The sequence below is a fragment of the Mucilaginibacter sp. A5337 genome, from assembly GCF_059690695.1.
On record NZ_JCAWEC010000003.1, the window covers coordinates 634388 to 749730 of the forward strand.

Below are 115343 nucleotides of genomic sequence, written 5' to 3' on the forward strand. Positions count from 1 at the left end.
ACGCGCGAACAAATTTTACGTAGAAGTTGGCCCAGCTTTGATCGAACTCTTTTTTAAGCTTACCACCGTGCAATACGTCATTATTATCTTTCATGAAAGCGGGCGGGCTCCATGGCGATGCAAACAGCGTTAATTTACCACCGGCTGCTGCAGTAGCCGCTTTGATAAAAGGGATGCGGTAAGTTTTATCATGGCTGATGTCGAAGGTTTTTAGTTCCTTATCTCCATTTTTTATGTAGCTATAACTATCGCTTGAGAAATCGCAGCTTTGAATATTAGTACGGCCAAAAGAGTAACCAATACCTCTGGCTTTATCGTAGTAGGCGGTTAAAAATTCCTTTTGTTTATCCTTAGGTAGTTTGGCAAAGGTTTCGGCTGATGCATCTGTAAGCGCTCCGCCAATTCCAATCATGGTTTGGAACGTTTTTGCCGGATCAATAAATACTGCTACCTCTGTTTCGGCAGGTTGTGGTTTGTCGGCAAATTTCAGCGTTTCGGTTTCTTTGAACTTATAACCGGCGTTTTGCTCAGATACAATCACTTTTACGGATTTACCTGCCGCCGAATATGGTGCTTTACCCTGGGCGCTGACAAAGCCAGCCTTTAATAATCCGCCTGCTATGAAACAGGCAATTAAATACTTTTTTTGCATGAGTTTAATTAAATAGGCTTACCGGTTTGGTTACGAGCCTGGACTGTGGCTAACCGGAGTTTCCAAATTTATTAAACTTAATTAAAAAAAAGCAAAAAGCCTAACATAAATTATCGTCATTTTTACTGTTGTAAAGCAAAATGATACGCATTAATACCAATGATTTTTTGTTTTTAATTTATTGATTATTAATTAGTTGTAATTGTTTTTATTCTAAAGCTGCAAGTGAATTTGATGCGCTAAAATGCATTGAAAATTATAGTGTATTTTTTACACCGGCTATTGCTTTTGCGCCTTGATTTCTTCTTCAATACGCAGGCTTTCTTTATGTATGGCATTCATGAGTTCGGTAATGAATGTTGCTGATAGGCCTTCCTGTTTTCCGGCTTCGATTGTTTTTTCTAAAACCTGTTTAAAGCGATCGGCCTGGAGGGCGGGGATATTGTTTTTTGCTTTATAGATACCTATCTCTTTTACCACCCGTTCGCGTTCGCCAAGTAAGGCTATAAGCTTTTTATCGATAGAATCAATTTTGATCCGGTTGATTTGCAGTGTTGGGTCGCTGGCAGGAGTTTGGTTCATAGGTGTGGATTGCGCGTTAGCTGAGCTGTACCGTAACAAACACACTAAAAATAATATAAAAGCGCGGTTAAACAATTTCATAGGGTAATTTTTGAGGTGAATTTAGGGAATTAACCGGGTTGTTAATGGATTGTTTGAAGATTGGTATAGAGTTGCTTCACATATCACGGGATCAAAGCGATATACATTAGGCTGATAGCACCTGTATGTTGTCGACCATTACAAAAATGTACTAACTTCGCGGCATGTATCAGCTCGTAAAACCCATCCTGTTTAAGTTCGATCCCGAAAATGTGCATTATTTTGTTACCCGCAATCTGAAACGTTTTAACCGTTTTCCGGGCGGAGCGTCATTAAGTAAAGCCCTGTGGAACGTAGAAGGCTCAAAACTTGAGCGCGAAGTATTCGGGCTTAAATTCAGGAACCCGGTTGGCCTTGCTGCGGGTTTTGATAAAAACGCCGAGATGATGGGCGAAATGGCCAACCTTGGTTTTGGTTTTGTTGAAATTGGTACAGTTACACCACTGCCGCAGCCCGGTAATGATAAGCCGCGTATGTTTCGTCTGCCGGCAGATGGTGCCCTTATTAACCGTATGGGCTTTAACAATTTTGGTGTGGATATCGCTGCCGAGCGAATTGCCGCCTTCAGACGGGATCCTAAAAACGCCAATAGAGGTTTGATTATCGGTGGTAACATCGGTAAAAATAAGGTTACCCCTAATGAGGATGCCGTAAGTGATTATATCAAATGTTTTGACCGCCTGTTTGATGTAGTTGATTATTTTGTGGTGAACGTAAGCTCGCCCAATACGCCTGGTCTGCGCGCGCTGCAGGAAAAGGGGCCTTTAATGGAAATCCTGAACACCCTACAGCAACGCAATAATAAAAATGGTATCAGCAGACCCATTCTCTTAAAAATAGCACCTGATTTGACCGATTCGCAGCTGGATGATATTGTAGATATTGTACAGCAAACAGGTATAGCCGGGGTAATTGCCACCAATACCACTATCAGCAGGGAAAATTTATCATCGCCATTAAAAGAGGAAACCGGCGGACTGAGCGGCAAACCACTTACTAAACGTTCAACCGAAGTAATAGCTTATCTGCACAAAAAATCAAACGGTTCATTCCCAATTATTGGGGTAGGGGGCATTCATTCTGCCGAAGATGCCATTGAAAAGCTGAATGCAGGTGCATCATTGGTACAGCTTTATACTGGTTTTATTTATGAAGGGCCGGGATTGATTGGCAGGATCAATAAGAAACTTCTGAACCATGATTTTTAGGATTTAAAGATTGTCAGGATTTTTCTTTTCGCTCCCCGTTTCCGTGTCCTCACGGAAACGCCAATGTTTTGAACCATGATTTTTAGGATTTAAGGATTGCCCTGAAATAAACATTTTAACGTTACCTTCCCCCGTTTCCGTGTCCTCACGGAAACACCAGTGTTTGTCCGTGCCTATAAAGTATATCCCATCCCTGCATGCGTGCAACCGTGAGGACACGGTCGCCGGGAGGAGGATTTTTTTTCTAAATCAAAATCAAAAGAATTCTCTGATTATGGGGTTTTTAAAGGTCTGATAGATTTTTTTTAATGTCTGTCAATTTGTATGTGGGTTATGGGCTTAGGTATAGAAAATGATCAAGCTCTGCGAAATATTTTATTTGTAAATATCTTGATAAGGCAAAATAAGCCCGCCACGCTCATCACGCCGCCTAAACAAAACATAAACGATCCAAGGCCCGGACCAAAGATAGGTTCGGTATAAGCCAAACCGGCAATAACTGCGCCTACTAAATACAATCCAATGGCGAATAATGCTTTATATCTTGCTTTCCATTTTTTCATTATCGAATATATGGAATATTGCCCTCAATGTATATTCACAAACCTCGAATACAAATCGGTAAAAATATCAAGCTAATCCTCAAATCCTAAAAATCATGGTTCAAAAAAAAGTCCCGCCGGTGCCGGCAGGACTTTAAGTTTTTTCTTCCGAAGAAGGAGAGAATTATTTGCCTAATGCGATATCTAAAGCTGCATTGTTTTTAGCTATCTGGCTGTGTTTTGACTCAGCAGAACGGCTTCCGTATTCCAGGTTAGTAGCCAGTTTAAGGAACTGAACTTCCAAGCGTGAAAAAGTTTTATTTCTCCTGTCTTTTCTTTTTAAACGAGTAACGCCCATTGTCTTGTATTTTAAATATTTTTTAACCCTGAGGTCGGAAGCGGATTCGAACCGCTGTAAAAGGTTTTGCAGACCTCTGCCTAGCCACTCGGCCATCCGACCCTTTTTTAAGGACTGCAAAGATAGTAAATATTTTCAGCGAGCAAATTTATTTGAACGAATTTCTTTTAATTTCTGAACATAATATGGCTGTGGCTATGGCCACGTTTAATGATTCGGCGTAGCCTATTCGCGGGATAGTTACTTTTTTATTTATTAATGCCTGTATTTCAGGGCGCAAGCCATTACCCTCATTACCCATAGCTAGTAGCCCCTCATTACCGAAATTAGTGTCGTATATATTTTCGCCATCAAGCATTGCACCAAATAAAGGGAGCTTTATTTGTGGGAGAGTGATCAATAAGTCACTGTAATGCACGTTTACCCTCGCTAATGAGCCCATAGTGGCCTGCACAACCTTGGGATTGTAAACATCAACGGTATCATCTGAGCAAATAATATCGGTGATGCCAAACCAGTCTGCCGTGCGGATAATAGTGCCCATGTTACCGGGATCCTGCACGCCATCAAGCACCAGCGAAAATTTGTTTTTTAACGAGTTGTAATTTAATGCGGGCCATTTTGGTATTTTAACCAAACCAATTACCTCCTGCGGGGTTTTCAAACTGCTGATCTTTTCAAGATCGGATGATGAAATTTCCTGAAAATTTATTTTTCGGGATAAATTCAGCATTTTTGGAGCAATTTCGGCGGTATGGTATATAGTATCAACCTGGTATGCAGTATTTACAAATTCAATAACCGATTTGTAACCCTCAACCAGGAACAATCCGTGCTCTTTACGGAATTTTTTTTGTTGTAAGGACTTTAATAAACTGATCTGTGATTTTGAAAGCATATACTAAACCTGCTGTTTACCGCCTTACAATATTAAGTATTTTGCTGATTATTATCGGTTCTGGCTGTAGCATTACCCGCGGTATCCGTAAAGACCAGGCGCTCGTGCGTAAAATTACTATAAAAGGTATTGACGAAGAATTTGCCGAAACTGCTGTGAATTATGTAGATAAAGAACAGCAGCCTAATAACTGGCTCAACTTGCAGTTATATTACACCTTTAGTAACAAAGGGAAAAAAAATATTGGCGAAGCGCCTGTTGTTGTAGATAGCAACCTGATTGAGTACTCCCGGGTACAAATGGAAAAATATATTCGTAGCCGTGGTTATCTTAAAGCGAAAGTTGCTGATAGCGTGATCATAAAAAAGCAAAAAGCCGAGTTGGTTTTTACAGCCAATGAAGGCCCCATGTTCCGCATTCGCAAGTTTACCGATAGCATTGCCGACAATAACGTTAAGGGGTTGTATAATGGTAACCGCAACAGGATCTCACACATACAACCGGGAGGCAGGTTTGATACCGATAGTTTGGCTTACGATCGGGATCAGCTTTACTTGCTGATGAAGCATAATGGCTATTACGATTTCTACAGGCAGTACATCAATTTTACCTACGACTCCACCTTTAACAGCAGTGTGGTTGATGTGAAAATGATTATCGATAACCCGGCTGGTAAAACACAGCATCCGGTTTATACCATCAACAATACATTAATTACGATATCTAACAGTCAGGGACGTACTAACGGTAAGGCCGACACTATACAGGTTGACTCGCAATTCAGGTTTGTTGATTACTCAAAAAGGTTTAAGCCCAGAGTTGTAACCGATTATGTTTTTCAGAAGAAGGGCGAAATTTATGATATTGATAAGCAAACACGAACTACAACACGCTTATCTGAGCTAAATGTATTCAGGAACGTACCTAACCCTGTTTACGAAAAATTGAAGGATAGCTCCAACAGGCTCAACACAAGGATAGATATTGTGCCCCTGAAACGCATGAGCGACCGTGTTGAGGGCGAGGTGCTTTTTAGTGGGGGGCGCTTTGGCTATAACGTGGGCAATACTTTTACCGACAGGAATTTGTTTAAACAGGCCGCCATATTACAGTTAAAGGTTAACTGGAGCATCCTTTTTGATAATGGTAACAGCGTTGGTAATGATCATAGCAGTATTCAAAACCAGGAATTCAGGGTAGGTGCACAGCTTACGTATCCGCGTCTTTTGCTACCATTTAAATTTCCTTTCCTTGGTAAATTCGCAGTTCCGCATACCACGTTTTCGTCAAATTACTCTTTGTTTTTTCAAAAGGACCTGGTTAAACGTGAAAGCCTTATCAACTCCCTCACCTACGATTTTTTTGATACACCCTATAAATCACATACCATTACGCCTATCAACATTGAGTTTTCGAGAGGTGTAATTGATCCGGCTGCTAAGGCTGCGCTGCTTGCCCAAAATAGGTACTCCTATGTTTACCTTATCGGGCGTACCGTTTTTACATCAGGCAGCCAATACACCTACCAGGTTAACGCTATAAAGCTTAACGGTTATGAAAACTTTACCTATTTCCGCGGCAGTTTAGATATTGGGGGGAATTTCCTTAACCTGGTGAGCAATCTCACAAACGCACCTAAAGATACGCTCGGGCAGCATAAGCTTTTCGGATATACTTTTGCACAGTATACCAAAGTTGAACTTGATACCCGCATTTACCGGAACTTTGGTGGCGAAAAACAATTTGTTTTCCGAATTAATCCTGGTATAGGTATTCCGTACGGTAACAGTAACCAACTTATTTTTGAAAAGAACTTTTATGCGGGTGGTGCTAATGATATCAGGGCCTGGCTGCCGCGCACATTAGGTCCGGGGCAATTTAACCGGGGTACCTATTATGGTACTGATGTTAATACCCGCGCGCGTCTGAAATACCTTGATCAGTTTGGTGAGATCAAGTTTATAACCAACGCCGAATACCGGTACCTGTTGGCAAATAACTTTTTTGGCGCAAAGCTAAAAGGTGCACTTTTTGTTGATGCCGGCAACGTATGGCGTTTGCATGACGAGCCCGATAATCCCAACGGGCAGTTTAAACTGAACAACTTTTTAAGTTCAACGGCGGTAGGCATTGGTACCGGGTTGAGGTTTGATTTAAGTTTCTTCGTGTTCAGGCTTGATGCTGCCTTTAAATTTAAAGACCCGCAATTCAGCGGATCTGACCAGTGGGTGTTGATTAACCATGCCGGCGAACTGTTCAATAAAGGCTCGTTTAAAAAAGCATATGAAGCAGCCAATGGCGAAGGTTACAATTTTATGCAGCTGAACTTTGGTATTGGGTTACCTTTTTAAGATTTTAGAGGTTAAAGGCGAAAGGTAGCTGAAACTTTTGCGTCATACATATATGCTTAGATGTAATTTTCGTTTTTTCGCCTTTATTTCATTTTACAGGCCTTTTAGTTTTAACGTTAGAAAAACCTTTAACCTTTCGCCTTTTAGCTTTCACCTTCTTTCTAAAACATATTCTTCAAGCCGTCAATAATGCTTTCAAAAAAGGTTGGGATGCTTAAGCCGTTATGGTAGTTGAAATACAGGAAGATACAAAAGATAACTACGGCAATAATAATGAACCGCTTAAACATGTAAGCCAGCAATACCAGCAACAGTGGTATAGCTATCAACAGCACCCAGCTGATATGGAAAGGGCTTAATTTACTGTCATGCTTGTATATATAGTATAGTATGGCATGTGTGCCGCTATCATTCATGTGTTTAGCATACAGGAAGCTCGAGCGATCGAGTTTGTGGCGATAAAAGGCTGTACCTTTATCAAACTTAAGTTCTTCGGTAAAGCCGTTCATTACAAAGGTGAAAACACCGTTTACGTTTTCCTGTATTACACCTGCGGTATCGGTTGCAACTACGGCAACTTCATCAACTGCAAAGGGGTTTTCTTTAATTACAAAATGGTTTATAGCAGTTTTATCGGCAAATGCAAAGCTGTGTGCCGCTGCAATAAGGCAAAAAATAAGTAAAAGTTTTTTCATGGTTTGATACAAAGCTTCATTATCGATGCTGTAATTATCTGCAATAAAAATAGTGTTTTTTATGGGCTATCGGTTAAGGAAATAAATACTAGCATTAAGTACACCGGCAAAGCTTACCCATAATAAATAGGGTACAAGCAACCATGCAGCAGTACGGTTAAATTTACTAAACCAGTTAATGTTTACTACAATGCTGAACCACAGTAAAATGATCACAATCATGGCTCCGGCTACCTGATGCATGCCGAAGAAAACTATCGACCACGAAAAATTTAAAATAAGCTGAATGAAATATACCGAACGCGCAATGATATAAACGGGCTTACGGCTGCGGTGTTTCCATACAAGATAAGCGGCGGTTGCTATCATGATATAAATTACGGTCCATACCGGCGCAAATAACCAGGGTGGTGGATTAAATGACGGCTTTTTAAGTGTGCTGTACCAGCCGGCAATTTCGGGCCGGGTTACCAGTGAGGCAACAAAGCCAATAAATAATACAATGAGCAGGCTGACGAGGTAGGGCAAAAATTGAAAACGTTTGGTAGATGCGGCTATGGACATAATGTTATTTGAACCTTTAAAAGAAGCATAAGTTTTATTGCGAACGAATAATCATTAAAACTAAATAAAATGAACATTACTATTAGTTAAAGCAACCGTTTTGCAATAAATACACAACGCTTAGGTGGTATTAACAGTTAAATGTTAGTTTAGCCTATATGATAAAAGCCTACAGGTTGTATACCGGCGATGACGGTCACTCGCATATAGAAAAAGGAATGGTTGAATTAGGTCCGCTTAATGAAGCGTTGACCATCAGGTTTCAGGAATCGGAACCGCATGCATTTTATGATTATCATAATGCCCCAACTAATCAGTATGTAATAACCCTTACCGGTACCCTTGAATTTGAAACCTATCCCGGCGAAAAATTTATATTACACCCCGGCGAGATCCTGATAGCCCAGGATACAACCGGTACAGCCCACAAATGGCGCCTGATTGATAACGAGCCCTGGAAACGGGTTTATGTTACCTTTGATTCGGCAAAGCCGATAAATTTTGTGGCAGATCAATAAGAATTGCCGCGGCAATTGTGGATGCACGTAATATTCCTTTTACAAATGCTGATACAAAAGCCAACAAAATTTTAATAGTTACAGTAAATCAGTATTTTCGGCAAATACCTTTATAATCCACAAATGAAAGATACCGAACAAAACTATCGCCGCCATTTTTTGAAGACCGCTGCGGTAGGTACTATTGCCTCAATGGCGATCCCATCTATCGTTTCATCGGCGTTGGCTGCCGAAAAACCGGCAAAGAAATTAACTTTTAACCAGGGCGATGTAGTACTTTTTCAGGGCGATTCCATTACCGACTGGGGGCGCGACCATAGCAAAATAGAACCAAATACTACCAGTGCTTTAGGCTCTGGTTATGCGCTGCTTACAGCTTCGCAATTGCTGCTTAAACATGCTGATAAGGGTTTGAAAATCTACAATAAAGGTATTAGCGGTAACAAAGTATACCAGCTTGCCGAGCGCTGGGATACTGATTGCCTTGCCCTTAAACCAAACATACTGAGCATCCATATAGGGGTAAATGACTTTTGGCATACCCTTACGGGTGGTTATAAAGGCACGATAGAAACTTATATTGCCGATTACAGGGCACTGCTAACCCGCACCAAACAGGCCCTGCCCGATATTAAACTGGTGATCTGCGAACCCTTTGCTGAAAAGAATGTAAAAGCAGTTGATGACAAATGGTATCCAACATTTGATTCATTTGGTAAAGCAGCTAAAGATATCGCTGCCGAGTTCGACGCGGTATTTGTGCCTTATCAATCGGCATTTGACAAAGCCGAACAAACAGCACCTGCCACCTATTGGAACCTTGATGGCGTACACCCCAGTGTAGCCGGCGAAGCCCTCATGGCCCAAACATGGTTGAAAGCTGTGGGAGCGTAGTTTTAAGGTAAAAGGATAAAGGTGAAAGGCAAAAGGTAGCTACAGCTTTGCAAGTGGCTAGCCTGCATTTTTTTACCTTTCTCCTTTCACCTTCCCCAAAAGACCTTTTATCTTTCTGCTTTCACCTCGCCCTGAAAAACCTTTAACCTTTCGCCTTTAACCTTTCGCCTCAAAAACTGTATCTTTGCGCGTAAATGATTGCTATAAATAACCTTACGTTCGAGATTGGTGCGCGGGCCTTATATGATGAAGCCAACTGGCATATTAAACCCGGTGAAAAAATTGGTTTAATTGGTGCCAACGGTACTGGTAAAACCACCCTTTTAAAAATTATTGTAGGCGACTATAAACCTACCTCCGGGACTGTTTCAATGGCTAAGGACCTTACCATGGGTTACCTTAACCAGGATCTGCTTTCATACTCATCTGATAAAAACATTGTACATGTGGCCATGGAAGCCTTTGAGCGCCAGAACCAACTGCATGATGAGATCGAGAACCTGCTTAAAAAACTGGAAACGGATTATAGTGAAGAACTACTAAATAAACTAAGCGATAAGCAGCACGAGTTTGAACTGCTTGACGGTTATAATATCGAATATAAAGCCCACGAAATTTTGGCGGGTTTAGGTTTCAGTGATGACGATTGCAAGCGTAAATTAAGCACCTTTTCGGGTGGTTGGCGGATGCGTGTTATGCTTGCCAAGATCCTGCTGCAGGCACCTGATATCCTGCTGCTGGATGAGCCTACCAACCACTTGGATTTACCATCTATCCAATGGCTGGAAGACTACCTGAAGGCTTTTACCGGCGCTATCATTATCGTATCGCACGATAGGTGGTTCCTGGATAAGGTGATTAACCGTACCGTTGAATCCCGTAAGGGTAAACTGACTGTTTACGCCGGCAACTACTCTTTCTATCTCGAAGAGAAAGCCCTGCGTGAAGAAATTCAACGTGGTGAGTTTAAAAATCAGCAATCAAAAATTAAACAGGAAGAGCGTTTGATCGAGCGTTTCCGTGCCAAAGCTTCTAAGGCAAAAATGGCGCAATCCCGCATCAAAATGCTGGATAAAATGGAGCGTATTGATGACGTGGATGACGATAATCCATCAGTTAACTTCGCTTTCCGTTTCAGTAAGCAATCGGGCAGGCACGTGATCACGTTGGAGGATATTGTTAAGAAATATCCTGCTATCGATATTTTAAATGGGGGTGAGGCGGTAATAGAAAAAGGTGATAAAATTGCCCTCATCGGTGCCAACGGTAAAGGTAAATCAACGCTGTTACGTATCATTGCTTCGGCTGATAAAGATTATACAGGTAAGGTAACTACAGGTCATAACGTAACTACTACGTTTTTTGCCCAGCACCAGTTGGAGTCGTTGCACCTCGAAAACCAGATATTGCAGGAGTTGCAGGCATTCGCCCCAAAACATACTGATACCGAGCTGCGTACCATTTTAGGTTCGTTTTTGTTTACCGGCGATGATGTGTTCAAAAAGATCAAGGTACTATCGGGTGGTGAAAAATCGCGCGTAGCCCTTGCCAAAGCGCTTACTGCCGATGCCAACTTCCTGGTACTGGATGAGCCTACCAACCACCTGGATATGCAGTCGGTAAATATCCTGATCCAGGCGCTTGACCAGTACGAAGGTACTTTCATTGTGGTATCGCACGACAGGTATTTCCTTGATAATGTAGCCAACAAAATCTGGTTTATTGAAGATCAAAAGATCAAAATTTATCCGGGTACCTATGCCGAGTTTGATGAATGGTACGCCAAACGTAAACTGGAACCTAAAGCTGCTGCACCTGCACCTCAGCCCAAAAAGGAAGAGAAAAAGCATGAGCCGGTTAAACAACCACAAGGCGAAAACAAGCATCAGCAATTAAAGAAACTGAACCAGGACCTGGCTAAAATGGAGCAACAGATTGCCGACCTTGAAAAAGAGGTAAAGCAGTTTGAAACCCAACTGGCCGACGATAAGATATACAGTGATAACGCCAAACTGAAGCAAACCAATGCTGCTTACAGCGCCAAACAAACCGAGCTGAAACAAATGCAGGAAAAATGGGAAGCATTGGCAGAGCAGATATTGGAGCTGGAATCGTAATACCCCTCCCAACCCTCCCCTGAAGGGAGAGGGCTTAAAAGGATTATAGCACTAAGGCCGTTATTGCATTGCAATAGCGGCTTTTTTACATAACGTCCCATCAGGGTCTCTCGGAGAGGACCCTGATGTATAAGCTATACAGGTGCGCTCTGCATAGTTGGCGATTGCTTCGTTCCTCGCAATGACGTTTGTTTTATAGTACTTTAACCTCCCACCAGGGTCCGCTTGCAGAGGGCCCTGATGAACAAGAAAGCCGCTATTGCATTATGATGGCGGCTTTTTTATATTCGTTTATCAAAGTTGATACAAACCTAAATTATAAATGATCAACCAATATCGTGGGCTTGCTATTGCCATATTAATAACCAGTTGTATTATTATTGTAGGTATGGGGCATGGAGCAGTGCCGGTAATATTTGCGGAGGTTGTGCTTCCGGTAGCAAAAACGCTTAAGTTTTCATTAATATTAACTAATAATGATGAAAACTCAATTGCAGCGGGGGCTTTGTTTCTTTTAATTGGCCAATTACTGCTGTTTATAAGTACGCACAAATTGAAATTGACAATGCGGCTGGTTGCGCTTGTTATGATGTGGATAGGCTTCTTTTACCTGGTACATAACATATTCACTAATGGCGGTTCAGCGTTCACTTTTGCAACAGGTTCTCCTTTTTTATTTTTGTCAGTTGCATTGTTTAGTTTTGACGTTAGGCAGTATTGGCTGCAGAATAAAACAGATATTGAACAGGAATGAAATTAATGAGGATATTTTTAAGCATGGTAATCTTTACTATGTTTATTCAAACAACCTTCGCTCAATCACCCTATAACAACAACGTTTATTCGCCGGCTATAAAAAGCGTGGAGTTTTATAATACCGCCAAACAGGGTTCATTTCCGGTGATCAATTTAGGATCGGATGAAAAGGTGCTGCTAACTTTTGATGACCTGCGCGGGGGCAGCCGTAATTATTATTATACCATTGAGCATTGCGATGCTAACTGGAATTCATCAAACCTTTCATCTGCCGAGTACCTGCAAAGCTTTACCGACGACAGGCTGTACAACTACAGCTATTCAACCGGCACCATGCAAAAATATACCCACTACGAAATCTCATTGCCCAACAATAACATCGCCCCCAAAATATCGGGTAACTATGTGCTGAAGGTTTATGAAGATGGCGATCAAAACAAAATGGTGCTTACCCGCAGGTTATATGTGCTGGGCAAACGCGTATCGATAGCTGCCGACCTGGTACCTTCGGCTAATAATGCTACACGACAAACCAATCAGAAAATCAATTTTACGGTTGATTATTCGGGCCTTGTTGTGCAGGACCCTGCCTATGCCTTACGTACCTTTATTATGCAAAATGCCCGTACCGAAACGGCGGTGCTTAACGGGCAGCCAACCTATATTCGCGGTACACAGTTGATTTATAATGACGTAAGCATTAATGATTTTCCTGGTCGTAACGAGTTCAGGTTGTTTGATATGCGTACACTCAAGCTCAACTCGCAAAGGGTAGCCAAAATTTATAAAGATTCAACCAACGTGGTAGTGCTGCTTGGCGATCCGGTGCGCGACCAGCCTAACTACATTTTTCAATACGATAACGACGGCAAGTTTTATATTCTGAATAACGACGGCACCACGCCGGCTACAGATGCCGATTACGCGCACGTGTATTTCACCCTGTCAACCAGTAAAAGCCCTAACGACGGAGCGCCGTATGTGGTAGGCCAGTTTAATAATTACCGGCTTGATGATAGCAATAAGCTTCACCCGCTTGATAACGGCAGGTACACCGTAAATATGCTGCTAAAGCAAGGTGTGTACGATTATGAATATGTTTGGGTAGATGCCAAAACAGGGCAGGCCGACGACATCCCATTTGAGGGAAGCCACTTTGAAACCGAAAACGAATACCAGATGCTAACCTACTACCGCCCGCCTGCAGCCAGATGGGATGAGCTGGTAGGTTTCAGGGAGTTGGTGACGAAAAGGTAGACCTCTCCTAAATCCTCTCCAAGGGAGAGGACTTTAAAAACTTTGCAAATAAAAGTCTCCCCCCTTGGGGGAGATTTAGAGGGGGTGCTTATCTTTGCCTCAAAACACTATCTATATGACCGGAAAATCGCCGCAGGAATCATACACCATCATGAACGAACTGGTATTACCCAATGATACCAATACCTTAAACAACCTGATGGGCGGCAGACTGCTGCATTGGATGGATATTGCTGCCGCAATTTCGGCGCAGAAACATTGCAACAGGATAGTGGTTACGGCATCGGTAGATAATGTATCGTTCCAGTCGCCGATAAAGCTTGGCGATGTGATCAGTATTGAAGCCAAGGTTACCCGGGCGTTTACAACCTCTGTTGAGGTAAGGATGGACGTGTGGGCACAAAACATCCCATCGGGCACCAAAGTAAAAAGCAATGAGGCATACTACACTTTTGTGGCTTTAGATAAAGACGGGCAAAAAACTGCAGTGCCCGAGCTGATCCCCGAAACGGATAAGGAGCGAGCCCTGTTTGAAGGGGCGCTTCGTCGCCGCCAGTTGAGGCTGATATTGGGTGGCAAAATGAACCCTAATGATGCTACCGAACTCAAAGCCCTGTTTTTTGGCGATCAGCTGCCACCCAATCTGGGCGAAGAAATAAAGCAGTAACAAATTTAATGGCGTATGGTCTAAACGGTAGTTAAACATTAAAACTACAGCCATGCGATACTTTTTGTGCTTTTTACTGCCACCTGTTGCCATCCTAACCACCGGCAGGATAGGTGCATTTATACTGAATATATTTTTAACCCTGTTTTTCTGGATTCCGGGTGTAATACATGCCATACTGGTAACCAGCGATTATTATGATGCCAAACGTCACCGCCAGCTTATGCGGGCAACAAGGCGCGCAAGGTGGTAGACCGCTGATTTTTTGATTATGTTGATTTCGCTGATTCCCCGCTATCTGCCGTGGGTTTAGCGTAACTTATAGTCATGAAGTGATCTTCGCCCGGGTCATTACTAGGAAAGAGGCAACCCTTCAATTTTGCAGACAATTTACAGTAGCGTTAGCAAATGTGACGCTAGTTTTGCCCTCAATATTTTTAAGGAGTTATTTACCTGCTTTCTAACGGTTAATGGGCTTATCTCCAATATTTCGGCAATTTCGTTATGAGACAGGTTAGAATCCCTGCTTAATTCAAATACCTGTTTCATTTTTGGAGGTAAAGAGCTTACCTCTGCCTTAACCAGGGCAATAAGTTCTTTATTTCTTAAATTTTCGTCTGTGGTAGATTTGCAGGTTTCTTCAAAACTAATTAATGAGGCGATGTAATTAGATTTAACCTTCTCGTGCTTAAAAACATTCAAAACCTTGTTTCGGACAGCGGTGCATAAATAAGCCTCTAAGTTGCCTTTAATCTCAATTGATCTCCTTTGGTTCCATAAATGGATAAAAAGTTCCTGTAAGATATCTTTAGCGGTATCCCTGTCCGGTAATCTTTTATAGGCATGTTGATATAACAATCCGTAATAACGGGAGTGGATTGCCGTAAACGCCGAGATGTCATCTTGTCTTAACAGCGTTATCAAATCGTCGTCACTATGTTTACCGTACAAAGCCATTAAGGTTTTATTGATTCTTAATTTATGAGTGATATTTATTGGTATCTCAACAGGTGAGGCCCGGGACAAACGGATCGCCTGAAACTGGGCGTTCGTTCATCTATGCTATCGTATAATTGTTGTTACAAATTAATAGGACTGGAGTGATTTTAAATGTTAAAGCTCTACGCAATCGTTTGCGTTAATTCAGGGAAATAAGCTTTAACAAAGAGGCGCCTGCCCTCAATGCAAGCCCCATATCGCCTTAATCCACTGATTAAGAACGCTATTTTTAACTGATTGGCAAAGATTTTACTGTCGGGGTAATTAATACGGGCTTTCAATAACAACACTTCGCTGTTATAAAACTCAAAAAACATATTTATGAGCCTTGCTGTGATAAACAAACGTTTGCGTTGAACTTACTTGTGATAAATTCTTATGCCTAAATGCATTGACGATCTCAATCCGCCGACTTGGAATAGCTGAATGTAAGATCAGTTTTCAATGAGCTTTCTTATTGTAATATCAGGTGATATCTTTCCTCGCTCTATCATCTGGTAAATTATTTTTACTTTTTTTATTTTTCATCTACTCCCTCCCCCCGGTAGTAGTTGTATATGGGGTAATAAGGATGATATATCCTTTAACAATTATGCAACCACAAGACATAGAAGATTTAATAGAACGGTATAACAGCGGCATGACTACTCCGGCAGAGAATGCTTTGGTTGAAAGCTGGTATTTGAAATATAAGCATAGCGATCCTTATTTGTCGCAGGAGCAACTGGAAGAAGATCAGAAGGAGAGCCTTGATAAATTGTTGAATGAGATACAGGGAGGGGCAAAAAGGATACAATTATCGCGTTGGGCAATAGCAGCTTCGATACTTTTTTTTATAGCTGTGGGAGGATATTTTTTCAGCATTAACAATAATTACCACCGGCAAATAGCAGTAGCTAAGCCTCAGAAACAGGATGTGGCCCCGGGTGGAAACAAAGCCATATTAACTTTAGGAGACGGGAGTACTATTGTGCTGAATAGCGCAAAGATTGGAAAGCTTGCCCGCCAGGGAAATATCATTATAAAGAAAGCTGCCGATGGACAAATTAGTTACAATGATGTAAGTAGCAGCCACACTTCAAAAAATGAAGTATACAATACGGCCGCTACTCCACAAGGGGGGCAGTACCAATTTATTTTGGCCGATGGTACTAAAGTGTGGTTAAACGCATCGTCATCAATCAAATACCCGGTAGTTTTTAATGGTAATGAGCGCAGGGTAGAACTTACCGGCGAGGCTTATTTTGAAGTTGCACACAATGCCAAAAAGCCGTTCAAAGTTATTTCAAACGGGCAAACAGTGGAGGTATTAGGAACCCATTTCAACATCAATGCTTACAATGATGAGCAGGCTGTTAAAACTACCCTGCTCCAAGGCAGCGTAAAAGTATCAGCCGGGAAAGTGAGTAATATTATAAAACCAGGTCAACAGGCAAGGTTTGATCATGGCTTGATCGATGTTATGAATGTAGATCCGGACGAGGTGGTGGCCTGGAAAAATGGCTTTTTCTTTTTTGAAGACAATAATATTCAGGAAGTAATGCGGCAGCTTTCGCGTTGGTACGGTGTTGAAATAAAATATGAAGGACAATTACCCTCACGGAGGTTTTCGGGCGAAATTTCCAGGAACGTCAATCTATCGCAGATACTGGATATTCTGAGCTTTAAGCAAATACATTACAAAATAGATGGGAAAACAATTATTGTAATGAATTAACACCTGTAATTAACCAATTATTAACCTAAAAATACGAGAACCATATGGAAAGATAAATACACACCCGGCCTTCAAAATTTAGGCCCATTCCCAATAAGGTTAACTAAAAAAAACGCATCCCGAGGGCAATCGGAATGCGGATAAATATTGAGTTAACCCTCCCCGCAAAACGGGAATATGTTTAGTGTCTCTAACTATCTGTTAACCCAACTCAACAAAAGTATGAAATTAAATGCTTTTTTAATGGCCATGCATTGTCCGTGGCCGCGCAAAATGTTATTAGTTATGAAATTGACTACCTTGATCATGTTAGTTGCCCTTCTTGAATGTAGCGCAAAAGTGTATAGTCAAAAAATTAACCTGGATGAAACAAATTCCTCACTAAAAAAAGTACTTAATCAGATAAATAAACAAACAGGATACGTGTTTTTTTATGATTCAAAAGATGTACAGAATAAAAGTGTAACCATTCATCTGAAAGATGCCTCAATTGACGAGGCTTTAAAGGAGTGTCTTAAAAATCAGCCATTAACTTATAAAAAGGTTAATAACAACATTGTTCTTCAGCAAATTGAAAAGGCTGTTGATAATGTGGTTACCAGCTTAAATGTAAGTCCGGTTAAGATAAGCGGGCAGGTATTTGATACCAAAAATATGCCCCTGGCCGGTGTTACCATTGCAGTAAAGGGAAGTCAAGTCATCGCTATATCTGACGCTAATGGTAAATTCAACATTGAGGTTCCGGATGGAAACGCAACACTTGTTTTTTCATTTGTTGGCTATGTGAAAAAAGAATTGCAGGTTACTCCCGGTACGCCTATGCAGGTAAAGATGGAAGCCGACGTAAGTGGGCTTAGCGAAATAGTTGTGGTTGCCTATGGTACGCAGAAAAAGGAAAACCTGACAGGTGCAATAGGTGTAATTAAATCATCTGCACTTGAAAACCGCCCTACATCTTCTCCAGCCAATTTGTTGCAAGGCTTATCTCCGGGTGTTACCGTTACTACACAAGGCAGCTATCCCGGTGCAAGCGCTAATATTAAAATCAGGGAATCTTCCACCTGGCAGGGCGGAACAGATCCGCTATACGTGATAGATGGTTTTGTAAGGGATGCAACAACATTTTCCACCATTAATCCGGCTGATATCGATAATATCAGTATCCTGAAAGATGCGGCGTCAACCGCTATTTATGGTATCAGAGGTGGTAACGGTGTTGTTTTGGTTACAACCAAACATGGCGTAGCCAATAAGACATTTATATCCTACAATGCATCATATACGATGAATAACCGTGAAATTACGCCACGGAGAATGAATGCTTTTGATGCTTATACTTTTGCCAATGAGGCATTTGCCCAAAAAGGTTTGCCGGCAACAGATCCAAGCTACTACACGCCCGATGAATTAGATTACTTCAAAACCCATTCGTACGATTGGTTAAAAGATACCTGGCGTAATCCATGGAATACTTCGCATAACTTAGCGGTAAGTGGTGGTTCGCAAGCAGCCAGGTACTACATCTCGGCAGGGTATTTCCAGCAGGAAGGAGCAACTTCAAATTCCTTCCGCAAATATAATCTAACAGCAAAAGTAGATGGGCAAATTTCCGAACGATGGAGCTATAATTTAAATATCCAAAGTGAATGGAATAACGGAAGCCGTCCGTTTTGGGCCTATGATTATGGGGATTTCAATCTTTCAAACATGTACAACAGGTTGTTAATGGTAAATCCTGGTCGGCCGTCTTTTATTAATGGCCTTCCTGTTGGTAATTTCGACAATACAAATACCGCTAACCTGGCAAATGGAAATGGTGGCTACACCAAACCCTCTGGTAACAATATTACCCCGGTTTTTCAACTGAAATATGATATCCCCGGCATAACCGGATTGTCGGCAAAGGGTACTTTCGCTTACAATACCACTAATAATTACACCAAAGCATGGCGCAATGCCCCTTATATCTATTACTTCCAAACCGGTGGCGACCATAACCACATCGTTACCGATAAATTGGATTTAACACGATCTGGAGGGTACCAGATATTAGATCAGGCCCAGATTTCGGGAATAGGTGCACCTACCGAATTGGAAGAATCGTATTCGCAGTCATCTAATTACCAGCTGGATTTGATGTTGAATTATGAACGCTCTTTTGGCCTTCATAATATCAGCGCATTTGTCGGGTATGAACAATCGGCATATCGTGGCCATTATTCAAACATTTGGGACGATAATTATAATAACCCTAACTATCAGCAAATTAACGGTGGATCAACCAATAGCACCGACTGGTACATCAGGGGCGATCAGAACCAGCCTACCGGCTTTGCCTCTTATTTCGGCAGGGTCGACTACAATTATGCCTCAAAATATTTGCTTGGCTTTACCATGAGGGCCGATGGTTCTTATATTTTCCCGTCAAATAAACGCTGGGGATATTTCCCGGCTGTTTCAGCAGGCTGGAATATCGCCAATGAAAATTTCTTTGCCAATTATACTAAAGTCCTTGATGTCTTGAAGCTGCGTTTCTCTTACGGTATAACCGGTACAGATAATACCGCTCCATGGCAATAGCAACAAACCTACAACTTTAACGCAAACTCAGGTATATATATAGGGTCAGGACTTCCGCCTTCAACAACGCTGGGTTCAACTATCAACCCCAATATTACATGGGAGAAAAATCATAACTACAATTTGGGTTTAGATTTTGGCATGCCCAAAAGAATTCTTACCGGAACTGTAGATGTATGGTACAAAAAAACCACTGATATCCTTGGTGCACGTGTGGCATCAGTTCCCAGCACGGTTGGAGCCAGCTTACCGGCAGTTAATTATGGAATAGCATCGGCACGAGGTATTGAATTGTCCCTTAGCCACGAACGGCACATCAATGATTTTTTCTATCGTGTGTCTGGCAACTGGTCATATTCTGCCAACAAATATCTGAAGGTTGACCAGGCTGCATCAGTACGTGGTTATCAGAATTTGATAGGCCAACCCATTAACGGTGTTATATGGGGATATGTATCCGAAGGAATTATCAGAACACAGCAGGACGTAGATAATATTTTAAAGGCAAACGGCCCTAATTTTACCATATTTGGCAGCAAGCCACAGCCCGGAATGTTGATGTACAAGGACATCAGGGGGCCGCTGGGTACCGATTCGCCCGATGGAAAAATTGATGGGAATGACCAGCAAATCATTTCAAAAAACGGGATACCGCGTGTTAATTATGGCTTCAACTTCACGTTTGGCTGGAAAGGGCTTAACCTCACCACAGTATTTGCAGGCCTCGGACGCTATGATATTATGCCTACCGATGTGTACTACAGACGGCCTTTGCCTGGCAATGATAATTTAACCATCTGGAAAAATGCATGGACTCCGCAAACAGCATCTACTGCCACTATGCCAAGCCCTATTATGACTGATTGGCAAGGCACAAGCAATAGCGAGGTGTCATCTACATTCTGGTTAAAGAACGGCGCTTTCCTGCGGTTAAAGTCCTTAATTGTTGATTACAGTTTACCGGCAAGCTTGCTGGCAAAAATAAAAGTTAAAGCTGTGAAAATCTATTTCAGCGGCGAAAACCTGTATCAATGGAACCATGTAACCGACTGGGATCCTGAACTGGGCGGCGATTTCAGAATGTACCCGGTATTAAGAGGGTTTACTTGCGGACTGAACGTAACACTTTAAAACATTAAACTATCAGATCATGAAACTTAAATTCAATATACTATTCGTTTTATTGGGGATGATTGCTTTAACAATATCCTGCAAAAAAGTATTTGATGTTGATCATCCGGGAGGCCCTATTACGCCGGAGCAGGAATGGGGCAGTCCTGATTTTGTAAAAGGGTATGTAACCAATTTCTATAATATTTTGCCTTCCTGGAACAGGAATGAAGAACTGGCCGGCGAGGCTTTTTCCAGTGGCAGTGGCTCAAATAGCCTTAATTCTTTTCTTAAAGGAACCTATACAAGCCAAAGCGGTTATCCTGACAGGGTTTGGGATTGGGGAAGGGTAAGGTCAATTAATAACTTTTTTGCCAATATTGACAAAAGTAAATCTGTTTTATCTGACGCTGATTATAAAAGCCTGAAAGGCCAGGCATATTTCTTCCGCGCCTATTTATACTACAGGATGGTAAAAGTATTAGGCGGAGTGCCTATTATTACCACGGTTCAGGATCCGACAGCCGATATCAATACTTTGCTGGTAAAAAGAAATTCATCACTTGAGTGTTTTGACTTCATTGGCAAACAGTTAGATAGTGCCGTTAATTTATTGCCGGCTACCTGGGGCTCCAATGATATTGGCCGGGTTACCAAAGGTGCGGCTATGGCAGTAAAAGGCGAAGCCCTGTTGTTAAAAGCAAGCCCCTTGTTTTGCAAAACACCTAATGCCACTTATTGGAGTGATGCCTATAATGCCTTGCTGGCTGCTAAAACCGAGTTAGATGCTGATGGCTATGGCTTATATACCGATAATAGTACAAAACCAAATGAAAATATGTGGTATGATAAGGCCGGGGCTGCAAAAGAAATGATTTTGAGTGTACGCTACCATTATCCCGAAAAAACAAATGGCTTTCAGCAAGGCCAGAGGCCATTAACTGAAACCTCGGGGTTAGCGGGCGTTTGCGACCCAACCTGGGAAATGGTTCAGGCTTATCCTATGAAAAATGGCCTCCCAATCACAGACCCGGCTTCAGGGTATGATCCTACAGAGTTTTGGAAAGACAGGGATCCGCGTTTTTATCAGGCTATTGTCTATAATGGGGCAAGATATGATTTTGCGGATATAACGCCCCGCGTTCAATGGATATTCAATGCGATTGGTGGTGATGACGGATATAAAACTTATAATCTTACCGGCTTTTATTGTCGTAAAGGGATAGACACTACGTTGGGTTCAAGCGTGTGGAACCGCCAGGCTTTTGATTGGCCTATCATCAGATATGCCGAGGTTTTACTTAACCTTGCCGAGGCTGCTAATGAAGTACAGCATCCGGCTGAAGCGAGAACCTATATTATTCAGATCCGCCAAAGGGCTCATATAGCGGCAGGAGCCGGAAATTATGGATTGGCCGCCTCGGTTGGCTCCGATTATCAGGCGACGCTGAATGCTGTTATGACCGAACGGGCGATAGAGTTTGCTTTTGAAGGAAAACGGTTCTGGGATTTAAGGCGCAGGCGGATGTTTAGTGTGCTGAATAACATGGGTACGCTGCACGCCTACGGGCCGTACTTTAACAGCGCGGCCGCATCCTCTCAATATGGTATTGATATTACACAAAGCAACAGCGGGATAGCTTCACAGCTTTCTAACCTGATCGTAAATTCACCTGCTTCGTTTGATCGTAATGCTTTTCTTAAGGCTATTACCAATTACAAATATGAGCCGATAGATCCAAGTGCCACCAGTCAAATCAATATACCTGATGCCTATTATTTCGGCCCTATTGATCCGCAATATATTTTACAAAACAAAAATCTGCAGCAAAATACAGGCTGGGATGGCGGAACCTTTAATCCGGTGATACAATAGGTGCCGAATGTGTTTTATTTTTTAAGTGTACTTCTGGTAATGAGACTACCTGAGGTTTAGTTGAAGGGGCGTCCCTGTATGGTGGTACAGGGCGCCCTCTTTTAATCATTGATCAGAAAGCGGTGCTTAGAAATTGGAAATGCTTTTTAGTTGATTATATATGAGCTTTTATAATATGATAAATAAGTTGAACACACGTTTTTTATTTCTTTTGGTGTTCGGTATGCTGCTGATAATTCACCGGCAATCGAACGCGCAAACCATAACTTTAAATACAAAGTTTGTTACGCTTAGTATAAACAAACGCGGGTTCATTTCCAGTATTAAAGATAAATCATCCCATAAAGAATATTGCCCTGCCGGTAAAGTTTCTGCATTACTTAGTTTGTACAAAGGCGAAAACTATATCCTGCCGGTATCTGCTGCATTTAATACCCTCAATAAGCGGATTACACTACGCTATCCTAATGGCTCAGTAGCAACGGTACAAACTGATGAAAAAGGCGAATATGTACGATTGAAACTGTTGTCGCTTAAGCCTCGAAATGGGGTTGACAATATTGTTTGGGGCCCTTATAAATTAACCATCTCTAAAACAATAGGCGATATTCTGGGCGTAGTAAGAGATGATGATTTTGCATTCGGTATTCTTGGTTTAAATGACAATACCACCAGCGGCCCGCCAACAGGGGGCGACATGTCTTTTATGCACTATTTTATACATTCGCCAGATCCCGTAAAATATCCTTTGCCGCCGAATCTTAAGGAAGGCCAAACTTTTACAATTGGCGGAGATGGAGTAAATGATGTAGCTTTTTATTCACATCCGGAAGAGTATTATCGGATGAATTACGGAAACGGGGCAAAGCTTGAGCCCGCTTTTGGTTCTACTGTTTGTATGCACTCGAGAGACCGGAGAAAAGAACAAATGATACGTTTTCCGGTGTTACCCGATAATCTGGATGGAAAGGCTAATTCGGCCAGGTACCAGCTGGTGCCGCCGGTTGATGCTGATTTCATCGGATCGTCAGTTGCTTTGCTTGCATGCCCCGACTCTATCGGGCTCCGCACTATCGAGCAAATAGTTTTAAAGGAAGGTCTGCCGCATCCGGAAATTGATGGTCAATGGATCAAAGACCCTAAAGCATACCGCCCCGATATTGCGTGGTACGGCGCTCATGACAGCCTGATCACCTATGCACATCAATTAGCCATCAAAGGCGTACAGGATGAAGGATGGGGCGAATATTATCCCAACCCACAAAATCGCTGGACTAACAGAAAAATAAGTTTCAATAACGCAGCTCCCATGGGCATTCCGGAGTATGGCGCATTGATGAAAAAAAATGGGATCAGGTATGGACTGCATACGCTGTGCGAGTTTTTGCAGCCGGACAATAACAGTGATGTAGCCCCGGTACCGAGTGATAGTCTGGCTATTATGCAGCGTACTTCTATAACTAAAGATCTTACCGATCAAGATAGCATTATAACTGTGGCCGACAGGGCCTATTTCAACGAGTACGGCGGATGGGAAGGCAACCATACCAATGTGCTGAAAATAGGGAAGGAACTGATAGAATATAATGGCATTACACAAAGTAAACCTTACACCTTTTTACATTTAAAAAGAGGGCTTTACGGAACGAAAAGAGGAGCTTATAAAAAAGGTGCCACAATAGTAAAGCTACAGCCTAATTGCTATCGTGGTTTTGTTCCTGATATGAATTTGCAAAAAGTATATGCGGCTTATTACGGCAAATGGCTCACAGAAGGCGGCATGGATTATATTGATTTTGATGGCCTTGAGAGTTGTATATACCAGGGACAGGGACAATACTCCTTTAAGCAGTTTTTCAGGAATTTATTTGATACCTACTCGAAAAATGGAGGTAAATACCTGCGCGTGATGGGGAGCGCTGTATGTGAAGGGAACTGGCATTATATGAGTGTTTGTAATGTTGGCGGCGGCAACAATATGTTTAACCCGGTATTGAACCAGTGGGGGATAGAGGGTAAAGATATGCGATATGTTTTTGAGAGCAGTTACTTACCCGCAACATTCGGAATAGTTGATTTGCATAGCGATTGGAGTTTATACGATGCAGAGAACCTGGAAGCCAAATCAATTGGATGGAATGCGACCTATATGCTTGGTTTGAGCCAGCATACTGTTGAAAATTGCCCGGAAAAGAATAATATTTTCAAGGCATACCGCGCCTGGGAAAATGCGAGGGCATTGAATATTTTCACAAAAGCAGTGAAGGAGCAGTTGAAAGATTTAAACTATAAATTTCACCTGGTGCAAAACGGCGAAAAGTCTTTCGTTTTATACCCTGTACGTGAAATCCGTTTTCCTGATCAGCAATATACTGTCGAAAAAAATACCTGCCGGGTAAATAATGAATTTGATGCGCAACCGCTGGATTGTGCAATACGGGTATCATCTACCGAAAAAGACGGGTATGCTGATGGCATCAGGATCACTTTTCAGGATAGTGCAGAACTTTCGATCGACAAAAAAATTACCAATGGTGAATTTATTATCCTGAAGGATAATACTTGCTATGTAGCAGATAAGAACAGAAAGAAGATCGCCGAAATTCCCACTCAGGGCAATTTTACACTTTCGCACGGGCCATCATCAATCCAGGTTAGCGCCCTGCATAATAGCAATCAAAAAGTAAATATGGAACTCCTTGTTTCATCTGTAGGACCGGGTATCGCACTTTGATCATTGAACATGAACTTTAACAAAAAAAGCTGTCTTTCTGCATTCGTAATTTGTACATGTTTATTGGGCATTGCCCATGCGCAGGGAGATAAAAAGCCTATAATTCCGGATTTTTTAAAAGCGGTGCAAGGAAATATGCGTGTAAGCGCCATCCAATACGAGGGTACCAAAGCATTGAATAAATTTGAGTTCGGGAACAACAGCCTCACAACTGACAGTGCACAATGGTTACTTAACTTAACCGCAAAACAGGCAAACCCCGGGGTGCTTGATATCACCGCAGATATTACACTAAAAGAAGGACATGCCGCTGCCACTGCGTTAGAGGTGTCTTTTGACTTCAATAGCTGGAGCAGGAAAAATTATGTTATGGTGCCTGCAAGTATGTATAATGGGAACAGGTATCCTGCTATTGGCAACGGGTACAATCCACCCTATACCAGGGATATGTACTATAACCCCAAAGTACCGTTAACAATTTCAAACAATCCCAGGTTATCGGCAGAACCCAATAAAGCATCACTGGTGCAGTTACAAACCGGCAATGCTGCAACTCCGGCAATGTGCTTTTTTTCACCCTCACTGAAGAAGGGCTTTATCCTGTTGACTACCCAGCAGACCAGGTTGGGCAATAGCGGTCTTACCATTGCAGAAAATGCAAAACAAGATAGTTGCAGCTTCCGTATTTCTGCGCCTGCAGTGCGCAGATTAGCGCCCGGGTTTGGGGATTTTCATGAAAGTGGTGATAAAGCACGCGACTGGAAACCCGGCGACCATGTAAAAATAACGATGAGGGTATATGTATTTGATGCCGGCAGTATCTCCGACTTATTCAAGAAATTCATGCAGGTACGTAAGGATATAACCGGGCCAAATCATCCGCGGAATGTATTGCCTATGAGTGAATTACTCGCTGTAGGTTCGGCAATATGCAGCGGCAATTTTATACATGTTCCTGCCGGCAGTTATTATAAGCCTGAAAATAATGACGATTTTCAGTTGGGTTGGGTAAGCGGCATGATGAATACCTATCCTATGCTGGCGCTTAATAATCCAAAAGAACGTGAGCGTGTGGCAGAGGAGATCGATTTCGTAGTGAATAAACTTCAGGGGAAAAGCGGTTTTTTTTACGGCGGAATAGAAGCAAATGGCCGCATCCTTTTTGAAAAAATGCATCCTGATTTTCCGGAGGGCCAGGCTATGGTACGCAAAAACAGCGATGCTTTACTGTGGCTGATGAAGCATTTGTTGTTGCTCAAAGCGCAGGGTTTTGGAAATGTAATTAAGCCTGAATGGGAATCGGCAGCGAAAAAACTGGCCGAAGCTTTTACTAATACCTGGAAAAAATACGGCGAATTTGGGCAGTACATCGTACCGGAAACAGGCCGGATAGCGGTGTTCAATTCTACGGCAGGAGCAATTGCACCCGCGGGATTGGCTATCGCTGCAAATTACTTTAACCATCCGGAGTGGCTTAAAATTGCTAGGGAAGCTGCAAATTATTATTACCAACGGGATGTGGTAAACCAGGGCCTCACCGGTGGCGACTGTGGTGATATTAGTATGGATGCTAATTCAGAATCGGCATTTGGTTTTTTAGAATCACTGATGGCCTTATACAACGCTACCGGCGATAAAAGTTGGCTAAAGAAGGCTGAGGTAGAAGCGGCGCTTTGTTCAACCTGGGTATTATCCTATGATCCTGTTTTTCCCCCGGGCAGTCAGATTGCAAAGTTGAACAGCCATATGGCAGGGGCAGTTTGGGCCAGCATTCAAAATAAACATTCGGCTCCGGGTATTTGTGAAGCCTCGGGTGATTACCTGTTCAAATTATACCGTGCGACGGGTAACAAATTATATGCAGATTTAATAAGGGATATTCAACACGCGCACGCCGAAGCGGTAAATATGCCCGGCCATTATACTACAAACAATCTCATCGGATCGAGCATGGAACGAATTCAACCCAGCGACGCCGAGGGTAAAGGCAGCGTAGGCAATTTCATAAACACCCGGAACTCGTGGACGGAAACAAATGGTATGTTGATGGCCATTGAACTGCCCGGAATTTATCTGCAGACAGATAAAGGGAAACTCCTGGTTTTTGATCACGTGGACGCATCAATTTTGAAGAAAGATAAGAAATCGACCACACTGCTGGTTAGTAACACTACCAGGTATGATGCCAACGTAGCCATTTTTGCAGAAAGCAGTACCCAGGCTCAGAAGCCGCTGCCGTATACCGCCTTTTTAAACTGGCCTAAGGTGATGGTAAAGGCAGGACAAAAATTACAGTTACAAATCACAGCCGGTAACAAAATTTTGGCTGTTAAAACACTTAACTAAAAATATGACAAACACTGTCGACTCAAAAAAGAGACGGGACCTGGTAAAGGGGATAGGGCTGCTTGCAATATCATTGCCATTAGGAGTAAAACGCGAATCGAACGCTTTGGCCGTGCCGCACGGAAAAAAGCGGGTACTACGCGTAGCGCATATAACCGATGTACATATCCGCCCCGAACACGATGCCCCGGCGCGTTTCGGGCGTTGCATTGAAGAAATAAAGAAACATAAAGTCGATTTTTTTCTAAACGGAGGTGATTCCATATTCGCCGCCGACTACAATAATATTACCCGTGAGCGGGTAAACGAACAGTGGGCGATATGGAAAAACGTTCGTGAAAGATTTAAGGAGTATGAGGTATGGAGTTGTTTGGGCAATCATGATATGTGGTGGGCATGCCCGGACAAATCCGACAGAATGTATGGCAAACCGTTTGTAATAGCTCAGCTTGAAATGCCAGGCCGCTTTTACAGTTTTGAAAAACATGGATGGCATTTTATCATTCTCGACAGCAATAATGACAATGCAGGTTCATTAGATGCCGAACAGCGGAAATGGCTGGAGAACGATCTGGCATCACTACGGCGCGGTACGCCCGTTTTGTGTATGAGCCATTACCCGATTTTGGGCGTAAGCACCATAATGGAAGGCGGTAACCACACCGACGCGAGGTATATCACCGACTTATTTAATAAACACCGCGACAAACCTGTCACTTGCATAAGTGGCCATATACATTTACGTGATGAGGCTGAGTATGATGGTGTTCGGTACTATTGTAACGGCGCACTAAGTGGATTTTGGTGGGAAGACGGCGATAATAATTCGGCTGGTAAATATTACTACCGTGAAACCCCGCCTGGCTATGCCATATTGGATTTGTTTGAGGATGGAAGTATAACTAATCACTATTATCCGCATTCATTCTGATTAGGCATGCTATCCGGATATTATGACTTTAAAAAAATTGAACAAATTGAAAAGAAATAAATGAAAAGAAAGCTGTTTTTTTCGACGATTGCTTTTTGGGGCATCATCAACATCGCAAGCTCACAGGAAACGAATAGTAAATTACCCGCCTGGAAGGAAAATGGCAGGCCGTCCCTTTCTCAGGACTGGCTGATAAACCCTGTTCAGCAAAAAGCTGATGTTTATGCTGATGGCAAAAACATTATTCTGAGTAATGGTTTGGTAAAAAGGACCTTCCGCATTCAGCAAAATGTGGCTTGTATTGATTATAGCAATATGAGTAACGGCCAGCAATTGCTAAGGGCTGTAAAGCCCGAAGCGAAGTTAACTGTTGATGGCAGGGAATATAATATCGGAGGCCTTTACGGACAAAAGGAAAATGCCTATCTGCTGCCCGAATGGGTTAGCGGATTCAAAGGCAATGAAAATGATTTTCAGTTTCAATCCTTTTCGGTAACAGATATTCCTCCTTACATCCGTTGGAAACCGCGAGGATGGGCGCTGAATACTGTTCCCGGCTCTGGTAAAATGCTGTCATTTACCTATAAATCGAATGTTGACGATTTAAAAGATCTGCTTGTTACTGTACATTATGAACTGTATAATAACATTCCTCTTATTGTGAAATGGCTTTCGGTTCAAAACAAAGGAAATAAAACTATAAAGTTAAACAGGGTAGTAAATGAAGTACTTGCAACGGTAGAGGAAGAAAGTGCCGTAGTTGGTTCTCCGGCGCAAATGGAAAAACAGCACGGCCTTTATTTGGAGACTAATTATGCCTTTAATAATTCTATGCGATATGACATCAGTGACCAAACTACCCATTGGAAAGCTGATAGTAATTATACATCACAGGTAAATTATGATTATCAAACCCCTTGTTTATTAGAGGTATACCCGGAAAAAGCTACTGGTATAGAATTGGGAAAGGGGCAGGTCTTTAACTCCGTTCGCACTTATGAATTACTAATGGATAGTTATGACCGCGAAAGACGGGGATTGGCTATCAGGAAAATGTACAGTACTATAGCTCCATGGACAACCGAAAATCCCATCTTCATGCACCTGGTAAGCCGCAATGATGAAGATGTAAAAAAGGCTATAGATCAATGTGCGGCGACAGGATATGAAGCCCTGATCCTCAGCTTTGGAAGCCATTGCAATATGGAGGATAGTTCGGCCACCAATATACAACGCTGGAAAGTACTATCTGATTACGCGCACAGCAAACATATCCTGATTGGGGGGTATTCTTTATTTAGTTCAAGGCGGATCAGTGATGAAGATGATGTGATTGATCCGGTAACAAAAAAGCCGAATGCGGCGGCTTTCTTTGGTCATGCCCCCTGTCTGGGCAGTAAATGGGGACTGGCCTATCTGGATAAATTAAAATACTTTATTAGTAAAACCGGGTTCGACATTTTTGAAAATGACGGCCCTTATCCCGGCGATGTTTGTGCTTCGACTACGCATCCTGGCCATAAAAACCTGGATGATAGCCAATGGCAGCAAATGGAGTTGCAAAAAGGTTTATACCATTGGTGCAATGAGCATGGTGTTTATGTAAACGCTCCCGACTGGTATTTTCTGGATGGCACCAATAAAATTGCCTTAGGCTACAGGGAAGTTAATTTTTCTTTGCCGCGCGATCAACAAATGATCCTGAACCGTCAGAATATTTTTGACGGTACCTGGGAAAAGACCCCCGCCATGGGCTGGGGATTTGTACCGCTTACCCGGTATCAGGGTGGTGGCCCCGAAGCCGTGCTGGAACCGCTTGCTGATCATTTGAAAGATTATGAACAATTGATGATGCAATACTACGGGGCGGGAGTTCAGGCCTGTTACCGCGGACCAAGATTGTACGATGCCGAAACTACCCGGAAGATGGTGGTAAGCGTCATTGATTGGTATAAAAAGTATCGCAGTATCCTTAACTCCGAGATTATCCATCTTCGCCGGGCCGATGGCAGGGATTGGGATGGTTTGCTGCATGTGAATCCGAAACTGGGTACAAAAGGAATGCTCATGCTTTACAATCCACTTAAAGTTGGCATCACAAGAACCATCAAGGTACCCTTGTATTACACCGGTTTAACAAGCTCAGCACTACTCAGGGAGAAAGGAGGGGCGGCCAAAAAGTATGCTGTTGACAGGAAATATGAGATAGAGCTAACCTTCAATATTGCACCCGAAAGTTATACATGGTTTACTATTGAGTAAAATGGGCCGGACAATATCATACTTTGATTTTAAAATGAAATTTTTTTTCTTAATTGGGATATTAGGGTTGTTGGCCAGCATTAATCGGCCGGAAGCCGGCTTTGGACAAATCAAAGCAGCAAAACACTCGTCGGGCATTAATACCAATACTATAGTAACTATGGGATCGTCAGATACCCGCTCTTTCGATAGTAACTGGCTTTTTTCAAGATTTGGCTTACAGCCGGAAGGGACAACAATACCGGAACCTCCCGGATTGGAACAGGTGACTGTAAACGATGCATCCTGGCAAAAACTTGATCTGCCTCATGATTGGGCAATCCAGGGGCCGTTTCGTATGGAACTTGCCGGAGAAACGGGCAAATTACCCTGGAAAGGCATTGGTTGGTACCGCAAGCATTTCAGTATTCCGGAGGCTGATCGTGGAAAAAGGGTATTTGTAGATTTTGATGGTGCAATGGCTTACGCCAGAGTCTGGCTTAACGGTCACTATCTTGGTACATGGCCTTATGGCTACAATTCATTCCGCATGGATTTAACACCCTATTTGAAATTTGGCGGGGAAAATGTTTTGGCGGTTAACCTGAATACTGAAAAATGGGATTCCCGATGGTATCTCGGTGCTGGTATTTACAGGCACGTATGGTTGGTGAAAACAAATCCGGTACACGTTGCGCATTGGGGAACCTATATTACCACGCCCGAAGTTAGTAAAGATGCAGCCACGGTAAAAATGGCTATTTCTGTAGATAACCAGGGGGTAACGCCGGTGAATGCGGTTATAAGTACCAATGTTTACGAACTTGATTCCGCCAATAGGCGTGGCGCAAAAGTAGTTTCCGCAAGCAGATCGGCAATAAAAATAGAAGCCGCAGTAAGCGTTACTGCCAATTTGCAGGCGCTTGTATCCCATCCTAAGCTATGGGATATAGCTTCACCAAACCGGTATATCGCACAAACATCGGTTATTGTAAATGGTAAAGTGGTGGATTGTTATAACACCCCTTTCGGTATTCGCACGCTACAGTTTACTGCAGATAAAGGGTTTCTGCTTAATGGCAAAAGAGTAGCTATACAAGGCACGTGCAATCATCACGACCTCGGCGCGCTTGGAGCTGCTTTTAATCTCAGCGCGTTAAAGCGGCAGTTTAAAATACTTAAAGAGATGGGATGCAATGCCTTGCGCACCTCCCATAATCCACCCGCTCCCGAATTGCTCGAGTTAGCAGATCAAATGGGTTTCCTGGTTTGGGATGAGGCCTTCGATTGCTGGAAGCATGGAAAAAAGAAGCTGGATTATAATAAACTTTATGACGAGTGGAACGAAAAAGACCTGAAAGCGATGGTCCATCGTGATCGCAACCATCCTTCGGTATTTATTTGGTCTATTGGTAATGAGGTAATGGATCAGCGGGATGTGGATATGACGAAGCATCTTGCGGGTGTGGTACGTGCGGAAGATCCAACGCGTCCGATTTCTAATGGCTATAACGATCCCGACGGTGGCCGGGAATCCGGGGCTGTTGTTGCGTTAGACGTTATGGGAGTCAATTACTTTTTTAGTCAGCAAGCTAAATGGGATGCAGATCCACGTTATAAAGACAAGCCTACTATTGGGAGTGAAACATCCTCCTGCGTGTCTTCAAGAGGGGAGTATTTTGGGGAGAAGGAATATCAGGACTGGCAGGTTTCCTCATATGATATAGCTAAACCAGGATGGGGTTGCAGCCCGGATGAGCAATTTAGAACAAATGCTAAATTTCCTAACCTTTTGGGCGAGTTTGTATGGACAGGTTTTGATTACCTCGGCGAACCAACACCGTATGGTTCTGATGAAACAAACCTGTTAAACTTCAGGAACGATCCTTCAAAAAAGGCCGAACTGGAGAAAAAGCTGGAAGAAATGCGACTGCATAATCCGCCTTCGCGCAGCAGTTATTTCGGCATTGTTGACCTGGCGGGCTTTCCTAAAGACAGATTTTATCTTTACCAATCGCACTGGAGACCGGAACTTCCTATGGCGCACATTCTGCCACATTGGAACTGGCCGGAAAAGATTGGCGGGCATATTACGGTGCATGTTTATACATCTGGTGATGAGGCCGAATTGTTCGTTAATGGCAAAAGCATGGGGCGCAAAAAAAAGAGGCCCGGGCTGGATTATCGTTTGGTTTGGGATAGCATAAAATATGAGCCCGGAACTGTTAAGGTGATTGCCTACAAAAACGGTAATCAATGGGCTACGGATATGGTTAAAACCACCGGCGAAGCGGCAAAATTATCCCTATCTGCCGACAGAACTGTTATTGGGCTGGATAATGATCTTGCTTATTTTACGGTTAGGGTAGAGGATAAAGAAGGGCTAACCGTACCGGGGGCACATCCTTTAGTGAAATTCAAAGTAGAAGGGCCGGGCGAAATTGTTGCTACAGATAACGGCGATGCCACCAGCTTTGTATCTTTTAAAAGCCATGAGCGCCCGGCATTCAATGGATTAGCGCTGGTTATTGTCCGCGCAAAAAAAAGAATGAAAGGGAAATTCACGGTGAAGGCCGGTAGCGACGGATTAGAGGGGGCAGCTGTAAGCGTTATAGCAAAATGAACTAATAACCCTTCAGCTATCTTAATTGTTATTTAAAGCCATATCAAAATTTATTTGAATGACCTCAGCAAAAAAATTAATCACATATATCGCCTTTTTTGTTTTAATACAATCGGGCCTGCACGCCCAGGTGAATAACATTGCGCCGAATATTATACCGGCGGTTCATCAATGGCAGGCAGGTAACGGTAGTTTTATTATCAATGCTGCCACGGTGTTTAAATTTAAGCCATCTTTATCAACACAAAAAACCGTTGCAATATTCCTTAAAGACCTGGCTGCGTTGCAAGATAAGGAGCAACAATCCGGGTTACGGGCAGAAAGATCGAAGAATGATATCATTATAAAAATCAAACCAAAGCGTCACTTAACTCAACTCCAAAGGGAATCTTATCACCTGGAAATAAAACCGGACAAGGTTACTATAAAGGCAATGGACGAGGTTGGTGTTTTTTATGCTACCAGGACCTTGCTGCAGTTAATTGAACAGAGTGCCGATAAGCAAAGTATCCCTTGTTATACAATTTCAGATACCCCTGCTTATCCTTTTAGGGGATTTATGCTGGATGTTGGGCGCAAATTTTTCCCGATATCGCAGCTGAAAGATTACATATGCCGCATGAGTTGGTATAAAATGAATCAATTGCAACTGCATTTAAACGATCAGGCTTTTCACGGCCAGCATTATGCGGCTTTCAGGGTCCAAAGTAAAACATATCCTCAGCTAACAGCAACAGATGGATTTTACACACAACAGGAAATCAAAGATTTGATTCAATACGCAGCAGACCGTGGTATAAATATTATCCCGGAAATTGATGCGCCCGCCCACGCCATGAGTATTTTGGATATTGCCCCCGAGCTAAAAAATGAGAAGTTGCAGGATGGGCAATTGGATGTATTAAATCCCAAAACCACCGCCATGATGGAAAAGATCTACGATGAATTTGTGCCGCTATTTCCATCGCCCTATTTCCATATCGGAACTGACGAATACAGATTTAAAAAGGCCACTACAACGGAAGACCGTAAGGCTTTTGCGGCAGGTTTTTGCAACTATATCAATCATTTCAACAGATACATAGGTGCTAAAGGGAAAAAAGTGATGATATGGTCCGGATACAACGAAATGCCGGGATTTACTCCTATTGATAGCAATATAGTGATTGATATGTGGTTGGGCAATAATGCGAAAGAGGAGATTAAAGCCGGGCACCAGGTGGTACAATCAACTGACGGATGGCTGTATATTGTTCCGGGGACAAATTACTATGGCGTAGATAACAAGTTTTTATATGAAAAATGGGCACCTAATGATTTCGGGCCAAACCAGCAGCTAAGCCCGGGCGAGCCTGATTTGTTAGGGGCGAAGCTGCATGTATGGAATGACCTTGGGCCGATGGGTTTTACCTACCATGAAACGGCAGAAGAGGTTGCGGTTGCTTTGCCCGTAATGGCCGAAAAACTATGGGGTAATAAAATGTCACCTACTTTTGATGAATTTATAAAGAGAGTTGATAGCTTGAAAAACGTACCACAAGTAAATGATACAAGGCTACTGGAAGCTCCTAAAAACAGTGATCCAATCATTAATGTTGACTTTAAAGAACATAGTTTACCCGATGCTATTAATAAACAGTTAATAAAACCTTTAAACGGTTATGAATCAAAATCTGTATTAGCGCTTGATCAACATGATTTTGTTCGGCTAAACCTACAAGCCGACGAGTTAGAACAACCCTGGACACTGAGCTTCTGGGTTAAAAAAACAGATACCCGCGATACAACAGCTACGGTGCTGTTCGAATCGCCGTATGGAACAGTTTTTCTGAACCTTAAGGATAAAAAATCAGGTAAGACCGGTTTAGGTATTGCCCGGACTGTTGGCTATAAAGAGTACGCAGGTGAGGGTGAAGATTTTTATCGTCAGATATTTAATAGCATTGTCCCTGTAAATAAATGGACGCAGATAACGTTGACTGGTGGGCATAACACCTGTACCTTATATATCAATGGCAAAGAAACAGAGTCAGTCGAAAAGCAATTCATTTGCCCGCTAAAGACAATAGGAAGCAGCAACGTCCATCTTTCAGCTTCAGCGTTTTTAACCAATATAAAAGTATTCGGCCGGATATTGAAAAAAGATGAAATAATGGCATTGTATTTAAATTCGGAGCCTTTGAACCAATTAAATTGAAAAGCAAATAAAGTATTTACCTGCATACCCGAAGATCTGAAGAAGTTGCTTACCACAGCCGGGGGGGCTATTTGGTCAGGTTTTCTCCTCTGCAAGAAAAACAGGCGAAGCACGAAATTTATTATTGAAAAAAAATATATGCTATTGAATATCAATAGTATTCTTTTTAACTTTCAATACTTAATCTTATCTCGCTATGCTAAGAACAGATCGTCCGGAGCGCCTTGCTTTTTATGAAAGTAGAGCTTATTTGTTAGCGAAAGAGCAGTTGAAAAAGGACAGGCTAAGCAGTACCCAACAACGGGTGTATTTTAATTTGAAAGTTATTAGTTTTCTGATTATTAGATTTTTGACGATTAGTAGTGATAGGTGTACTTATTGCGGAATACCTGTTTCCAACCCCGGCGGCCTCTGTTCGGACAAGGTGTTAATGATATCCGCGTCAAGCGTAACTCACTTTGGTATTACCCCGGTGGGCATACTGAATCGGTGGCAAGCCCAACACTATGCTGGAAGCAATAATAAAACCACTTAAACTTTAATCATATGTCAACTTTACCTGATTTTGAGGTTTGCGGCAACAGCACTACCGCACTCTTTACACTTAAGTTATTCCGCGGCGAAAGAATGGCCCTACTTGGCATGAACTGGAAAAAAGACAAACCGGATCCTGACTTTGTTGGGTTTGCTATTGAATACAAGGAGCCCGGCGGCAATAAATTCTATCCGGTCAACAACCGGTTGAGTTTTCTGCAAAATGATGGGAATGTCAATCCAAATACGCTTTCGAGCCGTTTGTCGCCTATTCAGAAATTCCGCTGGGTTCATTTTCCCTATCATCCGGATTTAAAAGGGCCATACACCTATCGTGTGACACCGGTATTTATGGACGCAACAGGGCACATGAGTTACGGCGAGTTCCAGGAAGCTGCTATAGAGTTAAGTGGCGAAACTTATCCCGGGGTTTTGAATATCGCGTTCACTCGCGGCTTTATCTCGTCCCAGGCTTTCGTTGACCGTTTTCAGAAAGGCGATGAGGCACAACCTTTGTTACCGGCAACCGGCGCAAATGGGCTTGATTTTAAATCGAAAAATCCGCAGCAACAAGTGGCGCTTGCCTGGATGGGGTTTGAAGCCCGCGAAATTATCATGACTTTGTTGGAAGATGCTTTCAATGACCCGCAGGCTGAAGTTAGAGTAACCGCTTATGATTTAAACCTGCCCGATCTGGTAGATGCCCTGGTTAAACTGGCAAAAAAAATAAACGATAAACTGCAAATTATAATTGATGACTCCAAAGATCATGGGGATGACGATTCCTCCGAAACACAGGCAGCCAAAATCTTAAGCGATGCCGGAGCTAAAGTACAACGTCAGAAGGTTGGTAATTTACAGCATAACAAAACTATAGCAGTTCGCGGCGCACAGGTGAATACCGCTATCGGGGGCTCTACTAATTTTTCCTGGCGTGGCTTTTTCGTTCAGAATAATAATGCAGTAGCGGTACATGGTGCAGAGCAGGTGCAATTGTTTTTTGATGCCTTTGATAATTTATGGAATAACAAAAACGATAAAAGTGGTTTTGCAGCTACTGCTTCTGCCGAATGGGCAGAACTCAACTTAAATGGGGTAAATGCTAAACTTACCTTTTCGCCGCATGGAGAAAACAAACAAAAAGTTAGCAATAAATGTCTTGCTGAGATAGCTAATAATATCAGTGCAACACAATCCAGCCTGCTTTTTTCACTGGCTTTCTTATATCAAACAAAGGGCTTGATTAAAAATGCAGTAAAGGCGATTACCGATACACCCGGCCGGTTTGTTTATGGAATATCTGACAAAAAAGTTGGCGGGCTCGATCTTAAAGTACCCGGTGGCAATGAACCGGTGGCTTATCCCGCTGCTTTACTGTCTGATGTACCCGAGCCTTTTAAAAGTGAATCAGCAGGCGGCTCGGGTATTCATATGCACCATAAGTTCGTTGTGATTGATTTTGACCTGCCTACGGCACGCGTGTACACTGGTTCTTATAACTTTTCAGTCGCTGCAGATGAAGACAATGGTGAAAACCTCTGGTGTTTCGATGACCGCCGTATTGCTGTAGCCTATATGATCCAGGCGATCGCCATGTTTGATCATTACGAGTGGCGTGATGCTTATGCTAAAGTACCGGGCGGAAAACTTTATCTCAAAACGCCACCAGCTGCCGGCGGAGCTGCCTGGTTTGATGAAGATTTTTCTGATCCACAGAAAATAAAAGACAGGGTGCTGTTTTCTTAATAGAACAATAACATGGTTTTTCGAACTGAATTCAACTATGATCGCTTAAAAAGAAGCACGTCACAAAGCGTGCTTCTTTTATACCCCGGAAATTTTATAAATAGATACCAGTAACCGGCGGTATTCCGAGAGATTAGCTTACCGCCATTCAATTATAGTGTATATTATTTGATAGTAGTTATCTTATAAAAGCGTTAAAACTACTTTATAAGCTGTTTTTTTCTCCCAGCGCGCTATTAACCAGGCAATAAAGCTCAACGTGAAGATATCGTTATTTTCCGCCTGGTTTAGCAACGTTGAAACTGCCTTTCTGTAGTTTGTTTCAAAAGCCACATCTGGTTTTAGCAGATATTTTTCAACCAGTCTCAAAAATAATAACACGCGCTCTTCCGAAGTTTTCAACAAATACTTTTTATATCGCCGTCTGAAGCTGTTTAGCCGGGACATGGCAAGCTCGATGTTGGAAAACTGTGCCTGGACCAAAATTTCCATTAAATTCTTTCGAATAGTCCATAACATGCCCATTTTTTTCTCGTACCAGGCATCGGTACGCGTCAGTAATGCCAACTGTTTTAAACTTTCCCGGTTATCGCACAAGGCTAAAAACATGGTTAGGCATATTCGTAAATCCTCGATATCTTCGGTTTTAGATGTATACTTTGTATTGGAGAGCGAATTTTGCAACAGTAGGATCGCATCGGCAGCAAAGCCTGTAAAAAACAAGTTGAGCGCAGAGAGTAATTGATGGCGTAGATAAAACAACGAGTAATAACGACCATCTGTTTTCATTAAATCCATCATTTCGTGGAGATAGGATGTACTTTTTGCAAAGCTCTTTCGCCGCAGATGAAAGTTGGCCAAAAAATACAAGATAGAGATATGGTAAAAAAGATAAGATTGTGTTTTATGCGTCTGGTTTTCTATAAATTGATTTGTTCGGTTAACATAGCGCTCTATCAATTCGTAATTTTGCTGTATCGCCGCATATTCGTTCGCTATGAAAAGAATTTGGTAAATGGACTTATAGGTCATGATGTCCTGTACAGAAATTTTGTATTTCCGGATAGTTGTTATCATCAGAGACGTCAAATTAACCACCTTTCCTTTCAGGTGTATCTCCTGTAGTTCCAGTCTTAAAAAGGCGTACGCCATGTTAAGCTTTGCCTCTCGTTGCATTTGCGACTGGTTATATAAGAAGCGTGAGGTCAAGGCTTCGAAATCTTCAGCTTCCGGCAAATGGGAATACTGCAGCTTCAACAACAATAACTCATTTAATAAATTAAACTGTTCCAAATGTTCGGCCAGTCGCTCAGCCTTATCCAAACATTTGAACGCTATCTTAGGCACATCATTTTCTAACAAAAAGCGTCCCACTACAACCAGGCGCAGCGCGTCGTAAGTGTCGGAGTGATTGCTTTCGAAGGTTTTCTGCGATAGGAATAGCAGCAAATTATCCTGTAGCCTTTTACGCAGAGCATGGTAAGCATCTTTGTTTTTCTCCGGTTTGTAGAGCTTATTTATGCCATCTATATCGTCAGTTTCTATTAATTCAAGTAATTGCAGGTTTTTAACATCCAGCCTTTTGTTTTTTTGCTGTAAAAATTGCCTGAAAAGCTTTTTGTCTGTACTATCGAGTAGGTTGATCAACTCCGAAAGTGAGTCCATATAGTTGTGTTGACGAATATAAAGATATGATATTAAAAAATTATATCGTCAGTAATTTTCATAATCTGGTTTTTATAAGCCCGCTTTCCGGCCGACATTTGCTTTCATATTAATCAATAAAACAAAACGAATATGGAACCGCTACAAAACAGAACAGAAGAAAATTCATCCCTGCTAAAACATGGAGACAAGGTTAGAAACCCGTTTAAACCGACTGCCGCATTTATAGGGGCATCCTGGTTTGCCTTATTAACAGGGATGGTGGGATATTGCATCGGCTTATGGAACGCGAGCATGGCATTAAATGAAAAAGGCTATTATTTCACCATTTTATTATTTGGCTTATTCGCAGTAATATCTGTTCAAAAAAGCGTCAGGGACAGAGTTGAAGGACTTGCCGTAACAGACCTTTACTACGGTCTGAGTTGGTTTGCCACTATCGCAGCAATGATATTATTGACGATTGGCTTGTGGAATGCAGACCTGGCCCGAAGCGAGAAAGGTTTTTACGCCATGGCGTTCTGCTTAAGCATGTTTTCGGCTATAGCCGTACAAAAAAACACCCGCGATGCAAAAATGATAGAGGATAAAGAGCTGTAACGTAGCGGTTGCCAACCCGCAGTGTCTTGCCTTGCAAGCCTGCCGGTTTATTCAGATATAAGCTGCTTTGCTAATCGCCTTATTCTTCTTTTTTAACCGTCGTTATTTCTCCGTTACGTTCAATATATACTTTTAAAATCGTGCTCAAATCCTCGGTAAGTGCCGATTTGCGGACACCCTGCATCAAATCTTCATGATTTAGCTGAGCACGCTTCATATTTTGCTCTATGAACCGCCCCTTTTCATACAGCAGGATTTTTTCGCCCTGTATCAGTTTGGCAAATATGTTATGGCTTGTAATAAGCCAGGCAACCCCGCGATGAAGAGCCACAATTACAAAACATGTGATGATGACTGGTATAAATGGCGAAGCCCCAACAATGGCACGGCTTAATACAGCTCCTAATGTTATTGTGATGATATTATCTAACGGGCCACGTACGCCAAAACTCCGGCGTCCCGAAATGCGGATCAGCAATAATGCTATCAGGAACACCGCTGCACCCCGGCTGCTCATCTGGAAGGCATTCAGATCTTTGCCTTCGCCAAATATTTTAACCAAAACATCCATCTTATAATAATTTATAATTGGCTGATTTTGTTTTTATTCCGTCATTGTAGTACACTTATAACAAATCCGTTTTTTTACAAAATTCCCCATAAATGATTTGGAATGATTTAATAAGTGTTTCTTTTGTTTGTATTACATAATATCTTCTTCAAGATATCATGGTTTAATAGCCTATTTCAACAATGGTGTTATAGGTTGCCTGATTGCTAATGTTATTAATGATAAAGTGCGCAACATCGGCTCTCGATATTTTCAGGCAATTTTTAAGAAACGTGTCGATGGCTATCCGGTATTTACCGCTAACGGTTTGGTTTGTAAGTTGCGGAGGGCGGACGATAGTCCAGTCGATATTATTGCTTTGTTTTACCAATATCTCCATTTTACGCAAATCGGCATACATGTACTTTAGTAGTTTTTGAACAACATATTTTTCAATTAGCCTGACATAAAATGGTAGCACAGGACTTATCTCAATAGCGCTTGCCGATATAAGGAACAGCCGTTTTATACCTTTTTGGTCCATCACTTTTAAAACATTTGCATTGCCTTCCGAATACAAAGTTGTTGGTTTATCGGCGCCGAAGCCACCGGCTACACCTATTGCCGAAATTATAGCATCCTGATTTTCAAAATGATCTTCAAAAGTGCCGGGGCGCATAACGTCTCCGCTTACTTTTTTAAGGTTTGGGTGTTCGATTGTCAGTTTTGTCGGGTTACGCAATATTGCCGTAACCAGATGGCCTGCCTGCAATGCTTGTTCAACGCATTGTAGGCCAATACCGCCGTTTGCACCGATAATCACTAATTTATAAACAGGGAAATTTTGCTGGTTTTTCATTTTTTTGCAATTAATTAAATTTAAAAACGCTTAAAAAAACTATACTGAAAAACAGCGCCAGCTGTATTGCAAAAAAGATATTGAGGTTTGTCTTAATTTGGTTTATCTGTTCTGTCAGGTAAGCTCCGTTTTTGTTGACGATGGTTCGTAGCTTTTCGCCCTGTCTTCTGCCAAAAAGAATTCCGTTCAGCATCAGTATTAAAACAATCCCTATTTTTATTCTAAACCATAATTGTTCACCAAATACGCCATGGGTTAGAGCCATCATACCAATGCCTGTTGTAACCAGTAAGGCAGCACCTATCCCAATCAACCTTGATGATCCGGATGTGCCGGCAAGTACGCCTTTTGATTTTGCTAAGTCTTCATCGAAATACTTCCAAAAAATTTTAAAAATAGTAAAGTCAATTATGGTAGTGCCCGCCATAATGGTTAGTCCTGTTAGGTGTAGTACTACTAAAGCCGGTAAAAAAGTTGATGCATTCATTTTATTGATAATTAAATTTTATTGCTTGTTATACCATATGGTACTAAATTAATACAATAATATACCAAAAGGTAGTAAATAGCAAATATTTGTAGTGAGTTTTTTAAATTTGATACCAAAAGGAAGTAACGCGTGAATAAAACAGTTGAATTGGTTAAGCTTTGGGGCGATTATGAGATGCGAAATCCAGATTGTAGTTTGGATGATTTTTTTCGGCATCAGGTAACTGTAATGGCAATAGATGAAAAAAGGGCTGTGCCCGATTGGCAGCTAAGGCCCGGGATAAATGGAAGGCTCATGATTTTGATAAGGCGAATAGCTAAATATCATATGGTTTATTCAAACAAAGCGCTTGAGGGTACGGGGCTCGACCAGATAGAGGAGTTTGGTATATTGGTTACTATTTTTAACCAGGTTAATCCAATAAAATCTGAGGCTATTTACAATAATATAATCGAGCTATCAAGCGGTACTAATATGCTTAACAGGCTAAAAAAACGCGAACTGATAACCGAATATGACGATATTGATGATAAACGTATTAAGCGTTTAAAGTTAACAGCTCTTGGAGAAGATACTCTGGGGAAAGCCAAAGTACGTGTACTTGAAGTAGCGCGAATGATGGCCAGCGCATTGAGTGAAGATGATAAGCAACTCTGCTTTCAACTGCTTAATCCGGTTAGTGAAAAGTTTGACGGCACCTTTCAAAAATTTAAGAACAAAGGTTTTGATGAGATTTTTGAGGCTATGATGAAATAGGTAGTTGGTTTTTGCGGAAAAATGAAGCCGGTGATGCTGCAAGTGTTAATGTTTGTTAAAAGCATGCGGGTTGATAATTTATACGTATATTTAGTTAACCTACTTTACCTGTTAACTGAACCCGTCATGAAAACATTGAAACTTACCTTTACAGTGATATTGACGCTCCTGTCAATAAACCTGTTTGCTCAGCGTGTTAAGGGAATTGTGATTGACAAAACTACCTACCTGCCCGTAGCAAATGCTTTTATCAGCACACCTGCATCAAAAAATATAAGTAACGCCGAAGGAAAGTTTGTACTGGCCAATGTAAAGCCCGGCGATACTTTGGGGATCAATAGTATAGGTTACAAACCATTTAGGCTCGTTATCAGTTTTTTAAAATTCGATACTTTAAGGTGTTACATTACGCCTGATGCAACCGTTTTAAGCGAGGTGAAAATCAGGGCGAAACGTAATGCCAAAGCCGATTCATTGAGGAACAGGAGGGAGTTTGCCTCTGCATTCGCGTATCGCGGTTCAACTATAAAGGATGCGTTTATAACACGTCCGGCTGATCTTGATTTTGGTAAACCCAGCAATCACATCAACGCAGATAAAAGTACTGCAACTATTTTAAGTATTAACCTGCTTTCGGTGATTGACATGCTGGGTAAAAACAAGGCCCCGCAATCAAAGCTGCAAAAGATTTTGCTGAAGGATGAAGAAGATGAGTATGTCGACAGGTTTTTCTCGCCCGAAAAAGTGAGTTCCTTAACTAATCTTAAAGGCGATTCGCTGCAGAATTTTATAAACCAGTATCACCCCGATATAAATAAAGTGAAGAAGATGAGCGATTACGATATGATTAGCTACATCAAAAAAAGTTATAGCGACTACCTCAAATCAGGGAGTAAACAAATGGTGCCGTTATTTAGAAGATAAAATAACGGCACTTTTGTTTACTTATCTGTGTTTTACCCGTAATTAACCCAACGTACGGTTTAAATGCTGTCTTTATCTTTCAATTACAAGGTACTTTTTGTTGCAGCTATAACAAAAATATCTTTTAACCGGCAACCAAAATGTCAATATTTTTAAAATGCGTGGCCTGCGGATCCTTTGACCAGTGTTGGTTTGGCATGTTGGGCAAAATGTGCGGCTATGCCTCTTTCTTGAAAGTTCATTTTCAGTATCTACAATATGCATAACTTGAATACAATTAAACCCATTGTATCCTCATAGCAGGCTTTTATTGATTAATACCCAAAACTTTAAAAAACGTACTCTTTTTTCGGAATAGTTTTTATGAGGCTTTGCTATTATATGGATTGCTCGTAAGCACCGGCGACTTTTTGTTAAACCTATTCCATTCATCAATATTTACCAGGCCGGGAGCAGTTGCATAATGCTTTTTACTTGTAGGGCACGTAACTATAAAACCCTTACGGTTTTGTGCAATTACCGGACGTGCACCGCATTCTTTGCAAGGCTCACAATGGATGTTTGGTTGAATTTGTATAGGTTCTGCCATTACTTTTTTTAAAGGTTAAATAAACTCCAGCCATAAGGCCAGAGGATTTTAATTATGAATTAGGGTTTTGCCTGCGTCGTTACAAAGATGCAAATAATATTTTTATTAAAAAAACAGCAATTTTTGAGGTGTACTTCACAATTATACTGTGTGTTTATTGATAAAAGTGTAAAATAATAGTGAAATTGTGTGAAGATGTGTGTAATCTTGTTTACACTTGGCGGCTTTGGGTTTTGTTTATTAACAACTTTTTTACACTTTGAACTACCGAAATTTTTGCCATGAAAAAAAATGTTTGCTTTCTGTTATTATTAATTTGTACTCAGTTTGCATTTGCACAGCCACCCTCATCTTCAATAAAGCAATGGCAGGATCAAAAGTTTTCTATGTTTATCCATTTCGGGGGTATTTATTCGGTTTTGGGGGGTGTTTGGGATGGCAAACCTGTTACCCGCGGTTTAAGTGAGCAAATTCAGGCTCATGCAGGTATTTACAGCGATACATACGCTAACCTCGCTAAAAACTTTAATCCGGTAAACTGGAATGCCGATAGTATTGCCTTGCTGGCTAAGGCAGCAGGTATGCGCTCTGTTGTGCTTACTTCAAAACATCATGATGGGTTTTGCATGTTTAAAACAGCAACTACTGATTTTAACGTAGTTGATGCTACGCCTTTTAAGCGTGATGTGGTAAAAGAAATGGCCGAAGCTTGTAAAAGGCATGGTTTGAGATTTGGTTTATACTTTTCGCTGATAGACTGGCATTATCCGCAGGCATCGCCTATATCAAGCCATAACTCAGATTATGTAACGCCCGAGCATCATGAGTATAACAAAAAACAGGTAACCGAATTATTATCAAACTATGGAACCATATCCGAGCTTTGGTTTGATATGGGATCACAGAGTCCTGAGCAAAGTAAAGAACTTTATCAACTGGTTCATCGCCTGCAGCCCGATTGTATGGTGAGCAGCCGTTTGGGTAATGATCAGGGTGATTTTGCTGTTATGGGCGATAATCAATATCCCGATTATTCCATTGGGGTACCATGGCAGTCGCCGGCTTCATTTTTTGACGAAACATGGGGCTACCGGTCATGGCAGAAACGCGGCAGTGAGGACGAAAAATATAAGGAAAAACTGGAGAGTCTTATCCGTGTGATTAGCAGGGGAGGGAATTACCTGCTCAATATCGGCCCAAAAGGTGATGGTTCGGTAGTAGGTTTTGAGAAAGATGTTTTATTGAAAATAGGAGCCTGGCTTCACAGAAATGCCGAAGCTGTTTATGGTACCACTGCCGATCCGTTTTTTACAGCATTTAACTGGGGTAATATCACCAGTAAGCCAGATAAACTTTACCTTTTTGTTACCTCGGTACCGGCTGATGGTATTATTACTTTACCTGGCCTTGAAGGTAAGATCAAGGGAGTATCTGTTTTAGGTGAACAACAATCACTTCAATTTAAACAGATGGCCGATGCTGCTGTGATCACATTACCGGCAAATTTTGATAATGAAAAGCAAATTAAAGCTATAACAGTTGATATTGCCGAAGGTTATAAAGTACAACCCGTTCATATTATCAGGAGCAGCTACGGGCATATGGAACTGGATGAACATAATGCTTATAATTATTACAGTTCATCGGGTATTGATTATAACAGTAACTATCAAAGCACGGTAAAGCAAGCCTGGACAATTAAGCCTACCGCAACAGGAAAATATCGTCCCTCAATCAAGTATACCGACGAGGAGAAAGGTAATGTGATTGATCTTGCAGTTAACGATGTTACTACAACAATTAAGCTTGATAACGACAGGCTGATGAAGTACAAGGTTGATACCGCTAAAATTAAATGGGGGCCTCTATATATCACCGGGCCGTATTCAGCTGGTTTGGGCGGCTTAAATGGTATTGCCGACAAAATTGACGTTGCCAAGCCATATACTAACGACCCCGATAAACCATGGCAGCGCATGGATAGTTACAAAAACTGGCAGCTTATTGAGTTGCCTGCCAGAATGGATAATGCCTATTATATTCTGCAAAACATCAGGGTGGAAAAAGGTTTGATTTATGCGCAGGTTAAAATCACAAGCGGAGACGGTATTGTTGTTGTGTTCAATGGCACACAAATGATCATCAATAATAATCCGGACAAGGCCGGATCTGTAGACCATATTATTGGCCTTGATTTAATGCCCGGCAATAACCAGTTACTAATAAAAGTGTTCAACAATTTTAAAAAGAATATTCCTTTTGCTATCAGCCACAGTATCCCGCAAAACATCTACATAAAAGATCTTGACCCTGTAATGTTCGAGGCAAATAAGCTTTACCCGGTGAGTTTAAAGCTGCATGATCCTGCGTCGCCGCATCAAACTTTAAAGCTGCCTAATCTTGAGATTTGGTTTGCGAAAAAATAAGGAACTAAAAAGCAGACTTACGAAGTTCTCAAAACTTCGTAAGTCTTAGGCAAGAAGCCGTTATTTCAACAATACCTTGGTAGCACCGTAACCAAATTTCTCTTTACGGGCATCCATAAAAGTTTGTACTTTTTTATGTCTGCCTAACTGTTTGTGCAGTTCATTGCGTAGCGTACCATTGCCGGCGCCATGTATAAAAGTAATATCGGGTAGTTGATGCACTATGGCTGCATCCAGTGCTTTGTGGAAATGTGCCAACTGAATTTCCATGATCTCAGAACTGCTTAAAAATTGGTAGTCGTCACGCAGTTTTTCTATATGCAGATCAACCTCACTAACCGGTTTCTCGACAACTATTTTTTCGATTGGAGTTTCAAAAAAGCTTTCCTTTAGCTTTTGAGCATCAATAACCAGTTCGGGCTCATCAAGCCTGATCAGCCAGCCGGCCTGGTTAAGTAAGGGGATGTTCTTCTTAGTGGTCGAGAAATCTTTGGCTTTAAATTTTTCATGTATAGCTAAAGGTGCAGGAGGTTCAATATTTTGTTTGGTACTGAATAAAACACTGAAAATAAATTTAGGCCACACCTGCAGATCGGCCAGTTGCGCAGAGTAGATGTTTTCGGTTGATTTTGGTGCTATCACACCTGCAAATTCACCTTTAAATACCTGCTGTTTATCAGTTGTTAAAGTAGCTAATAGCTGAAATGATGTTTCATTAATTAAATGAAAATGCACTACAGAGTTTGCACGGGCATCGGTTACTACGCCAATGTAAACGCCTTTTTGCGCAAATTCAGCAGTTGCTATTGGTTTTTCATCAGTAGTATTTGTGTTTTTTGTTGTTCCTGCAGGCTGATAACCATGTACATAAGTTACTTTACTGGCCAGTACGGGAATCTCAAAGTCATCATCGCCGGTAACGCCTATCATTTGCTCGTCGATGATGCGGGTTACAAAACCTTCCATTTTTTCATCAACAAACCGAACAAAATCGCCTAATTTATATTTCATAATATTATGTTATTACTGTACAAAGTTAATTTATCCGGGCACATCCAGTCTGATAATAAAACTTACTTATTTTAAGGTAAGTTTGATAAGCAATTGTGTGATTAATAGCTTTTAAGAAATGTATCAACCATAATTATATACTTTGAACTTCATACCATGAGCAACAATACCCCTAAAACATTGGATAACGATTTGTTAAAACAGGTATTTGTCCACAACCTCAACCGCATCTATTTTGGTAAATGTTACCTTGATAAACATCTTGAGCATTTGAAGGGCCTGGCTTCGTTTACAGCATTACAGCAGGCGATACAGGAGTTTTGGGACGATATCAAAAAGCAGATACAACGGATGAATAAGGTGTATACCCTGATTAATGAAATCCCGTCAGATAAGAATTGCAACCCTATAAAGTCCATTGTTAAGGATGAGTTTTGCCTGGATGAAGGGCAAACTATACCGGTATTACTGGATATGGATATTATGATGTATCTGCAGCTACTTGAGCATATTAATATAACATCGTGCCATATGCTAATAATGGTGGCCAAACAGCTTAATTATACCGAAGCTCAACAATTACTTACTGAATGTAAAGACGAATCAATTGACAACGACGAACTGTTTACACTTATCAGTAAAGAATATATAGTTGCGAATTAAGCGTATATAAAAAGAAAGCCATCCGCATAGCGCAGATGGCTTAAATGTTAGTTATTTAATACCCCTATTAAAATAACTGATAACAAAGTAAAAAAAAATATATCCGATAGCACAAAATATTTATTCATAAATATTCTTTGTGACAGCTTTGTTACAAAAAGCGACTGATGTAACGATTTATCAATCACTTTTTTATTTTAAATTGTAGGATTAATGCTTCCCGCATATCGTTATTTAGTCCAATTGATTTAACTTGGCAACTGAAATTTAAGACGTATGACCAAAACCATTATTTTATCTGCTTTATCCTGTATTGCTTTTGTACAGGTTAAGGCTCAAAGCCTGTATATGCCCCGCGATATACAAAAAGCATTTAAAAACGAAACCCGCTCGGCCGATGGCCGCCCCGGCAAAAAGTACTGGCAAAATTATGGCCGCTATAACATCAGCATTACGGCCATACCTCAAAACCGCACCGTAAAAGGCACTGAGCAAATCACCTATATTAACAATAGCCCGGATACCTTAAAAAGGCTTAACATGAAGCTGATCCTGAACGTTCACAAACCGGGTGCCGCCCGTTTTGGTGATGCTGCAGCCGATTATTTAACGCCTGGTATTCAGTTTGATAATTTTTCGGTTAATGGGGACGCAAAGAAGGTTCCTTCTGCCTCAACAAATCAGTTTGTAAGCCTTAGCAAACCGCTTTTACCGCATGATTCTGTTAAATTGGATATCGGCTGGCATTTTGAAATTTCCAAAGAAAGCGGCCGCGAAGGCATGATTGATTCTACTACCTGTTACCTGGCTTATTTTTATCCGCGGGTATCGGTATATGACGATTACAACGGCTGGGATAGGCTTCCCTTCCTGGATGCACAAGAGTTTTACAACGATTTTAATGACTATACACTGCACGTTACTGCTCCCAAAAACTACGTAGTTTGGGCTACAGGCACACTGCAAAACCCTAACGAGGTATTACAGCCTGAATATGCTAAACGTTTGCAGGCCTCATTTACCAGCGACTCAACTATTCATGTGGCGTCTGCAGCTGAAATGGCCGCTCATAAGGTAACGGCTCAAAAAGACATGAATACCTGGACATGGACCGCCAACGACATCAGCGATATGGCTGTAGGCATTAGTGATCATTATGTATGGGATGCCGCCAGCGTTGTGGTTGATGATGCAACAAATCGCCGCGCAAGCATGCAGGCTGCTTTTTTAGATAGCTCGGAAGATTTCCATCATGCTGTACAGGCAGGCCGTAACTCATTGGGCTGGCTTTCACATAACTGGCCGGGTGTACCATATCCGTTCCCTAAAATGACTTCGTTTCAGGGCTTTGCCGATATGGAGTACCCTATGATGGTTAACGACAGCCACACTAATGATGTTCGTTTTTCGCAATTTGTGCAAGATCATGAGATAGCGCATACCTATTTCCCTTTTTACATGGGTATCAACGAAAGCCGTTATGCCTTTATGGACGAGGGCTGGGCAACCACTTTTGAATTGCTGATAGGCACATCAGAAGTGGGCAAAGAAAAAGCCGAAACTTTATACAAAACCTTTCGCGTTGACAGGTGGATTCATGATGCCGTAACTGCCGAAGACCTGCCGGTTATCACCCCATCAAGCGAGCTAAGGGGCGGATACGGTAATAACTCGTATGGCAAACCGTCGTTAAGTTATTTTGCACTGAAAGATATGCTGGGCGACGTATTGTTTAAAAAAGCCTTACACGGCTATATGGGCCGCTGGCATGGCAAGCACCCGATACCATGGGATTATTTTAACTCGATGAGCGATATCACCGGTAAAAACCTCGATTGGTTTTTCAACAACTGGTTTTTCACCAATTACTATATTGATTTATCGCTAAAAAGCGTAACCAAATCGGCAGGCGGTTATACTGCTGCTATTAAGAATGTTGGCGGCTTTGTAGTTCCGTTTGATGTAAAGGTTACTTATGCAGATGGTTCGACTGAAAGCATTCATCAAACACCGGCAGTTTGGGAAAAAAATCAAAAGCAAATTTCGGTAGATATCAAAACTACTAAAACCATTAAATCGGTAACCTTAAATGGCGGCATATTTATGGACGCCGATGAAAGCAACAACACCTGGAATAAATAATAAAAATGTTTATAAATAATAAAACCCGGCTATATTGGCCGGGTTTTATTATTTTATGATAGTACTAAATATTATGCGTTTTGTACAGAATTGTTCCAGTCATTAGCTGTTGCTTTAACTTTATCTTTTGCGTTTTCGGCAGCATCGCCGGCTTTGCCTGCAATTTCATCGGCTTTTGATTTAGCTGCGTCAACAGCTTTATCTTTGGCATCCCAAAGATCGCTTACAGTGCCGCTAAACTTGGTTTTAGCTTTATCAATTACATTATTGCTGTAATCTTTAATCTCTCCGGCTGTGGTTTGTGCTTTGGTTTTGGCTGTATCAACCAAATCATTTATATAGTCGGCAATATCGCCCCTTAATTCAGTGCCTTTTTCGGGAGCTAACAATAAACCCAAAGCTGCACCTGCTGCTGCACCTACCAATAGTGCTGCTATAATTTTTGCTTGATCTTTCATGTTCTTTGTTTGTTTTATGTGTAGTCGATTTATGATATTACAGGATAAACAACAACAATGCCAGTTTTTATTTGAAGATAATACCTAAATATTAAGTTTATATACCTGGCAGATTAACAAAAAGCAAAACAATAAAAAAGGCACTCAAAAAATTGAGTGCCTGATAGGCTTAATGATTATATTATAATTATATAACTTTTACATTTACCGCGTTAAGACCTTTACGGCCGTTTTCAACTTCGTATTCAACGGTGTCGTTTTCACGAACTTCGTCAATAAGGCCTGTTGAATGAACAAAAATATCCGGACCGCCATTGCTTGGCACTATAAATCCGAAACCTTTTGTTTCGTTGAAAAATTTTACTGTTCCTTGATTTTGCATTATTTTATTTATTAATGCGGCCAAGGTATGGATAATTTACCGTAATAAAGCAATACCATAACCCTAATTTAGATGTAAACTAAATAGGCCGGGAGACAGCCCGCCGAATAAATGATTAAACATCAGGAATCTAAAATCAGATTTCAACTCATGTAAATGCTTGTTTAATGGCTGAAAACTATGGTTTTAGATGCAAAAACATTCAGTTTTGAGTCAGCGAACTTCGCCGGAGGAATATCACAACAAAATAGCTTCAAAAAGTTTGTCCGATAATTCAGCCACATCCAACATCTCCCATGTATCAAATATTATCCGTCAATGTGTTTAAAGAATATAAGATGCCATCGGAGTTTAGTTTTTAAAAGGTTAAGTTTGCATCCGCATAACCGCGACTGTGGTTTATTTCCCTAAAAATAGAACAACGCAAATGAAGGCCTTTATATTTGACCTTAACGGTACCATGATCAATGATATGCCATATCATACCAAAGCATGGCAATATCTCTTAAATACTGATCTTGGCGGTAATTTTACCTGGGACGAAGTAAAACCCCAGATGTACGGCAAAAATCAGGAAGTATTAGTGCGCATGTTTGGCCCCGATCGTTTTACTACAGAAGAAATGGACAGACTTTCGTACCTTAAGGAACAGCGCTACCAGGACGAATTTTTACCTCACCTGGCACTTTTACCCGGTTTATATGAGTTTTTAGAGAAGGCTTATCAGGCTGGTATCCCCATGGCTATTGGCTCGGCAGCAATTCCTTTTAATATTGATTTTGTACTGGATAACCTTAACATCAGGCATTATTTTAAAGCAATAGTAAGTGCCGATGATGTGGTGTTAAGTAAGCCTCATCCCGAAACCTTTTTAAAAGCGGCGGAATTGCTGGGTACATTGCCCACAGACTGCATTGTATTTGAAGATGTACCCAAAGGTGCCGAAGCAGCTGCCAATGCAGGTATGAAAGCGGTAGTACTTACTACAACCCACCAACTGGAAGAGTTTGAAGCATTGCAGAATGTGATTCATTTTGCTGAGGACTTTACCGATAATTTTATTAATGGCCTGGTGTAATGATCAGTAGGGTTTGTTATTTTATCACTTGTTTTAACGTATTATTGTTCAGAATCCTGTTTATAAACCTGATCCGGACTTTTTACGATGAAACTTAAATTCAGCCTGCTTTTATTTGTTGCCGGTATGATCATCAGCTCGTGCAGTGATCATATTTATGCGCCGGCCATGCACCATAGCGATATTGCTTATCTGCCAAAACCGGTATCTGCCGATGTTGTTAAATCGGCAAATTACATTTCAGGTGCATTGGTGGTTGATGAAAGCCCTAATTACTCGGACGAGTTGGTTAGTGCGCAATTGAATTTAAGCCGTGGGCACGTGTTTGACCACTTTAACCTTGCCTACGGCGCTTTTGGTACGTTAGGAAACTATCATAACAGCGAGCTGCAGCCACAGGACCCCAACTATTTTAAAAATAAGTTTTTCGGCGCGGCAGGAGGGAGGCTGTCAGGCAACTTTTTTGTAAGCGGTAGCCATATCGATTTTCGTTTTATTGGTTTTGAAGCAGCTTACAGCCATGAGTTTGGCGATTATCTTAATTTCAGGAAGGCCGTTACCAATAAGCCGGGCTTTTATACTGATCCGCGCGCCGATCTGTTTACATTAGGTGGTACAACCGAAATTATATTTCATACCAATAAAGTTGCCAATCAGTTTGGTTTCCGGCTTTTCTGGGGCGGCACATTCGGCAACGATAATGTGTACCGAAATAAAAACAGCGATTACGACTACAGGGTTTATAATCCTGGTTTTGTAACCGCTGCTTATTTTATGCAGATTAAAAATTTTATAGGTATTGTTGAAGCCGGTAGCTACGTGCAGCTAAGACTTGGCTACAGGTTTAAATAGCTTATTCAGAATAAACGCTGCCAACTCTGTCGCGCAGGTTATAGCCAGATGCCATTACCTCGCCATAAGCACCCGCTGTACGCACTGCTATCAGATCACCACGGAATGATTCGGGCAGGGTTACATCCTTCTGGAAACAATCTGTGCTTTCACAGATAGGGCCAACTACATCATATTTCAGACCATGGTCTATGGTCCATGGTCCATGGTCTTTTCTGCTTAAGTTTTCTATCTGGTGATAAGCCTGGTAAAGCATTGGGCGTATCAGTTCGGTCATGCCGGCATCAAGGATCAGGAAATTCTTTTTCTGCCCGTTTTTAACATACAACACGCGTGATATCAATGAGGCGCTTTGCGCAACCAGTGCACGGCCAAGCTCAAAATGTACTTCCTGCCCCGGCTTAACATTCAGGAAGTTTTTAAATACCTGGAAGTAAGCTTCAAAATCGGCAATGTTATTATCGGGGTTGTAGTAATCAACACCTAAACCGCCGCCTGTATTGAGTACTTTGATGGGGAAACCGCGGTCTTCAAACCAGTCTTGCATTTCATTGATGCGGGTGCAAAGGTTTTTATAAACCTCAAGGTCGGTAATTTGCGAACCAATGTGGAAGTGGATGCCTAAAAACTGCAGGTTATCACATTTGCGCAGTGCAGCAGCAACATCAGGCAATTGCCATGTATTGATCCCGAACTTGTTTTCATCAAGCCCGGTGGTGATAAAATGGTGCGTATGGGCATCAACATTTGGATTGATGCGGATAGCCACGCCTGCTTTTTTGTTTTTCGCTTTGGCAAGGCCATCGATAATAAAAAGCTCCTGAATAGATTCTACATTGAAGCAAAAGATATCGGCGTCAAGTGCCAGGTTTATTTCCCTGTCTGATTTGCCTACGCCGGCAAATACTACTTTACTTTTATCAAAGCCATGGTCAATGGCCGCCTTTACCTCGCCACCGCTCACGCAATCGGCGCCAAAGCCATACGTTTGAATGGTATCGATAACCTTTGGATTAAAATTGGCCTTCATGGCATAATGCACATGGAAGCCATGCTTTGCAGAAGCATCTCGGCAGGCACTCAGGGTGTTTTTAAGCACCTCCAGATCGTAGTAATAAAACGGAGTTTCTAAACCGTTAAATTTATCTATAGTTTTACTTGTAAACATTGTAGTATATCATCAAATCATGCTGAACTATGCGCCTTGCAAATTGCTTCGTTCTCCGCAATGACGTTTAAATTTAAAATCTCAAATAAATTAATTCCGAAATCGAAAATCCCAGATCCGAAATTAAAACAACCTGTTATGTAAGCTCCTTAAAGTTTCAACCTTGTCTTCGGTTTTTACCAGTAACGACAGGTTGTGATCGCTGCCACCGTATGAGATCATCCTTAAAGGGATATGTTTAACAGCTTCCAGCACGCGCGCGGCATAACCGTGTTTTTCGGCTCCAAAATCACCTACTACACAAATAATAGTTTGGTTTACATCAATTTCTACCGAACCGTAAGCGTTTAGTTCTTTGGTGATATCGCCCAGGTAGGTGGTGTCATCAATAGTAACAGACACACCAACTTCTGATGTGGTGATCATATCGATAGATGTTTTATAGCGCTCAAACACTTCAAACACCTTACGTAAAAAACCGTGTGCCAAAAGCATCCTGCTAGATTGGATTTTGATAGCCGTAATGGCATCTTTAGCAGCGATAGATTTGATCTTATCCTTTTCGCTTGTATTGGTGATCAGGGTGCCTTGCGCTTTAGGATCCATGGTATTTAACAAACGAACCGGGATCTTATATTTCTGAGCAGGGAACACACTTTGCGGATGCAGGATCTTCGCACCAAAATAGGCAAGTTCGGCTGCCTCATCAAATGATAGTTGGGCAATAGGCTGCGTGCCTTTTACGATCCGCGGATCGTTATTGTGCATGCCATCGATATCTGTCCAGATCTGTACTTCTTCACTGCGGATACCGGCACCAATTAATGATGCAGTATAGTCACTGCCACCACGGCGCAGGTTATCTATCTCGCCATAAGCATTGCGGCAAATATAGCCCTGGGTAATAAACAGGTTCACTTCAGGATGTTTATCAAGCAACGGAAACAGGTTTTCGGTAATGTGGTCAACAATAGGTTCGTTGTCCTCATCTGTCTTCATAAAGTCCAAAGCAGGCAGCAGTACCGATGGTACGCCTATCTCCTTCAAATAAACATGATAAAGGGTAGTTGAAAGCAACTCGCCCTGTGCTACAATGATCTTATCTTCAATATGAGTGAACAGGTCATTAGCAAGGTTACTCAGTAATGAAAAATGGTAGTCGATAACCTCTTTCCCCTGGGCTAAAAACTCAGGCTTCGCAAACAATTCCTTAATAAAAATTTCGTACTTATCCTTCAGGATAGTAATCAGCTGCACCGCCTTCTTCTTATCGCCGGCGAGGTATGCTTGTCCAATTTCTACAAGGCTGTTTGTTGTGCCTGATACTGCCGATAGCACCACCACCTGGCGCTCGGCCGGGTTAATGATATCAAGCAGCGCTTTCATCCGGGCGGGGCTACCTACTGATGTCCCACCAAATTTTAAAACTTTCATTTTTATGTTGCTGTTAACCGTATATGAATTGATGTTTGAGCTATCATTTTGCTGATATTCAAGCACCAATATTTGAGGCGCTAAAAATAGTATTTAAAAACGCTTATCGGTAATTTAATTTGAAGAGGCTTGCCCAAATAGTTTCATAAGTAAAAAGAAGGCACTAAAATTATTGGCAGAAAACTTTTTGCTACGCTTACCCTAATAAACAAAAAAGAGGATATCTTCATCGTTTAAGACATCCTCCTTTTTACAAATTACAGCAACCCTTAATTGCCCGGCAATATTTAAAATGGTTGAGTTATAACTGTTGGTTTCCAGCCGGTATTTACACTCACTTGGAATGAAGAGTTTGAAGATGCGCCGGAACCTCCAAACAAATTGTTAATTGTATAAACTACCTGTTGATTTCTATTCAAAAATATCTGACCTAATGTGCGGGCAGTTATAACGCTATTATTAGTACCATAACAGTTGATTTCCGGAGCAAAGTAATTTCCGTGATTAATACTGGATGTGTCGCTGCCTGTATTTACAAATAGGGAGAAATCCTTTTTCCCAATCAAAGAATCTGGAATTGCAACTAAAACAGAAGCTCCACCGTCACCGGTAACAAAGCCCGAGAAAAAATCTCCGAATAAATTATATGAGGGAAGGGAGGGACGGCTACTAAGCCTTATGCTTTTGACGGAAGCCGGTATAGCATCCTTAATTATAACCTTTACCTGGCAAATTACGCGGTTTAAAGTAACTGTTTTGTTGATATCAAATGATTGAACATCCAATCCTCCATTGTAACTAAAACTATCAGGCCATGAATTTGAATAATAAATTCCTCCAACAGAACTCCCTCCCGCATCTACCTGTACATAACCGCCTGAATACAGAGTTCCGTCAGAGGAAGTCACAGTAACACCATCCTTACAACCGAATATATCCAGTATGTAATAATCCGGAGGCAATGTTGTTTTTACTGTACCAAAGCCAATATCACTTTTGCTTTGTATAAATTTATGTAAAATATGCCGCTGATTATCAGTGATGTAGATATATAATTTATCAATAATGCCAGCCAACGATGCAGAATCGGAGACGGCTGTGGCTAATGAACGCATTTTATTGCTGGTTGCATTAGTTATTTGTTGCGTAAAGCCGCCACCACTTACACCTATAGTTACATTGTAGGTTTTTTTATTTGATGTTTCAACCGGTTGTAGTTGTTTATGATCCTTTTTGCAAGACCAGACAAATATGCTGCAGGCAACCAGAAGTTCTATGATAAAATAATACTTTTTCATTTCAAAATAGGTTAAAGGTTTACATTAATGGTATCCCAGCCTGGTTCTATGCTAATATGAAAATTACCCTGGTTATTGATCGCTTTGTCGAATACCGTGCCGGATAATACCGTTTTAGCGTTAGCCATAAACCTGACATTCTTTATGATGATAGGATTGCCGATGAATCCCGGGATACCAACTGCGCCAATATCTAATCTAATCGTATGCAAAACCTGGGGAACGAATACCGCCATCCGTATCTTTACGTTGTGAGTGCCTTTTTCTGCGTAGGTGAAAGCATGACCATGAAGAATTCCATATTTAGGATAAGAGCTATTAATTGCGTATGTAGTGTCCTTTATTAAAATTCCCCCTGTAGGTATAGAGTCGACGATACGGATATTTGCTATAACATTGGGTATGGCATCCTCTATGTTTAACTCCAGTAAGGAACTTATGCGGTTCATTGCCACACTACCATTAACATTACTGCCATTCACTATCACCGTATCGGCCTTATAAAACATATCCAGGCGAGAATCTCTGAAATTAATGTTAGCACTTAAACGAACTGACGCGCCGTTTACAACGCTGTTGCCCAGAAAATAAGCATAATAAGTACCGTTTGGTACCTGGGTGGTAAAGGTGCCAAAATTTGCAGAAGCAGAATCCTGGTTTACCTGTTTTTTTAAATTCCCCTGGCTATCGTAAAGCAAATAGGTTAAATACTTAACGTTTTTAGTCAATGCGGTATCCGTGGAATTCACCGCTAACTTCGACTGCATTGTAGTTAACTTTGGCTTCGTGCTGAAATTCAGCGTGTAAAGCTTGTCGTCTGTTTGCGTCGGGGATTTGTGATCTTTTTTGCATGAAAAAAGTGTAAGTACACCTAATGCAAGCAGTGTTGTAGGTATAACAATTTTCATAATAATAGGTTTTGTATAAAGGTATACTATTTAATTTTTATTTAAATAATATTTTTAAAAAAAATAGCACAAACAATTTGTTTATGAGCAAGTTAGCTATGATTTCACTTCTAAACACCTTAAGGGTTAGTTAATTTTTTTCTAAATTTACAATGATATAATATTGTCAATCCTTCGTTGTTTGCCGGCGGCTCTGTTAATTTTTTTCTAAATTTAAGGTGATATAATATCCGTTTTACGCACTTACTATTAAACACAATGATCATGGCACATGAGATAGTTTTTGATAAACCGGCAGCCCAAAGAGAAGAACTCATTACGGGGCTTTACAAAAGCGCTTTTCCAACGGTGGCGAAATATGTAAGTAAAATGGGCGGCTCTTTTGATGATGCAAAGGACGTTTTTCAGGATGCCCTTGTTATTTATTACGAGAAAACTGTTAACGGTGACCTGCCCCTGCATGCAGGCGAAAAAGCCTACCTGCTGGGTATAGCCAAACATCTGTGGTTTAAAAAGTTTAGGGATGGTAGTAACAATTTGTCGCTTGATAGTTGTGACTTTGATCTCGCTGATGAGGCCAATGAACAGCTATCTACAAATAAGCTTATGCATTACCTGGAAACTGCCGGCAAAAAATGCATGGAACTTTTGAGTGCTTTTTATTACCACAAACTATCCATGAAAGAGCTTGCTGGTTTATTTGGTTACACAAGCGAGCGCTCAGCGACGGTACAGAAGTACAAGTGCATTGAAAAAGTAAGGGAAACAGTTAAAGAACAATCATTAACCTATGCGGACTTCATTGAATGAAATCAAAGAGATAGACGATCATGTGCTTGGACTGGCCGAACCCGATGAGGCGTTGCTGTTTCAAGCTAAACTGATCATCAATCCAGAACTTAAACAGCAGATGGCCTGGCATAAGCAAACCCTTAGCCTGGTGCATCAATACGGCCGCAATAACTTCAGGGCCGAGATTGAAGCCGTACATCAAAAACTGTTCAACCAGCCTGAACACGAAGGTTTCAGGCAAAAGATCATGCGTTTATTTCACAAACGCTAAAAGCTAAATTTTATGAATATCAATCAAAATGAGTTCCGCAAATATGCGGTGGGGCACCGCCGTGTCCAAAGTTTACATGTCGACAGGTTTATCGCACAGGTAAACAACAGCAAAATAAACATGGGTATGACACCCTATATTATGGAGGAGCGCCAGCTCAATATATCGCAAATGGATGTTTTTTCGAGGCTGATGATGGATAGGATCATTTTTTTGGGTACTGCGATAGATGAGCAGGTAGCTAACATCATCCAGGCGCAACTGCTTTTCCTGCAGTCGGCAGATGCAAAAAAGGATATCCAGATCTATATCAATTCGCCGGGAGGCTCGGTATACGCCGGATTGGGGATCTATGATACCATGCAATTCATATCGCCGGATGTGGCTACTATTTGTACAGGTATGGCCGCTTCCATGGCATCTACGTTATTATGCGCGGGTGCTCATGGCAAACGTGCTGCATTGCCGCATTCAAGGGTAATGCTGCACCAGCCATCAGGTGGTGCGCAGGGGCAGGAGTCGGACATTGAAATTGCTGCTATACAGATAGCCAAAATGAAAAGGGAACTTTATGAAATAGCAGCCAAACACAGCGGCCAGAGTTACGAACGGATCCATGAAGTATCCGACCGCGATTATTGGATGATAGCTAAAGAAGCAAAAGCGTTTGGGATGATTGATGAGGTTTTGGGGGGTAGCGAGGATTGAAAAAAATATGTCATTGCTGAGGAGGAACGACGAAGCAATCGCATGCTATACAGGTCGGATATGCTTCTGTGCGATTGCCACGCTATCGCTCGCAATGACATTTTTTTAACACTTACTTGTTCAACGCATCCACCTTATCAAAAAACTCATTTTGGAGTTTAATGGTACTCGTATCGGCCTTGATAGCCTTTAGTGCCTGTATAAAGCTGGCTATTTCGTGTTCGGCTATGAATTTGCCAAATTCGGGTGTGGCCTTTGCGCCTTCGCCCGCGTAGTGATTAGGGTAGGCGGCATACCACCATATAGGGGTATAAACATTGGTTAAATTTAAGCGGTGCTGGTTCTCGCCCGATTGTGATGCTGCCCTGTCCATCTTCATCAGGTCTGGGCGATAGTAAAGCATTGATGCAGTTTCACTTTCCCCGGCATGCTGATCACCCTCAATAGCCGATTTATGCATTTTGCGGTATTGATCTGTGTATTCTTTATCAGCGCCATGTGGGTTATAAAAATATACCGCATAGTTATGGCGCTTGTTAAGCAGCGATTGCATAAAGAACTGAATAAACTCCGGGTTACCACCGTGGCCGTTCAGGATCACTATTTTATCAAAGCCGTTACGGGCTATTTCATCGCAGGTGGCTTCCAGTAAATCCCAGATCACTTTGCTTGGCAGTGCGAATGTTCCGGGTTGGTGGCGTGCTTCGTTAATTTGCCCGTAAAAATAATCAGGGAATACAACAGCATATTCTGATTTAACAGCATGTGCGGCCCACTCACGCACATGGATCAGGTCCGTACCAAGTGGAGAATGAGGGCCGTGCTTTTCCAGGATCCCGATAGGCAGGATACAGGTTTTTGACGATTTTTCGAGTGCGGCAGGGAAATCAGAAGAGACCAACTCGTCCCAACGGGCGGGTATCTGCTGGGCATAGGAATAAGCAGAAAGCAGCAGCGCTGCAAACAGTAACAGGTAAGTTTTCATAAATTATAGGTTTAAGAACAGGTTATGGGAAACTGTATTTGATCCTGAAATTTACAAACTTAAACTATTGCTTTTCAACTCGTAATTTAAAAATTACAATAACATATCAACGGATGTTGGGCAGCGAGTAACAGAAAATCGCCCCCTTTACCTGGTTGTTTTCAACCCAGATGCGTCCATTCATCTTTTCGGTAAAATCCTTGCAGATCATGAGTGCTACGCCGGCACCTTTTTCTTTTTCATTGCTGTACTGCATATTGGCCTTAAAATTAAAGAGCAATTGAAGCTTATCGGGCGAAATGCCTTTGCCTTCATCCTGTACGCAAACGGTTACATCGTTACCTGTCGATGCGCTAACGGTAATGGTTGAGTTATCGGGCGAAAACTTGATGGCATTATGTATAAAATTGCGATGGATGAATTGTACCAGTTCTTTATCGGCGTAAATGATAATAGCCGGATCAACCGTGTTTACAAACTTAAGCCCGCGATCTTTGCCCAGTAAGCTAAAGGGTTGAATAGCCTCATCAATAAGTTCTTTTAACGGTAGCGGCACGGCTTTATAATCAAAGCCAGATAGCTGTTGTTTGATCCATTGCAATATGTTTTCAAAAATTTCTAACGAGATGTTTGAAGAATGCTCCATGGTATCTACCAGTTCCATCAATTCTTCCCGTGTAAAGGAATCGGCATCTTTAAGTACGGTCGCCAGTGTTTTAAGTGCACCTATGGGCTGCCTGAAATCGTGTGCAAGAATGGATACCAGCCGGTTGTTAAATTCATGATCCACTTCCAGTTTATCATTTCTTAGTTGTACCGTTCGGTTAAGTTCTTCAAGTGTAAGGCCGTGCTTTTTTTTGAGGTTGTATAGCCGGTAAGTGAATATTACGGTGATAGCAGTAATTACAAATAAGATGCCCAGCACAATAGCCAGGATCTGCCTGTTTTGACTTCGGATGGTGATAGCTTCAAGCTCCTGATCTTTAAGTGCATAGTCAATGTAATCGACACCCGATGTGTTGGCGAATTTTTCCTCATCTTCATAAAGCTTTAGTAATTTTTCGCTGTAACGCTGTACTTCATCCAGGTTGTTTCGAGCTATATAAATATCATATAATTTTTTTCCGAAAAATTTTTCATAATAATGATAACCACTTTTTTCGGCAATGGAAAGCCCTTGCTTATAATATTTAACAGCTTTTGCTGTATCGTTACTCATATATAAATCGCCAAGATTAATAACTATATCAAGGCTTAAATAAGAAAGCTCCATAGCTAAACCATTGTTAACGGCTTGCTGCAATAACGCTATGCCCCTTTCACGCTCATTGTTTTGCAGGTACAGTAAACCCTGGATCTGATCTGCTTCAACCAGCATCCGGTTATCTTTAAATTTGATCCCTATTTGCCGCGCCTTATCCAGGTAAATTTCAACCGAATCTTTTGGTATCTGCTCAGGGTACAGGAGCAGATAGTTACATAACAGCAGCGACATAATAGAATCACGTTGCAGGGTTTTACCTGTGTTTATAGCGCGTTTAAAAAAATCTATGGCTTTTTTATTTTCGTGGGTTTCATTAAATACCAGACCAATGTTCATTAAACCCTGTACAACGTTTGAGGTGTCTTTTAATTCTTTGTACAGGTTATAAGCCTCATTATAATAACGGAGTGAAAGCTGCAGATTGCCTTTAAGATCATAAACAATACCTATAACATTCAGGGCATCGGCTTTACCTGCTTTATAGCCAAGCCGTTCGGCTATAGTTCTCGCCTTTTTAGCATAACTAAAAGCGCTGTCGATATTTTGCTCATACATAAGCATGCCCAGCCTGTTAAGTGTGTTTACATACTGTAGGCTGTCATGAATTAAAGGAAGGTCTTTTTTAAGTTTATTAACTTCCCTGAATTGGCCAAAACATACAGATACAGCAAGCGACAGTAATACTAAAAAGCTTACTTTTTTTTTCATTAACTAATATTTGAAAACGGGCTAACGGTTCATATTATAGCCTAAAGCTATTATACGGATAAAAAAGTAGTATTGTTGGAGAATGTTAAATAAATAGGTTAGCCTACAGTTGGTTTTAACTGTTGTTCCATGATATCCCCGGCATATTAAACTTTGCAGGTAATATCTATATATGATTAAGTTGAACGTTTTACCTGGAAAATCTATAAGGAATCGGGATTAGGAATGAAATTCATAAACGCCTGGAACTTGGCATAGTAGTTTTGCATATTTAGCTGGTAATAATAGGCACCGCGTTTTGAACCTGCTTTATCTTTATCGGCCAGTTTAATAAGCAAGCCGGTAGCCAGTACTCTTTTACTGAAATTGCGTTTATCAATAGTAGTATTAAACACACACTCATAAAGGGTTTGCAATTGCGGTATGGTAAACTTGGTGGGCAAAAGCTCAAACAGGATAGGGTGCATTGCAGCCTTGTAACGGATGCGTTTGCGGGCCTGCTCAACCATTTCCTGCTGGTCAAATATCAATTTAGGGGCACGTTTAAGCTGAAACCATTCGGCCTGATAATCGTCACTTATCTGGGCCTCATATTTATGGATATCAACCAGCGCAAAGTATGCCACAGATACGGTTCGCTCAATTGGATCGCGCTGAGGCTGCCCAAATGTATATAACTGTTCAAGGTACACACCCTCCAAACCGGTTAATTGCTTTAAAATTCTGTTGGCGCTTTGGTCAAGGCTTTCATCGGGCTGAACAAAGCCGCCCATCAGGCTCCAGTTTCCCTTTTCGGGCTGAAAGCCTCTCTTTATGAGTAAAATTTTTAAAACTTCGCCATCAAAGCCAAAAATGATACAATCAACAGCCAATAATAACCTTGTTTGCTTGGAATACTTGAGCATTTATAATCAGTAATAATTTTATGGTAAAAACAAATATAGAATAACATTCGATATAAGATGGCAAATTTGCTGTGTTATACCGGTTAAAAAAGTATTAATTTACAATAGTTAGTCAAATGTGTAAATTAATTGTGCTTTTTACAATAATTATTAACATTTATTCTTTATTTATTCGCCCCAGGCCGATATTACCAGCATGCGGTTGCCACCATAGTTGCGGTGTTCACACAAATAAATTCCCTGCCACGTGCCCAAAGCCAGCCTGCCGTTACGGATGGGAATGGTTACCGAACTGCCAAGCATCGCAGCTTTGAGGTGGGCAGGCATATCATCAGGGCCTTCGTCATCGTGTAAATAGTCGGGATCATTTTCGGGGACGGTTTTATTGAAATACATTTCAAAATCCTGCCTTACGGTTGGATCGGCATTTTCATTAATGGTTAGTGATGCCGATGTATGCTGGATAAATACCTGGCAAATTCCGGTTTTTAGCTCATGGATTTGAGGCAGGGCATTAACAACTTCGGACGTAATGAGATGGAAACCTCTTTTGCGTTCCCTGAGCTGAAGCATTTGCTGAAATATTTTCATAAATAGTTTGCTTTATAGCGACGTTGCAAACATATCTATAAAGATTGTTCCGGTTTTATTTTTGTACCACTTATAATTTTACCGGTTTTGTAAAGTTTTATGCAATAACAGCAGGATTTAGTTGGGGCCCCTGGTTAATAAACAGCCGGTTGATGAATGCCTTTATTTTTTCAAAAAAGCTTTTTCTGACAGTTTTTTGAATAATTTGAATTTGATCATCATCCGGAGGCTTCGGGTTATCTGCATCCTGCATTTCCTCCAAAACAATTTCACGGATCTCGGGGTCACGGTTTACAATCTCATCCAGTTCGGTGAGTTCGTTAAAGGTGGCGATACCATTTTTTTGCCGCTTAATAAGTATTTCAAAACGGTCCTGGTTGAAAGTTCGCCTTTCCAAATGCTTGCCGTGTTTCATAATATATATAATAATCTTTTATAAGAACTCAAATTAAGTGCCATGTATTTATATTATTGATTGTCAATATTTTAATTTAATACTGCCTTTCGCATTTGCATCATTTTGACACATGGATCGTTCGTTTTCGTGCAGGTAGAATGTATACCTTTATATGAAACATAAGCTTCATAGATAGATGAATATCCTCGCAAAACAAATGCAGGGAATGGCCCCTCTGCTCCAGGTTTTTGATATGCCTGCTGCTTTAAAATTTTACCGTAATGTGCTGGGCTTTGAGGTTATACAAGCCTCGGGCAATGGAGACGACATGGATTGGGTTTTATTGAAGCTAAACAGTATAGAACTAATGCTCAATACCGCGTACGAAAAGGAAAACAGGCCTCCGGAACCCAATGAACAACGGATAGCCGCTCATGCCGACACCTCTCTTTATTTCGGCTATCCCGATATTGATGAGCTATATGGCTATTTATTAAGCAGAGGCATGCACCTTAAAGAGCCTCAAATTACCGGTTACGGCTGGAAGGCCATCTATTTGCTTGATCCTGATGGGTACCTGTTATGTTTTCACTGGCCGGTAGCATAATGTTATAACCGCTCGTAGTGGTCTTCGGGCCCATCGGCTGCGAGAGGGACTGTGCCATAAAAGGTGAGTATTTTGCCTTCTATCTTAAAAAAAGTAATACTATTGGCTGAGGTATCATTGTCGAACATGATCTGTTCATGCGCATTATCATATCTGCGGGTACGGTAGTTACCGCTTTTTATCAGGGTATCCTTGTGCATCCGTTTGTAGGTATCGGCTGTAAAAACAATAATATTGCCATTACCGGCTTGTACGGCAGACAGATCTTTGGGCGGTTCACAATAACAATCGGTGCCGCGATATTCCCACCTGCCAATTAACTGATCATTATTAGGGGTTTTATCTTTTTTACAGCTTAGCAAAACGGCGAGTACGCCAAATAAAAACAGCTTTTTCATACCATAAGGTTTACTTTATATTACGGTATCGCAATGTAAAATGATACAAATTAACTTTGGTTAGTAACAGTTTTAATACACAATTTGCTGGCATCAATTAATTGATAACTTTGGTATAAACCAATGTATTTCCTATACCATCATGAAACAGTATAACTTATCAAGGCGCAGGTTTATCGGTAGCGCAACGCTTGCAGCAGCCGGATTTTTGGCGTTTTCAAAATCGTCATTTGCAGGTGTGATAGCAAGTGGTTCCGACAAACCCAGCTCGCTTATTAACGGTGTACAAATAGGGGTGATCACTTACTCGTTCAGGAGTATGCCCGGTGCTATTGATGATTTGCTGAAGTATTGTATCGACTGTAATATCAACGCCATTGAACTCATGGGTGATGCCGCCGAAGTTTATGCGGGTGCCCCCAAACGTGAGGCTAATGAAGATTGGGCTGCATTTGGTAAAAAAATGGCCGAATGGCGTGCCTCTGCTTCGATGGATAAGTTTAAGGAGATCAGGAAAATGTACCATGATGCTGGGGTAAACATTTATGCCTGGAAGCCCAATGCCCTTGGCCCTAAAAACACTGATGCCGAAATAGATTATGCTTTTAATGCAGGGAAAGCTCTTGGCGTAAATCATGTAACGGTTGAACTGTCCGATGAGGCGCAAACCAAACGTCTCGGTGATATTGCTGCTAAACACAAAATGATGGTAGGCTACCATGCCCACACACAGGCCACCCCAACGCTTTGGGATACCGCCTTAAGCCAGTCAAAATATAACGGTATCAATCTTGATATTGGCCACTACGTTGCAGGTACCAGCAGCAGCCCGGTGCCATTTATTGAAAAATATCACGACCGCATAACCAGCATGCATATCAAAGACCGCAAGTTTCATGATGGCCCCAACCAACCATGGGGGCAAGGTGATACCCCGATAAAGGAAGTGTTGCAACTGCTTAAAAACAACCATTATAAATTTCCGGCCACTATTGAATTGGAGTATAAGATTCCTGAAGGATCAGACGCTGTGAAGGAAGTGAAAGTTTGCCGCCATTTTGCTGCCGATGCATTGGCATAAAACTGTGTATTTAGTTTGTATAGGATATTAATGGCCTGGGTTTTGTAAATTTATGTTTATTTGGACAGCGCTATGAATAACTCAGGTAAACTAAAGCTGGAATGGATTCCGGCCGCTTATGGTGCGATAGATAAAGGCGTTAATGATACATCTGCTAACAAACCAAAGCAGGTATACCCGGTGAACGGAATTTACAAAAGCGGCAATGGGTTTGCCAAAGTATATAAAAGGAAAGTATAAGATGTTATTTTGCCGATGCTCGGCCTAATGGCCTATCTTTATCCAATGGAATCTAAAATATTTTCGTACAAAGTGGATGGCATTGTGCTTACTCCTGTTGATGATCTGTTAAGCCTCAGCCCGGTATTTGATCGTAAGGAATTACTAAACAAACTAAAAGAGCTTTTTAAAGACGATGAGTACAAAGTTGATGACCGTACCCTCGACTATAAAATTAAAGACGGCCAGCTTTATATTGAAGGTGTAGTTACCAAACAAGCTGAGGCAAAGTCGATAGGTTTTATGAGCGGAAAGTAGGTTGTCAATTTCAGCCGTCAATTAATCGCCCTGAAACTGGTAAAAGTTTCTCGGGTAACGGGTTTAGTGTAATATGATTTTACGTGTTGGTACTGCCTTGAACGCATCAGATCTTTGGGAAGTATCGAGAAGGTAACGATATAAATGTCAATAGTTTTCCTGATCAGGTGATGGATTTTGGTAAATTCATCCAGGAATTCCCATCCGCTGAAGGGGTTCATATAAATATCAAGAAAGATAACATCAGGAAGCTCATCCTCATTTTGTAAATGTTCCCTGATGTAGCGGATAGAATATTCCGCATCAGTGCTGTATGTAACAGAATCAAATGCAGGGTATTTGTCCTGCATTCCTTTAATAATGGCAATATCTATCTGATTGTCATCAATATATAAAAGCGTTTTGGCCATTTAGGTTAGATTTAGATCACTACTAATATATAGCTAAAAGCTATATTGGTAAGGGATAATGGCCGGTGCCGATAGCTAATCAGGAGAAAGTGAGAAATATGTGATGTTGGTTAATTATTTGTTTGTTAGTTGCTTGTATTGTGTTTTTCAATCGTTTTCACATTATTGTACAATTTTGTTTTTGATTAATAGCACAGCCCGTATACAATAATTGAACAGAGAGAAGTTATTGTGAAGATGAAATTATATGCAGATGGAACTATTGTTCTACAAAGTGCCAGCAAACGCCAGCAATATCTATAATATTAAACTCTTTACCGTAGGATTCTTGTGTGATTTCGCTTATCCGTATCTTAAGGCGTTGAGGTAATTGCTTATCTATAACCATTTGTCTGAAAGCTGCCACATCGCTCACTTTTACGCTCAACATAAAGTTCTGTGCAAACCCCGGTTGATCGTAACGTTGCAGGATAAAGCGGCAACTATCTTTTTGAAATCCTATATAATCGCCCGAATCCCAATTGATTTTAAATCCCAGCTCCTGGAAAAGTTGTTTAGAGCTTTCAAAGTCGCTGCCGGAGGGAACGAAAGGCTCAAGTGATAAAAATTCCATGTTGTTTAACAGTTGGTAAATATTTGTAAACATAAACAAATGAGGGCGATTAATAATATGATTGAAAAACAGGACATGGCGAACGTGGCTACAAATCTGTATGTTACCTGAAAGCTGGCGTTATTTCAGGTTTGATGCAATAAAATTAATTTGGCTTCGTTATAAGTTTTCCACAAATTGCTGTTTTCGGGCAAAAAAGATCACATACTATATGGTGTAGTTTTTACACCTTAAGCATTGATTGTCAGTTATAAAAGCATCTGGCTTTGTTAAAAAAGTACCACTACAACAGCACTACTTCAATTTATTATCATGTTTTTGCTGTGTTAAATTAAAATTTACTTTTTACTTTTATCTCACCAATTATAATTAAACTACAGTGGGTAAGAGTATTAACAGCAATCATATCCAACAATTGATAGCGGGTGATGAGGCCGCTTTCGATTTGATTTATGAAGCGTATAGCAGCAAAGTTTACCGGCTGGCATTTCGGTTTTTGAAGGATGCGCAACAGAGCGAGGAAATTGTGCAGGAGTGTTTTATAAACCTTTGGACCAGCCGCGAAAAACTGAATGCCCTGGGCGATATCTGGCTATACCTTTATGTTATCGCAAAACGTTTGTCACTAAACTCATTAAGGCAGATATGCCAGTCGCGCGAGTTTTCTGATAAGCTGGTTAACCATATAGCTACCGTTCATAACGATACCGAAGAAGATTTACTGGTAAGCGATCTGGAGCAATTTACCGAACGGATTATTAACAAGCTTCCGCGGCAGCAGCAATTGATTTTCAGGCTGAGCAGGGTAGAGCACCTTACTCATAAAGAAATTGCCGATCAGTTACAGATCTCGCCAAATACGGTAAAAAATCATATGGTTGAGGCCTTGAAAACCCTCAAATCGCAACTGCAATACTCCGATCTTATTTTTATGCTTGCCTTGTTCTTCTGGATCAACTAAAGGCAAACCCCACCTAACCTTTTTTCAATCAAGTCTGTTTACCCTGTAATTTAACGCTGCCGTTGTGCCTCCGGTTACATCGATGGTTACGCCTGTAATTTGGCCAGCCAGGTTTGATGCCAGGAAAACGGCTGTATTGGCAATATCAGCCATCAGAGGAAGCTTCTTAAGCATGGTATCGGCCTCCATTTTTTTGATGATAGGGTCCATAACATCGGGCATGGCATCAATAGCACTTTTAAACACCCGCGAATCAGGTGAACCGCCTGAGCGGATGTTAACTACACGGATACCATAAACCCCGAGCTCGGAGGCCAGCGTACGCGAAAAACTTTCAACTCCACTGCAAGCCGGCCCAAAGCCTCCTGTAAGCGGATAACCTATACCCGCAGGAGTAGCCGTAAGTGATAAAATTACTCCCGATTTTTGCTTCATCATCACCCTGGCGGCTGCTATTGCCGTCATGAAGCGGGTTTGCATGGTGAGGGTAATAGGTTTCACAAAATCTTCGGCTGATATTTCGGTAAGCGGAACGTTTTGCACCACATCAACCCCGACAGCGTTAAAGGAAATATCAACTGCTCCGACGCTGTTTATCATTTGCTGCAAATGCTGATTGATTGCCGCCTCGTCAAATGCATCTACTATAGCTGTTTCGGCTAAGCCACCCAAAGCAATAATTTCGTCTGCTACCTTTTGGATAGATTCCTGGTCGGGGCCGGTTAAAAACACTTTTGCACCGGCGGCTGCTAATGCTTTTGCCACTGCGCCGCCCAACGAACCGCCTGCGCCATATACAACGGCATTTTTGTTTTGGAGTATCATATGGTTAGTTTGTTTAAATATAGCATTTGAAAATGCCAGATTACATAACAAACATAATTGTAAATGTTGTTTTAAAAGAGGGCTAAAGGTGACAAATGAAGGGTTAGTTTATGACAATGCGAGCCAGAGCAAATTGTATACATCAATTTTGCGTTTCACTTATCTCACGTTTACTTTTTGAAAGCGTTGGATTATACCCAAACTGCTTTTTAAAAGCGTATGAAAAATGCGATAGGTTCTCAAAGCCTAATTCAAAGTAAACTTCGGATGGTTTGCGGTTTTGTTCAACTATTTGATAGTGGGCGGTTTGGAGACGCTTTTGAGTGAGCCACTTTTCGGGTGTGTTACCAAATACTTTTTTAAAATCACGTTTAAAGGTAGTTAAACTCCTGCCCGTTAGATAGCCGAACCGCGCAGCGGTGAGATTAAACATATAATTCTTCTCCATAAAATCCAACAGGTCAATTTTACCGGGGCCTTCAAAATGTCCCAGCAAATTATCAACCGATTTATCAATAGATCGTAATACAGCAATGGCTTCAGTTATTTTGATGTTCGCTATTTCTTCAGGCAGATCATCAGCCACTTCAAAATAGGGCATTAAAGATCCAAACAGGCTCTCAAGTAACGGATGCTGATTGAAGTATTTAACATCCGGTGGAACCGGGGTAACATGAACCTGCGGAAGTGTTGCGTAATACCGCTGTAGTGTCTCCTGCGGAAAACAAATGGATATCGATTTAAAAAGCTCTCCGTTTAAAGGCACCTTGCTCATCCTGCCCAACTGGTTGCGAGGCAGCAGAACAATATCCCCGGCATGGAAAATAAATTGCCGGTCGGCCGAAGCAATCCTCATTTCGCCCGATATTACACATACTAATGCATGCCACGGAAGGATCACTTCGCGACTGTAATGCTTTTCCCGCTTACAGGATACGAATACCATTGACCTGCTGGCTGCTCCCGGTTGTTCCATTTGTGTAAAAATAATTATTTAATTATTCCCAATTGTATCAGGCTTTCGGCAGTTGCAACAATCGCTTCTTCTGCAGATCGTGGCGACCAGCCGAGCATGCGTTGGGCTTTCTCGCTGGTAGCGTTCATGTTTTGGTCGAGCATCGGGATAATAGCTTTTGCGGTTGGGTTCCAAAGCGCAGTTAAACGTACTAACCAGTTAGGCACATTTTGAGCTTTAACTTTTTCTGCATAATTACCCATGCGGCGCTTCAGAATTTTGGCTATGTCAATCATCCATAAGCTTTCACCCGAAATAGCCAAAAAACGCTGACCTTTCGCAGCCGGGTTGGTCATGGCGCGTAAATGCAGGTCGGCCACGTCACGTACATCAACCAGGCCGGTATTGATACGCGGAGTGCCTTTTAGTTTGCCAAACAACATGTTTTGCACCAACTGAATAGAATGCGAATAATCGGGACCTAAAACCGGGCCTGCAACTGCAACGGGGTTTACCGTAACCATTTCCAGGCCCTGGCCTTCAGTTTCAATGAACTTCCATGCAGCCTGTTCTGATAGTGTTTTTGATTTTTGATAGGCCGGTATGCTATCGTTTATTGGTGTCCAGTCGGTTTCATTAAATGGGGTAGTACGTCCTTTGTGTCCAAAGCCAACCGCGCCAAATGCCGAGGTAAATACAACCCGTTTAACACCTGCATCTCTGGCTGCTGTCAGCACCCGTAATACACCCTCTCGGGCAGGTATAATCATTTCATCTTCATGTTTATAACCCTTTAGCGGGGTAGGGGATGCTACATGCAAAACATAGGTACAGTCTTTTACAGCTTCCGCCCAGTTTGCATCCGCAGCCAGATTGGCGGCTATGAATGATAGGCGGTCGCCCGCTTCAACGCCGCCTGTTTTGAGCATATCTCGTACTTCAGTTTCGCGGTTTAGTGAACGTACGGTTGTTTTTACCTTATAACCTGCTTCAATAAGTTGCAGGATACAGTGCACTGCTATAAAGCCCGAGCCGCCGGTTACCAGTACCTGTGTATTGCTGTTTGAATTTGTTGTTGTCATTGCATTAAAATTTATAGTGCAAAGTTGCCTCAAATAGCTACAGGCAGGTTTGTTTAAAAGGTCGAATGCGCTTTGTTTAAAAGGCCAATTTATTTATCGGTTACTGGTTGTTGCGCGAATTGGGCCAGTGAAGTAGCCCAACGTACCGAACGCATTTGATTAACCGCAGTATTCAGCAATGCTTTTCCATACATTAATTGGCCATCATAATTAGCCAGGGATATTTCTCCTTTGCCCATTAGTCCAAAAAATAGTTGCAAATCAATTCCTTCCATTTTTTGATCATGTTCATAGTTTGTTGGTTTATGCTGTGCTGCCAATTGAAACATCAGCATCGAGTAAACAATCCGGCAAACCTGCCGCATGGTAAAAAATCGTGCTTTTTTGTATTCGTTTACATCGCCATCAAAATAGGCCGATAAAAACATTTGTTCCTGTTCGTCTGTGTGGACAAAAAAATTGGCCAGATTTGCGAGGTCGATATAGCGGTCGTTTAAATGGGCTGCATCCCAATCAATGATCCACATCCGTTTACCATCACATAAAATATTATTAGGATTGAGGTCATTATGACTGAACACCCTATCCGAATCGGTTAGTACGATACGACTTTTAAGTATAGCGTAATTGACAAAACATTCATCGAATACTGGTCCTGACAATATTTTTTTTTGTTTAAACTGGCTGATCAGTGAATCAACTGTTTCAAACAGCGGTGCCCCATCTACGCCCGATGGTATCAAATGAATAGCTTTGACTATAGCCGCAATCTCAGAGATCAGCTTATCCGGCGTAAAAACAGCGCGCACGGGCTGGCTTTCTATGTAATCGCTGATGGTAATTCCGGTTAGGGTATCCTGATAATGCAATGCTGGGGCAATATTGGCATTAGCGGCAAGCAATAAGTTAGTAGCGCTTAAATTGGGGGGCGACAGCTTTAAAACATACATTTGGCCATCCACTGTTAACTGATAGGTATGCGCCGAAGAAAGACCGCCGGCAAGTGTTGTCACATTATCAATAACAGTAGTACCAAAAGCGGCAAGTAAGGCTGCTTCAACCGCGTCTTTCCTGTGCGGTGGGAACAAAGTAGAAAATTTCATAATGTTTATATCATCTTATATTTCCGCCAAGCATTAACAATAAATCGGCGACAGGAGGAGATTTTTTCAGGTATTCGTCAGGAATAATATCTTCGGAAATTGCGCTGGCCGATGGCAAAGCTTCCTCATAAATTGTTTTGCCTGCATGCGTTAGTTTGGCATAACTTACCCTTGCATCCCGCTCGTTGGCGCCCCGTGTCACCAATCCTGTTTTTTCCATTGGTAATAACAGGCGTGTGATACCTGATGCGGTAAGGCCTATTTTCTCGGCCAGTTCTGTACGGCGTAATTGGCCGCCGGGCGCTTGCTGCAAAAGATGAAGGATCAGAAAATCGTTAAAACCTATCCCATGTACAGTCAGGCCATCAAATTTTCGGGAGATCACTGCCTGTATTTTAGCAAGGTTCATGAGCAGTTTTAAAGGTTGATTTATTGTTGACATATACTTGACTTATCAATGATTATTCAAATATATGAATTAATTGGATATCCCTTTATGTTTAAACATAAGATATTCCGGAAGCCTGATGTGATTCCTCGAAAAGAGAGAATTTATACATTTTTTAAAAATATTTCAATTACAGGTAGTCCTATGCTTTGAGTTGTGTGTTCTATACACAAATGCCCTTCTCCGGGGAATTTGTATATAAACCAAAAACATGAATAACGAAAGGCTCAGGAGTTTACTTGAACAGTATTTTAACAATGCTATAAACGATACCGACCGCGAGGAGTTGCTCAACTATTTGAACAACAATCCCGGCGAGATATTGAGCACTGTTGATGAAGATATCCTGAACCTTGATGGTGCCCCTGAATTTGATAATGACCGCGCACAAAAAGTATTGGCTGATATTAAAGCTGATTCAAGATTCAGGGATACTGTTACACCGGTTGTACCTGTTATCCCTAAAAACAATATTTTTAAATTATACAGTGGTTGGCTGAAAATTGCAGCTGCAGTTTTAATTTTTGGAACCGTTGGGGTTTACTTTGTACAACGGCAAAAAACGGGCGCTGTTAAAAATAACATAGCAGCCAATACCAATGCCAAAATTGTACCGGGCAGCAATAAAGCCATACTTACATTGGCAAGCGGTAAAAGTATCGTACTGGATAGTGTGGCTAACGGTGCCGTTGCCAATCTCGGGAAAAGCCAGGTAAATAAAGTTGCCAATGGCAAACTGGTTTATGACGTGCTGCCAAATGCCACCCACGCGGGGGTTAACACTGTTTTATACAATACACTCACCATCCCGCCGGGGGGGCAGTACCAGGTGGTGCTGCCCGATGGTACACAAGTATGGCTAAACTCATCATCATCATTAAGTTACCCTACCGAATTTACAGGTAATAGCCGTACTGTAAAACTCACCGGTGAAGCCTACTTTGAAGTGGCTAAAAATAAAGACAAGCCTTTTTATGTAGAGATGAACAGCGTACAGGTAAAAGTGTTGGGAACGCATTTCAATATCTCGGCCTATACCGACGATAATGATTTGACTACCACACTGCTTGAAGGTTCGGTACAGATCAGTAAAAACGGTAGCCTGGCTATGCTGAAACCGGGCCAGCAGGCGGTGGTAGGAAGCAATGCTAACGCCATTACAGTTTCAAAAGCAAACATCAACGAGGCAATGGCCTGGAAAAACGGCTATTTCATGTTTGATGATGATAATATCGTAAATATCATGAAGAAGGTATCCCGCTGGTACGATGTAGATATTGAGTACCAGGGTAACTTTATTAACCAGCGTTTCGGCGGTACGTTTACCCGCTCAAAAAGTATAACAGATCTGCTTAAAAACCTCGAACAAATAAGTAACGTGCATTTTAAAATTACAGGAAGGAGGATCACCGTTATGCAATAAATCTACGTTCTCAACTATCCCAACCAATTATCTATCAGCATAAAAAATAAAGCCAGGAGCGTTTCGGACCGCCCCTGACCTAAGCCGTGTTATGGCAATGCCAGATAGTAAAACTAATTGCAGCGATTACAACCACTTATTAATAAACTGACATTCAAATGTATAAAAATTTTACTGCATTTACTTGCGGCAAACATCGTGGGCGCCTATATAAACCTGTGCTTATTATGAAACTGACACTTATTTTGCTAACAGTTACCTTCTTACAGGTGTCTGCCGCAACTTATGCACAGAAGGTTACTTTAAAGGTTAAACAAACAACTTTAAAAGAAGTCTTTGAAGAGATCAGAAATCAAACCAATTATGATTTTCTGTACAATTCTGAAGATATTAAGTTGGCTAAACCGGTAACTGTTGATTTGACCAACGCTACTATAAACCAGGTCATGGACCTTTGTTTAAGCAATCAGTCGTTAACTTATACCATCGACAACAAAACAATTCTTATCCGTAAAAAAACAGCGGCAGAGAGCAATGCCCCTAAAAAGATCAGCGGCAAGGTTGTTGACAGTAAGGGGTTACCCTTACCTGGTGTAACTGTTAAACAAAAAGGTTCTGCCGCCGCAGCCATAACCGATTTAAATGGTAATTATGCTATTAACGTTACAGATGCTAACGCTACTCTTGTATTTTCATTTGTAGGTTTCAGAACTAAAGAAATTGCCCTTAATGGCCGTTCGGAAGTAAGTATTACACTTGAAGACGCCCCGCAAGACCTTACCGAGGTTGTTGTTGTTGCCTACGGCGTACAAAGAAAAGAAACCGTAACCGGCGCTATTACATCAATTGGCACCAAAGACCTGGTGCAGTCGCCGGTTGCGAACCTGAGTAATGCGCTGGCCGGTCGCTTATCGGGCTTAACGGTAACGCAAACCAGCGGTAAGCCGGGTGATGACGGCGCTACGCTTTATGTGCGTGGTGTGGGTACTTATACCGGTCAAACCGCTCCGCTGATTATGGTTGACGGTATCGCCCGCGACAGCTATAATGATATCGACCCTAATGAGGTTGAATCCATCAGTATCCTGAAAGATGCTTCGGCCACAGCGGTATACGGTGTACGTGGTGCAAATGGTGTTATCCTGATCACTACAAAGCGTGGTAAAGAAGGAGCTCCTAAAGTTAGTGCTACTTTCCAAACGGCATTGTCACAGTTTTCGAGCATGCCAAATTTTGTTAACTCATACCAGTATGCTACTTTGTTAAACGAGCAGAGCTATGAAAACTACTGGATCCAGCATTCAAGAGATGCCGACGTGAAAACCTGGAACGATTTTGTGACCAAACGTGATGCAAACTGGATCAAGGATGCTACTATATATTACTCGCCCGAAGATTTGAAGTATTATCAAAACGCGCATACGCCAACTATTAACGGGCAGGCAAACCCTTATTATGATCCGTATGGCCACCCTGATCAGGACTGGAAAAAACAGATCTTTAATAAGTTTGCGCCACAAACACAGGTAAACGCCAACATTACAGGTGGTACCAAGGCAACCAAATACTTTGTTTCATTAGGTTATTTGGCACAGGGCGGTTTATTCAATACCGATTACATGCCTTTTTCGGATGAGATGCAGTTTAAGAAGAAACGTTATAACCTGCGCTCCAACCTCGATTTTGATGTGAACTCCGATTTCAGGGTATCGGTGGATGTATCTACCCAATACGTAACCATTACCGGTATGGACAATGATGGTTACACCTGGGAAAAAAGGATCTTGTGGTCATCGCCGCTTGGCTCTCCTGGTATTATCAACGGTAAGTTTGTGGTGCCTTTCTCTAATCAAAACGATCAGCTTAACCCCCTGTATGCTATCGCTAACAGCAACAACTATAATATTACAACCAACAGTACTTTAAACTCGGCTATCAAGTTAAGCTATAAACTGGACGACATTACGCCCGGTTTATCGGTAAACGCACGCGGTGCTTACGATAGCTATTTCCAAAGCCGCACCGGCGGTAAGTACACTCCGCTGTTATACGGTCTGCGTCCAAATCCTAACGGTAACAAACTCGATCCTATCCTGGTGCAGTTAACAAATGACGTTGCACCTGCACGCTGGACAGATTTTTACACCGATAAATGGCGTAAAGTATACGGCGAGTTTTCGATCAATTATAACCGTGTATTTGCTAAAAAGCACACCGTTACCGCTTTGATTTTGGCCAACGCCGAGAAAAAATATGATCCGAATTTGTTATACGATCTTCCGCACGCTTATGAAGGCGTATCGGGCAGGGTGACTTATAATTATGCAGATCGTTATTTGGCCGAATATAACATGGGTTATAACGGTTCGGAAAACTTTCCTGAAGGTAAAAGGTTCGGTTTCTTGCCGGCTTATTCATTAGGGTGGCTCGCCAGTAATGAATCTTTCTTCCCTAAGCAGGATTATGTTACTTATTTAAAAATCCGCGGGTCATTAGGTAAAGTAGGTAATGACGGTATCAATATTCCAGGTACCTCAACATCAGCCCGTTACCTGTATTTGCCTGATACATGGCAGTATGTTAACGGCTACAATGCAGGCGGCGGTTATACATTTGGTACCCTTAATGATCGTAACAGGATCCAGGGCGCACGGGAAAACGTATTGGGTAACCCTGATGTAACATGGGAAACAGCAACAAAATCAAACATAGGTTTAGAAACCCACCTGTTTAATGATCGCCTTTCGCTTATTTATGATCACTACAACGAGCATCGTAAAAACATCCTTTCATATAAAGGAAGCGTACCGGGCATAGTGCAGGCAACCCTGCCTCCGTATAACCTGGGCGAAGTAAAAAACTGGGGCGACGAAATTGAATTGAGTTACACCAGTGCTCCGGGTAAATTTACCTGGTGGGTAAAAGGTAACGCCTCAACCAACCATAATAAAATCCTCTTTAAAGATGAAGCCATTGCGCCGGGTTTAGAGTACCAGGCAGCTACCGGCAGACCTATTAATCAGGGCTCTTACTTACAGGCAGATGGACTTTACACCTCATGGTCGCAGTTATACAACATTGATGGTAACGGTAACCCAATACTTTCGCAGCCTGTGCTGGCAGTTGGTGCCGATGGTAAACCATATAACAACGCCGCAGGTAACCCGGTTTATCAAAAAGATTTGGGTTACGCCGGCGCTCCTTTACAACCGGGGGAGGTTAGGTTAAAAGACGTTAACGGTGATGGTGTTATTAACGAAAAGGATTATGTACGCTCTGGCAAAACCGACCTGCCTACCTTAAGCTACGGTGTATCATTTGGCTTTAGCTTTCATGGCTTTGATTTTTCAGCCTTGTTTCAGGGGCAATCAGGTGTGGCTAAATATGCTATGCAGGAACTTCACTTCAACAAACAACAATCACTGTTTGATGTGGATTTGAACAGGTACACCCAGGACCGTTATGATCATGGCGATCGGATTGATTTCCCTATTGCTGCTTATAACCAGGATGCAGCCTACAATACGTTCTTTTTGAAAAGTACAGCTTTTGTAAGGCTTAAAAACGCCGAGATAGGCTATACGCTTAAGCCCGAGCTTTTGAAAAAGATAGGTGTCCGTTCGGCTCGTTTTTATATCAACGGATATAACCTGTACACATGGTCGCCAAACAAGATCTGGGGCGATCCTGAAAACCTGGGTTACATCGGTTATCCGCTTACCCGTACCTATAACGTAGGCGTTAATGTTAATTTTTAATCATAAGATATAGCAATGATGAAAAGAACAAATATTATTTTACTGCTTGTGGCTTGTTTCATAGGCGGTATGCTTTCAACAAGCTGTAAAAAAACTTTTCTTGAAAAGCCTAAAGGTGGTGCGGTAACAGTTGATACCATTTTTGATACCCGCAACCAGGCACAATATGCGGTGGCGCAAATGTATATGTTATGCGTTAGAGGGTATTTTCCAGAAACGTATGATGGTTGCCGTCCCGAAGCGCTTACCGATCAACTTTATATCATCCATCCGGCTTATGACTGGGCTTCAAATACCATTAACACCGGCTCATATATTACCGGTAACATGAGTGCCGATAATAATTGCGATTACGGCTTTGGCCAGGATAACGGCGCCGGTTTTTACTGGCACTATAAGGGCATCAGGCAAGCTAACCTGGTATTGAAAAATATTGATAAGGTAGCCGATGCTGATAACGCATGGAAAACCGACGTTAAAGGCCAGGCTTTGTTTTGCCGTGCTATGCAACACTATGAGTTATTCAGGTATTATGGCGGTGTGCCTATCGTGAACAAAGCCCTTGACGGTACTGTAAAAATAGCTATCCCACGCAGTTCGGTACAATCGGTTGTTGATAGCGTAGTTAAATGGTGTGATCAGGCTGTTGCTATGTTGCCGGCTACCCGCCCGACTGCTGATTTTGGCCGCGTTACCAAATTGGCTGCCATGGCTTTAAAAGCAAGGATATTGCTTTATGCTGCAAGCCCGCTTTACAACACACCTGCCAGTATGAAAGGGGAGGTATCAGGTGCAAGGTTTAATGACAGCCGCGATACGGTATTGGCTTATGCCAGCTATGATAAAGAACGATGGAATAAAGCTGCCAAAGCTGCTAAGGATGTAATAGACAACGCAGCAGCAGGCGGTGTTTCATTATTTAATACCGGTCATCCGCTCACAACCGGCGAAACTTATGCCACCTTAGGCGATTATGAATCGGTATGGAATGTGTTCGCCAACCAGGAACTGATTTTAGTTAATACCTCAAACCAGGTTCCGGGTGCCGGAGGTGGCTGGGGCGATGGTTCGGCCTGGGGCCAGTACCTTTCATCAAAGCTACGTTTGGCGCAGTGGGGCGTTAAAAACAACGTTCCTATTGAGTTCATTCAGCAATATGAAAAAATTGATGGTACCAAATGGACAATGCCTGCAAGCGGTTCAGATTTACCGGTTGATGTTGCAGCCTGGAACCTCGACCCACGTTTTTACCAAACTATTGCTTATGATGGTAAATACTATAGTAGCCAGCGCGGCATTCTTGCCTATTACAAAAAAGGCGACTACAGTACCGATGGTAACCTGGCCAGCAGCGATGCCGGTGTTGATGGTTATGCTACCGAAACCTACAAATTTGTTGCAAGGGTTGATAACATGACCGATAACCATTTTGCATGGCCGGTGTTTCGCCTTGCCGAGTTTTACCTTGGTTATGCTGAAGCGCTTAACGAATACCAGGGCCCAAGCGCAGAAGCTGCAACTTATCTGAACAAGATCAGGCAACGTGCCGGGATGCCTGATAAAAATCCGGCCACTATTGATGCGTTCAGGGACGCGGTTCAGAATGAGGAAACCATTGAGTTTGCTTACGAAGGACATCGCTATAACGACCTGAACCGCTGGTTAAAAGCCAAAACTGTTTTGAATACGGTGTTACACGGTATCCAGACAACTGCCAGGAACGTTGGCGGACAATTAAAACGCACATGGACAACTGTTCCATTTGTTACAAGGGTGTTCCCCGCCAGGTATTACTATGTGCCATTTCCAAGTACCGAAATCAGTTTAAGGTATTTAGGCAATAGTAGCTGGGACGGACAAAATCCAGGTTGGTAATAGGCTTTTACACATTAACAATTAGTGAAGAACAATGAAAAAAGATTATAAAAACTTTTTGGCCTGGATGCTTGCGTTCTGCAGTTTTTCGGCGGCAAACGCCCAAACCGCAGGTACGGCACCAGCCGATACCATAAAAAAAGCAAGCTCTTATAAAGACTTTGTCGACGGGGGCTTAAGGATAGATAAATCATGGCGCAACACCGGCGCAGTTTTTACCCTCTCGGGCGAAGACCTGACCCGTATGACCTCGGGCAACCTGCTTAATACGCTGCAGGGCCGTATCCCCGGTTTAACGGTGGTTACCGGATCAGGCGAGCCCGGTTATGATAACCCTACCTTTTACATGAGAGGTGTAAGCAGCTGGAACCTTCAGGGTAACCAGGTATTGATTTACCTCGATGGTTTCCAGGTTGATATGGGCGCTATTAGCGGCCTTTCGGCTTATGAAATTGAATCGGTTACCTTATTGAAAGATGCGGCTGCACTGACAGTTTACGGATTGGAAGGCGGCTCGGGCGTGTTAAGTATCCGCACTAAAAAAGGTGCTGTGCTGAATAAAACGCAGGTATTTGTAAATGGTAAGTATGGTATACTAAGCCCTATCGACTTGCCTAAGGTGATGGACGCTTATGGTTATACCACAAACTATAACAATGCACTAACTAACGACGGTTTGCCAATTAAATATGCAAATCCTGAGCTGTATAAAGCAGCCAATGATCCTTTTCACCCAAATGTGAACTGGTACGATGAGTTGCTGAAGAAAACTTCGGCTATCCAGGATTACAACTTCGGTTTCCGTGGCGGTAATAACACGGCCAAATTCTTCGTGCTGATGAACTACACCAACTTTGAAGGCTTGTACAAAAACGCCGATGTCATTGACAAGGACTTTGGTACCAATGCCAAATACACCAAGTTAAATCTCAGGGCAAATATCGAGTTGCAACTCGATAAAAACCTGGTGGTAACAGCCAATATCAGTGGTATTACCGAAGATAGGAACACGCCTTCAGGCTTCACGGCTGCCCAGGTGTTCAACAACATTATGGCTATCCCGGCTGCTGCTTTTCCGGTTAAAAACCCTAATGGTACCTGGGGCAACAGCTCGGTATATAAATTTAACCCCATTCAGCTTTTACAGCAAAATGGTGTTTACCAGTCGCATACCCGTAACCTGCAAACCAATTTCAGCTTTGTGCAAAAGCTGGATAAGCTGACCAAAGGTCTCGACCTTAAAGGCGAAGTATCCTTTGCCAACCAGTATGTGGGGATCTACCAGAAACAATTCTCGGTAAACTCTTACGAAATTACCGGTCAGGACGCGCAGGGCAAGGCCATTTATGGTTCAACCCCGGTAACGCCCATCAGCCAGTCGAGCAGCGATGGTGGCGGTGCACACTGGAACCGTACCACAGTAAGGATGGGTTTTGATTACGACCGTACTTTTGGCAAATCAACCTTTACAGGTATGATCCAGGCACGCAGGCAGGGTTATACGCATGATGGTATAGTTTACCAGGTACGTACGCAGGGCATTGCCGGCAATGTAACTTATGATTATGATAAAAAGTACATCGTTGACCTTTCTGGCTCATACAGCGGATCTGCCGATTTTGGCCCCGGTCATCGTTATGGTTGGTTCCCGGCCGTAGGTTTGGGCTGGATAGCTTCAAAGGAAGATTTCCTGAAGGATAATTCAACCATTAACTTCCTGAAGGTTCGTGCGTCATACGGTACTGTTGGTAACATCAATGAAGCTTATCGCTTTTTGTACCAGCAGTTTGCAGTTGGTGCGCCAGGTTGGATCACAGGTACAGGCAATACTGCGCATGGTGGCCTAACTGAAGGCCCTTTTGCTAACCTTGATTTTGCCTGGGAGAAAAAAACAACCCTTAACATTGGGTTAGACTTCACCTTGTGGAAAAACCTTTCGGGTACGTTAGATGTATTTACCGAAAAACGTACTGGCATCCTCGAAATCCCATCATCAGGAGTGCCTGATTATACAGGCTTTAACCTGCAATATGCCAATACCGGCGAGGTACATAACAAAGGGTTGGAAGCATCATTAAAGTATGAGCAAAACGATAATAAATTCAAATATTATGTAGGTGGCTCAGTTGCTTACGCCCGTAACAAAATAGTTAAGCGCTCAGAAAACCCTCAGCCATTTAACTACCTGTATACCCAGGGTTATCCTATCGGCCAGATGAAAGGCCTGGTATATACAGGCTTTTACCAGCAATCGGATTTTGATGCCAGCGGAAACCTTAAACCAGGGATAGTAGCGTCGTCATATACCAATGTTAAACCAGGCGATTTGAAATTCAAAGATCAGGATGGCAACGGTATCATCAACGACTATGACAAAGTGCCGATGAACTATGCGAAACTGCCTGAGATCACTTTAGGCTTTAATCTTGGTTTTAAATATGCAGGTTTTGATTTTGATGCTTACCTGCAGGGTGTACTGCACCGCACTGTTAGCTTGCTTGATGATGCTTATACCTATACACACCCATTTGTATTCAATAATAACATCTCTGAGTTTTCGGCAAATAGCTGGACGCCTCAAAATGCCGCTACTGCTACTTCGCCGCGTTTATCAACGCTTGCAAATCCTAACAATGATCAGCAATCTGATTTCTGGATGCGTAATGGCAATTTCCTGAAACTACGCAGTGTTGAACTGGGATATACTCTGCCTCGGCGTGGGTTTTTAAGAAAGCTTGATGCGGTAAGGGTTTTTGTGAATGGTACCAACCTGTTTACATGGGATAAGATACAGGATCTTGAAGCCGAGCGCCTTTCAATGGGGTATCCTTTAGTAAAAGCAGTAACATTTGGCATGAAAGTGAAATTGTAGTATTAATTATTTGATTACAAGGAAATGAAAAGAAATCGATATATAATAACAATGCTGGCGCTGGGTACGCTGCTTTACTCATCATGTAAACATGACTACCTGGAAGTACAGACCATTAAGGCCGATATTACCACCGATAAGCTATACTCAAATTATACCTATGTACAGCAGCAGATGTGGAATACCTACAGCTACCTGCCCGATGGTTTCGCCAATCTTGATCTGGAAACAGCTACTGATGAAGCGGAAGCTACCAACTCGGTTGAACGGGCACAGCTTTTTAACTACGGTACATGGAACCAATATACTAACCCCGACAATGTTTGGGCTGCTAACTTCGATGGTATCCGTCAGGCAAACCTCTATCTGAAAAACAAGGGTACGGTTGATATCAATTACATTAAAGATAAAATCACATCAACCGATTCAACTACTTATTACAACGCCCGCAATAACGTTAAGTTTATGGAAGGCGAGGCGCTGTTTTTAAAAGCTTACTTTTATTTTGAGTTGGTAAAGCGTTATGGTGGTGTGCCTATTTTTGAGCAGCCGCTTGATTATAATGATCCCAACTCATGGAAAAACGTACAGCGTAACTCGGTTGATGAATGTATCAAATACATTGCTTCATTATGTGATAAGGCTGCTGCTATTATTCCGGCTAACCTTTCGCCGTATTCGTGGTATGATGCCGGCCGGGTTACTAACGGCGCTATCAAAGCGTTAAAAGCAAAAGCATTGCTTTACGGTGCAAGCCCGCTGTTTACCGCAAATGGCTCAAGTACAACCTGGGCACAGGCTGCCGCTGCTGCGCATGATGTTATCGCTTTGGGCAGTTATTCACTTGATGCCAATTATTCAAATTTGTTTGGCGCAAATAACACTACATCGGGCGAGGTGATTTTTTATCGTCGCTACGGTGCAGCGAATGCTATCGAATACAATAATTACCCTATTGTATTTCAAAATAGTAACGGTAACAGCGTAACGCCGGCCGAAAACCTGGTTAGTGATTATGAGGTACTTATTAAATCGGGAAGTACAATCACAGGATCGGTTCCGTTTGATTGGAATAACCCGGCCCATGCCGCTGCTCCATATACTAACCGCGATCCGCGCTTTGCAGCAACTGTAGTATACAATGGAGCATCGTTCAAATCAACTACTATCCAGACTTATTTTGGTGGTAACAGTGGTTTGCCTAAGCAAAATGCTACTAAAACAGGATACTATCTGTCAAAGTGGATTAATCAGTCTGTTGACCTGATCAACAACACAACTACCAATCATGCGTGGGTATATTTCAGGTATGCCGATATTTTGCTAAGCTATGCCGAAGCGATGTTCAATGCTTACGGGCCAGATGCTGATCCGCAGGGCTATGGTATGACAGCTCTGCAGGCGATTAACAAAGTAAGACAACGTGTTCAAATGCCGGCACTTACAGCAGCGCAGTTAAACCAGCAGGCTATTGAACATGAGCGTAATGTTGAGCTTAGTTTTGAAAACAACCGCCTGTGGGATGTACGCAGGTGGAAAAAAGGTGTAAGCTACTTTAGTAAGCCTATAAACCGTATTGATATTACATCTGCCGGTGTTTATACTGTAAAAAAACTGGAAGACAGGGTGTTTACCACTAAAATGGAATGGTACCCTATCCCTCAGTCCGAAATTTCAAAAACAGGCTGGACACAAAATCCGGGCTGGTAAATACAAGCTTTCCATCACCCTCAAAGCGGGGTGATGGGCTGTTAAATGATTTAAATTAATAATGTAAAAAATATTTTCATGAAAATTAATGCATCATTAGTAAAGCTTTCGGTAGCATGCCTGTTGCTGGGAGTTGCAGGTTGCAAACAGGAGCACCTTAATGGGGTGAAGTCAAACCCTGATGTGAAAGTTTACCTGCCCGATTCTGAAAAGCCAAATGGCCTGGTTGATGTAATGGCCGGAAGTTCGCTTAAGGTTGACAGCGCAAAAAGTACGGTGAATTTTTCTATCCCGGTATATCGTGGTGGCGAATCAAATTTTGAAACGTTAACCGTTGATGTAAGTGCCGATAACAGCGCTATTGCCGGTTTAATTACTGCCGGTACATTGCCGGCCAATACCGTAGTACTTGATCCGGCCGATTATACGTTGGACGCTAAGGATACAGTAGCGTTTAATAATAACATCATGAAAGGCAGCATCACACCTAAAATAAAAATTGCCAGCCTTAACAAATATGATGGCAAAGTCGTTGCCCTCGGTGTTAAAATTGCAAATTCGTCAAAACAGGAAGTAAATACCGATATGAACAAGGCTATCATTTACTTCAGTGCAGCAGACCTTATTGACGCTATTACGCCTAAAACCAATTTGATAGATAATACCAAATGGCAAATTTATCACCGTGGTGATGGTGTAACCTTTAAGGTAAATACTGATGGTAGCGTGCTGGCAACCGGTGGTAACTGGGGGCAGCAGGGTATTGTTCAACCTGTGGAAGTAAGGGCGAACAAAAAATATAAAATCGATATGACAGTAGCCGGTTCAGGTGCTACCGATTGCTGGTTTGAGGTTTATGTTGGCCAGGCGGTACCTTCTGAAGCAAGTGATTATGCTGATGGTGGTACCCGCATAGCGCTTAATACCTGGAATGGTTGCGGTAAATCACCTTTCAACGGCTTATTATCATCAATATCATGTGCGGGTAGCGGTAATGTAGTATCATTCCCTACAAGTGGTACTGCTTATGTGTTGATCCGTTCGGGAGGTTCAACGCTGGGCACAACCGGGGTCAAGATCACCAATATTGATTTCAGAAGAGTGAACTAAAATCTCCGAAAAAACAGCCAACCGGTTCTCAATGATAAATTGAGATTTAGTTGATTAGTATATCACTATACTATGAAACGCCCCGGGATGAGATCCGGGGCGTTGTTTTTTAGCCTGTAGATAAAAGTAGTTTTAGCAGACAATAATGATTTGGGTTATCAATGATAAAAAATTATCAAGAAACAAAAAATAGGTGTGGCAAATGAGGAGAAGGGGATAGGCAGTTAATATAACCCTACGCCCCCGCCTTTTTCCTGATCCTTAACAAGCCATTGGCAGTAGTGGCGTAAATAACACCTTTTGAATCCTGTACTATCTGGTAAATGGTAAAGCCAGGCAGCGGCGAGTTGTTGTTGTGGTAGTTTTCCCAGCCATTATTCAGGTCAAACCTGGCAATGCCCGATTCATCTGTGCCCAGCCATAAAACATGCTCAAACTTGTCGTATAACATCGTATTAACATGGTTGGCAGGCATGCCCGAGTTTTTATCGTTATAGTGAAGCCAATTGCCGTTAAACTTTAATACCGCTATGCCTTCTTTATCACTATCGCTTTCGCCGGCTTGCTTTTCGCAATCAACCAGCGAGAAGTAAACATTTCCTTTTTCATCTTCTACCGCGCCCGAAATGGTTGCATTTTTTAGCGGGGTATTATTGAGACTGTTAAATGAGGTAATAACGCTTTTGTCAATCATGATAGTGCCTTTTGAGGTACCTATCCAAAGTCGTTTCTGACTATCTACATAGGCAAAAAGCACATTGCTTGATGGCATTTCGGGCATCGATTTTTTGTTGATTACAACTACTTTGTCTTTCCTTTTTACAACCAAACCGTTTTGTGTAGTAAATAATAACTCACCGTTACGACTGTTCAGTACCTGGTTAACGCCGCCTGCCAAAAACTGTTTAAAGTCGAACAGCTGCCAGCCGCCACTGCCATACATGAATATTTTATTATCGTAATAAACCCATTTGTTGTTATCCCTGTCGATCGTTACCTCTTTGATGTTGGCATCTGACGGAAATGGCGAGTTGTATTCATTAACCGGTATAAACGTTGTTCCTTCAAAGCGGGTCATGCCCTTTTCGGTAGCATACCATAAAAGGTCTGATTGATCCATTGCAGCTGATTTGCTGATGTTATCAACCAAAGGCGAGTTGTATTTTGTCCAGGTTGTAAAATCGTAGTTTTTTAACGACGGATTGGAGTAAGTTACAATCTTATTATAAATTATCGGATCGCCCGGCGGTTTCATCTCGGCAAGGTCCATTCTTTGAACCTGGCCATAAACACCTCCGCTTATAAAACGGAAAATAACGTTTACTGAAGTGGCTACCGGTTTGCCATTTAGTATAGCCGGTTTCCAGATACAGCCATTAAGATAGGTGATCAACTCATTGGTGAGGGCGCTTTTGGTAGCATCGTTATGGCTGAGCACGCAACTAAAACCACGTTCATCAACCAAAACCTGGAACGTTATTGAGCCGGTGGCATCTTTTAAAAGGTAGCGGTTATTGATCCGTGCAGATACAAAATCGATGGCAAGCTGGTCGCAGCTGGCCTTAACATCACCGCAGTCCATGCAATAATTGGTGATATTACACATCTCTACCTTTTGTAAAAAAAGATTTTGAGCCGATAGGGCCGAAGGTAAAATAAAGATAAACAGGCAGATAAATAATATTCTGCGGATTTTAGTTGGGGATAACAATGCCAGCATTACGCTTATAAATAAAAGAAAGCAAACCCGAAACTCCAAGCGAATGATAGTTAAATAATGTTAAACAAAGATACGCATCATAAATGAGGATAATATGAAGCCTTTTGCATTTGAGTGCGTTTGTAACAAAACAATTCCATTAAACCGTTTAAAAGTCTCTTGAGGTTCCTTTTTGCCCGCTTCGGTGGCAAATTGATACAGTGCTTGTTGCCTATTAGTTATCTTTGAGTAATATGCCGTCTCCATTACCAATTAAAAGCCTTATTCGGCTTAACTGGCTGCTTGTATTTACTTTTACCGCGATCATATCGCTGTATTTTATTTTTTTGCTGGACGAGACTCCTATATATAAGGTGTTTTATATGGGTATGACTGCGCTGGGAATAGGCTCAGTAGCTTTTGTAAATGTCAGGATCCTGATTTTGTTGGCACGTAGCTATAGCTTCAAGGGGAAAGCATTTAAACGCTACCGTTATTTTTTTACCTATGCAGCAAGCGCCACTATATACCTGATGCTGGCACCTGCGTTTGATTATTTTGAACATAAAGGTCGGTTATACCCTTTCCCGGTTTTTCTGGTGATATTCTTTATTTCCAGCATCCTTGTTAATACCGTTATTATCCTGCTTCAGGACTTTGTGATTCTACAGGCTGATAAGTCTCATGCAGATCTTGAACTTTCCCAGATCAAAGCCGCTCATGCCGAAGCTACAAACCTGCTTTTAAAACAACAAATTCATCCTCACTTCCTGTTTAACGCGCTTAACACACTCAAGGCACTTTACCGGAAAGATCCAGGTGCCGGGGATAATTATATTGTTCACCTGGCTAACTTTCTCAGGGCTTCTGTTTATAATCATGCTGCAAAGACCTCGAGCCTTGCAGATGAGCTGGCCTTGTTGCTTGATTACCTCGAAATGCAAAAAATCAGGTTTGGTTCGGCATTAAATTGTAATATTGACTTACCGCTCAATCTATTGAATGATCATTACCTGCCATCCTTTTCATTACAGCCCCTTCTGGAAAACGCGATCAAGCATAATGAGCTAACCCAACAGTCGCCGCTTGTTGTAAACATTTTTTGTTCGGAAGAGAGGATAATTGTATCCAATACGCTTAAGAAGAAAAATCTTAACGTAACTTCAACTCACCATGGGCTTGCAAACCTTGCCGAACGGTACAACCTGTTATCGGGCGATGAAGTTATAATCAGTGAAAGTAAAGACACATTTTCCGTAAGTATCAAATTGTTAAATGATGAATATAGCGATCATAGAGGATGAGCCTGTAGTAGCCGATGACCTGGAACTGAGTATAACACAACTGATCAGTGAACCGGTAACTGTAGTACAGCTTCATTCTGTAAAAGAAGCCGTTTCTTATTTTGCGGGAGGTAACGGGGTGGATCTGATATTCAGTGATATTCAACTGGGAGACGGGTTGAGTTTCGAGATATTTGCTGCAATACCTATTGATGTTCCTGTGATTTTTTGTACAGCATACGATGAATATGCGTTGGATGCATTTAAGGCAAACGGAATAGATTATATCTTAAAACCGTTTACAACGCAAACGCTTCAGCAGGCGCTGGAACGTTACGGGCAGCTGAAAAAAGTATTTCAAACACCTCAGCCACCGCAGTATGAAGTGCTTATGGAACTGCTGACCAAAAAGGAAACCACCAAGCCTTCTTCGGTATTAGTTTATCACCAGGATAAGATCATTCCTATAAAATTAGATGATATCGCATTGATCCACCTTTCAAACGAAGTTTCGCATTTATTAACCTTTTCAGGTAAGGTCTTTTATCCTAACAAAAATTTAGATGAACTGGAAAAAACATGTGGAAGCTACTTTTTCAGGGCTAACCGTCAGTTTTTAATTAGCAGGAAAGCTATTATTGATGTTTCCAGTTTTTTTTCCCGCAAACTGTCTCTCAACCTCAACATTACATTCAGCGAAAGGATTGTGGTAAGCAAAGGCAAGGCTTCCCAATTTCTTGCCTGGCTGGCAAAAGCCTGATAAATGAAAGCCGAACGCAAAATGCATAAAGCTAAAAGCTAATTGATTGATTTTTAATTAGTGTTAGTCGGTTTAGTTGTGTTTATTGATAGGCGCAATGCAATGCCTTACTTTATCGTGTTGCCGCCGTAACAGATCTGCCGATTTTTTCCGCTTCCGGCGCCAGTTTGCCCGCTTCGATTACCTTTTCCTTTCCCGGGCCGCTTCATAGGCCCACCTTTGCGCTAAATAAAACAAATGCGCTTTCGGGCCGCAACAATTATCTCAAATATTGAAATTAAAATTTATGAAAAAGCTACTCATCATCTTTACTTGTTTAATCCTGGTATCAACTAAAGGTTTCAGTCAGGGCATCCTCTCACGCCTCGAGTTTGGGCTTAAAGCAGGCGCCAATTATAGCAACTTTACCAATGCCAGTTTTCCTACTGATCCGTTGGTAGGCTTTCATGCAGGTGCTACTGTTGCGTTTAAATTCACCGATAATTTCTTAGTACAGGAGGAGTTTTTATTCTCATCACAGGGTACAAAAATTAAGGGCGGCTCACTTGGCGATCAAAACCTTAAACTTTCCTATATCTCAGTTCCATTTTTGTTGAAATACCGTGCTAACTCAGGGCTTTATATTGAGGCAGGTCCGCAGGTAGGTATGAAAGCCAAAGAAGATGTTTCGGGATTAAGTGCCGGGGATTTTGCCAAGAAACTGGATCTGGCGGCAGCCGGAGGTATCGGATACCAGTCAAAACTGGGGCTTGGTATTGGTGTAAGATATATTTACGGCCTCTCAAAAGTTGGCGACTTTAATATCTCCAACATCAACAACGATTTTAAAAATAATAACGTTCAGGCCAGTTTATTTTACGTGTTTTAAACAGCCGGGAGGTATTAACGGAATTAAAACAATTGAGCGGTTAGCTTTAAGCTTTATGCATTCTGCTTTCAGCTTTTTATTTAAGCTCGAATGCCTGGTATGAAAATGCCGGGCTTTTTTTACTTTTGCGTCATGAGCTACGAAGAATTGAGTGAATACTTTAGTAATGTTACGTTACCCCAGGAATTAAGGTTAGACCGCGCTACAACTCAGCTCCATGTTGCCGATTTTGTTAAGCAATTATTGAAAAACATGAAAAACTATCCTGATAACTGGCGTCACCAATACCAGTTAATGAGGATCAAACACGCACTTGAAAACCCCTACAACGGTCCGGAAATTCCGAGGTTTTAGATATTGTGTTTAGGAAAACAAGTCGTTTTCACCTAAATAACTCCTGATCATTTTTAAAATAGGTTCACCCAGATCGGTTGCTTTGGCATCGCCAAAACTTTTTAACTGCGAAAGCTGGTTTAATGACCGTGGCAGTTTCGAAGTAATGTCCCGAAGCATATTTTCAGACACCAGCGTATGTTCGGGGATTTTACGTTCGAGGCTGGTTGCTTTACGCCAGTTGAGTAATTGCTTGTAAAGTTCGGGGTTAACAATTTCCTTTTCTTTTGGTAATGCTTTAGGGTTCCAGTTTTTATATACCGGTTTGTAACTTATCCCGGCCTCCTGTACCGACGATAAAACATCTCTGCCTGATGTGGCAATAGGCAGCCGTATAAAGGCTGCCGTTTTTGCTTTCAGGTTAACCAATAAGTGGTTTAGGCTATCGTAAAATTCGGCAGGAGGGTTGGTGTTGTTTATAGCAGTATAAAAACTGTTAATAGCTTCTGAAAAAGCATTTAATTTAGGCAGAAAATAGTTGGCGGCATTTTTTAGCCTGCCTATAAAAGGCGCATTGTTCCAGATAAGCTGATCATCAGGTAAAGCGCCCAGTTCCTTTCGGATAAAACGGTCGCCGATAGTTTTAATTTCAGTTTCCCAGCTGTGATCGGTTTTGTTGATGTTTTCGGATAATGGGCTATTTTTAATCGCCCCGCTCAGCATGATGGTTTTAAGTTGTTTCCATGCACCTGTAAGCATCGAAAAATCAAAGATATCCTTCATCTCTTCCAGTGCTATTTGCCGGATGGTGCTCTCCAGCAGATTTTCATCAGGCGTGGAGATAGCCGCATTTTGCATAAAGCTGATGATCTCCGGATCGGTACGGATATTTTCGGGGCGTACAGGCGATTTCAGGATCATGCCCTCAAGTGAGCGGCAACGGCTTAAAGCCACATAAGCCTGTCCGAAAGCAAAGGCTGCATCGACGTCAATAACCGCTTTTTCAAATGTAAGCCCCTGGCTTTTGTGTATGGTAATGGCCCAGGCCAGTCGCAGCGGATACTGGCTGAACGATCCGTTGTTTTGTTCGTTTACCTTTTGCTCATCTTCGGCCAGGGCATATTTTACGTTTTGCCAGCTTTCGGGGATCACCTCAAACTCCGATCCGTCGTCAAGAAAACTCAAGCGGATATTGCCCGGCCCCATAGCAACTACGCGCCCTGTACGGCCATTATAATATTGTTTTTTGCCCGAGCTGTCATTTTTGATAAACATTACCTGTGCACCAACTTTTAATACTAACTCTTCTTCGGCGGGATATGCCTCTTTCGGGAAATCACCCGTAACCGTTGCTTTAAAAGTTTGCGCTTCGCCATCAAGCTCAGTCAATCGCTGCTGGTTAATTTCATTAACGAGTTGGTTATGGGTAGATAGGGTTACGTAATCCTTAAGCCAGTTGGCATTTAAGTTAGGGTTATAATGGGCATTAAGTTTGTCGAGCATTTCGCCGTTGGCATACCCATTCCTGATACTATTGAGTATCTCTACAAAAGCGGGGTCTTTCTGGCGATAAACCTGGGTGAGCTCAAAAGTTAATACCGGAAATTTTTGAAATGCAAGGCTATCAAAAAAATAAGGCCCCTTGTAAAAATTTCTGAGCACGGGCCAGTCCTTTTCATAAACCGGGGGGAGCTGAAACAAATCGCCGATCATCAATAATTGTACACCGCCAAAAGGCCGTGCCGATCCTTTAACCTGCCGTAATACGGTATCAATATAATCAAGTGTATCGGCCCGCACCATACTGATCTCATCAATAATGAGCAGGTCGAGGCACTTTAATATGTTTGATTTTTCGAGGCTAACCTGTCTTAGCAGCGTGTTGTGACTGTTATGATCAGTTACGGGCACCTGCGGCCCGAAAGGTACCTGGAAAAAAGAATGGATAGTTACGCCGCCGGCGTTGATAGCTGCTACGGCGGTAGGGGCTACAACAGCCAGGTTTTTGGTAACGTTTGCCCTGATCCAGCGCAGGAAAGTGGTTTTACCGGTGCCCGCCTTGCCGGTTAAAAATATTGGCCGGTTAGTATTTTCAATAAATTTAAGTACCAGTTCATGAAAAGGCTCCAACACCATACGCTTGCTATTTTATTATTGTTTTCCGGATCAGGAAACATTTTCAAATTTAATGATTAGGTATGAGAGTGGGGATTTGGGTTATCAACAGTGTTAAATAGGAAGCGCTTTCTTTCTTTTTTAGCTTTTTTGAATGCACTTTTTTATCAAAATCAAAAATGTTTGATCAAATGTTGAATTTTAGTCCATGTAAATATTTGATTAAAAGCATGTTAATTTTAATGTGCAAAAACTTGAAAAAATATTTTGCACGCATATACATGATTTATATCTTTGCGGCCACCAACGCGAAAGTAGCTCAGTTGGTAGAGCACGACCTTGCCAAGGTCGGGGTCGCGAGTTCGAATCTCGTCTTTCGCTCAAAAGCCTTTCTCCGAAAAGAGAAAGGCTTTTTTGTTATATGCCCGTTGGCGAATAACTGAAATGCTTTTTAAAAGCATAAGTGAAATGGGATAGGTTTTCAAAGCCAACCTCCGCATATACATCCGAAGGTTTCCTGTTTTGCTCCCTGATGCGATAATGCGCAAGTTCCAGTCGTTTTTGAGTTAACCATTTTTGCGGAGTAGTGTCAAAGCTTTTCTTAAAATCCCTTTTAAAAGTGGTTAGGCTACGCCCCGTTAAGTAGCCAAACTTTTCCATGGGCATATTGAACATGAAATTCCGCTCCATAAAATTAGTCAGATCAATTTTACCCGGTTCCTGGAAATTGGCCAGTATACCATCTATATCGCTGTCAATTATTCTCAGAATATTGATTGCCTCTTCAATTTTTAATGATGCGAGATTTTCAGGCAATCCATCCTTCAGATCAAAATAAGGAATTAATGATGCCAGGCAGCTTTCCAACAACGGGTGCTTACCGAAGTTTCGAATCCCGGGCGAATGCTGCAGACGTGCTTTAGGGGGATTTTTAGCATAAAACTCCTTTAACATAGGCATGGTAAGGTGCATAGCCACGGTTTTATGTGGCAAACCGTCTTTCGGATAATTAATAACCGTGGTTAATTGATTTCGGGGGATCAGGAAAATATCTCCTGCACCAAAAATATGTATCGAATCGGCCTGCACTATTTTTGTTTCGCCCGAAATAAACCAGATCAGCATATGGTGTTCAAAAAGTACTTCGGTACGGAATGGCTTATCTTCAAAGTGCGATAGTTTAATATCCGGGCTTAAATAGTGCGTTTTAAATTCCATGGTTCATCAAATGCTGCCAGTTAACAATAAAGCTACAACGGATCTTAGTTTGCTGCAAATTTTACGCCCGTCATTTCTTCGCTTAGTGCCCATAGTTTTTTTGCGTTTCCCTCGTCAACAGCATATGGTTTTACACCACGCAGAGTTAGCGGATCATCATATTTATGTTCAATGTCTCCAAAATCTAAATCAGCCACATCTGCGTTTTCGCAATAAACACCTCCGATATGATCAAGCTGCGGACTGGTGGCACACCAGGCCGAAGTTGCTGCACCCTGCTCTACGGTTTTAAGTCTGGCTGCCACTTCCGGAAAGATATTGCCATCGGCATCAAACATGCCCATTTGCTGAAACAACTCTACCGAGGCGGCCCTGCCAAGATCAGTACCATTTACAGAACCGGGATGCAAGGAGTAGGAGCGAACACCGAAATCTTTACCGCGATGGTCAAGTTCTACCGTAAAAAGATTGTTGGCTGTTTTAGATTGGCCATAGGCCGACAGCGTTTCATAATGGCGGTGAAGAAAATTTGGATCATCAAAATTAAAAGGTGCGATCTAGTGGCCGTATGAAGATACGTTAATTACCCTTGCGCCATAGGCTTTTTTTAGAGCAGGCCAAAGGAGTGCAGTAAGTTGAAAATGCCCCAGGTGATTAGTTGCCAGTTGGGATTCGTGGCCTCTTACGTCGCGCTGAAGGGGCACCCACATAATGCCCGCATTATTGATGAGGATATGCAACGGTTCGGCAGTTTTGAGAAAGTCGACCGCAAAGGTGTCGATAGAAGCGGGATCCATCAGGTCCATCGCTTTAATCATCACGTTGGGTACGCCTGTAAGATTCGTGGCTGCTTTGTTAATATCACGTGCCGGTACAATAACTTTTGCCCCAGCCAATATCAGCGTTTTTACGGTTTCCAGGCCAATACCTGCATAGCCGCCTGTTACTATGGCTGTTTTGCCGGTAAGGTTAATGTCCTTTATAACATCGGTAGTAGTGGATAGGGCTGTAAATCCAGATCCCAGCGGCTTTTGCAGTGCACCGTTATAATTATCTTTTATTTGTTCCATTTTTTTATGTTTTAATGAAACAAAAGTATAGGCAGTTATCTACAACGGTTTTGTTTTAAAGGTCGATGTTTTTTGTTTTAAAGACCATTTTTTAATGTTGACCGATATGTAACAAAGTGGATACAATAAGATCGGTGAAGAAGGCGTGATAGGAGAGTGTCTTGGTTAGGGTGAATTCTTCCCCGGTTCGGGAAAGTTTATGTACGCCTATTAACCCGTTAGCAGGTATAAATGTGATGTTTTGAGGTATGATCTTCACGAGAACGTTTTGCGGTAACTATACCAGCGAATAACCTTCAGTAGCTCTTCTTCTGAAATGTTATCGCCGTCTGTTGGCTGAAAAGCCATTTCTTTATCCAGTATAGTGGCCCGTAAGGGTTGTGGAGAGCCTGGATTTGTTTGTGTTTCCGGTTCGAAAACGCAGACGTAACTCCCTGAACCAGGGATTAAGATTACGTCGACCCCGTCAATGGAGTTCAGTAAATAATTTTGATCCATACTTTATCCCGGCAAAAAGTGTTCCGGTTAGCGGCTGCACTAACGCGGTCGGCCAAAGAATAAAATATATCCGTCAGTATCTTCCAGTTCAAATCCACGTAAACCATCGTGGGTATCTTGTAGCGGGATAGTGAAAGTAGCACCCCGCGATTCAAATTCGGCGGCCAGTATATCCGGGTTAGGAACACTGACATAAGCATCCCAACGGGCATCCGCGGCGCGTTTACGGTTGGGATGGGGATCTGCGTTTACAGCTTTGAGGAAAATCATCGCCCCATCGCGCTGTACAATGGCGAAAAAAGGATCATCGGCGGGCTCTTTAAAAACTGCTTCAAAACCAAGTTTTTCGCTATAAAAGGCAAGCGCTACTGTAACGTCGCGAACGATGAAGAATGGTGCAATGCCGGCGATGGATGGCTGATTCATGCGTTAAATATTGAGGTTGCTGATATAAAGGTATGAAGCCAGTTGCGGATAAGCAATTTGGGAGATTTTAGTTTTACGGGGGCTTGTCTATCAGGAATAGCTTATTGTCGGTTATCTCCTGGCCCTGGTCGATTCATCCTCTAAAAATCAGGTAGTTCAGTATATTTGTTTATAGGGAAAATCATTTCTTATGACCGAAACCAATATTAACCTGTTTCTCCAATCTGCTAATCCTATGAAGAAAATCGCGCACCGCCAAACTTTAAAAGCTATAAAATTGAGCTCGTTTAAATTGCTTGCTGTAAGTTTCTTATGGATACCGATAGTTTTTACCGCGACCCAATGCCAGGCACAGGCTACGCCTAAGCGGTCGTTGCTTGCACTTTCAAAAAGTGATCATACCCTGGCGATCATTGACCCGGTTACGCTGAAGGTTATCGCGATTGCTCCGGTAGGTTCCGATCCTCATGAGGTTATTGCCTCCGCCGATGGAAAAACCGCTTATGTTTCTATTTACGGCGGCGGAAGCTTGCATGAGTTGAGCGTAGTTGATCTTGTGGCGCAAAAAGCGCTGCCTGCTGTTGATACTAAACCATTGATGGGGCCGCACGGGCTAACATTTGCGGGAGGAAAAGTTTGGTTCTCGGCCGAGGGGGCTAAAGCGGTTGGCCGTTACGACCCTGCTACCGGTAAATTTGACTGGGCCATGGGAACGGGCCAGAACAGAACGCATATGATTTATGTAACCAATGACGGGAAAAAGGTTTACACCACAAACGTTTCGTCGGCAACTGTAAGTATTTTGGAAGATAGCCTTATGAAGCCGATGGGGCCTCCGGGCGGAGGGGCTCCTCCTGCGGGCACAGCACCTCCGCCCGGATTTGCACCTCCGGCACGTCATGACTGGATACAGACAGTTATCCCGGTAGCCAAAGGCTCCGAGGGTTTTGATGTTTCGCCTGATGGTCGTGAACTATGGACTGCAGGTGCAGAGGACGGCAATATTTCAATCATCGATATCGCCGCCAAAAAGGTAACTACTACAATTGATGCGAAGGTTGTGGGTGCCAACAGGCTTCAATTTACACCGGATGGTAAGCGCGTATTGGTTACCAGCCTCCGCACTGGCGACCTGTTTATTTTCGATGCGGTATCACACCAGGAGTTGAAACGTATAAATACCGGCCACGGCGCGGCTGGTATCCTGGTTGATGATGACGGATCCCGTGCATTCATTGGCTGTACCGGCGATAATTATGTGGCGGTGATCGATCTCAACAAATTGGAAGTGACCGGGCATATTGAGATACGCGGGGCTGATGGTTTGGCCTGGGCGGTTAGGCGATAGCAGGCTATATCAATTCATATTGAAAATGGGTAATGCTTTGACTCCGATACAAGAGTGAATTTTAGTATCGGAGTCGAGCCATAAAATATCCGGGATCATCAAAATTGATAACTAAGCCCGCCCTGAAATTAAAATGAGTTTTGATTATAAGCGATGTTATCTACGCGGTCATTAAGTTTCGCAAACCACTCAAACGGTACTTTCTGATCCATATTAAATGTTTTTGGGGCATTTTTGAAAATAATTGATACTGATATATCAATGGGGTAGGTACAGGACAGTTATGCGCTATTTAATACGCATATTGCTTTATCCAATTATTTTTACTGTAAACCCAATTATGACAAAAAATCGCGCCCCGATAGCCAAACCGGCTGTTCTGATTTTATTACTGCTATTTTCATTCATACAAATTAACCTTTACGGCGCTGTAAAGGCCCCCCGGATAGTTAACCTGCAGGTGGAATATACAGATCATCCTATCGGTATTGATGTTAAACTGCCGCGGTTTAGCTGGCAGATGCTCACGCCCGAAGGTGTAAGAGGATATACGCAGGTTGCTTATCAGATCACTGTAAAAGATCCGCAGGGAAAAATAGTATGGAACAGCAATAAAATAAAAAGCGGAGCTGCCGTGGCTGTGGTTTATGCAGGTTCATCGCTTAAATCAGCAACCCGCTATAACTGGACGGTAAATGTATGGGATCAGACGGGAGGTGTTTCATCCGCAGGTTCATGGTTTGAAACAGGGTTGATGAATACCGGCATGTCGGCCTGGGATGGTGCGCAGTGGATTGGGGGAGGGGATAACGACCTGGTGCTGTATGCCCATTATTTGCCGCTGTATGACCTAAAATATAAAGTAGCAATTGCTCCCGGTAGTTCAAAGGCAAGTATTGTTTTCGCCGCAAATGATCCTCGTTTGATGGATAGCAACCGGAACGTTTTCCAGCTTGCCAATAAAAAGAACCAGTCGTACTTTAAGGTTGAGCTGGATATTTCAGGTTTAGAGCAGGGAGGTAATGCACGGATCAATGTATACAGGGCCGGGTATTCGGAAAAAGATACATTGGGTAAAGTATTTAAAAGCTTCCCGGTAAAAGCCGACCTGATTGGTAACGGTAACAAAAATAAACCGCATACTATCCTCATCCATAACGAGTTTGGTACGCTTAGGTTTACCGTTGATGATGATAAAACATTTTTAGCCGATGAAAAAAATGGGACAGCGGTAGCCCGCCCGGTACCGGCAAACCGCGGAGCGGTAATAACGCTTAACCCGCTTGGCCCGGGAGGAGATGTTGTATCTTATGGAATGTTAGGTGAAATAGGCTTTTCGGCAGATCAGAACCAGAAAGCTGAATTCTCTGATCTTACGGTTTCCAACGTAAGGTCGCCGCGGAGTACTTTATTTAGCGAAAAACCTGATGAAAATAACTACAGCGGAATTTTTAAAGAAGCCATTGCCACTCCATCATCAGGATTGGCTATAAAAGATGGAAAATATGAAGTGAGCGGCGGGAGTGCCGGGGCATTTATCCTTGCCGATCCCAGCCATAACGCTATGCCCATGCTGCGCTCGGTGTTTAATGCCGATAAAAGTATTTCGCAAGCCAGGCTTTACGTAACTGCAAGGGGGATTTATGAAATCTATCTTAACGGCAAACGGGTTGGTAACGATTATTATAACCCGGGCCTTACCCAATACAACAAAACCCACCTTTACCAAACTTACGATGTAACCGGTATGGTTAGTAAGGGGAAAAATGCCATCGGCGCTATGCTTGGTGAAGGCTGGTGGAGTGGTTTGCTGAGTTATGGCAATGTCTGGAACCATTTTGGCGACAGGCAAGCTTTACTCGCCAAACTGGTAATCACTTATACCGATGGTTCGGAGGAGGTGATCAAAACCAATGATAAAAGCTGGAAATATTTTAATCATGGCCCTATTGTTTATAGTAGCCTGGATATGGGCGAGGTTGATGATGCCACGCGTGAAGCCGCAGTTAAAGGCTGGAATACAGTAGCCTATGATGATCACAACTGGCAAAAAGCGCAGGAAGTATCATTAAAAGGAACAACATATACGGGTGATGACGTTGACTACTTCGGAAAAAAGATCCCGCTTGATTTTGATCATATTTCGATGATCGGGCAGATTGGAACCTCGGCAGGAATTTATAAAACGCTGACTGCAAAAGGTGTAAAGGAAGTTAGGAAAGGTGTTTATGTATATGACATGGGGCAAAACTTTGTAGGTGTGCCTAAGATCAGCATTAAAAATGGCATCGCCGGAAAAAAACTAACCCTGCGTTATGCCGAGATCCTTTACCCTAACCTGAAGGAATCCGGTAAAAATGTAGGTATGATCATGACCGAAAATTACCGTGCGGCCCTGAGCCAGGATATTTATATTATGAAGGACGGCGACCAGGTAATCCAGCCGCATTTTACATCGCATGGTTATCAGTATATAGAAATTACCGGTATCGATAGCCCGCTGCCTCTTGATGATGTGCAGGGCTTGGCAATCAGCTCGGTAAAGAAACTTACGGCCGATTATGCAACTTCTAACCCGAAGGTGAACAAACTATGGTCGAACCTAACATGGTCAAACATCGATAACTTTTTGACCATACCAACAGATTGCCCTCAAAGGAATGAGCGGATGGGCTGGTCGGGCGATATCAGTATATTTTCGCGCACTGCCACTTATGTATCTAATGCAGATCAGTTTTTGCGAAGGCATATGCTGGCCATGCGCAACCTGCAAACCGAGCAGGGCAGGTTTACCGACATTGCACCTGTTGGCGGTGGCTTTGGCGGTGTGATTTGGGGGAGTGCCGGGATTACCGTAGCCTGGGAATCTTATCTGCAATATAATGATGTAGCCCTGCTTGCTGAACATTATGATGCCATGAGCAAGTATATGGACTACGTGGACTCAACCATCGACCCCGAAACAGGTTTTAGCAAGGATGGGGTGCTTGGCGATTGGCTTGGCCCCCAGTATATGCAGCTGGGTACTGCTTTCCCGGTTACGGCCTATCATGTTTATGATTTGGGCATCATGGCAAAGGTTGCCGGCGTTTTAGGCAAAAAAGATGACGCCGAAAAATTCAGGAAAAAATATGAAGAGCGAAAAGCTTTCTTCAATAAAACATTTGTTAACGCCGGTAAAAAGGCGGTTGGCCTCATTGGAGGCGGAATGTTTGGCGAACCGGGCAAGAAAGAGTTTAAGGTTTCGGATACGCAAACTGCCTATGCAACAGGTCTGGCACTGGGTGTATTCAGTGACGAAAACGTCAGTTATATGGCCAAAAACCTGCAAGCTGCTGTTGAACGTGAAAATAAAGATGACCAGGGCATTGTCCGTCCGGCTTATTCGCTTATGACCGGTTTTGTAGGTACCGGCGGTATCAGTAAAGCGCTTTCAGATTACGGGTATTCAGACGTGGCTTATAAACTACTACAGAATGAACATTACCCTTCATGGTTATATGCAATTGATCAGGGTGCAACAACTATCTGGGAAAGGTTGAACGGCTATACTGTAGAGAATGGATTTGGTGGAAATAACAGCATGAACTCATTTAACCATTATTCATTTGGTGCTATAGGCCAGTGGCTGATTGCTTATTCTATCGGGATCCAGCGCGATGAACCCGGGTTTAAGAAATTTATTTTGCAGCCAGAGCCAGATCCGACAGGTAAGATGACCTGGGCCAAAGGATCATATGATTCGCCATATGGCCGTATAAACAGTGGTTGGTCGGTAAGCGGAAAAAGGTTAACCTACAATGCTACTGTTCCGGCAAATACAACCGCTACCCTGTTTTTGCCCACAACCAACGCTAAACAGGTAACGGAGGGCGGCAAACCTGTGGCTGGTGTAAAAGGCGTCAGCTTTATCAGGTTTGAAGGAAACAAAGCTGTTTATCGTTTAGTATCCGGATCTTATCGGTTTAAAGCAAACTTGTAATGCTGTGCGGGAATATTTTTGGAAGTATTGATTCGCGTATCCTCAAAGTCTCTCGCTGATTTAAGTTTACCCACAAAATCTAAATACGCGCTAAGCAATGGTTGGAAAGCAAGTTTACGATTACGAGACTCCGCTGGAGTCCAATATCTCTTTAAATTTTGTCTATAAACACGTGGCCTCTCTGAGGCCGCCTGGCACGTCAGTTATATTCATTATGTTATAAATATTACCGGCCCCATCGGGGCCACGTGTTTATAGTGCTAAAAGAATACATTTTTTGGCTCCGTAGGTGCCTCGTGTTGAAATTGCAGGTTGGTGAATTTTGTGTGGGTTAACTTAAACTCGCATAGGACCCTGATGGGACGTTAAACTCATTTCAGGACAAGACAATTTTTACAATTCCTGATCAAATTTCACTTGATTAATGTAACAAGCGGTTTATCTTTTTCAACAATATAAGTAGCAAGTTCACTTGCTTTGGTAGTGCCCACATTTTTTACGGCGTGTACAGTTCCGTAAGGAATAAATAAAACATCGCCGGCTTTGAGTGTTACCGGTTGTTTGCCCTCTACCTGGTATTCTAACACACCTTCAAGCACATAAATAATTTCTTCGCCGGGGTGCTTGTGCTGCGGATATGATTGTCCTCTTTCAATATCTACACGAATCTGTACCATTTCGCGGCCCGGGGTACTGAGGTCATGGCGCTGTAGTTCTGTGCGACCGTTTACAGTTTGCTGAGCCATAACAGATGCAGGAAGCATAAAAGCTGCAAGGGCAGCAATAATGATAGCAGTAGCCAGTTTGTTTTTGTTGGTTTTCATAGCCTTTGGTTTTAATTTTTAGTAAAACTACGGGCTCAAACAGCTTTTAAATAGTGCCATTTGCATGAACCGGGCTAAACTCAACATAAACCAGACATTCGTGATCCCGAAATGACAGCATGAACTTAATGACGAAATGATTTCCTAATGTGCCCTGCCTTGTTCGCTTTCAGCCCCTCCTGTATTACGTTTGGCCGGTACATTGGTTGATTTGCCGAAGCTATAGGTAAACGTAAGGGTTGCCACTTGGGTATCCACAAAGTTATGGTAAGTTGCGGTTGCGCCAACGATATTGGTAATGGTGCCGCTTGGGCTAAATGATTTAAAGATATCACGCATATTGAACTTGATTGTTCCCTTGTTGTTCAATATTTTTTTCTGAATAGCCGCGTTGAGCATTCCGGTAGGAATAGAAACAAACTGCCCGTAAGTACCGCTTGTGTTATAGAAACCACTTATCTCGGCACTCCAGGTTTTGGATAAGGTGAATTGATTATTACCATTGGCGCTAAAGGTAGTTTTGGACTCGTTGAGATAGCCGGAGTAAAATACTCCCTGGTAAGTATTATTGTAAACCTCGGCATATAAATTAACAGACCACCACTTGGCAGGTTGTAGGTTACTGCTGATGGAGAAATCCAATGTTTTTTGCTGCCCGATATTGCCCGTGGTACTGATAAATGTATTATCAACTTTATGGATGGTTTCATTTTGAACATCAGTTGTACGATTATAGGCAACTGCTACTGTAAACAGGCTCTTGAAGCTATAAGCCAGTTTATAATCGTCGGTAAACTGTGGTTTCAGGAAGGGGTTGCCCGAAAAGTAGGTAAACTTATCTACGAAAAAGGTAAATGGATTTAAGCTTCCATAACTCGGCCTGCCAATTCTGCGACCATATGAAGCAACCAGTACGTTATGGCCTGCTGTATCAAGGTTGTAGGAAAAATAGGCGGTTGGGAAAATGTTGGTGTAATGCTTAACAAATGATGAATCCGCCTTTTGCGCATTACCCAGCTGATGCCCGTCGCCGTTTGTGTTTTCCAAACGCAATCCTGTTTGTAATGAGAATCGGCCAAATGTTTTATTGAAGTTCAGATAAGCGGCATTGATATTCTCCTTATATAAAAAGCGGTTGGTGTTGTTGTAATCAATAGTACTTATATCATCAATAACATTAAAATAATTAGCGGCATTATCGGTATTTACATAACTGCTTTTTACGCCAGCCTCCAGTTTGGCTTTACCCCTGAGCGGATGTGTATAATCAATCTTTGCCGAATAGATATTAATAGTAGCGGGCAGATCATCTTTAATTGTTTGCGAGTTTGTTAAAGTGCCATCGGGCAAAAAAGTATTGTTGATAAAAAACTGGTTACTGCCCGATATATCGCGAATATAATCCAGGTCAAATGTGAGTGCCCTGCCAGCGCTGTCAAACTTGTGGGTATAGTTTACGTTGATCCCTTTGCTGTCAAACTTATTTTTGGAAGTGTTGAGGGTGTTGATGGTAGAGTCCAATTCGCCGGTTTTGCCATATAGTAAGCTGTAAACCGGGCTGCTGTCATGATCGCGCGAGATAGTACCGGTAAATACTACGCCCCAGGTTGTTTTGGGAGATATAAAATAATCTAACCCAGCTTTGATATTGGTATTATTGCTTGAGGGCCTGAAATAGGAAATATCCTGCAGTGAGGATGTTTGATTGCCGTTTTCATCGAAATAATTGCGGTCTATTTCAAGTCTCCTGAATGTTTTCTGCTTATTGTAGGCTACGTTAGCAAAGAAATTGACCTTATCTATCCTGTAGTTAAAGTTGATGCTTGCATCAGACCGGACGTAAAAGCCCTGGGCTAAATTCACGGATGTTACGGCGTTAAATCCCCTGTTGGTATTTTTCTTTGTTTTGATATTGATCACTCCTGCATTCCCGGCAGCATCATACTTTGCCGGTGGGTTATCCATCAGTTCTATCTGATCTAAAGAAGAAGATGGCAGAGAGCGAAGGTAAGTAGCCAGGTTTGCTGCCGAAAGATAGGTGGGTTTATCATCAATCATCACCAGTACCCCGCTTTTTCCTTTAAAGGTAATGTTACCGTCGGCATCTATCTGCACGCCGGGTGTTTTTGACAACACTTCCAAAGCGTTGGCGCCGGTGTTGGATATCAGCGCCCCAACGTTAACAACGGTGCGGTCGATCTTTTGCTGTACATAAGATTTTTTGGCAGTTACGGATACCTCATTCAAGGTTTTCCCGCTTGGCGACAGCATAATTGCCGGCAAACTAACCGGTTTTTGGCCAACTGCCATCGGGCCGCTCACGTAGCTTTTATAACCCATGTAAGTGGCCTTAATGATATAAGTATTGTTTTTTAAGTTTTGAAATGAGAAACTGCCATCCGCTTTAGCGAGGCTGGTACTAATCACCGTAGAATCTTTTGCTGCAAGTAAAACCAGGGTTGCACCGTCGAGTGGTTTTTTAGCTTCATCAGATACAGTCCCCGAAATGCTGCCGCCTGTGGTTTGTGCGTGGGCGAATTTGAATAAAATCAATGTGAACAAGGTGAAGAATAGTTGCAGTCGTCTCATAACTATGAGACAGCGTTTTCGCTGATATAGTTACAACAATTTTTATGATTTAACATTTTGTTACAATTTGAATACTAAAAATATTAGTATTTTTATACCTTTGAATAAAGTTTATATCGTTTAAAATGAATACGCACAGCTATCTGACCAGGGAGGCTAAGGCCTTTGTAAAACGCAGGAATGGTCCCGATGAGGTTATACGGGTGGTGCCCGATCTGCTGTATAAAAAAGCAGTTCAATGTTACAGGTTGTATACAGCTTTTGAAGAAAAGCCTGATGATCTGGGCTGCATTTTGTTTGACGGTCAGGGTTTCTGGATTTATGATGGTAATCTGCTATCTGTAGCCGAACAGGAGCAGTTGGCAGATTTTATTATCAACTATGTAGAAAGGTTGTAAAAAGCAATTAAAGATAACCATGGAACAATTAAGTTTTTTTGCAGAGGCGGGGCAGAGCAGGGGATTACCAAAAGAACTGTTGGAATACCACGCTAATTTTATTGATCAGAACACCGGCGACTACCTGCTTCAAAAGTTCATAACTGAATCACCCTGGAAGCAGACTACACAAAAAATGTGGGACAAGGAATACCTTACGCCCAGGCTTACCGCCTGGCATGGCGATGTAGGTACAGATTATTCTGTATCCGGTAAAATCTCCAATCCAAATCCCTGGACGCCGGAATTGTTAATGCTGAAACAAAAAGTAGAAGCTGCTGCCGGGATCAGGTTCAATAGCGTTTTGCTGAATTATTACCGGGATGGTAATAATTCTGTGGCCTGGCACAGCGACCGGGAGAGTGTATTGGGCAAAAATCCCGTTATTGCCTCGGTCAGTTTCGGGCAGGTGCGCTGCTTTGATATCCGGAATAAAGCCGATCATAAGGAGCACTATTCCGTAAAGCTGGAGCACGGCTCCTTCCTGCTAATGAAAGGAGGTTTGCAGGAGCATTGGGAACATCGGATAGCTAAATCACATAAACCGATGAAGGCCAGGGTTAACCTGACCTTCAGGGTAGTAATTTAATTATTGGTTTGGAGCATATGCCTGTTGCAAAGCTGCCACATCAACTTTTTTCATTGTCATAAAAGTTTGCGTAATACGTGCAATTTGTTCAGGGCTGCCGTTTTTCAGAGCATTAAGCATAACCGTTGATGCAACCTGCCAGGATACACCGTATTTGTCTTTCAGCCAGCCGCATTGTCCGGGTTCGCCATCAGCAGAAAGTGCCGACCAGTAGTAATCGATCTCTTCCTGCGTTTCGCATGGAATTAATAATGACACGGCCTCGTTAAAGCCAAAGCCGTGGGGATGTGCGCTGTCCATGGCGGCTATCCAGGTCTGGTCGATATAAAAATCGGCGAACATCAGTGTGCCGGCTTTGTCCGGGCCCATATCTTCCGGGCGCGGGGCTGTTGTACCGCGTTTACTGTCTTTAAATACCGAGCAGTAAAAGTTAATAGCGTCATCGGCTTTACCGGCTACCGGTCCTGTATACATCAATGACGGAACAATCACAGGCCTTTCTTCACCGGCAGGGTTGGTAAGTATCAGTTGCCACGAAACGCCATATTTATCGCCTATCCAGCCGTAACGTTCGCTGAAAGGATAGCGGTCAAGCGGCATCATTACCTGGCCGTTTTCTGATAGCTTGTTCCATACTTCGTCAATGTGTTTGGCGGCGTCCGGGTCGCGGGAGGGATCAAAATTGATCATAAAGGAAATGGAAGGGCTGATGCTTGGTCCGGGCACACCGCTGATACCGAAGAAGGGCTGGCCTGCCAGCGTAAATTCAACCACTTCGCATTCATGATCAGACACAGAGAAATGATTAACATAGCTTAAAGCCGAATCGGGCAGTAAGGTGGTATAAAATTCGGCAGCGTCTTTGGCTTTGTCCTGGCCGAACCAGATATGTGGTTTGATGGGTAACATAGGTAAATGATTTGGTGTTAATATTTAGTTAAAGATCGTAAGTATGTAAATGTTTTGACTGATTACATCATTGGCTAACGCTTTACCGTTAATCTCCATGAAAGCCAGCGCTGATGATATCTAACTCATTCAAAGTTAAACGGTTTTTGTCCGGAGATCAGGGGGGATTAGTGACATTTTGGGGGTGTATTACGACAACGCTTCAACCTGGGCAAACTTTTTTCGAACTAAATGAACCCCATTTATTTTTCATGCGGGTGAGCTATATTGCATTCTCTTTAAGCAAGCATGAAAAAACCGATGCCTTTTGATTTTCTGCTGGATTACCTGCCCGCCGGTATCATGGTGAAGCCGGCTGTAGGTATGTTCTATATTTATTTTGACCGGAAGATAGTATTGATCTTCCGAAAGGTGGGTAAGAATCCGCAGCATAACGGCATCTGGATCTCTACCCAACGGGAGCATCATGAAAGCCTGAAAGCCGAGTTACCCGAGATCACTGACTTTGTATTAGACGAGGGCTTTGATACAGCCTGGCTGCTGCTCAGCAATAATCATGATGATTTTGAAAAAGCTGCTATTCAGCTCTGCGAACTTGTTTCACAAAAAGATAAGCGGATTGGAAAGGTAACCCCTAAAAGCACTGCTATGTTTAACTATTAAACCCGCAAGCAGGTTGCAGTATCCGTTATTCGAAATCAGCACGGGAATTCTTCTGCCACGCTGGTCATATTGCTTAATAGTATAGATAATATACACAATTGTAAACTGAGATTAGTAAATGGTCAATATTGTTTACTACTGCCCTGTTTTTCCCTCCTAAATTTAGCGCTACCAATTACAGGCATTTCTCCGTTGTAAATGCGCTTATCAAATAACCCTGCTGCTTATGTTAGATATTGCTGTTAAAAAATTGCTATTAAAAGTAGCGCATCACGGCGCTCCGGCACCTTTTCAAAAAATCTGTTTTGTGTATTACGAACAGCTGTTAAAACTGGCCTGTCCTTTTATGAAAATAACCGAAGTTATTGGCAACCGATCAATACTTCAATTACTTATTAACCCAAATGTTTAACCTGAAAATATGCGTATGATAAAACTTGACAAATAAACCTGCATTAAGCCTAAAAGCGGAGAATGTTGGCGCATTCCCCGCAATAATTGGTAACTAATTTACGAGTCTTTCTTAAACCAATAATTACAGTAACCTAAATACTAAATTATGAAAAAAAGTGCTTGCCGCATAAGCAATATGCGGTTGCGAAGCTATTTGAAAATATTTCTTACGGCAAAGTGTACCCTGATCCTGATACTTATATCTTCCTTTCAGGTTTTTTCAAAAGGCCATGATCAAAACAGGATCAGCATCAACCTTCGTAATGTGTCTGTGAAAAATACGCTTACAGAAATTGAAAAAACAAATACTTACCGTTCTGTTTATAATGACGCTATAAATACTATACCTGTTACCGGCCTGGTGGTAGATAATAAAGGACCTTTACCCGGAGTAAGTGTAAAAATTAAAGGCACTAATCTGGGCGTACTGACAGATAACAACGGAAAGTTTTCGATCAATGTGCCCGACAATAACGCAGTCCTGGTATTCACATTTGTAGGGTATGTTTCAACCGAAATTACAGTTGGCGACCGCAAAAACATCAACGTAACGCTTAAAGAATCGGCAACAGATCTGAACGAGGTTATCGTAACCGGTTATGGCCAGTCGGTAGCCAAGCGTGACCTTACAGGGGCTATAGCAACTGTTTCGGCCAAACAGATAGAAGAGCGCCATCCCATTAACCTGGTCGATGCTCTGCAATCGCAGGCATCGGGCGTGTTGGTAGTAAATGATTCGGGCGAGCCTGGTGCCTCCGGCTCCATCCAGATCCGTGGCGGTTCTACATTTTCAACAGCAGGCAATGCGCCGTTGTTTGTAATTGACGGAATTTTAAGCCCAACTGCCGATAATGTTAACCCTAATGATATTCAATCAATTGAAGTGTTGAAGGATGCTGCTTCGGCGGCTATCTATGGCTCGCAGGCAGCCAATGGTGTTATATTAATTACTACCAAGCGGGGCCAGGCGGGCAAACCACTTATTAATGCCCAGTACGCCCGCATTTTTGGCGTAATGGCCCATAAGCTGGAACAACCAAATTCAAAAGACCTGCGTGTAGAACGGAATTTATATAATGGTAACAGTCCGGATAAGCCAACCACCACCAACGACTCGCTGAATGTGGTTTTTAATTCTGATAATGACAATCAGGATGTAATTACCCAGTTGGCAAAAAAAGATATTCTTGATTTTGGCGTTAGCGGCGGCGAAAAAAACATGACTTACTATTCAAGCCTCAGGTATATCAATGATCAGGGCCTGATAGTTAATAGTTATTCAAAAACACTGCAAGCCCGTTTCAATCTCGATTACCAGGTATCCCCGAGGTTTAAATACAGTAACCGCCTTTCTTTCGGTTATAATACTAACAATAACATTAATGAAGGTAATACCATTAACCAGGCCTTTCAACGGCCCTCAAATTTAGCGTTATACTACCCCGATGGTACTTTAACCGGCTACATCAGCGGGCGCCGTAACCAGTTATCGGTTGCCTTGCTCGAGGTTAACGTAACCAATACCTATACCGGCGATTTGTTTAACCAGATTGATTATACCATCAGCAAAGACCTCCGTTTAACCAATAACTTTGATTTTGGATTATCAACACCGCACAACGTATTTTTTGATCCAAAGTTGTTAAGCAGCGCCAGCCCTACAGTTAACTCAGGTAAAGAAAGCTTTGCAGTTAATACCAACTGGGCTTACCAGGGATTTTTAAATTATAGCAAAAACCTGGGTAATCATTCCATAACGGGTTTGATTGGGGTGAGTGCCGAAAAAACACAGAATAACAGCTTTAAAATAGCCGGAACAAACTATGCCAATGAAAGCATCTATACATCAAATGTTGCAGGTACTATTGATTTGACCAATACGGGCACTAATGCGGGCTCTACCAGTCGCGAATCACTTTACGCCCGCGCGGGTTACAGCTACAAAAGCCGCTATATCCTGAGCCTGGTTTACCGCAAGGATGGATCGTCGAAATTTGGCAGTTCAAACCAGTATGGTGATTTCTATGGTGCATCCGGCGCCTGGCGATTCTCGGATGAACCATTTATGGCCTGGTCTAAAAAGTTTCTGGCTGATGCTAAATTGAGGGTAAGTTACGGGCAGGTTGGTAATGACCGGGTCCCGGCCAACTCAAACCTGCTCATTTATACTTTTGGTACTTCTTTTTATAACGCAATTAACGGTGTGGTTTTAAGCGATCAGTTCGGAAACACACAATTAAAATGGGAAAGCAATATCCAGAAAAACATTGGTATGGATCTGCAATTTTTTAGGGGACGCTTAAATGTAACTGCAGACTACTATCAAAAAACAACAAAGAACCTGCTGTATCAGCGTAATATCCCGGTTGAAACCGGCTTTACCAATGTGTACGTGAACGTGGGCGACGTTACCAACAATGGTGTTGAACTTTCTGTAAATGCCACACCGGTAACCAGTAAAAACTTTAACTGGAATATTAATGCCAGCTTATCTGTTGAGCGTAACAAAATCAAGAGCCTTTATAATCATCAGCCGTTCCTGGCTACATCAGGCGGTGCTACTTACCTGGTTCAGGAAGGGGGCAAGATCGGCGATTTCTATGGATACAAAGGGCTGGGCGTTTATCAGTATGATGCATCAAATGCCTACGACGGCAACTGGAACAGGTTAACGCCGGTAGGGGTTTCTGCGGATGGTAAAACGGCTGCAAGCTACACCCTGAACGGGCAAACATACACCGGTACCGTGCATCACATGTATGCCGGCGGGGCATTGCTGCTTGGCGGCGATATGATATTTGATAACGTTAAGAAAGACAGTGTAATAGATGCCAACGACCGGCAGATACTGGGCAATGCGCAACCATCATTTTACGGCGCCATTATCAATACCCTTAGTTATAAACAGTTCAGCTTGTCGTTCACATTTAATACCATCTGGGGCGGCGAGGCTTATGACAGTCCGAGGCAAACGCTTAATAACCTGGCTACATCAGGCATAGTTGCCGATAATAATACCACCTATAATTCATGGAAAAAGCAGGGAGATGTCACCAATATACCTTACATGGGCCGGAAAAATTCGGTCGCCAATTTCCCGGGAACTCAAAGCCGTTTTCTTGAAAATACTTCGTTCATCCGGCTCAGCTATGCCAAATTCACTTATAACCTGCCCGCAAATATAGCCTCGCGCATTAAGATGAAAAATATAGGGGCATATGTATATGGCGCAAACCTGCTTACCTGGACTAATTACACCTGGTACGACCCTGAGTTTTCATCAAGCTCGGCCTTAACACCGGGTAATGATAATGGCCGTTATCCGCGCAGGCGCGAAGTTGGTTTTGGACTAAATGTTAATTTCTAATGAATCTGATCATGAAAAAAATAATCATTACTTTTTTAATGTTCTCCGTTTCGCTGCTCAGTTGTAAAAAACTGCTGGATCAGCCACCACAAAGCCAGCTGGCAGCCAGCAAATTCTGGAAAACGTCTGACGACGCCAAGGCTGGTATTGCCGGCATATATGATGGTATTCAGGATATGTTTAGCAGCCAGTATATTTATTGGGGCGATGGGCGTAGCGATAACTTAAGTTATCATCCTACCTATAATGACGGTTTGCCGCTTGCATTAAATGTTTTAACGCCAACCACCAATGGTGCCGACTGGACGCTGATATATGCAACCATCAGCCGCGCAAATTTTGCTATTAAATATATCCCCACCATTGATGGTATTGACCCTGTTTTATCAAAGGACCTGCAGGCGCAGGCCCTTGGGATAAGGGCTTATTGCTATTTCTGGCTGATAAGGCTTTGGGGAAATGTACCCGTGTGGACAGAGCCTTATGAAGACCTGAGTACCGATCCATACAAAGCGGCAACACCAGCCGCCGATATTGTAAAAAACGTTATTCTGCCCGATCTGCTAAAGGCTTATGACCTGTCAGACCATACTGCATCTGTAGTATGGAATCTAAACTCGGGAGGCATAGCCGCCATGTTGATGGATGTTTACATGTATAACCATGATTATAGCAATGCTTTGCTATGGTGCGATAACCTGTTCAAATTAAACCGTTACAGCCTGGAAAGCACTGCCAACTGGAAAAATAATTTTATAGCGCCAACAAATACCAAAGAGTGTATCTGGAGCTTAAACTGGGATTTTACCGTTGATGGAGGTAATAAAACTTCGCAGGAAATTGGTGCTGGCGATACCAACAGCGACTTTTCTGTTGATCCTGCATTATGGACATATTTTACCACAACCACAACAGATATCAGGGGCGCATTAAGTGTTGATTTTAAAGTGAATAACCACGATAAAATATGGAAATACTATGCAGTTAACTTAGATAAGAACGGCAACCAGATCTATCCCAACTCGCCTCAGGCCAACCTACTTTTCCCATTGTACCGCCTTGCAGATATTTATCTGTTAAGGGCCGAGGCTTTAAACAGGACGGGAGATTTGGCTAACGCACTGGTTTATTTAAACATGGTACATACCCGGGCAGGTTTACCCGCCTACCAGGCAAGTGATTTTGCCAATGCCGATGCAATGCTTTACGGCACACCGGTTAATGCTAACGGCATATTACGCGAAAGGCAACTCGAGCTATTCTGCGAAGCTAAACGATGGTTCGATTTGCAAAGAAATAATATCATCATCAGCATTATGGACCCGATAATCAAGATCAGGCAGGTTAACAAAGGTTTCCCTGCTACCGGCTTTGGCGATCCCCGGAAAATATTCTGGCCTATTGATCAGGATGTATTAAATGCCAATACCAAGCTAACTCAAAATCCACCTTATTAATTAAATTATATCATAATGAAAAAGATGAAACAAGCAGGTTTGTGGTTTGCCCTGACAGGCCTTTTAATAAGCATGGCAGGTTGCAACCTTGCCGGGTTAAAGATGCAGGAAAATGCTGAATATCATCCTTATGTGCTTGATCCGCATATTAATAAAACAACCTGGCAGTTTATTAAAGACCGCAGCTATAATTTTGCCGGGAAGGATACTGTTTTTAAGCTGATGCGCCAGGCCATTGAATATTCGGGCATTGATACCAATTTGTATATAAAAACCGATTGCACGTTTATATTACTGCATAATGATGCCGTTTACAGAACAACGGTAGTAAATAAAGTACCTACCATCACTGCAGATTGTTACTGGGGCAAATACCTGGTGAATGGCAAGCCCGCCACAAAATGGAGCGATTATCCTAAAGAGCAGGTTAAAAACTACCTGCTGTATTTAATTGTACAGGGAGCGTATTCGTTTAATAATTTAACGCCCAGTAACGTTGTGGCTACCACGCTGCAGCCGGTAAACTATGATCCCTTAAACCCCAATTCACTAATGACGCTGCGGGTTAATGACGATCAGAACTTTACCATGAGGCTAAATGATTTCTCAAATTCCGTAGGTTATGTAAGTGTACGTACCAGCAATATTCTGGCATTAAACGGAGCCATACAGGTAATTGACAGGGTGCTTTACTATCAAACCAAATAATACTGATCTCAATTAGCGCCGGTCGTGATTTCGCTGCCGGTGTTAATTGAGGATGGATCCATCAATTGTTTTTACGTAAAGCAGCTAATTGTTTTACAATCAAGTTGTTGGCTTTAAGCTTTGTGCATTCAGCTTTTAGCTTCTATATAAACACACCAAAATTAAATTACTGATGAAAGATCAAGACAATAAAGCAATATCGCGCCGCAACTGGCTGGGTGCAATGGGGAAGGTTTCTTTGGGTACAGGATTAATGGCAGTTACGTCAAACACCCTGGGCTTTGAACACCCCACCCAGATAAAAGCAACCGGCAACGACACTGGTGCCCGTATTTATAATATCCGTGATTTTGGTGCAAAAGGAGATGGCAAGTCATTGGATACCGCTGCTGTACAAGCGGCGATTGATACCTGTAATAAAGAGCAGGGCGGCACTGTATTGGTGCCTGCAGGGGTATTTGTCATTGGAACGGTTGAGTTAAAAAGCAACGTTACTCTGCACATAGCCGCACAAGGAAAATTACTGGGGACTACCGACGGAAAACAATACCATGCCAGCGATGTCATTCCCCTTGACATTGGATGGACAATGAACGATGGAAATGTAGGATTACTGTTTGCAGTAAATGCCGATAATATTACCATTGAAGGTAATGGCACTATCGATGGGCAGGGCGCGCAATTTCGCAGCGATACTAAAGGGGTGTTGCCGCCGGCAGGTATTACGGGTAATCACAGGCCATATCATTTACTTTTTTACCAATGTAAAAACCTTACGGTCCGTAATATCTCGCTCATCAACAGTGCTTATCACTCGGTGCGGGTTTGTCTTTGCTCTTATGTAAAAATGGAAGGATTGTTTATCCGTGGCAAAGTGATTCATAATAACGACGGCTTTCATTTTATTGGGAGTACCTATGTACATGTAACCAACTGTGATGTACAATGCCAGGATGATGCCTGCGCATTATTTGGCAGCTGTAAATTCGTAACAGTTTCTGATTGCTCCTTCAGCACACGATGGTCGGTGTTCCGTTTCGGAGGTGGCGAGGCCGAAAATATTACCGTTTCAAATTGTCTCATTTATGAAACCTATGGCTGCCCTATAAAAATGCGCTGCTCCCCCGGATCCCGGTTCGAAAATATCTCGTTTTCAAACCTGGTGATGAAGGAAGTTACCGGCCCCATCTCTATAGGCCTGGGGACTGAGAAATCTTCAGTTAATAGAACAGTTGATACCCCCGGAATTATACGTAATATTTCTTTCAGTAATATCCAGGCTACCGTGGTAAAACCGGTCCCGCTTCGTGATGCGGAATTTGCCAGCAGGT

General features: G+C 42.2%; 97 protein-coding genes and 2 tRNA genes (2 of these 99 running past the window's edge). 56 read left to right on the plus strand and 43 right to left on the minus strand.

All coding sequences use genetic code 11. The features are described from left to right. Positions 1-652, minus strand: partial view of a glycoside hydrolase family 30 protein gene (locus tag AC59JO_RS12670; protein WP_497305683.1) — the 5' end (the start) only. 809 nt of this gene lie to the left of the window's left edge; only the first 652 of its 1461 coding nucleotides appear in the window; its start codon is at positions 650-652; the stop codon falls past the left edge of the window. Between the two features lie 279 nt (positions 653-931). Further along, entirely contained in the window at positions 932-1234 is a 303-nt protein-coding gene (locus AC59JO_RS12675) for a chorismate mutase (RefSeq protein WP_413666552.1), read from the minus strand. 245 nt (positions 1235-1479) lie between these two features. On the opposite strand from AC59JO_RS12675, the gene AC59JO_RS12680 reads away from it, so the two are divergent. Next, a complete protein-coding gene (locus tag AC59JO_RS12680; RefSeq protein ID WP_413666553.1) occupies positions 1480-2523 on the plus strand; it encodes a quinone-dependent dihydroorotate dehydrogenase in 1044 nt (347 codons plus the stop codon). A 356-nt stretch (positions 2524-2879) separates the two neighbouring features. Here the strand turns inward: AC59JO_RS12680 and AC59JO_RS12685 are convergent, their stop codons facing one another. The 4 genes from AC59JO_RS12685 to AC59JO_RS12700 form a co-directional block, all read right to left on the minus strand. Continuing rightward, positions 2880-3086 carry a hypothetical protein gene (locus AC59JO_RS12685; RefSeq protein ID WP_413666554.1) on the minus strand — a complete coding sequence of 69 codons (207 nt, stop codon included), beginning with the start codon at positions 3084-3086 and terminating at the stop codon, positions 2880-2882. Between the two features lie 163 nt (positions 3087-3249). After that, complete coding sequence (locus tag AC59JO_RS12690; RefSeq protein ID WP_090527770.1) at positions 3250-3423, minus strand: spore protein; 174 nt, start codon at positions 3421-3423, stop codon at positions 3250-3252. 31 nt (positions 3424-3454) lie between these two features. Then, a tRNA-Cys gene (locus AC59JO_RS12695) sits at positions 3455-3525 on the minus strand. Between the two features lie 46 nt (positions 3526-3571). Next, positions 3572-4321 (minus strand): TrmH family RNA methyltransferase, encoded by a 750-nt coding sequence (locus AC59JO_RS12700; protein WP_497305686.1) that lies wholly within the window; start codon positions 4319-4321, stop codon positions 3572-3574. On the opposite strand from AC59JO_RS12700, the gene tamL reads away from it, so the two are divergent. Beyond that, a complete protein-coding gene (gene tamL, locus AC59JO_RS12705; protein ID WP_497305688.1) occupies positions 4312-6672 on the plus strand; it encodes a translocation and assembly module lipoprotein TamL in 2361 nt (786 codons plus the stop codon). The genes AC59JO_RS12700 and tamL overlap by 10 nt on opposite strands. Positions 6673-6833: 161 nt before the next feature. Here tamL and AC59JO_RS12710 read toward each other — a convergent pair whose 3' ends face one another. After that, on the minus strand, positions 6834-7367 hold the full coding sequence (locus AC59JO_RS12710; protein WP_413666557.1) for a hypothetical protein: 534 nt from the start codon (positions 7365-7367) through the stop codon (positions 6834-6836). Positions 7368-7433: 66 nt separating this feature from the next. After that, entirely contained in the window at positions 7434-7931 is a 498-nt protein-coding gene (locus AC59JO_RS12715; protein ID WP_413666558.1) for a TspO/MBR family protein, read from the minus strand. Between the two features lie 158 nt (positions 7932-8089). On the opposite strand from AC59JO_RS12715, the gene AC59JO_RS12720 reads away from it, so the two are divergent. The 7 genes from AC59JO_RS12720 to AC59JO_RS12750 all read left to right on the plus strand — a co-directional run bounded on the left by AC59JO_RS12720 (position 8090) and on the right by AC59JO_RS12750 (position 14393). Then, entirely contained in the window at positions 8090-8449 is a 360-nt protein-coding gene (locus AC59JO_RS12720; RefSeq protein WP_413666559.1) for a cupin domain-containing protein, read from the plus strand. Between the two features lie 123 nt (positions 8450-8572). Then, a complete protein-coding gene (locus AC59JO_RS12725) occupies positions 8573-9343 on the plus strand; it encodes an SGNH/GDSL hydrolase family protein (protein WP_413666560.1) in 771 nt (256 codons plus the stop codon). A 194-nt stretch (positions 9344-9537) separates the two neighbouring features. Continuing rightward, complete coding sequence (gene abc-f, locus AC59JO_RS12730; RefSeq protein WP_413666561.1) at positions 9538-11460, plus strand: ribosomal protection-like ABC-F family protein; 1923 nt, start codon at positions 9538-9540, stop codon at positions 11458-11460. 322 nt (positions 11461-11782) lie between these two features. Next, positions 11783-12214: a hypothetical protein gene (locus AC59JO_RS12735; RefSeq protein ID WP_497305691.1), complete on the plus strand. Its 432-nt coding sequence runs from the start codon at positions 11783-11785 to the stop codon at positions 12212-12214. A 5-nt stretch (positions 12215-12219) separates the two neighbouring features. After that, on the plus strand, positions 12220-13473 hold the full coding sequence (locus tag AC59JO_RS12740) for a type IX secretion system plug protein (protein WP_497305693.1): 1254 nt from the start codon (positions 12220-12222) through the stop codon (positions 13471-13473). Between the two features lie 115 nt (positions 13474-13588). Further along, positions 13589-14140 carry an acyl-CoA thioesterase gene (locus AC59JO_RS12745; RefSeq protein ID WP_413666564.1) on the plus strand — a complete coding sequence of 184 codons (552 nt, stop codon included), beginning with the start codon at positions 13589-13591 and terminating at the stop codon, positions 14138-14140. 52 nt (positions 14141-14192) lie between these two features. Beyond that, positions 14193-14393, plus strand: coding sequence for a YqaE/Pmp3 family membrane protein (locus AC59JO_RS12750; protein ID WP_110586577.1), 201 nt, complete (start codon positions 14193-14195; stop codon positions 14391-14393). Positions 14394-14530: 137 nt separating this feature from the next. On the opposite strand, the gene AC59JO_RS12755 is transcribed toward AC59JO_RS12750, so the two are convergent. After that, positions 14531-15097, minus strand: a complete 567-nt coding sequence (locus AC59JO_RS12755) for an RNA polymerase sigma factor (protein WP_413666565.1) — start codon at positions 15095-15097, stop codon at positions 14531-14533. Between the two features lie 634 nt (positions 15098-15731). Between AC59JO_RS12755 and AC59JO_RS12760 the strand changes: the two genes are divergently transcribed. The 11 genes from AC59JO_RS12760 to AC59JO_RS12810 all read left to right on the plus strand — a co-directional run bounded on the left by AC59JO_RS12760 (position 15732) and on the right by AC59JO_RS12810 (position 37774). Continuing rightward, a complete protein-coding gene (locus tag AC59JO_RS12760; protein ID WP_497305696.1) occupies positions 15732-16856 on the plus strand; it encodes a FecR family protein in 1125 nt (374 codons plus the stop codon). Between the two features lie 285 nt (positions 16857-17141). Next, positions 17142-19436, plus strand: a complete 2295-nt coding sequence (locus AC59JO_RS12765) for a SusC/RagA family TonB-linked outer membrane protein (protein WP_497305698.1) — start codon at positions 17142-17144, stop codon at positions 19434-19436. Positions 19437-19475: 39 nt separating this feature from the next. Continuing rightward, positions 19476-20567 (plus strand): TonB-dependent receptor domain-containing protein, encoded by a 1092-nt coding sequence (locus AC59JO_RS12770; RefSeq protein WP_497305945.1) that lies wholly within the window; start codon positions 19476-19478, stop codon positions 20565-20567. Between the two features lie 19 nt (positions 20568-20586). After that, positions 20587-22422: a RagB/SusD family nutrient uptake outer membrane protein gene (locus AC59JO_RS12775; RefSeq protein ID WP_413666568.1), complete on the plus strand. Its 1836-nt coding sequence runs from the start codon at positions 20587-20589 to the stop codon at positions 22420-22422. A gap of 175 nt (positions 22423-22597) precedes the next feature. Next, the gene (locus AC59JO_RS12780; RefSeq protein ID WP_497305701.1) at positions 22598-25156 is read left to right on the plus strand and encodes a hypothetical protein; all 2559 of its coding nucleotides are present in this window, start codon (positions 22598-22600) and stop codon (positions 25154-25156) included. Between the two features lie 9 nt (positions 25157-25165). Beyond that, positions 25166-27502, plus strand: a complete 2337-nt coding sequence (locus AC59JO_RS12785) for an AGE family epimerase/isomerase (protein WP_497305703.1) — start codon at positions 25166-25168, stop codon at positions 27500-27502. A 4-nt stretch (positions 27503-27506) separates the two neighbouring features. Then, the gene (locus AC59JO_RS12790) at positions 27507-28433 is read left to right on the plus strand and encodes a metallophosphoesterase family protein (RefSeq protein ID WP_497305705.1); all 927 of its coding nucleotides are present in this window, start codon (positions 27507-27509) and stop codon (positions 28431-28433) included. A 60-nt stretch (positions 28434-28493) separates the two neighbouring features. After that, positions 28494-30695, plus strand: a complete 2202-nt coding sequence (locus AC59JO_RS12795) for an alpha-galactosidase (protein ID WP_497305707.1) — start codon at positions 28494-28496, stop codon at positions 30693-30695. Between the two features lie 34 nt (positions 30696-30729). Further along, positions 30730-33297 carry a beta-galactosidase GalB gene (galB, locus tag AC59JO_RS12800; RefSeq protein ID WP_497305709.1) on the plus strand — a complete coding sequence of 856 codons (2568 nt, stop codon included), beginning with the start codon at positions 30730-30732 and terminating at the stop codon, positions 33295-33297. Between the two features lie 58 nt (positions 33298-33355). Beyond that, positions 33356-35494 (plus strand): family 20 glycosylhydrolase, encoded by a 2139-nt coding sequence (locus AC59JO_RS12805; protein ID WP_497305711.1) that lies wholly within the window; start codon positions 33356-33358, stop codon positions 35492-35494. Between the two features lie 546 nt (positions 35495-36040). Next, complete coding sequence (locus AC59JO_RS12810) at positions 36041-37774, plus strand: phospholipase D-like domain-containing protein (RefSeq protein WP_497305713.1); 1734 nt, start codon at positions 36041-36043, stop codon at positions 37772-37774. Positions 37775-37957: 183 nt separating this feature from the next. Here AC59JO_RS12810 and AC59JO_RS12815 read toward each other — a convergent pair whose 3' ends face one another. After that, on the minus strand, positions 37958-39439 hold the full coding sequence (locus AC59JO_RS12815) for a hypothetical protein (RefSeq protein WP_497305715.1): 1482 nt from the start codon (positions 39437-39439) through the stop codon (positions 37958-37960). A gap of 132 nt (positions 39440-39571) precedes the next feature. On the opposite strand from AC59JO_RS12815, the gene yiaA reads away from it, so the two are divergent. Further along, the gene (gene yiaA, locus AC59JO_RS12820) at positions 39572-40039 is read left to right on the plus strand and encodes an inner membrane protein YiaA (RefSeq protein ID WP_497305717.1); all 468 of its coding nucleotides are present in this window, start codon (positions 39572-39574) and stop codon (positions 40037-40039) included. Between the two features lie 79 nt (positions 40040-40118). Here the strand turns inward: yiaA and AC59JO_RS12825 are convergent, their stop codons facing one another. The 3 genes from AC59JO_RS12825 to AC59JO_RS12835 form a co-directional block, all read right to left on the minus strand. Further along, on the minus strand, positions 40119-40610 hold the full coding sequence (locus AC59JO_RS12825) for a DUF421 domain-containing protein (RefSeq protein WP_413666578.1): 492 nt from the start codon (positions 40608-40610) through the stop codon (positions 40119-40121). A 163-nt stretch (positions 40611-40773) separates the two neighbouring features. After that, positions 40774-41448, minus strand: coding sequence for an NAD(P)-dependent oxidoreductase (locus AC59JO_RS12830; protein WP_497305719.1), 675 nt, complete (start codon positions 41446-41448; stop codon positions 40774-40776). Between the two features lie 10 nt (positions 41449-41458). Next, positions 41459-41935 carry a hypothetical protein gene (locus AC59JO_RS12835; RefSeq protein ID WP_497305721.1) on the minus strand — a complete coding sequence of 159 codons (477 nt, stop codon included), beginning with the start codon at positions 41933-41935 and terminating at the stop codon, positions 41459-41461. A gap of 132 nt (positions 41936-42067) precedes the next feature. Here AC59JO_RS12835 and AC59JO_RS12840 point away from each other — a divergent pair, with 132 nt between their 5' ends. Together AC59JO_RS12840 and AC59JO_RS12845 are read left to right on the plus strand one after the other, a co-directional pair. Beyond that, positions 42068-42694: a MarR family winged helix-turn-helix transcriptional regulator gene (locus tag AC59JO_RS12840; RefSeq protein ID WP_497305723.1), complete on the plus strand. Its 627-nt coding sequence runs from the start codon at positions 42068-42070 to the stop codon at positions 42692-42694. 126 nt (positions 42695-42820) lie between these two features. Then, positions 42821-43618, plus strand: a complete 798-nt coding sequence (locus AC59JO_RS12845; protein WP_497305725.1) for a peptidase associated/transthyretin-like domain-containing protein — start codon at positions 42821-42823, stop codon at positions 43616-43618. 361 nt (positions 43619-43979) lie between these two features. Here AC59JO_RS12845 and AC59JO_RS12850 read toward each other — a convergent pair whose 3' ends face one another. Continuing rightward, positions 43980-44207, minus strand: a complete 228-nt coding sequence (locus AC59JO_RS12850; RefSeq protein ID WP_413666583.1) for a hypothetical protein — start codon at positions 44205-44207, stop codon at positions 43980-43982. Positions 44208-44488: 281 nt separating this feature from the next. On the opposite strand from AC59JO_RS12850, the gene AC59JO_RS12855 reads away from it, so the two are divergent. Beyond that, positions 44489-46633, plus strand: coding sequence for an alpha-L-fucosidase (locus AC59JO_RS12855; protein WP_497305727.1), 2145 nt, complete (start codon positions 44489-44491; stop codon positions 46631-46633). A gap of 60 nt (positions 46634-46693) precedes the next feature. Here the strand turns inward: AC59JO_RS12855 and AC59JO_RS12860 are convergent, their stop codons facing one another. Next, a complete protein-coding gene (locus AC59JO_RS12860; RefSeq protein WP_413666585.1) occupies positions 46694-47644 on the minus strand; it encodes a Smr/MutS family protein in 951 nt (316 codons plus the stop codon). 156 nt (positions 47645-47800) lie between these two features. On the opposite strand from AC59JO_RS12860, the gene AC59JO_RS12865 reads away from it, so the two are divergent. Both AC59JO_RS12865 and AC59JO_RS12870 read left to right on the plus strand, forming a co-directional pair. Further along, positions 47801-48307: a DUF892 family protein gene (locus AC59JO_RS12865; protein ID WP_413666586.1), complete on the plus strand. Its 507-nt coding sequence runs from the start codon at positions 47801-47803 to the stop codon at positions 48305-48307. 276 nt (positions 48308-48583) lie between these two features. Beyond that, complete coding sequence (locus AC59JO_RS12870) at positions 48584-50449, plus strand: M1 family metallopeptidase (protein WP_497305730.1); 1866 nt, start codon at positions 48584-48586, stop codon at positions 50447-50449. Positions 50450-50520: 71 nt separating this feature from the next. On the opposite strand, the gene AC59JO_RS12875 is transcribed toward AC59JO_RS12870, so the two are convergent. Together AC59JO_RS12875 and AC59JO_RS12880 are read right to left on the minus strand one after the other, a co-directional pair. Further along, the gene (locus AC59JO_RS12875) at positions 50521-50907 is read right to left on the minus strand and encodes a YtxH domain-containing protein (protein ID WP_413666588.1); all 387 of its coding nucleotides are present in this window, start codon (positions 50905-50907) and stop codon (positions 50521-50523) included. Positions 50908-51094: 187 nt separating this feature from the next. Continuing rightward, complete coding sequence (locus AC59JO_RS12880; protein ID WP_090533335.1) at positions 51095-51289, minus strand: cold-shock protein; 195 nt, start codon at positions 51287-51289, stop codon at positions 51095-51097. 427 nt (positions 51290-51716) lie between these two features. On the opposite strand from AC59JO_RS12880, the gene AC59JO_RS12885 reads away from it, so the two are divergent. Together AC59JO_RS12885 and AC59JO_RS12890 are read left to right on the plus strand one after the other, a co-directional pair. Next, positions 51717-52367, plus strand: coding sequence for an HAD family hydrolase (locus AC59JO_RS12885; protein WP_497305733.1), 651 nt, complete (start codon positions 51717-51719; stop codon positions 52365-52367). An 87-nt stretch (positions 52368-52454) separates the two neighbouring features. After that, on the plus strand, positions 52455-53219 hold the full coding sequence (locus AC59JO_RS12890) for a hypothetical protein (RefSeq protein WP_497305735.1): 765 nt from the start codon (positions 52455-52457) through the stop codon (positions 53217-53219). Position 53220: 1 nt separating this feature from the next. Here AC59JO_RS12890 and lysA read toward each other — a convergent pair whose 3' ends face one another. From lysA to AC59JO_RS12910, 4 genes are all read right to left on the minus strand, one after another. Then, a complete protein-coding gene (gene lysA, locus AC59JO_RS12895; protein WP_413666591.1) occupies positions 53221-54387 on the minus strand; it encodes a diaminopimelate decarboxylase in 1167 nt (388 codons plus the stop codon). Positions 54388-54510: 123 nt separating this feature from the next. After that, positions 54511-55821, minus strand: coding sequence for an aspartate kinase (locus AC59JO_RS12900; protein ID WP_497305737.1), 1311 nt, complete (start codon positions 55819-55821; stop codon positions 54511-54513). Between the two features lie 287 nt (positions 55822-56108). Then, positions 56109-57119: a hypothetical protein gene (locus AC59JO_RS12905; RefSeq protein ID WP_497305739.1), complete on the minus strand. Its 1011-nt coding sequence runs from the start codon at positions 57117-57119 to the stop codon at positions 56109-56111. Positions 57120-57130: 11 nt separating this feature from the next. Then, positions 57131-58027 carry a hypothetical protein gene (locus AC59JO_RS12910; protein ID WP_497305741.1) on the minus strand — a complete coding sequence of 299 codons (897 nt, stop codon included), beginning with the start codon at positions 58025-58027 and terminating at the stop codon, positions 57131-57133. Positions 58028-58291: 264 nt separating this feature from the next. On the opposite strand from AC59JO_RS12910, the gene AC59JO_RS12915 reads away from it, so the two are divergent. The 3 genes from AC59JO_RS12915 to AC59JO_RS12925 are packed head-to-tail and all read left to right on the plus strand — an operon-like array spanning position 58292 to position 59798. After that, positions 58292-58837 (plus strand): RNA polymerase sigma factor, encoded by a 546-nt coding sequence (locus tag AC59JO_RS12915; protein ID WP_497305743.1) that lies wholly within the window; start codon positions 58292-58294, stop codon positions 58835-58837. Next, positions 58818-59090, plus strand: coding sequence for a hypothetical protein (locus tag AC59JO_RS12920; protein WP_497305745.1), 273 nt, complete (start codon positions 58818-58820; stop codon positions 59088-59090). The genes AC59JO_RS12915 and AC59JO_RS12920 overlap by 20 nt, the downstream gene beginning before the upstream one ends. A gap of 12 nt (positions 59091-59102) precedes the next feature. Beyond that, positions 59103-59798 (plus strand): ATP-dependent Clp protease proteolytic subunit, encoded by a 696-nt coding sequence (locus AC59JO_RS12925; RefSeq protein ID WP_413666597.1) that lies wholly within the window; start codon positions 59103-59105, stop codon positions 59796-59798. 112 nt (positions 59799-59910) lie between these two features. Here the strand turns inward: AC59JO_RS12925 and AC59JO_RS12930 are convergent, their stop codons facing one another. The 5 genes from AC59JO_RS12930 to AC59JO_RS12950 all read right to left on the minus strand — a co-directional run bounded on the left by AC59JO_RS12930 (position 59911) and on the right by AC59JO_RS12950 (position 64666). After that, positions 59911-60783 (minus strand): creatininase family protein, encoded by an 873-nt coding sequence (locus tag AC59JO_RS12930; protein WP_497305747.1) that lies wholly within the window; start codon positions 60781-60783, stop codon positions 59911-59913. Between the two features lie 106 nt (positions 60784-60889). Beyond that, positions 60890-62755 (minus strand): tetratricopeptide repeat-containing sensor histidine kinase, encoded by a 1866-nt coding sequence (locus AC59JO_RS12935; protein WP_497305749.1) that lies wholly within the window; start codon positions 62753-62755, stop codon positions 60890-60892. A gap of 203 nt (positions 62756-62958) precedes the next feature. Then, complete coding sequence (locus tag AC59JO_RS12940) at positions 62959-63660, minus strand: NUDIX hydrolase (RefSeq protein ID WP_413666600.1); 702 nt, start codon at positions 63658-63660, stop codon at positions 62959-62961. Positions 63661-63828: 168 nt separating this feature from the next. Then, positions 63829-64251: a secondary thiamine-phosphate synthase enzyme YjbQ gene (locus AC59JO_RS12945; RefSeq protein ID WP_413666601.1), complete on the minus strand. Its 423-nt coding sequence runs from the start codon at positions 64249-64251 to the stop codon at positions 63829-63831. Positions 64252-64348: 97 nt separating this feature from the next. Continuing rightward, positions 64349-64666 carry a hypothetical protein gene (locus tag AC59JO_RS12950; RefSeq protein WP_413666602.1) on the minus strand — a complete coding sequence of 106 codons (318 nt, stop codon included), beginning with the start codon at positions 64664-64666 and terminating at the stop codon, positions 64349-64351. A 178-nt stretch (positions 64667-64844) separates the two neighbouring features. Between AC59JO_RS12950 and AC59JO_RS12955 the strand changes: the two genes are divergently transcribed. Then, positions 64845-65255 carry a VOC family protein gene (locus tag AC59JO_RS12955; protein WP_413666603.1) on the plus strand — a complete coding sequence of 137 codons (411 nt, stop codon included), beginning with the start codon at positions 64845-64847 and terminating at the stop codon, positions 65253-65255. A 2-nt stretch (positions 65256-65257) separates the two neighbouring features. Here AC59JO_RS12955 and AC59JO_RS12960 read toward each other — a convergent pair whose 3' ends face one another. Continuing rightward, positions 65258-65653 carry a hypothetical protein gene (locus AC59JO_RS12960; RefSeq protein ID WP_413666604.1) on the minus strand — a complete coding sequence of 132 codons (396 nt, stop codon included), beginning with the start codon at positions 65651-65653 and terminating at the stop codon, positions 65258-65260. A 142-nt stretch (positions 65654-65795) separates the two neighbouring features. Here AC59JO_RS12960 and AC59JO_RS12965 point away from each other — a divergent pair, with 142 nt between their 5' ends. The 3 genes from AC59JO_RS12965 to AC59JO_RS12975 all read left to right on the plus strand — a co-directional run bounded on the left by AC59JO_RS12965 (position 65796) and on the right by AC59JO_RS12975 (position 67271). Next, entirely contained in the window at positions 65796-66734 is a 939-nt protein-coding gene (locus tag AC59JO_RS12965; RefSeq protein ID WP_497305753.1) for a sugar phosphate isomerase/epimerase family protein, read from the plus strand. Positions 66735-66806: 72 nt separating this feature from the next. Beyond that, entirely contained in the window at positions 66807-66974 is a 168-nt protein-coding gene (locus AC59JO_RS12970) for a hypothetical protein (protein WP_413666606.1), read from the plus strand. A gap of 45 nt (positions 66975-67019) precedes the next feature. Further along, positions 67020-67271 carry a hypothetical protein gene (locus tag AC59JO_RS12975; RefSeq protein ID WP_413666607.1) on the plus strand — a complete coding sequence of 84 codons (252 nt, stop codon included), beginning with the start codon at positions 67020-67022 and terminating at the stop codon, positions 67269-67271. Between the two features lie 17 nt (positions 67272-67288). On the opposite strand, the gene AC59JO_RS12980 is transcribed toward AC59JO_RS12975, so the two are convergent. Further along, positions 67289-67681, minus strand: coding sequence for a response regulator (locus AC59JO_RS12980; RefSeq protein WP_413666608.1), 393 nt, complete (start codon positions 67679-67681; stop codon positions 67289-67291). 259 nt (positions 67682-67940) lie between these two features. Beyond that, entirely contained in the window at positions 67941-68294 is a 354-nt protein-coding gene (locus AC59JO_RS12985) for a VOC family protein (RefSeq protein ID WP_413666609.1), read from the minus strand. Between the two features lie 379 nt (positions 68295-68673). Between AC59JO_RS12985 and AC59JO_RS12990 the strand changes: the two genes are divergently transcribed. Further along, positions 68674-69255, plus strand: a complete 582-nt coding sequence (locus AC59JO_RS12990; protein ID WP_497305756.1) for an RNA polymerase sigma factor — start codon at positions 68674-68676, stop codon at positions 69253-69255. A 24-nt stretch (positions 69256-69279) separates the two neighbouring features. Here the strand turns inward: AC59JO_RS12990 and AC59JO_RS12995 are convergent, their stop codons facing one another. From AC59JO_RS12995 to AC59JO_RS13015, 5 genes are all read right to left on the minus strand, one after another. Next, positions 69280-70080 (minus strand): SDR family NAD(P)-dependent oxidoreductase, encoded by an 801-nt coding sequence (locus tag AC59JO_RS12995; protein WP_497305758.1) that lies wholly within the window; start codon positions 70078-70080, stop codon positions 69280-69282. A gap of 142 nt (positions 70081-70222) precedes the next feature. After that, positions 70223-71056 carry a helix-turn-helix domain-containing protein gene (locus AC59JO_RS13000; protein WP_497305760.1) on the minus strand — a complete coding sequence of 278 codons (834 nt, stop codon included), beginning with the start codon at positions 71054-71056 and terminating at the stop codon, positions 70223-70225. A gap of 14 nt (positions 71057-71070) precedes the next feature. Then, entirely contained in the window at positions 71071-72117 is a 1047-nt protein-coding gene (locus AC59JO_RS13005; RefSeq protein ID WP_497305762.1) for an SDR family oxidoreductase, read from the minus strand. Positions 72118-72206: 89 nt separating this feature from the next. Further along, positions 72207-73220 carry a phosphotransferase gene (locus AC59JO_RS13010; RefSeq protein WP_497305764.1) on the minus strand — a complete coding sequence of 338 codons (1014 nt, stop codon included), beginning with the start codon at positions 73218-73220 and terminating at the stop codon, positions 72207-72209. Positions 73221-73230: 10 nt separating this feature from the next. Continuing rightward, entirely contained in the window at positions 73231-73662 is a 432-nt protein-coding gene (locus AC59JO_RS13015; protein ID WP_413666615.1) for a MarR family winged helix-turn-helix transcriptional regulator, read from the minus strand. 217 nt (positions 73663-73879) lie between these two features. Between AC59JO_RS13015 and AC59JO_RS13020 the strand changes: the two genes are divergently transcribed. The 6 genes from AC59JO_RS13020 to AC59JO_RS13045 all read left to right on the plus strand — a co-directional run bounded on the left by AC59JO_RS13020 (position 73880) and on the right by AC59JO_RS13045 (position 86416). Further along, positions 73880-75091, plus strand: coding sequence for a FecR family protein (locus AC59JO_RS13020; protein ID WP_497305766.1), 1212 nt, complete (start codon positions 73880-73882; stop codon positions 75089-75091). Between the two features lie 227 nt (positions 75092-75318). Further along, entirely contained in the window at positions 75319-78849 is a 3531-nt protein-coding gene (locus AC59JO_RS13025) for a TonB-dependent receptor (protein WP_497305768.1), read from the plus strand. A 15-nt stretch (positions 78850-78864) separates the two neighbouring features. After that, entirely contained in the window at positions 78865-80724 is a 1860-nt protein-coding gene (locus AC59JO_RS13030) for a RagB/SusD family nutrient uptake outer membrane protein (protein ID WP_413666618.1), read from the plus strand. Positions 80725-80758: 34 nt separating this feature from the next. Then, the gene (locus tag AC59JO_RS13035) at positions 80759-83596 is read left to right on the plus strand and encodes a SusC/RagA family TonB-linked outer membrane protein (RefSeq protein ID WP_497305771.1); all 2838 of its coding nucleotides are present in this window, start codon (positions 80759-80761) and stop codon (positions 83594-83596) included. A gap of 24 nt (positions 83597-83620) precedes the next feature. Further along, positions 83621-85306, plus strand: coding sequence for a RagB/SusD family nutrient uptake outer membrane protein (locus AC59JO_RS13040; RefSeq protein WP_497305773.1), 1686 nt, complete (start codon positions 83621-83623; stop codon positions 85304-85306). Between the two features lie 78 nt (positions 85307-85384). Then, a complete protein-coding gene (locus tag AC59JO_RS13045; RefSeq protein WP_497305775.1) occupies positions 85385-86416 on the plus strand; it encodes a DUF1735 domain-containing protein in 1032 nt (343 codons plus the stop codon). A gap of 235 nt (positions 86417-86651) precedes the next feature. Here the strand turns inward: AC59JO_RS13045 and AC59JO_RS13050 are convergent, their stop codons facing one another. After that, on the minus strand, positions 86652-88022 hold the full coding sequence (locus AC59JO_RS13050; RefSeq protein ID WP_497305777.1) for a ligand-binding sensor domain-containing protein: 1371 nt from the start codon (positions 88020-88022) through the stop codon (positions 86652-86654). Between the two features lie 347 nt (positions 88023-88369). Between AC59JO_RS13050 and AC59JO_RS13055 the strand changes: the two genes are divergently transcribed. The 4 genes from AC59JO_RS13055 to AC59JO_RS13070 all read left to right on the plus strand — a co-directional run bounded on the left by AC59JO_RS13055 (position 88370) and on the right by AC59JO_RS13070 (position 91380). Continuing rightward, positions 88370-89419, plus strand: a complete 1050-nt coding sequence (locus tag AC59JO_RS13055; protein WP_413666623.1) for a sensor histidine kinase — start codon at positions 88370-88372, stop codon at positions 89417-89419. Then, positions 89394-90158, plus strand: a complete 765-nt coding sequence (locus AC59JO_RS13060) for a LytR/AlgR family response regulator transcription factor (RefSeq protein WP_497305779.1) — start codon at positions 89394-89396, stop codon at positions 90156-90158. Before AC59JO_RS13055 ends, AC59JO_RS13060 begins: the two co-directional genes overlap by 26 nt. 286 nt (positions 90159-90444) lie before the next feature. Beyond that, entirely contained in the window at positions 90445-91026 is a 582-nt protein-coding gene (locus AC59JO_RS13065) for a porin family protein (protein WP_497305781.1), read from the plus strand. A 132-nt stretch (positions 91027-91158) separates the two neighbouring features. Then, positions 91159-91380 (plus strand): DUF6965 family protein, encoded by a 222-nt coding sequence (locus AC59JO_RS13070; RefSeq protein WP_112575124.1) that lies wholly within the window; start codon positions 91159-91161, stop codon positions 91378-91380. Between the two features lie 9 nt (positions 91381-91389). Here AC59JO_RS13070 and AC59JO_RS13075 read toward each other — a convergent pair whose 3' ends face one another. After that, positions 91390-93495 (minus strand): AAA family ATPase, encoded by a 2106-nt coding sequence (locus AC59JO_RS13075; protein ID WP_497305784.1) that lies wholly within the window; start codon positions 93493-93495, stop codon positions 91390-91392. Positions 93496-93782: 287 nt separating this feature from the next. Between AC59JO_RS13075 and AC59JO_RS13080 the strand changes: the two genes are divergently transcribed. Then, positions 93783-93855, plus strand: a tRNA-Gly gene (locus AC59JO_RS13080). Between the two features lie 36 nt (positions 93856-93891). Here the strand turns inward: AC59JO_RS13080 and AC59JO_RS13085 are convergent. The 4 genes from AC59JO_RS13085 to AC59JO_RS13100 form a co-directional block, all read right to left on the minus strand. Then, the gene (locus AC59JO_RS13085) at positions 93892-94692 is read right to left on the minus strand and encodes a helix-turn-helix domain-containing protein (protein WP_413666627.1); all 801 of its coding nucleotides are present in this window, start codon (positions 94690-94692) and stop codon (positions 93892-93894) included. Between the two features lie 44 nt (positions 94693-94736). After that, positions 94737-95102 (minus strand): hypothetical protein, encoded by a 366-nt coding sequence (locus tag AC59JO_RS13090; RefSeq protein ID WP_497305786.1) that lies wholly within the window; start codon positions 95100-95102, stop codon positions 94737-94739. A 147-nt stretch (positions 95103-95249) separates the two neighbouring features. Further along, entirely contained in the window at positions 95250-95762 is a 513-nt protein-coding gene (locus AC59JO_RS13095; RefSeq protein ID WP_497305788.1) for an SDR family NAD(P)-dependent oxidoreductase, read from the minus strand. A 537-nt stretch (positions 95763-96299) separates the two neighbouring features. After that, the gene (locus AC59JO_RS13100) at positions 96300-96686 is read right to left on the minus strand and encodes a VOC family protein (RefSeq protein ID WP_497305790.1); all 387 of its coding nucleotides are present in this window, start codon (positions 96684-96686) and stop codon (positions 96300-96302) included. A gap of 235 nt (positions 96687-96921) precedes the next feature. Between AC59JO_RS13100 and AC59JO_RS13105 the strand changes: the two genes are divergently transcribed. Continuing rightward, positions 96922-98034: a hypothetical protein gene (locus AC59JO_RS13105; protein WP_497305792.1), complete on the plus strand. Its 1113-nt coding sequence runs from the start codon at positions 96922-96924 to the stop codon at positions 98032-98034. A 340-nt stretch (positions 98035-98374) separates the two neighbouring features. Further along, a complete protein-coding gene (locus tag AC59JO_RS13110) occupies positions 98375-102016 on the plus strand; it encodes a family 78 glycoside hydrolase catalytic domain (RefSeq protein WP_497305794.1) in 3642 nt (1213 codons plus the stop codon). Positions 102017-102429: 413 nt separating this feature from the next. On the opposite strand, the gene AC59JO_RS13115 is transcribed toward AC59JO_RS13110, so the two are convergent. After that, positions 102430-102840 (minus strand): cupin domain-containing protein, encoded by a 411-nt coding sequence (locus AC59JO_RS13115; RefSeq protein ID WP_413666632.1) that lies wholly within the window; start codon positions 102838-102840, stop codon positions 102430-102432. 144 nt (positions 102841-102984) lie between these two features. After that, complete coding sequence (locus AC59JO_RS13120; RefSeq protein ID WP_497305796.1) at positions 102985-105429, minus strand: TonB-dependent receptor; 2445 nt, start codon at positions 105427-105429, stop codon at positions 102985-102987. Between the two features lie 125 nt (positions 105430-105554). Between AC59JO_RS13120 and AC59JO_RS13125 the strand changes: the two genes are divergently transcribed. Both AC59JO_RS13125 and AC59JO_RS13130 read left to right on the plus strand, forming a co-directional pair. Then, the gene (locus tag AC59JO_RS13125) at positions 105555-105827 is read left to right on the plus strand and encodes a hypothetical protein (protein ID WP_413666634.1); all 273 of its coding nucleotides are present in this window, start codon (positions 105555-105557) and stop codon (positions 105825-105827) included. 19 nt (positions 105828-105846) lie between these two features. Beyond that, positions 105847-106455 (plus strand): alpha-ketoglutarate-dependent dioxygenase AlkB family protein, encoded by a 609-nt coding sequence (locus tag AC59JO_RS13130; protein WP_497305798.1) that lies wholly within the window; start codon positions 105847-105849, stop codon positions 106453-106455. On the opposite strand, the gene AC59JO_RS13135 is transcribed toward AC59JO_RS13130, so the two are convergent. Further along, positions 106456-107364, minus strand: a complete 909-nt coding sequence (locus AC59JO_RS13135; protein WP_497305800.1) for a VOC family protein — start codon at positions 107362-107364, stop codon at positions 106456-106458. 288 nt (positions 107365-107652) lie between these two features. Here AC59JO_RS13135 and AC59JO_RS13140 point away from each other — a divergent pair, with 288 nt between their 5' ends. The 5 genes from AC59JO_RS13140 to AC59JO_RS13160 all read left to right on the plus strand — a co-directional run. Beyond that, positions 107653-108027, plus strand: coding sequence for a hypothetical protein (locus AC59JO_RS13140; RefSeq protein WP_497305802.1), 375 nt, complete (start codon positions 107653-107655; stop codon positions 108025-108027). Between the two features lie 559 nt (positions 108028-108586). Continuing rightward, positions 108587-111847, plus strand: coding sequence for a SusC/RagA family TonB-linked outer membrane protein (locus AC59JO_RS13145; protein WP_497305804.1), 3261 nt, complete (start codon positions 108587-108589; stop codon positions 111845-111847). A gap of 11 nt (positions 111848-111858) precedes the next feature. Next, positions 111859-113304: a RagB/SusD family nutrient uptake outer membrane protein gene (locus AC59JO_RS13150; protein WP_413666639.1), complete on the plus strand. Its 1446-nt coding sequence runs from the start codon at positions 111859-111861 to the stop codon at positions 113302-113304. Positions 113305-113319: 15 nt separating this feature from the next. Continuing rightward, positions 113320-114012, plus strand: coding sequence for a fasciclin domain-containing protein (locus AC59JO_RS13155; RefSeq protein ID WP_413666640.1), 693 nt, complete (start codon positions 113320-113322; stop codon positions 114010-114012). Between the two features lie 172 nt (positions 114013-114184). Continuing rightward, positions 114185-115343 carry the 5' portion of a glycoside hydrolase family 28 protein gene (locus AC59JO_RS13160; protein WP_497305806.1) on the plus strand. 533 nt of this gene lie beyond the right edge of the window, so only the first 1159 of its 1692 coding nucleotides appear in the window; the start codon lies at positions 114185-114187; the stop codon falls past the right edge of the window.

What these genes read in the sequence shown, in the direction of transcription:
- AC59JO_RS12675 (WP_413666552.1), bottom strand. Translation starts at nt 1,234, where the DNA reads ATGAACCAAACTCCTGCCAGCGACCCAACACTGCAAATCAACCGGATC.
- AC59JO_RS12680 (WP_413666553.1), top strand. Translation starts at nt 1,480, where the DNA reads ATGTATCAGCTCGTAAAACCCATCCTGTTTAAGTTCGATCCCGAAAAT.
- AC59JO_RS12685 (WP_413666554.1), bottom strand. Translation starts at nt 3,086, where the DNA reads ATGAAAAAATGGAAAGCAAGATATAAAGCATTATTCGCCATTGGATTG.
- AC59JO_RS12690 (WP_090527770.1), bottom strand. Translation starts at nt 3,423, where the DNA reads ATGGGCGTTACTCGTTTAAAAAGAAAAGACAGGAGAAATAAAACTTTT.
- AC59JO_RS12700 (WP_497305686.1), bottom strand. Translation starts at nt 4,321, where the DNA reads ATGCTTTCAAAATCACAGATCAGTTTATTAAAGTCCTTACAACAAAAA.
- AC59JO_RS12710 (WP_413666557.1), bottom strand. Translation starts at nt 7,367, where the DNA reads ATGAAAAAACTTTTACTTATTTTTTGCCTTATTGCAGCGGCACACAGC.
- AC59JO_RS12715 (WP_413666558.1), bottom strand. Translation starts at nt 7,931, where the DNA reads ATGTCCATAGCCGCATCTACCAAACGTTTTCAATTTTTGCCCTACCTC.
- AC59JO_RS12720 (WP_413666559.1), top strand. Translation starts at nt 8,090, where the DNA reads ATGATAAAAGCCTACAGGTTGTATACCGGCGATGACGGTCACTCGCAT.
- AC59JO_RS12725 (WP_413666560.1), top strand. Translation starts at nt 8,573, where the DNA reads ATGAAAGATACCGAACAAAACTATCGCCGCCATTTTTTGAAGACCGCT.
- abc-f (WP_413666561.1), top strand. Translation starts at nt 9,538, where the DNA reads ATGATTGCTATAAATAACCTTACGTTCGAGATTGGTGCGCGGGCCTTA.
- AC59JO_RS12735 (WP_497305691.1), top strand. Translation starts at nt 11,783, where the DNA reads ATGATCAACCAATATCGTGGGCTTGCTATTGCCATATTAATAACCAGT.
- AC59JO_RS12740 (WP_497305693.1), top strand. Translation starts at nt 12,220, where the DNA reads ATGAGGATATTTTTAAGCATGGTAATCTTTACTATGTTTATTCAAACA.
- AC59JO_RS12745 (WP_413666564.1), top strand. Translation starts at nt 13,589, where the DNA reads ATGACCGGAAAATCGCCGCAGGAATCATACACCATCATGAACGAACTG.
- AC59JO_RS12750 (WP_110586577.1), top strand. Translation starts at nt 14,193, where the DNA reads ATGCGATACTTTTTGTGCTTTTTACTGCCACCTGTTGCCATCCTAACC.
- AC59JO_RS12755 (WP_413666565.1), bottom strand. Translation starts at nt 15,097, where the DNA reads ATGGCTTTGTACGGTAAACATAGTGACGACGATTTGATAACGCTGTTA.
- AC59JO_RS12760 (WP_497305696.1), top strand. Translation starts at nt 15,732, where the DNA reads ATGCAACCACAAGACATAGAAGATTTAATAGAACGGTATAACAGCGGC.
- AC59JO_RS12765 (WP_497305698.1), top strand. Translation starts at nt 17,142, where the DNA reads ATGAAATTGACTACCTTGATCATGTTAGTTGCCCTTCTTGAATGTAGC.
- AC59JO_RS12775 (WP_413666568.1), top strand. Translation starts at nt 20,587, where the DNA reads ATGAAACTTAAATTCAATATACTATTCGTTTTATTGGGGATGATTGCT.
- AC59JO_RS12780 (WP_497305701.1), top strand. Translation starts at nt 22,598, where the DNA reads ATGATAAATAAGTTGAACACACGTTTTTTATTTCTTTTGGTGTTCGGT.
- AC59JO_RS12785 (WP_497305703.1), top strand. Translation starts at nt 25,166, where the DNA reads ATGAACTTTAACAAAAAAAGCTGTCTTTCTGCATTCGTAATTTGTACA.
- AC59JO_RS12790 (WP_497305705.1), top strand. Translation starts at nt 27,507, where the DNA reads ATGACAAACACTGTCGACTCAAAAAAGAGACGGGACCTGGTAAAGGGG.
- AC59JO_RS12795 (WP_497305707.1), top strand. Translation starts at nt 28,494, where the DNA reads ATGAAAAGAAAGCTGTTTTTTTCGACGATTGCTTTTTGGGGCATCATC.
- galB (WP_497305709.1), top strand. Translation starts at nt 30,730, where the DNA reads ATGAAATTTTTTTTCTTAATTGGGATATTAGGGTTGTTGGCCAGCATT.
- AC59JO_RS12805 (WP_497305711.1), top strand. Translation starts at nt 33,356, where the DNA reads ATGACCTCAGCAAAAAAATTAATCACATATATCGCCTTTTTTGTTTTA.
- AC59JO_RS12810 (WP_497305713.1), top strand. Translation starts at nt 36,041, where the DNA reads ATGTCAACTTTACCTGATTTTGAGGTTTGCGGCAACAGCACTACCGCA.
- AC59JO_RS12815 (WP_497305715.1), bottom strand. Translation starts at nt 39,439, where the DNA reads ATGGACTCACTTTCGGAGTTGATCAACCTACTCGATAGTACAGACAAA.
- yiaA (WP_497305717.1), top strand. Translation starts at nt 39,572, where the DNA reads ATGGAACCGCTACAAAACAGAACAGAAGAAAATTCATCCCTGCTAAAA.
- AC59JO_RS12825 (WP_413666578.1), bottom strand. Translation starts at nt 40,610, where the DNA reads ATGGATGTTTTGGTTAAAATATTTGGCGAAGGCAAAGATCTGAATGCC.
- AC59JO_RS12830 (WP_497305719.1), bottom strand. Translation starts at nt 41,448, where the DNA reads ATGAAAAACCAGCAAAATTTCCCTGTTTATAAATTAGTGATTATCGGT.
- AC59JO_RS12835 (WP_497305721.1), bottom strand. Translation starts at nt 41,935, where the DNA reads ATGAATGCATCAACTTTTTTACCGGCTTTAGTAGTACTACACCTAACA.
- AC59JO_RS12845 (WP_497305725.1), top strand. Translation starts at nt 42,821, where the DNA reads ATGAAAACATTGAAACTTACCTTTACAGTGATATTGACGCTCCTGTCA.
- AC59JO_RS12850 (WP_413666583.1), bottom strand. Translation starts at nt 44,207, where the DNA reads ATGGCAGAACCTATACAAATTCAACCAAACATCCATTGTGAGCCTTGC.
- AC59JO_RS12855 (WP_497305727.1), top strand. Translation starts at nt 44,489, where the DNA reads ATGAAAAAAAATGTTTGCTTTCTGTTATTATTAATTTGTACTCAGTTT.
- AC59JO_RS12860 (WP_413666585.1), bottom strand. Translation starts at nt 47,644, where the DNA reads ATGAAATATAAATTAGGCGATTTTGTTCGGTTTGTTGATGAAAAAATG.
- AC59JO_RS12865 (WP_413666586.1), top strand. Translation starts at nt 47,801, where the DNA reads ATGAGCAACAATACCCCTAAAACATTGGATAACGATTTGTTAAAACAG.
- AC59JO_RS12870 (WP_497305730.1), top strand. Translation starts at nt 48,584, where the DNA reads ATGACCAAAACCATTATTTTATCTGCTTTATCCTGTATTGCTTTTGTA.
- AC59JO_RS12875 (WP_413666588.1), bottom strand. Translation starts at nt 50,907, where the DNA reads ATGAAAGATCAAGCAAAAATTATAGCAGCACTATTGGTAGGTGCAGCA.
- AC59JO_RS12880 (WP_090533335.1), bottom strand. Translation starts at nt 51,289, where the DNA reads ATGCAAAATCAAGGAACAGTAAAATTTTTCAACGAAACAAAAGGTTTC.
- AC59JO_RS12885 (WP_497305733.1), top strand. Translation starts at nt 51,717, where the DNA reads ATGAAGGCCTTTATATTTGACCTTAACGGTACCATGATCAATGATATG.
- AC59JO_RS12890 (WP_497305735.1), top strand. Translation starts at nt 52,455, where the DNA reads ATGAAACTTAAATTCAGCCTGCTTTTATTTGTTGCCGGTATGATCATC.
- lysA (WP_413666591.1), bottom strand. Translation starts at nt 54,387, where the DNA reads ATGTTTACAAGTAAAACTATAGATAAATTTAACGGTTTAGAAACTCCG.
- AC59JO_RS12900 (WP_497305737.1), bottom strand. Translation starts at nt 55,821, where the DNA reads ATGAAAGTTTTAAAATTTGGTGGGACATCAGTAGGTAGCCCCGCCCGG.
- AC59JO_RS12905 (WP_497305739.1), bottom strand. Translation starts at nt 57,119, where the DNA reads ATGAAAAAGTATTATTTTATCATAGAACTTCTGGTTGCCTGCAGCATA.
- AC59JO_RS12910 (WP_497305741.1), bottom strand. Translation starts at nt 58,027, where the DNA reads ATGAAAATTGTTATACCTACAACACTGCTTGCATTAGGTGTACTTACA.
- AC59JO_RS12915 (WP_497305743.1), top strand. Translation starts at nt 58,292, where the DNA reads ATGGCACATGAGATAGTTTTTGATAAACCGGCAGCCCAAAGAGAAGAA.
- AC59JO_RS12920 (WP_497305745.1), top strand. Translation starts at nt 58,818, where the DNA reads ATGCGGACTTCATTGAATGAAATCAAAGAGATAGACGATCATGTGCTT.
- AC59JO_RS12925 (WP_413666597.1), top strand. Translation starts at nt 59,103, where the DNA reads ATGAATATCAATCAAAATGAGTTCCGCAAATATGCGGTGGGGCACCGC.
- AC59JO_RS12930 (WP_497305747.1), bottom strand. Translation starts at nt 60,783, where the DNA reads ATGAAAACTTACCTGTTACTGTTTGCAGCGCTGCTGCTTTCTGCTTAT.
- AC59JO_RS12935 (WP_497305749.1), bottom strand. Translation starts at nt 62,755, where the DNA reads ATGAAAAAAAAAGTAAGCTTTTTAGTATTACTGTCGCTTGCTGTATCT.
- AC59JO_RS12940 (WP_413666600.1), bottom strand. Translation starts at nt 63,660, where the DNA reads ATGCTCAAGTATTCCAAGCAAACAAGGTTATTATTGGCTGTTGATTGT.
- AC59JO_RS12945 (WP_413666601.1), bottom strand. Translation starts at nt 64,251, where the DNA reads ATGAAAATATTTCAGCAAATGCTTCAGCTCAGGGAACGCAAAAGAGGT.
- AC59JO_RS12950 (WP_413666602.1), bottom strand. Translation starts at nt 64,666, where the DNA reads ATGAAACACGGCAAGCATTTGGAAAGGCGAACTTTCAACCAGGACCGT.
- AC59JO_RS12955 (WP_413666603.1), top strand. Translation starts at nt 64,845, where the DNA reads ATGAATATCCTCGCAAAACAAATGCAGGGAATGGCCCCTCTGCTCCAG.
- AC59JO_RS12960 (WP_413666604.1), bottom strand. Translation starts at nt 65,653, where the DNA reads ATGAAAAAGCTGTTTTTATTTGGCGTACTCGCCGTTTTGCTAAGCTGT.
- AC59JO_RS12965 (WP_497305753.1), top strand. Translation starts at nt 65,796, where the DNA reads ATGAAACAGTATAACTTATCAAGGCGCAGGTTTATCGGTAGCGCAACG.
- AC59JO_RS12970 (WP_413666606.1), top strand. Translation starts at nt 66,807, where the DNA reads ATGAATAACTCAGGTAAACTAAAGCTGGAATGGATTCCGGCCGCTTAT.
- AC59JO_RS12975 (WP_413666607.1), top strand. Translation starts at nt 67,020, where the DNA reads ATGGAATCTAAAATATTTTCGTACAAAGTGGATGGCATTGTGCTTACT.
- AC59JO_RS12980 (WP_413666608.1), bottom strand. Translation starts at nt 67,681, where the DNA reads ATGGCCAAAACGCTTTTATATATTGATGACAATCAGATAGATATTGCC.
- AC59JO_RS12985 (WP_413666609.1), bottom strand. Translation starts at nt 68,294, where the DNA reads ATGGAATTTTTATCACTTGAGCCTTTCGTTCCCTCCGGCAGCGACTTT.
- AC59JO_RS12995 (WP_497305758.1), bottom strand. Translation starts at nt 70,080, where the DNA reads ATGATACTCCAAAACAAAAATGCCGTTGTATATGGCGCAGGCGGTTCG.
- AC59JO_RS13000 (WP_497305760.1), bottom strand. Translation starts at nt 71,056, where the DNA reads ATGGAACAACCGGGAGCAGCCAGCAGGTCAATGGTATTCGTATCCTGT.
- AC59JO_RS13005 (WP_497305762.1), bottom strand. Translation starts at nt 72,117, where the DNA reads ATGACAACAACAAATTCAAACAGCAATACACAGGTACTGGTAACCGGC.
- AC59JO_RS13010 (WP_497305764.1), bottom strand. Translation starts at nt 73,220, where the DNA reads ATGAAATTTTCTACTTTGTTCCCACCGCACAGGAAAGACGCGGTTGAA.
- AC59JO_RS13015 (WP_413666615.1), bottom strand. Translation starts at nt 73,662, where the DNA reads ATGTCAACAATAAATCAACCTTTAAAACTGCTCATGAACCTTGCTAAA.
- AC59JO_RS13020 (WP_497305766.1), top strand. Translation starts at nt 73,880, where the DNA reads ATGAATAACGAAAGGCTCAGGAGTTTACTTGAACAGTATTTTAACAAT.
- AC59JO_RS13025 (WP_497305768.1), top strand. Translation starts at nt 75,319, where the DNA reads ATGAAACTGACACTTATTTTGCTAACAGTTACCTTCTTACAGGTGTCT.
- AC59JO_RS13030 (WP_413666618.1), top strand. Translation starts at nt 78,865, where the DNA reads ATGATGAAAAGAACAAATATTATTTTACTGCTTGTGGCTTGTTTCATA.
- AC59JO_RS13035 (WP_497305771.1), top strand. Translation starts at nt 80,759, where the DNA reads ATGAAAAAAGATTATAAAAACTTTTTGGCCTGGATGCTTGCGTTCTGC.
- AC59JO_RS13040 (WP_497305773.1), top strand. Translation starts at nt 83,621, where the DNA reads ATGAAAAGAAATCGATATATAATAACAATGCTGGCGCTGGGTACGCTG.
- AC59JO_RS13045 (WP_497305775.1), top strand. Translation starts at nt 85,385, where the DNA reads ATGAAAATTAATGCATCATTAGTAAAGCTTTCGGTAGCATGCCTGTTG.
- AC59JO_RS13050 (WP_497305777.1), bottom strand. Translation starts at nt 88,022, where the DNA reads ATGTGTAATATCACCAATTATTGCATGGACTGCGGTGATGTTAAGGCC.
- AC59JO_RS13055 (WP_413666623.1), top strand. Translation starts at nt 88,370, where the DNA reads ATGCCGTCTCCATTACCAATTAAAAGCCTTATTCGGCTTAACTGGCTG.
- AC59JO_RS13060 (WP_497305779.1), top strand. Translation starts at nt 89,394, where the DNA reads ATGAATATAGCGATCATAGAGGATGAGCCTGTAGTAGCCGATGACCTG.
- AC59JO_RS13065 (WP_497305781.1), top strand. Translation starts at nt 90,445, where the DNA reads ATGAAAAAGCTACTCATCATCTTTACTTGTTTAATCCTGGTATCAACT.
- AC59JO_RS13070 (WP_112575124.1), top strand. Translation starts at nt 91,159, where the DNA reads ATGAGCTACGAAGAATTGAGTGAATACTTTAGTAATGTTACGTTACCC.
- AC59JO_RS13075 (WP_497305784.1), bottom strand. Translation starts at nt 93,495, where the DNA reads ATGGTGTTGGAGCCTTTTCATGAACTGGTACTTAAATTTATTGAAAAT.
- AC59JO_RS13085 (WP_413666627.1), bottom strand. Translation starts at nt 94,692, where the DNA reads ATGGAATTTAAAACGCACTATTTAAGCCCGGATATTAAACTATCGCAC.
- AC59JO_RS13095 (WP_497305788.1), bottom strand. Translation starts at nt 95,762, where the DNA reads ATGGAACAAATAAAAGATAATTATAACGGTGCACTGCAAAAGCCGCTG.
- AC59JO_RS13100 (WP_497305790.1), bottom strand. Translation starts at nt 96,686, where the DNA reads ATGAATCAGCCATCCATCGCCGGCATTGCACCATTCTTCATCGTTCGC.
- AC59JO_RS13105 (WP_497305792.1), top strand. Translation starts at nt 96,922, where the DNA reads ATGAAGAAAATCGCGCACCGCCAAACTTTAAAAGCTATAAAATTGAGC.
- AC59JO_RS13110 (WP_497305794.1), top strand. Translation starts at nt 98,375, where the DNA reads ATGACAAAAAATCGCGCCCCGATAGCCAAACCGGCTGTTCTGATTTTA.
- AC59JO_RS13115 (WP_413666632.1), bottom strand. Translation starts at nt 102,840, where the DNA reads ATGAAAACCAACAAAAACAAACTGGCTACTGCTATCATTATTGCTGCC.
- AC59JO_RS13120 (WP_497305796.1), bottom strand. Translation starts at nt 105,429, where the DNA reads ATGAGACGACTGCAACTATTCTTCACCTTGTTCACATTGATTTTATTC.
- AC59JO_RS13125 (WP_413666634.1), top strand. Translation starts at nt 105,555, where the DNA reads ATGAATACGCACAGCTATCTGACCAGGGAGGCTAAGGCCTTTGTAAAA.
- AC59JO_RS13130 (WP_497305798.1), top strand. Translation starts at nt 105,847, where the DNA reads ATGGAACAATTAAGTTTTTTTGCAGAGGCGGGGCAGAGCAGGGGATTA.
- AC59JO_RS13135 (WP_497305800.1), bottom strand. Translation starts at nt 107,364, where the DNA reads ATGTTACCCATCAAACCACATATCTGGTTCGGCCAGGACAAAGCCAAA.
- AC59JO_RS13140 (WP_497305802.1), top strand. Translation starts at nt 107,653, where the DNA reads ATGAAAAAACCGATGCCTTTTGATTTTCTGCTGGATTACCTGCCCGCC.
- AC59JO_RS13145 (WP_497305804.1), top strand. Translation starts at nt 108,587, where the DNA reads ATGAAAAAAAGTGCTTGCCGCATAAGCAATATGCGGTTGCGAAGCTAT.
- AC59JO_RS13150 (WP_413666639.1), top strand. Translation starts at nt 111,859, where the DNA reads ATGAAAAAAATAATCATTACTTTTTTAATGTTCTCCGTTTCGCTGCTC.
- AC59JO_RS13155 (WP_413666640.1), top strand. Translation starts at nt 113,320, where the DNA reads ATGAAAAAGATGAAACAAGCAGGTTTGTGGTTTGCCCTGACAGGCCTT.